Raw genomic sequence first — 96,357 nt, forward strand, 5'->3', positions numbered from 1 at the left:
TTAGGACTCTCCCACCCGAAATTTGTGAAATCGTTTAAAACTGTTGGAATCGCTTATTCAGTCATCATCAGTATTGGATTTGCTTTAATGCCGATTTATGTATTCTTCACTTACCGTTAAATTGAAAAGTCATGATTTTAAATTCAAAAATACCGGAAGGGCCCTTAGATAAAAAATGGGAAAATTATAAAAAAACTGCCAAGCTCGTTAATCCGGCCAATCGAAAAAAACTAGACGTAATCGTTGTTGGAACGGGATTAGCAGGAAGTTCTATTGCCGCATCTTTGGGCGAAATGGGTTATAATGTGAAATCCTTCTGTTTTCAGGACAGCCCCAGAAGAGCACATTCCGTAGCAGCTCAAGGCGGAGTAAATGCGGCCAAAAATTATAAAAATGATGGCGACAGTGTTTACCGAATGTTTGTAGATACGTTGAAAGGTGGAGATTTCAGAGCGCGTGAAGCCAATGTTTATCGAATGGCAGAATGTTCTTTGAACCTCATCGATCAAGCCGTTGCACAAGGTGTTCCTTTTGGCAGAGAATATGGAGGCTATCTCAATAACCGTTCTTTTGGCGGTGTTCAGGTGAGCCGTACTTTTTATGCGAGAGGACAAACCGGACAACAATTACTTCTGGGAGCTTATCAGGCTTTGATGCGACAGGTTGGAAAGAAAAGCGTTCAGTTATTTTCAAGACATGAAATGCTGGATCTGGTTGTCATAGAAGGAAAAGCAAGAGGAATTATCGTTAGAAATTTGGACACCGGAGAAATTGAAAGACATTCTGCTCACGCTGTTGTTTTAGCAACGGGAGGCTACGGAAAAATCTATTATTTATCGACTCTAGCAATGGGTTGCAATGGTTCGGCGATTTGGAGAGCACATAAAAAAGGAGCATTGATGGCTTCCCCAAGCTGGATTCAGGTGCACCCGACGTCACTTCCACAATCCGGAGATTATCAGTCAAAATTAACGTTGATGTCGGAATCTTTGAGAAATGACGGCAGAATTTGGGTTCCATTAAAAGAAAATGAGTCCAGAAAGCCTAATGATATCCCCGAAGATGAAAGAGATTATTATTTGGAAAGACGATATCCCGCTTTTGGAAATTTAGCTCCGAGAGACATTTCTTCAAGAGCTGCAAAAGAAAGAATAGATGCCGGTTTTGGAATTGGACCGTTGAAAAATGCAGTATATCTTGATTTTTCCAAAGCTATTCAAGAACAAGGAAAAGAAAAAATTCAGGAGAAATATGGAAATTTATTTGACATGTATCTTAAAATCACAGGATATGATGCGTATAAAGAGCCAATGATGATTTCCCCTTCTGCACACTTTTCGATGGGCGGACTTTGGGTAGATTATGAATTAATGACCACAATTCCCGGATTATTCGCTTTGGGAGAAGCTAATTTTGCCGATCACGGCGCCAATCGACTGGGAGCAAATTCTTTACTCCAAGCTTCTGTTGATGGATATTTTATTGCACCCTACACGATTGCCAATTATTTATCCCAAGAAATTCACACTGGAAAAATTTCGACAGAAAACCCTGAATTTGAAAAAGCAGAAAGTCACGTACAACAACAAATTGAAAGTTTTATCAGTATTAATGGAACAAAAACAGTTGATTATTTCCATAAAACCTTAGGGAAACTGCTGTATGATTATTGTGGTTTAGCCCGAAATGAAGAAGGTTTGAAGTACGCCATTAAAGAAATCAGGAAACTGAAACAGGAATTTTATAAAGACGTTAAAGTTTCAGGACAAGGCAATACCATGAATACCGAACTTGAAAAAGCTGGTAGAGTTGCCGATTATTTTGAAATCGGTGAGCTGATGTGTTATGATGCTTTAACCAGAAATGAATCTTGCGGAGCGCATTTCCGGGAAGAATTTCAAACTCCAGACGGAGAAGCACTAAGAAATGATACTGAATTTCAGTTCATTTCCGCATGGAACTGGACAGGTGAAAATAAAGAACCTGAACTTATCAAAGAGCCTTTGATTTTTGAAGAAATACAGCCAACTGTGAGAAGTTACAAATAAGAAACACAAAAATTATGGATTTACACCTTAAAATATGGAGACAGAAAGATCATCAAAGTGAAGGAAAACTGGTGAATTATGATTTGACCGCTTTAAATCCTCATATGTCTTTCCTTGAAATGCTGGATACCTTAAACGAAAAATTGATTGTTGAAGGAGATGAACCCATAGAATTTGACCACGATTGTCGTGAAGGAATTTGCGGGCAATGCGGAGTGATGATTAACGGATTGGCTCACGGACCTTTAGAACACACCACAACCTGTCAGCTTCATCTGCGTTCTTTCAAGGATGGAGAAACCATTGTCATTGAACCTTTCAGAGCGTTGGCTTTTCCTGTGAAAAAAGATTTAAAAGTTGACCGTTCTGCTTTTGACAGAATTATTTCTTCGGGTGGTTTTGTTTCTGTAAATACAGGGCAAGCTCCTGATGCGACAGCTATTGCCGTTACTCATCAAACTGCTGAAGAAGCTTTTGATTCAGCAGCGTGTATTGGTTGTGGAGCGTGTGTTGCAACCTGTAAAAACGGAAGTGCAGCTTTATTTACCTCAGCAAAAATTTCTCATATGGTTTTGCTTCCACAAGGAAAAGAAGAACGAAGCGAAAGGGTTCTCAATATGGTCAACCAAATGGATTCTGAACATTTTGGCCATTGCTCCAATACTGAAGCCTGTGAAGTTGAATGCCCACAAGAAATTTCTGTGTTGAATATCGCAAGAATGAATTATGAATATAGCAGATCTTTGTTTTTCAGGAAGAAATAATCTCAATAAAAAACCCTCTGTATTTCCAGAGGGTTCCATAAAAAACTGAATTGTAGAACAATAAGAATTATTTTCTTATCATGATTTTATATGATTTTTCAAACTTAGAGGCTTTTACACTTAAAATATAAATACCTTCTAATAAACTATAATTTTGATAGCTTATCGTTACTCTGTTTCCATGTCTAGAAACATTTTTGCTTAAATCTGCAACCATTCTTCCGCTGGAATTAAACAAGTAAGCACTTACATTTCCACCATCTGCATTTTCGAAGCTTAAGTTAATATCTCCTCTTGTTGGATTAGGATATACTTTAGAATCGTCATTTACAGAAGCGTTTGGATTTTTAGTCATTACTTCTCCATTTCCTGTAGAATCTTTTGCCAATGGTTTAACATTAGATGAACAAGGACAACCTAATAAACCTAAATTCACTGTTCCTCCATCGTAATTATTATTGATTGCATCTACAATTGCATTCATTTGATCTGCAGAATAGCTTGATGCAACTCCACCTAAAACATTATTAGCTTCTGCTAATACCTGATTAACAGTCCAGCCTGCAAATGTTCCGGAGACAACAATAAGGTCACCCAACCATGTTGCTGAAGAAGAGAATGATGGGTTCACCTGATCAAATCTAAGACTTAGAGTTAATGCCACAACTTGTCCTGCTAATACATTACTATAACTGCTTCCAGGATTTACCATGGTTCCGGCATTCAACGCTCTTGGAGTTGTTCCGCTTGGCAAGAAATCATCTACAGCTTTTGCAGTAGTCAATTTCAAGAATCTGCTTCCGGCGCCAATAGTTAAACCGGTAGGGAATGCTGAAGCAAAATTATTATCTCTGTATTTACCCCAATTGTTTCCTGCCGCTTTCGCACCCCATCCTCCTTGGGTAACAGTTGTAAAGCCGTTACAAGTAAGCATTTTTACTTCAAAATCCTTAGAAATAGTACATCCGTTGGAATCTGTTACTATTACTGAGAAATTACCGATCGGTAAGTTTACAGTTTGAGTAGTAGCTCCATTAGACCATAGATAAGAATAAGGTGGCATTCCTCCCGTTACATTGGCACTTACTGTTGCTGTTCCTCCTAGACAGATAACATCTCCTTTATTAATGGTTAAAGTTAAAGGACTAGGTGCAACAACAGTAATTGAAGCCTGAGCATTACAAGAGTTTTGATCCGTAACTTTCACTGAATAAGAACCTCCAGAAACCTGAATGCTTTGAGTGGTTGCTCCGTTGGACCATAAATAACTATAGCTTCCTGTACCTCCACTTGCATTAGCCGTTAAGGTAGACATTCCGCCATAACATATAATCGGAGTACTTCCAATATTGACAGCCAATTGTTCCGGTTCAGAAACGGTAATAGACGCTGGAGCACTACATGAGTTGGCATCGGTTACACTTACAGAATAGGAACCTGCTCCAACTTGTATGCTTTGAGTAGTGGCTCCGTTGGACCATAGATAAGTATAACTTCCGGTTCCTCCACTTGCATTAGCAGTTAATGTAGACATTCCGCCGTGACATAAAATCGGAGTATTACCAATATTGACAGCCAATTGTTCTGGTTCAGAAACGGTAATGGAAGCTGATGCATTACATGAGTTGGCATCGGTTACACTTACGGAATAGGAACCTGCTCCAGCCTGTATGCTTGGTGTAGTCGCTCCGTTTGACCATAAATAAGTATAACTTCCTGTTCCTCCACTTGCATTAGCGGTTAATGTAGACATTCCACCGTGACATAAAATCGGAGTATTACCAATATTAACAGCCAATTGTTCTGGTTCAGAAACGGTAATGGAAGCTGATGCATTACATGAGTTGGCATCGGTTACACTTACGGAATAGGAACCTGCTCCAGCCTGTATGCTTGCAGTAGTTTCACCATTAGACCATAAATAAGTATAACTTCCGGTTCCTCCACTTACATTTGCGGTTAAAGTAGACATTCCGCCATGACATGAAATCGAAGTATTACCAATATTAACAGCCAATTGTTCTGGTTCGGAAACGGTAACGGAAGCTGATGCACTACAAGAATTCGCATCGGTTACACTTACGGAATAAGAACCTGCTCCAACTTGTATGCTTGCAGTAGTTTCACCATTAGACCATAAATAAGTATAACTTCCGGTTCCTCCACTTACATTTGCGGTTAAAGTAGACATTCCGCCGTGGCATAAAATCGGAGTATTACCAATATTGACAGCCAATTGTTCTGGTTCGGTAAGGGTAGTTGATGCAGATTTTGAACATGAGTTCGCATCGGTTACGCTTACGGAATAAGAACCTGCTGCTGCTTGTATGCTTTGAGTAGTCTCTCCGTTTGACCATAAATAAGTATAACTTCCACTACCTCCGCTGGCATTAGCAGTTAAAGTAGCAACTCCACCATGACATAAAATACTGCCTGAATCTATGCTTAGAATAATTTCAGCCGGATCTGTCAGAGTAACACTGTTAGACTGAGCTGAAGTACAACCTTGCGTAGTATCCGTAATAATTACAGAATACATTCCTGGGCCTGCATTTTGAATTATATTGCCACCACCAGGGTTGTTGAATGGATTATTATCTTTCATCCATGCATAAGAATAATTTCCTGAACCTCCGTTTACTGTTGCAGTAAGTGTAGCAGTACCGCCATGACATAAAATAGGGCCACCTGATAATGTTACCGTTGGTGGTGATTTTATCGTACCGGTTACAGGAACTCTTTCACTTTCACATTGACCTCCACTTCTGACACAGGCCACATAATAAGTTACATTAGACGTAATATTCACAGTCAGAGAAGTTCCATTAGCTGAAACACCATCTGCTGTAGTTAACGGGTTGCCTCCAGAAGCAGCACTGTACCATCTTACTCCATTACCTGTTGTACAATTAGCCGATAAGGTTATAGCACCCGGTCCACATCTTTCTGCATTGGTTACTGTAGGTGGATCTGGCATAGAATTAAATTTTCCTCCTGCAAAATCCTGCAAAGCAGCCGTAACAGACGGTGAATTTCTAGTTTCCAATAAAAAACTAGAGAAACAAGGATCTAATCCGAACAGCGATAAATCTATAGAACCTTCAAAGAAGGAACCTGTTGCATATACATTAGGAGGGGGAACCCCTACTGACGGTACATTATTGCCTTGATATGTCCAGCTAGGATAAACAGGTGTTGGTTGATAGGTCTGATTCACAAATCCGTCAAAAGTAGTAGCTATCAGGTCCAACTGATTATCAGATCCTCCAGAACCAACCCAACGGTAAATACGAAGTTCCGAAACCCCACCTCCATTGGTAAAGTTTGATAAAACCAGTAAGTCGCCAATTTCATGAACTCCAACAAAATCGGGTTCAGTTCCTTTGGCTACCCCTCGTTTAAAAAACCAAAAACCAATCTGAGCACTTCCGTTGATGGCAGTTCTGTCCCCTGCAAAATAAATCTTATTTCCGATCATTACTGCAGCAGCATTCGAAATATCTCCTTTGTTATTGGTTTGTCCATTGCTCCATTTCCATGAAGAAATTAATCCTATATCCGATGATCCCTGTGTAAAAGAATCATCATTGGTATCGTTTGCATCTCGTACAAAAGCTTTAAGCGGCTGCGAGTTGAGTGCCGATGCCCAGTCATTTGTATTACCATCAACCGTTATTTGTGCATTCACGTTCGTACAGAACAATAAAGCAGCCAAAAAATTGATGATTAAAAAAGTATATTTTTGTAAATACATGATATTGATCTTAAATTAAAAATATAATCAATAGTAAGGCTGTGAGAAGCCTACAAAGTCAGCCATAAATCCATATACAGTCTGTTGGATTATAGTTGTATCTTACAAAATCTCGAGAAAAAGGCTGTTAAAAATGCCTGCTTAAATAGTAATTTTTCATTGTCTTAATCATTAAAAATTCACAACGAAATAAGGTATAGAAAAGTAAATTTTCTACAGTGGTTCAAATAATTCCATTCTCTTACCGAATCAACAAGCCGACAAGTCATGTCAATTGAATCATCAAATAAAAATTTGGGAAATTATAGTCGTATCTTACAAAAATCTAAGAAAGATATTATTCTAAGAAATAGTAGTTTAAGTATTGATTTTTCATTGGCCTTCGTGTTTAGTTTAGACAAATGTATAACAAAAAAACATACAGTTGTTAAAAAAATTATCTTTTTTCAATTATAAAATTAAAAAAATCAACATAAATACCACAAATAAAGGATTTATAAAAATTAAAAACAAAATAACTCCAATAAAAAAAATTAGAGTTATTATTATTTTTCATCAAAAAAACATCGAAAGAATAACAATTTAAACACGTAAAAAGCACAAATAACTCTAATTTTTACAACTAAAATTATTTGTGCTTTATCACTAAAAAATGATTATTTTTTATGATTTTGCAATAGAGAAAATTTTAAGCAAATAAGCTAAAATTACACTTCTTTATCAAAATACAGCATATAATACTTCCCTTTTTCGTCTTCGCCTGTTGCCAGTTTCTGACGGTCACCATGAATATAGATATGGAAGTTCTTATCCAATTTAATGATACTCTTGAAATGTCTTTGCGTTTTTTTCACTGCAGCTTCATTAATCGGAAACTCTTCTGCAATATTGATCTGCATATCCTGTTCATAATCGGTCTTAAAATTGTTAAAACTTTCGATTACATGTTCATCTCCTAAAACTTCATTCGCAAATTCATCCAATTTGAATTCTTCTTTTTCTTTAAAGAAATTGATCGATTTATTTAAAAAATCAGCCTGATCTGCTTTGGACACTTCAAATTCCTGAGGCAACTGCTTCGTGATATAGTCTTTATACACCATTAAAGCTTCCTGCGTGTGAAAATATTCATCATCACGCTGCTTTACTTTTAAAAAGTCTTCAAACCAATAGTACATATCCCCGTTTTTGTTGTTGTCAACAACAGAAAGTACATAACCGGTTTCTTTATCATTATTGTAGATTAAAGCTGCTTTGTCAATTTTAGACAAACCGATTCCCATATCTTTTTCAATTTCAAAGCTTTCATCCTGAGGAGAAATTTTTAAGAAAGATTCTCTTTTTTCCGTTTTAAAAATACCGATTTTATCAACTTTTTCACCATTTTCTCTTTCATTTTCAAAATAAACCACAAACAATTCTCCACCCTGAACTCTTGGATTTTCAGCAGCTTCAAAAAGGTGTTTTGCAATATTCTCAGATTCCCAAAGAAACTTTGCCTTGTCATCAAAAATTTCAGATACAGCACTGTAAATAGGGTTATTTACCAAATAAGAATCGCTATAAAAATGGAAAGTCTCTTCAGATTTGAACGAACCCAAAAAGTAATTTTCCAACAGCTCTGCCATTCCTTCTTCCAACTGCAATTCTTCCTGAGAAAGTATTAAAGATTCTGCGTTGATTTTATTTCCGACTCTGTGTACTATAATTTTTGAAAACATTTTTGATTTTTATGGATTGCAAAGATATTAATTATCTCATATACTCCACAGATTTTCATTCTGAGAAAGCCTTATCATTTTGATACTTGTTTTTACAATTTCATTATGGTATTTAAAAGTGATTTTCTGTCATTCACTTGATGAATTGGCAGAGTTTTTTAAGACACATTTACATCATTGTCACAATAATTTTCATTACATTTTTGATCCGTTTCATTACAGAAACAGTTCCAATAACAAACTCAAAATAGTATTAAAAATCAACATCTTACATAAAACAATCAAGAAATTCAAAAACCTGAAAAGCATTGATAAACAGAGATAGTAAAGTTATTTCCAGTTCATCATCTCCGATGATTATAAAAAATAGTTAATTGTTTATTTTACCAGCACCTTGGTATACTTTTCGCTGCCATATTGGTACTTGAAAAATAATAAATTATGGTGAACGTAAATATGCAAGCTATCAACCAGAAAACAGCTATGGAGTATTTAAAATTTTTCTACCCACCTTTACGAAACGAAATCACACAATTGTCTTTACAAGATAATTTTGCAGGCGTTATTCAAACAACTATTAATTACTTAAAAAGGCTTTTGCAGGAATCGAAGGTTAACATCATTGCCCATCACATAAAACTTATGGATATGATCTATAAAAACGGGGATTCGTATGTAAAAAGCATTATTGAAAATATCTTCGTACGTTCATTTGAGAGCTTTAAGAAACATGGAAAAATCCAACACTGGAAACTTTTGTATCAAAATATGCCCGTAAGTTTTCAGGTGATCTACAATGATCAGCGAAAACAGGATAAAATATTCTTTGGTAAATAAAAATAAAACTCCCCGATCAAAATGTTCGGGGAGTTTTTTTATTAATTCTTTTTCGTAAAAACCTTCTCTACAATTTGAAGTTCGTTTTTATTCATTTTTGAAGATTTCTCTAATTTTGCAGTAAAAGTAGCAACCTCTTCTGCTGTTGAAGGACATCCAAGATTCTCTCCTTTTTCATTAAAAGAATCGGTAAGAACTTCACCTTTCGGATTCAGGACCAACCAAAACGGAAGTCCTGCATTTTCTCCCTTATATTTTTTCATCAACTCTTCTCCACCTGGATTTTCAAGTGTTTTCTTCTCCTTCATTTCCTGAACATCAACATACGCTGTGACAAATTTCTTTTCAAAAATTGGCTTGGTTTCCGGAAGGTTCATATTTTTTTCCATCACATGACACCATTTGCACCATGAGGCATGAAAAACGAGAAGTACATTTTTATTTTTTGATTTTGCTTCAGTAAGTGCTTTGTTTAATACAACATCCGCTTTTTCCTGAGCGAAATTTAACTGAAATAGGAATAATCCCAGTATCATCAAGATTCTTGAAAATTTCATTTGATTTTGTTTTTTGGTTTTAAGTTGTACGAATGTAAGATTTTTTGTTTGTATTTAGAATAAAATTCTGCTTTTGATACTTATAAAAAATTAACAAAACTCAAAGGATGATAAAGTCTAAGTTTCCAATTATTAAACAAAAAAATCCCCTCGCTTACGCTCGGGGATTTTCTATTGAGTCAGTTTAAAACTGCTTAATTATTTCACTTCTTCGAAGTCTGCATCCTGAACATCTTCTGCTCCGTTTGCCTGACCTTGAGTTTGTTGAGCTCCTGCATCAGCACCTTGTCCTTGTGCATACATTTCTTCTGAAGCTGCCATCCAAGCTGCATCTAAAGCTTCAGTTTTAGCTTTTACATCATCAGCATTTTTAGCTTCGAAAGCTGCTTTCAATTCTGTGTGAGCAGTTTCGATTGCTGCTTTTTTGTCAGCAGAAAGTTTTTCACCGAATTCTTTCAATTGCTTTTCAGTCTGGAAGATCAATCCGTCAGCTTTGTTAAAAATTTCTACTTCTTCTTTTCTCTTGTTATCTGCTGCAGAGTTTTCCTGAGCTTCTTTTTTCATTCTTTCAATTTCTTCGTCAGAAAGACCAGAAGATGCCTGAATTTTGATAGACTGCTCTTTACCTGTACCTTTATCTTTAGCAGAAACACTTAGGATACCATTCGCATCAATATCGAAAGTAACTTCAATCTGAGGAACTCCTCTTTGTGCTGGTGGAATATCTGTTAAGTCAAATCTACCGATTTCTTTGTTATCGTTGAACATTGGTCTTTCACCCTGCCCCACTCTAATGCTTACAGCAGGCTGGTTGTCAGAAGCTGTAGAGAATACTTCAGATTTTTTAGTTGGGATCGTAGTGTTCGCTTCAATTAATCTAGTGAAAACAGAACCCATTGTTTCGATACCTAAAGAAAGTGGCGTAACATCTAATAAAAGAACATCTTTTACATCACCAGTCAATACCCCTCCTTGGATAGCTGCACCAATCGCTACAACCTCATCCGGGTTAACACCTTTTGAAGGTTTTTTACCGAAGAATTTTTCTACTTCTTCCTGAATGATCGGGATTCTTGTAGAACCACCTACCAAGATTACTTCGTCAATATCAGAAGTTGATAAACCTGCATCTTTCAATGCTTTTGCAACAGGCTCCATAGATCTTCTTACAAGATCTGCAGATAACTGCTCGAATTTAGCTTTAGTTAAAGTCTTCACTAAGTGCTTAGGACCTGTAGCTGTAGCTGTAATATATGGAAGGTTGATTTCTGTTTGAGGCGAAGAAGATAATTCAATTTTAGCCTTTTCAGCAGCTTCTTTTAATCTTTGTAACGCAATAGCATCAGATTTAAGTTCAACACCTTCTTCAGCTTTGAATTCATCTGCCATCCAGTTGATGATCACATCATCAAAGTCATCACCTCCTAAGTGAGTATCACCGTTTGTAGACAATACTTCGAATACACCGTCTCCTAAGTCTAGGATAGAGATATCGAAAGTACCACCACCAAGGTCATAAACAGCAATTTTCTGATCTTTGTGAGCCTTATCCAATCCGTAAGCTAATGCTGCAGCTGTAGGTTCGTTGATAATTCTTTCTACTTTAAGACCTGCAATTTCACCAGCTTCTTTAGTCGCTTGTCTTTGTGCATCGTTGAAATATGCAGGAACAGTGATTACCGCTCTTGTTACTTCCTGTCCAAGATAATCTTCAGCAGTTTTCTTCATTTTCTGAAGCGTCATTGCAGAAATTTCTTGTGGAGTATATTCTCTATCGTCGATTTTTACTTTTACAGTATCGTTTGGCCCAGAAACTACTTCATAAGGTACTCTTGAAATTTCTTTCGCATCTTCTTTGAAGTGAGTCCCGATAAATCTTTTAATTGAATATACCGTTTTCTTTGGGTTAGTTACCGCTTGTCTTTTTGCAGGATCTCCTACTTTTCTTTCTCCGTCTTCTGTAAATGCTACAATAGAAGGAGTTGTTCTTTTACCTTCAGCATTAGGAATAACAACAGGGTCTTTACCCTCCATTACAGCAACACAAGAGTTGGTTGTTCCTAAGTCAATTCCAATTATTTTACTCATAATATTTATATTTTTTCTAATTTTTAAAATTAATTTACACTCTCAATTTCTCAATATCTGTACCATTCGGAAGGATGTGACAAAATGACATAGTACAACATAAAGAGACCGGTTCATCATATAAAAACCACAGTATTCAAGACAATTTTGACATTCACCCCTGTAAAAATTAATCAAAGTTTAACCTATATCATGCCTATCATAATCTCCTGAATTATTATTTTTGATAAAATATAAACTAGAGAATGTCATTACACTTCAATCCAAGAGATATCACATGGCTTGCCTTCAATGAAAGGGTTTTACAGGAAGCGATGGACGAGAACGTACCTTTACATTTAAGAATCCGTTTTTTAGGAATTTTTTCCAATAATTTAGATGAGTTTTTCAGGGTACGTGTAGCAGGATTAAAACGTGCAATGGATTTTAAAGAGAAAGTAATTGCCGAGTCATTCTACCAACCTCCTTCAAAAATTCTTCAGAAAATCAATGACATTGTTATAAAGCATCAGCAGAATTTTGACAAAACCTGGAAAAAAATTCAGGTTGAAATGGCTGATCATAAAGTTTTTATTAAAACATCAAAAAACTTAACAGCAAAACAAAAAGAATTTGTCAGAAATTATTTTGACGAGGTTGTAGAAGCGAATGTGATTCCTATCCTTCTTCATGAGAACACACCGATGCCTTACATGAGAGACAAAAGTCTTTATCTGGGTGTTGCGATGAGAAAAAAAGACTGGCAATATTCCAGCAACTATGCTATCATCGAAATTCCTTCAAGATTCGTTGGACGATTTCTTTTGTTGCCTTCTGAAAATCCTGAAGAAAAAGATGTGATGTTGTTGGAAGACGTAATTACCTTCAATTTACCGCATATTTTCTCGTATTTCGGATATGATGAATTTGCAGCGAATGCCTTTAAAGTAACAAAAGATGCAGAACTTGATCTGGATAATGATATCAGAACCAATTTCGCGGAAAAAATCGAAAAAGGATTAAAGAACAGAAGAAAAGGAAAACCGACCCGTTTTGTTTTTGATAAAGATATGGATAAAGCGCTGCTGGAAATGCTGATCCGAAAATTAAACTTAACGAAGAAAGACAGTATCATTCCGGGAGGGAAAATTCATAATTTTAAACATTTCATGGATTTTCCGGACGTTTTTGAAAAATACGAAAGACCTGTTGAAAGAACTTCTTTCATGCATCCGGCTTTTGAACATGGTGAAAGAATAACGGATGTGATTTTGAAACACGATGTTCTACTTACCTTTCCTTACCATAAATATAATCCTGTAATCGATCTTCTACGTGAAGCGGCAATGGATCCGGATGTAAAATCCATTCAGATTACCGCTTACCGTTTGGCAAGCAGCTCAAAAATAATCAATGCGTTGATTAATGCTGCCAGAAATGGCAAAGAAGTAACGGTAATGCTTGAACTTCAGGCTAGATTTGATGAAGAATCCAACTTAGAATGGAAAGAAATGCTGGAACCTGAAGGAATAAACGTTTTAGTGGGAATTCCTGACAAAAAAGTTCACGCAAAATTGTGTGTCATTAAAAAGAGAGCTCATAATAAGACTATTCAATATGGATTTATAAGCACCGGTAATTTCAACGAAAAAACAGCCAGAATCTACGGAGATCATCTGATAATGACTTCAGATAGAGGAATAATGGCAGATATTAATAAAGTTTTTAACGTTCTGAAAAAACCTAAAGAGGATTATCTTACTGTATTAAAGACCTGTAAAAACCTTTTGGTTTGTCCGCAATTTATGCGTGAAAAAATCATTCACCATATTGATAAAGAGATAGAGGAAGCAAGAGCAGGAAGAAAAGCGGAGATGATTATCAAAGCCAATTCGGTAAGCGACCGCATCCTTATTACCAAGCTCTATGAAGCAGCAAAAGCCGGTGTAGTGGTAAAAATGATCGTAAGAGGAATTTACTGTGCTGTCAATCAAAAAGATTTTAAAGAAAAAATAAAAGCCATAAGCATTGTAGATGAATACCTGGAACATGCAAGAGTAATGTATTTCTACAATAAAGGAGCGGAAGATCTATATATTTCTTCTGCCGACTGGATGACCCGAAATCTTGATTACAGAATAGAAGCCGCCGCAAAAATCACTGATAAGAATTTAAAAACGGAATTAAAAGATATTCTGGATATTCAGCTTCATGATAATGTAAAGGCAAGAATACTGGATAAAAAACTGGGCAACGAATACATTAAAAATAATAAGGATGAATGCCGTTCTCAGGTAGAAACGTACAAATATTTGAAAGCAAAGACTGCAAAAAAATAATTGTCCACTAAAATCTTTGTTTTAAACGTAAGTAATAATATATTTTTGTAAATTCAATTCGTTAACTGAAATTTAATAAAATACGTACGAACACAATGATCATCGCAGCGATAGACATAGGAAGTAATGCAGCCAGACTTTTAATAAACGAAGTAAAAACTCAGCAGAAACAGCCTGAATTCATCAAGCTTAATCTTCTAAGAATCCCTTTGAGATTAGGAATGGATGTGTTCACTATGGGAAAAATCGGCGCTGAAAGAGAAAAAATGGTTCTCGATTCCATGAAAATCTTCAGCGATCTGATGAGAATTTATAACGTACAGCATTACAGAGCGTGTGCCACAAGTGCAATGCGTGATGCAGCCAACGGTCAGGACATTATTAAAGAAGTAAAAGAAGCTTCAGGTATTGATATTGAAATCATTTCTGGTGATGAAGAAGCGACTTTAATCTATGAAAACCATGTTGCAGAAGGGCTCGACAAAAATTTCGCCTATCTTTATGTAGATGTTGGCGGTGGTTCTACCGAGCTTACCTTCTATGAAAATGGTAAAATGGTTTATGAAAAATCATTTAATATCGGAACGATACGTCTCCTGAATGATCTGGTAGCCGAAGCCAACTGGAAGGAAATGAAAGAAGAAATAAAAGCCAATATTGTAAGTAAAAAACCTATTGTTGCTATTGGTTCCGGAGGAAATATCAATAAAGTTTTTTCTTTAAGCAAAACCAAAGACGGAAAACCGATGGCTGCTTCTTACTTGAAAAAAGTGTATAAAGAATTTGCCGGGCTTACCATAGATGAGAGAATGACTCAATACAATTTGAGACAGGACCGTGCAGATGTTTTGGTTCATGCCTTGAAAATTTACAACAACGTCATGTCATGGTCAGATATCAGCAGGATTTTTGTTCCTAAAATATCTGTTGCCGATGGATTGATTCATAATATCTACAGTCAGCTGCAGCATAAAAAATAATTTTTATACCATACAAATTATAAAGCCATTCATTTTTGACTGGCTTTTTTGTTTTGTGAATCGTTTAAAATTATAAAAAGATTTAAAGTAAACCCCAGTCAGGAAACGTCATTAAGAAAAACAACAGAAATGGACACACTCAAAATAATTCTAACAGGAGCAACAGGAATGGTAGGTGAAGGAGTTCTTATGGAATGTCTTGAAAACCCCAATATATCAGAGATATTAAGCGTAAGCAGAAAACCATCCGGAAAGAAACATGCAAAACTCAAAGAATACATTGTTTCAGACTTTTTAAAAATCGATATGAATGACGAAAATCTGAAAGGTTATGACGCCGTTTTTTTCTGTGCCGGAATCAGCAGCGTGGGAATGAGTGAAGAAGAATATATTAAAACAACTTATGATGTGACGTTGCATTTTGCAAAGGTCGTTTTAAATCAAAACCCGAACATGGTATTCAATTATGTTTCGGGAGCGCACACCGACAGTACGGAAAGCGGAAAAGTGATGTGGGCAAGAGTAAAAGGCAAAACCGAAAACGCATTAAAGAAGCTGGGATTAAAAGCCGCCTACAATTTACGCCCCGGATTTATGAAACCGGTTGAAGGTCAGGAAAATGTAAAATGGTTCTTTAAACCTTTTATTTGGCTGTTCCCTATTTTTTTACCGTCAAAATCATTAACTTTACACGAAGTGGGAAGAGCAATGATCAATGCCGTACAAAAAGGATACCCAACTTCAACATTAGAAATTAAAGACATTAAAAATCTCGCGGTATGAAAGATATGTTAAAAAGAATTTTTCTGGTTATTTTTGTATTACTCGTTCTGACAGCTATTTCAGGGTTTTTCTTCATGCAGAAACATCCTTTGGAAGGAAAGCAATCCACAACAAAAAATCTTACGCCTTCCGGACAGACTCTTAAGTAATACAACTGTTTATCAACAGACAGAACATATCATTTGACGGATATGTTTATTCTTTATGCAGCCTTATCGCATTACTTTTGCCTTCCCTTTACAGTTACCTATTTATTAAACATTTATTAAAATTACCTTAAAATGTTTGCAACGTAGAAACTTCATTTTTGCATAAACTTAATTTAAGTAAAAATGATTAATAACTACTTGTTAAAAGGAACTGTAATTGCCGCATTTTTTCTTCAAGGAAATCTTTTCGGACAGTCCTCTCTTATTCATTACTGGAATTTTAATAATAATGCTTCTGCCGCTTCAATCACTACCCCAACCTCAACTTTGGCAGGTGGTTCAATGGCTGCATTTATAGGCGGAACCACTGAAATCGATTTCGCAGGCGGAACAGGGCAAAATTTTAACGTCAGCAATTTAAATGCAAGAAACGGAGATGCTTCTGGAACGCATTTGAGATATAATATCCCGATTGGAGGTAATTTACAATTCAATTTACCTACTACCGGATACAATAATGTCATTGTAAAGTTCACAACGAGAAGATCAGGTTCAGGAGCAGGAACACAAACATGGACGTACTCAACAGACGGAACGACTTTCTTACCTTACCAAACGGTTTCTCCGCTAGATGCAGATCCTCAATTGATCACATTTGATTTTTCTGCCATTGCAGGGGTTGCCAATAACCCGAATTTTAAACTTAAGGTTGAATTTGCTGCAGGAGCAGGAGGAACGGTAGGAAATAACCGTTTTGATAATTTCACAGTAGATGCAACCGCAGTAAACGGAACTGACACCACTCCACCCACTGTAACTTACCTTCCCACAAACAACACAAATAATGCTTCCACAACTGTAAATCCTAGTATTTCTTTCAATGAAAATGTAAGGTTAACAGACAACTCAACGATCAACGATTCTAATGCACAAACTCTTGTAGATTTCCGCCTTGGAAATGCTTCAGGTACACAAGTTCCTTTCACAACAACTTTCAGCAACAACAAAATCACTGTCATCCCCACTTCAGGTTTAGTTCCCAACCAAACTTATTATTTGGCTTTAAAGCCGAATATGATGGAAGACATGAGTGACAATGCCGTAACAACATTAACTTCAACAGTCTTTACCACAGCAGGAACTGCAATTTCTCTGGATAAAAATTTTATTAAAGTCAATGAAAATGCCGGAAGTTTAGCATTTAAAATAAATGTTGCAAATCCGTCGAATTCATCAGTAAATCTTGTAGTAAAACCAGCGCCATTCAGTACTGCAGACAACAATGATTTTACTTTAGCCAATCAAACAATTACGCTTACTCCATCAATGACGAGTTACATCGTCAATATTCCGATCGTTGATGATACTTTACAAGAGCAACACGCTGAATATTTTGTGGTAAGTCTTGAAAATCCTGTTGGAGCAACAATTTCAGGTGATAACAATGCAACGATTTATATTGTTGATAATGATAAACCAGCTCCGGTTCCTTCCAACCAAATCTCATTAAACTATATCGGAAGTTTTGATCCTTCCGGAACGAATAACAGTTCTACGGAAATTGTAGTTCATGATCCTGCAACTCAGAAATTATTTACCATCAGTTCTATTACCGATGTTTTTGATATTATTAATTTCAGCAATCCAACTGCTCCGACTGTTGTAAACACTGTCAATATGGCACCGTACGGAGGAATCACAAGCATCGCAGTGAAAAACGGAATCGTTGCAGCTGCTTCTCCTAATACTAATCCTCAACTGAATGGCTCCGTCGTATTTTTTGATACCAACGGAACATTTTTAAAACAAGTTACAGTGGGTGCTTTACCAGATATGATCACTTTCTCTCCGGACGGAACAAAAGTAATCACCGCAAATGAAGGAGAACCTAACGATGCTTACACCGTAGATCCGGAAGGTTCTATAAGCATTATTGATATTTCAGGAGGAATCAGCAATCTTACCCAAACTAATGTCACAACCCTTAATTTCAATGCTTTTGATTCTCAGGTTGCAGCTTTAACAGCAACGGGTTTAAGAAAAGTAAGAACCAACAATACCCTTTCTCAGGATTTGGAGCCTGAATATGTAACGGTAAGCTCAGACAGCCAAAAAGCATGGATTACGCTTCAGGAAAATAATGCTATTGCAGAAATCAATTTAGCAACAAAAACAATTACAAATATTTGGGGATTAGGTAAAAAAGATATGAGCATTCCAGGAAATGGTTTTGATGCTTCAGACAACAATGGCGAGGTTCTCATTGCCAACTGGCCGGTAAAAGCCTATTATATGCCGGATGGAATTCAGAATTTCAAAGTTGGAAGTACTCATTATATTGTAACCGCAAACGAAGGAGATGAAAAAGATCTTACAGGATTCAGTGAGAGAACAACTGTCGGAGCCAATACCTACACCTTAGATTCTTCAATTTTCCCGCAATCTGCAATCTTAAAAGCATCTTATAACCTGGGAAGATTCAGAGTTTCTAGTGCAACCGGAAATACGGATGGTGACGCAGATTTTGAAGAAATGGCAGCGCTGGGAGCCCGTTCATTCTCTATTTTCAATGCAGATACCAAACAAATCGTTTACGATAGTGGTGACAGGTTTGAAAGATATCTTGCAGCCAATCACCCATTAATTTTCAATGCTGATAATGAAGCTAACGGAGCTAAAAACAGAAGCCGTGCAAAAGGTCCGGAACCGGAAGGTGTGGCTGTAGGAACGATTGCAGGACAAACGTATGCTTTCATCACGCTGGAAAGAACAGGTGGTGTAATGGTATACAATGTTACGGATCCCAACAATCCAACGTTTACAGATTACAAACATTCCCGTATGACATCGGCTTACGGTGGAGACAACGGTCCGGAAGGAATTATCTACATCGCTCCTGAAAACACAACAACAGGAAAAGGTTATGTGATCATTGCCAACGAAATCAGCGGTACATTATCGATGTATGAAATTTTATCGGCAACATTAGCAACAGGGGAAATAAAAGCTGAAAAAGCAACATTCAATGTGTTCCCAAATCCTGTAACAAAAGGAAATACATTATATTTCAACAGAGCTCAGAATTATGAATTGTACGATATGTCCGGGAAACTACTCGGAAAAGAAAAAAATGCTTTAACAATTGACACTTCAAAGCTTTCTACAGGAGTTTATTTAGTTAAAACTTCTGAAGGTTTTGTGAAAAGGGTGATTGTGAAGTAAATATAGTTTAGTTGATAAAAGCCTTGGGATTTTCTCAAGGCTTTTTTGTTTAAAAGAAATTTACTAGTTTTAAATTTTAACTTGAATTATGTTTGGATTCGCACTTGATACATTAGAAAAGCCTCAAATCATTGCCTTCATTGAAAATGTAAAAAATCTAGAAAATAACAAAACTAATATTGGTTACCGCGAATTACGATTAATAAATATTGAAAACCCATCTTTGCTAAAATCGGAGATAGAAAAATCGATAAAAACATATGATAATCAAGGTTTTATTTCTCTATTAAATTCAGACAATTCTCTTGTTTGTAGCACCTTTATAAGTAATATCAAAATTATTAAATCACAAAAAAATAACATGACTCTCAGTGGTTATGTTTGGCATCAACCAAAGGGGTATTACAAAGTCTGGAAAATGAAAATTGATGACCAAATCAATTCAAAAAATATATGGAGAAATTTAAAAAGAGATGAATTACAAGGTTGGCTGGTTTTCGCCTTAAACAATCTAAAAACAAGTTCCTCGAAAAAAAATATTCAGATCAATATCGATGGAAATGACTTCAATAATTTAAATGAATTTTTCTGTGTACTTGGTGAAGAAGTTAATGGAATTGCAGGGTATTTTGGAAGAAATATTTGTGCTTTATATGATTGTTTATGGGATAATTCTGGAGATCATTCAATCGAAAAATTAATATGGAAAAATCATGAAAAAAGCAAAAAGCTTTTCAAAACCAAGTTTAATCAAATTCTTGAAATATTTCAAGAATTTAACGTAACAATAATTTTAAAATAAAAAAGACAGACCCGAAAGTCTGTCTTAAAAAATATATTGTTGTATTTTTTACTCTACATTCACTACCTTTTCAATTTCAGGAGCATGTTGTTTGATGGTATTTTCAACGCCTAATTTCAATGTTGAAAAATTAAGAGAGCACCCTGAGCAGTTTCCTAAAAGTTTTACATATACTGTATTTTCCTTTACATCGATCAGCTCAATATCTCCTCCGTCTTTATTAAGAAACGGACGAATGCTTTCCAATGCTTCCATTACTTTGGTTACAGTCTCTTCGTGTGTTGTATTTATCTCCATTCTGGGTTTGGTTTTCTTTATTTTTTTGGTGAGCAACCCGCCATTGTCGTGATTTTCACTGCTTCAGTCGGAGGAAGGTTTTTATTTCTTTCCACAAGACTTTCTATCATTTTCTGCACAGTTCCAGTGTAGATATCAGAAATTTTAGAATTTTCCTGTAATGCCGCAGGTCTTCCTACATCTCCTGCTTCTCTTATACTCTGAATCAAAGGAATTTCTCCTAACACAGGAATTCCAAGATCATCAGCCAAAAATTGTGCGCCCTGGTTTCCAAAGATATAATATTTATTCTCAGGTAATTCTTCCGGAGTAAAATAAGCCATATTTTCAACCAATCCAAGCACCGGAATATTGATACTTTCCATCTGGAACATCGCAATTCCTTTTCTTACGTCTGCCAAAGCAACGTGTTGAGGCGTACTTACGATTACCGCTCCTGTTACCGGAACTTCCTGAATGATTGATAAATGAATATCTCCTGTTCCCGGAGGAAGATCGATCAATAAAAAGTCTAATTCTCCCCAAGCTGCATCTCTGATCATCTGGTTCAAAGCTTTTGAAGCCATTGGTCCTCTCCAAACTACCGCCTGGTTTGCTCCTGAAAAATATCCGATCGAAAGCATTTTTACACCGTAATTCTCAATCGGTTTCATCAAACTTTTACCATCAACTTCTACTGTAACCGGTTTTTCACCTTCCGTATCGAACATCGTAGGAACTGAAGGACCATAGATATCTGCATCTAACAAACCTACTTTAAAGCCCATTTTTGCCAACGTAACTGCGATATTGGCAGAAACCGTAGACTTTCCTACTCCACCTTTTCCGGATGCAATAGCAATGATATTTTTAATTCCTGGGATTTGTTTCCCTTTGATCTGGCTTTGCTGAATTTCACTTGGTTCTGGTGAAACTATTTTAAGTTTTAAATTAATCTCTTCTCCGAATTCACTGGCAAAAGCCTGCTTCATGGCAGCTTCCAGTTTCTTTTTTTCGTGCATTGCCGGCGAATGAGCAGTCATGTCAATATATACTTCCGTACCCATGATCTGTAAGTTATTCACCAGGTCGTCTACTTCTATCTCTTTAAGGAAATCTTGTACCTTTTCTTTAGTCAACATAAAAAAATAAATTGTCCACAAATTTACGGAAATTTTACCTATTTAGAATAAGTAAACTTACTGATAGATAAATTCTTTTGCGAAACAAAATTTTGTAGTACTTTAGGGCGATTTTTAATATTAAAATGTAATGAAAAAAATAGTATTCGTTCTTTTAGGATTAGTTGCGAATAATTTATCTGCACAAAATTATTCGCAATACGTAAATCCCTTTATAGGAACGGGCGGTCATGGACATACATTTCCCGGAGCGATAGTTCCTTTCGGAATGGTACAACTTTCTCCGGATACCCGAATTGACGGAAGCTGGGACGGATGCAGCGGTTATCATTATTCGGATTCTGTAATTTACGGATTTTCTCATACCCACTTGAATGGAACCGGAGTTTCTGATTACGGAGACATCATGCTAATGCCTACCATGGGAAAACCAAGTCTCATCAGTAAAGAATATTCGTCTAAATTTTCTCATAAAAACGAAAAAGCTACGGCAGGGTTTTACTCAGTAAAATTAGATAAAAACAATATTGATGTTCGTTTAACGACTACCAAAAGAGTGGGTTATCATGAATACACATTCAACAATGCCGGAAATGCGAATATTATTTTAGACTTAAACCACAGAGACAAACTTCTGGAAGGTGAGGTAAAAATTATCGACGACAAAACGATTGAGGTTTTCAGAAGAAGTGAAGCTTGGGCAACCAACCAGTATATTTATGCCAGAATTGAATTTTCAAAACCCATGAAAATCTCTAAAAAAGAGGCCAATGGAAAAAATGAAAATAATCTGTATTCAGGAACTGAACTTGCTTTGGCATTTTCCACTACAGTAAAAAAAGGAGAAAAGATTAGTGTAAAAGTTGCTCTTTCACCAACAGATTATGATGGGGCATCTAAAAATATGCTGGCAGAAGGAAAATCTGATGATTTTGCTGCCATTCAAAAGCAAGCTGTTGCAGATTGGGACAAAGAATTATCAAAAATTGAAGTAAAATCTGATGATAAAGACAAACTGACGGTTTTCTACACTGCTCTGTATCATGTTTCCACTCAGCCTAATATCAATATGGATGCAGATGGAAAATACAGAGGAAGAGACAATAAGTTCTATTATGCTAAAGATTTCGATTATTATACCGTTTTTTCTCTTTGGGATACCTTCAGAGGAGCACATCCTTTAATGACGCTAATCGACAGAAAGAGAACAGCAGATTTCGTTAATACTTTCATCAAACAATATGAACAAGGCGGAAAACTTCCGGTTTGGGAACTGGCTTCCAATGAAACCGAATGTATGATCGGTTATCATGCCGTTTCCGTGATTGCAGATGCCATGGCAAAAGGAATTAAAGGTTTTGATTATGAAAAAGCGTTCCAGGCTTCAAAAAATTCTGCGATGTTGGATATTTTTGGTTTAAATGCTTACAAAAATAATAACTATATCAGCATTGATGATGAACACGAAAGTGTTTCTAAAACAGTAGAATATGCTTATGATGACTGGTGTATTGCTCAAATGGCTAAAATTTTAGGCAAAAATGAAGATTATCAATATTTCATGAAGCGTTCTCAGAACTGGAAAAACTTATACAATCCAAAGAACGGATTTATGCAGCCTAGAAAAAACGGAAACTGGTATGAGCCTTTTGAAGCAAGAGAGGTGAATAACAATTATACCGAAGGGAACTCTTGGCATTACTCCTACTCTGTTCAACAGGATATTCCAGGATTGATTGCGGCTCATGGAGGAAAAGAAAAATTTGAACAATTTATTGATGCTATTTTTTCTGCTCCTGATAAAACAACAGGAAGAGAACAGGTTGATATCACTGGTTTGATCGGACAATACGCTCAGGGAAATGAACCGAGCCACCACATTGCTTATCTGTATAACTATGTAGGAAAACCTGAAAAAACAGATGCAAAAATCAAATATATCCTTGATAATTATTACAAAAACACTCCGGATGGTTTGATCGGAAATGAAGACTGTGGACAAATGAGTGCTTGGTATATTTTGAGTACAATGGGTATTTATTCTGTTACTCCTGGATTACCTGAATGGCAAACTACGAAGCCATATTTTGATGAGGTTAAACTTCATTTGGAAGACGGAACCACCAAAACAATCACAAAAAACACTTCGAAAGAAGAGCTGAAACGTTTAGGTTTTGAAAATGTAAAAACCATCAAAGATCCTTCTTATACGGAGCAAACCGCTTCTCCTGTCATTGCAGCAGACCGTCTTTTTGATTTTACTACCAAAGTTGAGATCACTCCGTTAAACGGAAAAGATAAAATCTACTATATGACGCTGGATGAAGATGATAAAAATGTAAGAAAAACGTTCAAAGCATACAAAGAGCCGTTTACGATCAGTAAAACCACTCAGGTTTCTGCTTATGCTGAAAGAAACGGTGAAAAGAGTTCAATCACAATTGCCCATTTCAACAAACGTCCGAATCACTGGGAAATTAACATCAATTCAAAAGTAAATCCTCAATATACTGCAGGTGGAAAATTTGCTTTAATTGACGGAATCAACGGTGATGTCAACTGGAGAAAAGGGGAATGGCAAGGTTATCAGGGGCAAACTGTAGAAGCCGTTATTGATTTCAGATCCCCTCAGCAAATCAAACATTTATCTTCTACTTATCTTCAGGACAGCAGAGCCTGGATCTTAGTTCCTAAAAAAGTAGAATATTATGCATCTATGGATGGTAAAACTTATATTTTGCTAAAAACTCTGGACAATACACTTGATCCTAAAGACGAAAAAATACAGATCAAAGATTTTGCAACAGAAGTTCTACCGACTGAAGCCCGTTATGTAAAAGTAAAAGCCTACCATTTCGGAAAACTTCCTGCGTGGCATCAGGGAGCAGGCGGAGATGCTTATATTTTTATTGATGAGATTTCTGTAAAATAATGAGTATTCAACAATAAACCAAAAGCGTTTCGAAAAATTTTCGAAACGCTTTTTTATTTGTACAAGCTTACTATTAAAAGAAAATTTAAGTTTACTGGATTCAAAAAAATAGAATTGCACTGGATTTATCTTCTAAAATCCGTAAATTTATCTACAAATACCTGATCCTTGTCGAAAAAATTTCATTTTCCTATTCTTTATCAGTTATTTTGTAAATTGATATTAAAGACGTTATGAAGAAGGAAAAAACAAAAGTTTCCAGTTTATCCAAGATTCTTAAAATTTCGGGAATAAGTATAGGCAGCATTGCTTTACTCCTCTATATTTCTCCTTATTTTTTTAAAGACACCATCAATAATGGTATCAAAGAGGTTTCCCAAAGCTATATAAAAACGAAAATAGATTTCCAGGATTTAGATATTTCTTTCTTCACCCATTTTCCTAATCTTACCGTTACCCTTACCAATTCTTCAGTAAAAGGGAAGAGTCCTTTTCAGACTGAAAACCTTATTGATGCGAAAAAAATTGGTTTAGGTGTAGATATTACCAGTCTTTTCGGAGAAAAAATCATTTTCAATACTCTTTATATTGAAGATGCGAATATCCGAATGAAAACTGACAGTTTAGGAAGAAATAATTTTGATATTCTCGTATCCGAAGAAGAAGCCAAAGAAAAAAACGATTCTAAATTGGCTTTAGCTCTGCAAAACTTCAGAATTTCTAATTCTAACTTCATTTATGATGATCAACTCAGTAAAACGTATGTAAAATTAGATCAATTAGAATACGACGGGTTGATTGATTTAACGAAAGATATTCTGAGTCTAAATGCAAAAACAGAAATTAAAAACAGTTTTTTCAAATTAGATAAAGATACCTGGATTAAGAATTTACCTTTACAAGGAAAAATCAATACAAAGATCAATATCGATCAGTTAGGTTTTTACTTTACAGATAATCCTTTGGTGTTGGGAGAATTTCCATTCAATCTTCAAGGGAGTCTGAAAATGCCAAATGAGCAGCAGGTTTATGATCTAAAAATCACTACTAAAAATGCTAATCTAAAAGCCATTCCTGCCATCATTCCGGAAGCCTACCAGGAATATGCAAAACAAGTTGAAATGAAAGGTAAAGCCGATCTTTTGTTCACCATGAAAGGTATTCTGAACACTTCTAAAAAACAAAGTCCGGATATTCGTATCGAAGCCAGCCTTAATAACGGGTTTTTCAATTATCAGAAATCTTCATCTCCTATTAATAACTTAAGCCTAACCTCTGTTATTGATCTTCCCGCTTTAGATCCTAACCGACTGAAAGTAAAAGTAAACGAGCTTGATTTCAGCCTTTTAAATGGTTATACAAGAACTAATTTCCTTTTTGAAAACGGTTCTACCATGTTTTCTGAAGGAACCATAGATTCAAACATCAATCTTGAGGCTTTAAAGAATGCAACAGGATACAAAAAAATCGATGCCAAAGGAAATCTTAAGCTCAACGGAAACTGGAAAGGCTCTATCTCTACCAATGCTAAAAATACGTTACAAAAAGTACCTTTATTTGATCTGAAAGCTGATCTGAAAAACGGATATTTCAAAATGAGAGAAATGCCAGCTGCTTTGGATCATATCAATCTGGATATGACGATCCGAAACACCAGTGGTAATTTTAAAAATACAGCGGTTTTAGTTCATAATATCGATGCTAAAGCATTAGACAATTACACCAAAGGAAAAATTGAGGTAAAAAATTTAGACAACTATCCTGTTGATGCCGATTTTACTGCCAAAATCCACCTTCAGGACATTTACAAAATCTATCCCGTAAAAGGCATTGAACTTCGTGGTGATCTTTTTATAAAATCCAAAGCGGTGGGAACGTATGAACCAAAGCGCAAGAGAGTTCCTGTAAGTAACAGTACTTTATCTCTGAAAAATGGTTTTATCAAATTCGCCGATTATCCTGAACTTCCTTTAGAAAACATTAACGTAGAAACTCATGTAAAAAGTGGAAGAGGTTCTTTTAATGATTTGGATATCAGCGTTCTTCCTATTTCGTTTACATTAGCCGGAAAACCTTTCACTGTAAAGGCTAATTTAAAAAACCTCAACAACCTGAATTACCGACTGCATTCCAAAGGGCAGCTTAATCTGGGTGACATCTACAAACTCTTCCCTATTGAAGGGCTAGACATTAATGGTGTTATTTCGACTGATGTCGGATTGAAAGGACAGAATGGTGCAGCTTTAGACAATATTCAGAACAGAGGTTTTGTGAAAATTGAAAATATCACGATTCATTCTAAATTTTTCCCAAGCAATTTTGTGGTAAAAGAAGGGTTGTTTAAACTCAATGGAAGCCAATTAACTTTTGAAGAGGTAAAAGCCCGCTACAAAAAGAATGTATTTGTTTTCAACGGAAATGTGTCCAATTACATTAATTACATTCTAAAAGACCAAAATTTGACCGGAAGTATCAATTTTACTTCAAAAAAAGTGAATATTGATGATTTTATGGCATACAACTCGGGAGAATCTTCTAATTCCACTTCTGCGGAAGAAGGTGTCATTTTACTTCCTAAAAACTTAAATGTCATCATAAATGGTAATGCTAATGAAATTATGTTTAAAGACATCAAACTTAATAATTTCAAAGGTAATTTAGCCTTAAAAGATGGCAATTTAGCGCTTAATGAAACCGAATTCGGAATGATCGGTTCCACATTCAACGCCAACGGAACATACGCTCCTGTGAATGCTAAAAAAGCCAAATTCGGCATCAATATGAAAGCTAAAAGCTTTGATATCCAAAGAGCATACAAAGAAATTACCTTATTCAGAGAAATGGTTTCCGCTGCAGAAAAAGCGCATGGAAAAGTTTCTTTAGACTATCATCTGGAAGGTGATTTAGGTGCTAATTTCTTTCCCAGATTGAAGACCATAAAAGGAGAAGGTGTTTTAACGTTGGAAGATATTCAGTTTCGTGGTTTTAAAGTGTTTAATTCCGTGGCTGAAAAGACTTCCACGGATGCACTTCACGATGCCAAAGTGAGTAAAGTTAATATCAAAACGAGTATTAAAGACAACGTGATCACCATAGAAAGAACGAAATTCAAAATTGCAGGTTTCCGACCAAGAATCGAAGGACAAGTAAGTCTTGACGGTTATATCAATGTCGGAATGCGTTTGGGGCTTCCTCCTTTCGGAATCATAGGTATTCCGATTAAAATTACAGGACCTTCAGAAACATTTAAGGTAGAAACCGGAAAATACCAGAAAGAAGACCTTAATGAAAAGGATGATGAGTACCAGGATTATCAAAAATCTTTAGAAGAAGAAGCTGCTAAAAAAGCCGAAGCCGAAAAAGCAAACTCCAACCCGAAATAATAAAATTACCCATCGTTTTGATGGGTATTTTTTATAGAAGTTTAGATTATTAATTGCACATTTCCTTTTCTGACCATTCCAGCTCTTTCGGCAGTTCTGCATCAGAAAATTCTATATGAATTACTCTTCTTTTTTTTCCATTTGTAGTTCGATTGGAACCGTGAAGCGTTAATGGTTTCATAATCATCACTCCGCCTTTGTTTACCTTACAAATATGTTCGGTTTCAATATTCCAATCTATGGTTTCCGGTCTATAGATTCCTTTGGCATGTGATGCAGGAATTACTTTTAATGCACCATTTTGTTCATCTGTATCGTCAAGATGAATTCTGATGGTATAAATATTTTCAAGGATATCTAATGGCGGCTGAACAGCAAACTGATTTTGTTTTGTGGTCCAAGGTCCAAAATTGGGCAATTCTATTTTTTTATCTACAGAAATAGTTAAATCCTGATGATAAGCAACATACCAATTCGATTTCTCCGGTTTATCAAAATAGATACTTTTTACCACAAAATATTGGTCTCCAAAAACCTCTTTGATGATTTTTTTAATATTGTCATTAAAAACCAAGTCCTTGACTTCAGGAATTTCTTTTAGAAACTGTCTGATTGCAAAAAGATCCTCAGATTTTCTGAACGTTTCTTTTGAGGTATCAATTATATTAATCACATCAGAAATACGTTCAATTTCTTCATCAGAAAAAATATTGCTGATAACGGAAAACCCATTATCAGCAATGTCTTGTTTATAGTGTTGTAAATTCAAAACCCGAAGTTTACAAAATTATTTATTAAATATCTCCACCATGATTTTCAAGCTGACCTTCCCATTTAGAAACGGCAGAAGTTGCCAACGCATTTCCTAAAACATTCGTCATACTTCTTCCCATATCGCAGAAATGGTCAATCGGTAGAATAAGGGCAATTCCTTCCGGTGGAATTCCAAACATAGAACAAGTCGCCACAATAATTACTAGAGACGCTCTCGGAACTCCCGCAATTCCTTTCGAAGTAAGCATTAATACCAAAAGCATCGTGATTTGCTGCCCTACTGTCATTTCAATACCGTAAATCTGAGCAATAAATATAGAAGCAAACGTCATGTACATCATACTTCCATCCAGATTGAAGGAATATCCTAAAGGTAAAATAAAAGATACGACTCTATTGTTACACCCGAATCTTTCCAATTCTTCTACCAGTTTCGGAAACACCGCTTCAGAACTTGTGGTAGAAAATGCAATTAGCAATGGTGATTTTATTCTTTTCAACAAATCGAAAAGACGATTTCCTAAGATTAAATAACCTACCAGCAATAAAACCAACCACAAAATACCCAACGCAAAGAAGAAATCTCTCAAATAAATCGCATATACTTTAAATATTTCAAAACCATTGGTTGCAACAACGGCCGCAATAGCTCCTAAAACACCAAGCGGTGCAAACCACATGATATATCCTACCATTTTAAGGATTCCATGAGCCACAATGTCAAATAATTTGATAACCGGTTGTGAATATTCTTCTCCTAAATTAGCCAAAGCAACCCCGAACATAATAGAAAATACTACAATCTGAAGGACTTCGTTTGTAGCAAAAGCTTCAAAAATACTTTTAGGAATGATATGCTTTACAAAATCTTCCAGAGAAAAGCCTTTGCTACTTTTCAGTAATTCTTCTGCAGAAGCAGCATCCTGTATTGGAAGTTTGGTAACATGCCCCGGTTCGAGCCAGTTCACCAAAATCAATCCGATGAAAAGAGAAACCAAAGACGCAGAAATAAACCATAGCATTGCTTTCGTTCCTACCCTTCCGATCATTTTTATATCGCTCATTTTCGCAATTCCTACTACAAGAGTGGTGAATACCAACGGCGCAATAATCATCTGAACTAATCTGATAAAAACAGTTCCTAGAAGTTTTATGTTTTTTGAAAACGGCTCTGCACTTTCTGGATATTTCAAATGAACGAAACCTCCAATTCCTACCCCTAAAATAAGAGCAATGATGATCGCAAAAAATAGTTTATTTTGTCCTTTCATATATATAATTCAAGTTGCACAAATATAATGTTTTTAAACTTTTACCTGCTACCTCTTATTTTCCTCTCTCTGCCATCATATTTATTCTAAAAATTCTCTGTTCTTGCTGATGAATATTTTAAAGAAATAAAAAATAATTAGCAAAATTTTAATCTTTTGGTATAAATTTTATTATTACATTTACGTATAACATTAAAACCTAAACAACAAAAAATAACTCTATTATGAAAAAAACAATCGCAATGGCTGCGTTAGCAATCGCAGTATCTTTCGGATCGATTTCATGTAAGAAAAAAATCTCTGATGCTGATCTTCAGACTCAGGCAACTACCATTGTTACTTCAAACCCGAATGCTTCCGTTGAGGTAAAAGACGGAGTCGCTCATTTAAGCGGAACTTTTGCCGATGAACAATCTAAAAATGCTATGATTGCTCAATTGAAAACGGTAAACGGGATCAAAGAGGTAATGGATATGACTAAAATTGAAGCTCCTGTTGTGGCACCCGTTGCAACTTCCTCTGCAGTAGATCCTGCTGTTCAGCAAAAAGTACAGGATGCTGTGAAAGATTTCCCTTCAGTAAAAGTAGAAGTTGTAAATGGAGAACTTACGCTTACAGGAAATGTATCTTCACTACAGGCTAGAAAAATCAAAGAATCTGTAGACGCTTTAAAAGTAGGAAAAGTAAACTTTAACTATACTGTAAAATAATTAATATGAGCACATTACAAGACAAATATTCAAGTGTAGTTTCTGCCGCTCAGTTTGCAGGAATTTCAAATCTTCAGGTTCAGGAACAAGACGGAATTTTATATGTTTCCGGAAGTGCTGTTAATACAGCTGCTAAAGATGCTGTTTGGAATGCTTTAGGAGCCATTGATTCTACGTATTCTGCATCAGATATCAACATCGATGTGCAAGTGAGCGGATTAGCTTCGGGCGCTTCATTAACAGTAGCTACGGAAGAATCTAATTTAAATATCAGACAGGAGCCTTCTACGGAAGCTGCAGTAGTAGGAAAAGCTGCAAAAGGAGCATCAGTAACATTAATCGAGCAGACTTCCGACGATTGGTGGAAAGTAAAAACTGCTGACGGACAGGAAGGTTATGCTTATTCAAGATATTTGAGAGCTTAACCGGCAAGATTTAGCATTATTTAAAATATAACATCCCTATTCAGGGGTGTTTTTTTATATTTTTTATAACCTTAAAGTATAAGCAATCACAATTCAAAACGGATTAAAGTCCGTTTTTTCTTTTTTAATCACACTCGCCGAATATATTTTTATGTTTAAATTAGCGTCAAATTTTATATAATGAAGGTTCATTTTTCAATTGTACTTATTCTTCTTTTCGTTTTCGGAAATTCGCAGGCACAACAGCCAGATACTTTTGTAAAAGATAATTTTACAAAAAAAGAATTCTACATTCCGATGCGTGATGGGACAAAACTTTTTACATCAGTTTATATTCCGAAAGATATTTCCAATAAAAACAAATATCCGTTTTTGATGCAGAGAACCTGCTACAGCATTGCTCCTTATGGCGAAAACGAATACAAAACGAAGCTTGGTCCGAACTCATATTTAATGAAAGACAAATATATTTTTGTGTTTCAGGATGTTCGCGGAAGATATATGAGTGAAGGAACGTTCACCAATATGACTCCACAAGTTGACCGCAAAACCAAGAAAGATGTTGACGAAAGTACAGATACTTATGACACCATCGATTGGTTAATTAAAAACATCAAAGATAACAACGGAAAAGTAGGTCAGTACGGAACTTCTTATCCGGGATTTTATACTGCTGTCGGAGTTCTGGCGCAACATCCTGCTTTGGTAGCTTCATCTCCGCAAGCTCCTATTTCAGATTTCTGGAATGACGATTTTCTTCACAACGGAAGATTTATGATGGGATATTTCAGAACATTCCCTGTTTTTGGAGTTCAGAAAACAAAGGCGGAAAATAAAGCTTGGTATACCGATTCCATGATCAAAGTGACTTCTGAAGATGGTTTGAAATTCTACAGAGACATGGGAACGTTGAAAGATGGTTATGAGAAATATTATAAGGATAACTTCTTCATGACGGAAATTATGAATCACACCAATTATGATGAATTCTGGCAGAAAAGAAGTCTATTGCCTTATCTTAAAAACGTAAATCATGCTGTAATGACTGTTGGTGGATGGTTTGATGCTGAAGATCTTTCAGGACCTTTGAATATTTATAAAACAATCGAAAAAACGAGTCCGAAAGCAAAAAATACAATTGTAATGGGACCTTTCTCACACGGAGGTTGGGGACGCGAAGAAGGAAAGCATTTCCATAATCAGGTGTATTTTGGAGACAGTATTGCAACATACTATCAGAAAAATATCGAAACCAAATTTTTCAATCATTATCTAAAAGGAAATACAAAACAGGATGCAGGATTGCCGGAAGCTTTGATGTATGACACAGGAGCGAAACAATGGAGAGAATTTGCAACTTACCCTCCGAAAGAAGGAAAAAAAGTGAATTTCTATCTATCCAACGGAACATTGAAAAACACTGCAGGACAAGGTTCTTCGGAATATTACAGTGACCCAAACAATCCGGTTCTAAGCTCTGACAACTTGAAAGATTTTAATGGATTTACTCCAAGAAATTATATGTCGGAAGACCAAAGATTTGCAGAAGGGAGACCCGATGTTTTGACGTTCACGACAGATGTTTTAACAGAAGACATGACTTTCGCAGGAGAAATTATGGCTAAATTAAATATCGCTTCTACTTCTACGGATGCAGATTTTGCTGTAAAATTAATTGATATTTACCCTGAAGACTTCAAACCAACAGAGAAAAAAGACGGTGTGATCTACGGAAATTACCATCAGATGGTAAGAAGTGAAATTATGCCGGCGAGATTCAGAAATTCAAGAGAAAAAGCAGAAGCTTTGGTTCCGAATCAGAAAACAGCAGTGAATTTCAGATTACAGGATGTTGTTCATACTTTTAAAAAGGGACATAAAATCCAGATACAAATTTCTTCAACATGGTTCCCGTTATTTGCGATCAATCCGCAGAAATTCTTAGATAATCCGAATTTTGCAACGAAGGAAGATTATACAAAAGCCTTTATCAAAGTTTTTGATGATAGTGCGATTGAAGTTGAGGTTTTAAAATAAATTAAAAAAGCTGTTCGGATTGAACAGCTTTTATTTTTTTGTTTTGTTTTTATTTTTTAAACGCAAAGATTTAAAATTTAACACCTGATTTTTTAAGTAGCAAAGAATTGCGATAAATCACTGATTAAGCATGAAATTAAAACGTTCGCTTCTTCAAATCAACTTTGTTGATTCTTTCTTTGCTCCTTAAAGTTCTTATAATGTTAATAAAAACTTTGCGTTAAAAATTACTCTTCAATTGTTCTAAAGGTCAAATTCACTCTCGGAGTTTTTACTTTAGTCGTCGGTGGAAGTCGATGCAGCCAATGATCCTGCGTTGTTCCTTTCATCACTAATAAACTTCCGTTTTCTAAAAAGATTTCCACTTTTTCTTTAGTCGTTTTATGCTTAAATAAAAACTTTCTTTCCGCTCCGAAAGTTAAAGATGCAATTGCACCATGCTTTTTCAGATCTTTTTCACCATCGCTATGATAAGCCATTCCTTCACTTCCGTCATGGTATAAGTTCAGAAGGCAAGAATTATAGGTTTCCCTGGTCACTTCTTCACACTTTTTCTTTAATTCTAATAACTCGGGAGTCCAGAATTTGGCATATTTTGTTCGTTTTGAATACGTATACTCAAACGGTTTTTCACCAAACCAAGCTACTTTTCTTTTGGTTAAAATTAGTTTTCCGAAAATCATCGCTTCATCATTTTCCCACGGAATCTGATTGAGCAAATAATCATAATAAAAATCCGACTTTTCTTTGGAAAAAACTTTTCCATAATAGTGAGCGGTTCCGTCGTTGGGAAGGAGATTTAAAGGATAGTCGGAAATATCTTCGAATAGGTTTAACATTGAAATTTGTAATTTATGGTGATTAAAATTAAACCATTAAGACGGATTAAGAAAATAAGAAAGATTAAGGATTGCTTTGATTAAGAGCTAAGTAACTAAACAATTAGAATGATTTATCTTAATTAAACTTCACTCCTTAATAAATCTTAATGGTTCAAGTAAAAGTTAAAATAAAATCTTAAGAATAAACGTGAGAACTTTCCCAACCCACAATCAACTGCTTTCTTTCACCTCCCCATCGATAACCTCCCATATTTCCGGAAGACTGAATGACACGATGACAAGGAATCAGAAAAGCAACAGGATTACTTCCAATGGCGGTTCCTACTGCTCTTGATGCATTTGGATTTCCTATTTTTTCAGCTAAATTTCCATACGTTGATAATTTTCCCATCGGAATAGTAAGAAGACTTTCCCATACTTTTAATTGAAAATCTGTTCCCTTTAAATGTAATTTTATAGTATTGAGCTTCGTCCAGTCTTTATGGAAAATGGACAATGCATTTTTCTGAAATTCGTCCAATTTTTCAAAAAAAGAAGCATTAGGAAATTTAACCTGTAAATCTCCCAATGCTTTATTTTTATCGTTTTCAAAAGCCATATAACAGACTCCTTTTTCTGTAGAAGCTGTAATTACATTTCCAAAAGGACTTTCGGAGAAACTGTAATTAATATGGAGGCTTTTTCCTCCGTTTCTATATTCTGCCGGAGACATTCCTTCAATCTTTACAAACAGATCATGCAATCTGCTCGTACTCGAAAACCCTGTCTCATAAGCCGTATCAAATAAACTTGCTTTTTCTTCCTTCAATAAATTTTTAGCATGTTCAAGACTGATGAACTGCAAAAATTTCTTCGGACTTGTTCCTGCCCAATCAGAAAACATTTTCTGAAAATGAGCCGGACTTAAGTGAATTTTCTCCGCCACTTCCTCCAAACTTGGCTGAAGCTTAAAATTGCTCTGGATATACTCTATCGCTTTGGCAATTCTTTCGTAATCTATCTGATTTTGTGTGGACATAACAATTATTTTACCTCACAAATTTCCTAAGAATTATTCGCAGAAAAAATCCGAATCTTGCGAAGTTTTAGTCTTGATTAATATGATAATACGCTAACATTTTGTAGTATAACTTCGCTGCTAAGAATGCGCTTGGCTTTGCATAAGCAGAATCCATTAATTCAACAATATCAAATGCTACAACATTACATTTTTCAAATACCTTTCTTAGTAATTCTAATGTTGGGTACCATTGTAAACCGCCTGGTTCAGGAGTTCCTGTTGACGGAGCAATTGAAGGGTCAAAAGCATCAAGGTCAATCGTGATATACACGTTTCCAGAAACTTTTTCCAATACATCATTTACCCAGTTTTCATTATTAGCAATTTCGTGAGCGAAAAATACTCTTCCTTCCGGTAAATATTCAGCCTCTTCGATATCCATAGAACGGATTCCCACTTGTACCAGATTGTGCTTCTGATTCGCTTCAAAAACTGCACAAGCGTGATTAGAAGTAGAACCATGGAATTCAGGACGTAAATCTGTATGAGCATCTAATTGAAGAACCGTTAAATTTTCAAATTTCTCACCTACCGCACGAATTGAACCGATAGAAACAGAATGTTCTCCACCGAAAAGGGTAAATAACTTCCCTTCATTGTTCAAAAGCTCTTTTGTTTTTTGGTATACCGCTTCAGTCATTGCTTCAGGGGAAGAATTTTCAGAAACTTCTCCAGCCAAATAAACTCCCTCTAAATAAGGTTCTGTCTGAGTTTCGATATCGTAAAGCTCCATATTTTCAGAAGCGTCTAGGAACAATTCAGGACCTTTATCAGCTCCTTTTCCCCACGTTGAAGTTCCGTCGTAAGGAACCGTTACCAACATTACTTTCGAGTTCTCTAATGATGCATTTTCTTCAGGAATTCCTGCGTATGTTTTCATGCTTTATTTAAAAATTAAATGATTTCGGCAAAGATACAAAGAAGTTGGGAAAAGTAAATGGAAGCCAGATGATGGAGGCTGGAAGTTTTACAAAAATGCAAAAATTTAATATCATAATTTAAACATCCATCACTCAGCTTCTAACTTCCGGTCTTTACCTTCCAGCCAAATTTCTTACCTTTGTAAAAAATTCAAATATGCCTTTAAAAGCTGTTCTTTTCGATATGGATGGAGTGATTGTAGATACAGAACCATTACACAGAAAAGCTTATTTTAAAACCTTTGACGAGTTGGAAATTGCCGTTTCTGAAGATTTATATACTTCTTTTACAGGTGCTTCTACAAAGAGGGTTTGTGAAACCTTAATTCATCAATTCGATTTAGATCATACTCATGAAACTATCGCCACTATCAAAAGAACTCATTTTAAAGATTATTTTTACAATGATGATGAATTTGATCTGATTCCGGGAGTAAGAGAGCTAATTCAACATTATCACGAAAACGGCATTACATTGATTTTGGCTTCTTCCGCAACCATGACGACCATCAATATGGTTTTTGAAAAATTCGGACTGGAAAAATATTTCAGCGGAAAGATAAGCGGTGCCGATTTAAAGGAATCAAAGCCTCATCCTGAAGTCTTTTTATTGGCTGCAGAAATGTCAGGAGAACCTGTTGAAAATTGTATGGTTATTGAAGATTCTACCAATGGAATTTTGGCAGCACACCGAGCGAAAATCTTCTGTGCTGCGTATAGAAGTCAGCATTCTAAAAATCAGGATTATACATTAGCAGATACAGTGATTTCAGATTATGAAGATCTTCAATTAGATAAGATTTCAAAATATTTTTAAATAGAAAAAGCTCTCAAAATCTGAGAGCTTTTATTTTTTATAAATTTTGGCTAAATTTCTATTGATAAAAATAGAGCCTGTTTGTATTGATGAGATTGCTTCGTCGCTTCGCTCCTCGCAATGACAAATGGTATTAATACCCTAAAAGTTTCAATACATCTTCCGGTTCTTGTTTCTCACGGAAAATTTCATATTGTAATTCTCCATTTTCATCTTTCTGAATCAAAACGTGTCTCGGCTGAGGCATTAAACAATGGTGAACTCCGCCATAACCTCCGATTGTTTCCTGATACGCTCCCGTATGGAAGAAACCGATATACAAAGGTTTTGTATCACTGAAAACCGGCAAATAAATAGCATTCGTATGTTGTTCAGAGTTATAGTAATCATCTGAATCGCAAGTCAATCCACCTAAGAAAACTCTTTCATAGGTATCTTCCCATCTGTTCAGCGGAAGCATGATAAAGTGTCTTGAAATGGCCCAAGTATCCGGAAGTGTAGTCATGAAAGAAGAATCAATCATATTCCACTTTTCTCTGTCGTTCTGACGTTTCTGAGAAATGATTTTATAAATATTGGCACCACTTTCTCCAACGGTAAAGCTTCCGAATTCAGTATAGATATTTGGTTCTTCAACCCCTTCTTCTTCACAGAATTTTTTGATTTGAGAAACAATTTCCTCCACCATATATTGGTAATCATAATCAAACTGTAATGAAGTTTTGATTGGAAAACCTCCACCGATATTCAATGAATTAACTTCAGGAGCAATTTTCTTCAAACGTGCATACACACGAAGACATTTATACAATTCATTCCAGTAATATGCTGTGTCTTTAATCCCGGTGTTAATGAAGAAGTGAAGCATTTTCAATCTTGCATTCGGGTGTTCAGCAATTTTTTGGCTGTAATAAGGAATAATATCTTTATATCCGATTCCTAATCTTGAGGTATAAAATTCAAATTTCGGTTCTTCCTCAGAAGCGATTCTGATTCCGATGTCGAACGTTGTATCGATACTTTCCGTCAATTTATCCAGTTCACGGTAATTATCCAGAATCGGAGTGATGTTTTCAAAACCACTGTTGATCATATCTGAAATTTTAGCCAGATAATCATCCGTTTTAAAACCATTACAGATTACTTCGATATCTTTCGTTACTTTCCCTTCTTTGTAAAGAGATTTTACGATATCCATATCGTATGCAGAAGAAGTTTCTATAGAAATATCATTTTTCAAAGCTTCTTCCAGTACAAATTTGAAATGACTTGATTTTGTACAGTAACAATATCTATAATTCTTCTTATATTCGGTTTTCTCAAAGGCTTCCCTAAACCAGCTCTTGGCCTTTTGGATATTTTGAGAAATTCTCGGCAGGTAGCTAATCTTTAGCGGAGTGCCAAATTTTTCAACAACATCCATCAACGGAATGTCGTGAAATAACAAATTGTTCTCAGAAACATTGAATTCCTCGGTAGGAAAATACAACGTCTGATCAATAAGTTCCGAGTATTTTATTTTCATTTCTAAACAAGTGAATTAAGAAATGCAAAATTGCTAAAAAAGTTTGATTTTTTAACGTTAAATTTATTATAATTTTTATAGGGTTTCGCGTTATAAACTCTACCCTCATTATCAATATGTAAACTTCTGAATATATTCTTGTCTTTTATTCTCTGAAATTCCTAAAACCTGTTGAATATAAGCATCCGTTGAACCGTATTTTGTATTGATTTCATTAAAAGCAGCATCCAGATAATCTTTTTCAACCCAACTTAATTTTTCCAAGACTTTGATATCCATTTTTGGATATAAAAAATGTAGATTATTCGCTAAGCCAAGTCGTTTCTGAACTAATTTATCTCTGTAATGATTCGATAAAAGATAATCGTTGTAAATAGTTTCTTTATCAAATTTTAAAATCGTCAGAATCAAAGCCGTAATAATTCCCGTTCTGTCTTTTCCCGCCGTACAATGGTACAAAACAGGATGATCTGAATCCAGAATTTCGGTAATGATCTTCTTTATTGTTTCAGGGTTTTCCGTGACATAATCCTTATAGAAATCAAGCATTCTTTTGTCAGCATCAGAACCATTTACTTTTCCTTTTAATACTAACTTTTTAGCCTGATCCAATTGATCTCCTTCATCTTCAAAAGCAGAATAATTTTTATATATAATTCCGTTTGGAAGATGATCAGGTTTTTGAGCAATTTCCTTTGAATTTCTAAGATCAATAATTTCTTTGATTCCTAAATTTTCCAGCTTATCAAAAGACTTTTTCTTCAATTGATGCAGATGTCCGCTTCTGTAAAGCTTTCCTTCTTTCAAAGTTCTTCCCTCTGCATTTTTAATATGGTCAACAACTCTGAAATTATGAACTTTTTTAATTGCAATATCTTTTTGTACAGTTTCTTTTCCATATTCGGGTACGGAAAACGTCTGTGTTTTGCACGATAAAACACAGACTGATACGATCAATACAAATGATATTTTAATGATTGATTTCAAAAGATCACAAATAATTTTTTCCGATAAAAATCAACAAATCTCCTTTTTCATATTCAATAGAAACTTCGTCTTCAACAGCGAAATTTCTAGTTCCTATTCTTGAAGTAATGCTTAAACTTCCGTTTGTAAGAGGCCAGTTCAATCCTTTTGTCGTAATGTTTTCAGCCGAAGGAAAAGGATACAGTGAAATCATTTTGTTTTTCACTTCTTTTACGCTAAAGCTTTTGGGTACAAAATAATATTCGGAAAACTCATCGTAAAATTTTATGTTTAATTGATCCTTAAATCCAAAAGCTACAGTAAGATTTCCTAAAAAATGATCCTGTTCTCCTCCACTTCCTCCTAAAACATCAACATTTTTAAATCCTTTTTCTAAAATAATTTCCAATGCTTTATGAAAATCGGTTTTGTCCTGATCCGGAGTATAAATGAATTTATCTTCATAAATATTTTCATCAGAACCCGAATGTGAATCAAAATCACCGGAAATAAAATCAAGCTTATCCAGTGGAAAATTCAGATTTTTCAGATAGTGAAAAGCACCGTCTGTACAAGCTATCAAACCATAAGCTTCAGGATTCGGGAAAGATTTCGGAGCATCTCCGTTGATGGAAAGTAATGCTTTATCTTTCATTCGGATTCCAATATTCTTCCGGTTCGTTGTTGATTTTTGAAATATATCTTGCCAATACAAAAAGATAATCTGAAAGTCTGTTCAGGTATTTAATCAGTTCAGGACGAACTTCCTCAGATTCATTTAAGAAAACCAAAGAACGTTCTGCTCTTCTGCAGATTGTGCGTGCAGCGTGTAAAAATGTTGCGGGTTTTCCGCCACCGGGAAGAATAAAATATTGAAGCGGTTCTAATTTTTCATCAAAAGCATCCATCCAGTTTTCCAGTTCTTCAATCTCCGTTTCAGAAATAATGATTGGTAAACGTGATTTTCCGTTTGCTAACATCAGTTTATCTACCGGTGTTGCTGCTTCAGAACCTACTGTAAATAAGTCGAACTGGATTTTTTTTAATTGTCTTAAAACTTCCTGATCCTCGATATGACTTTTCGCAATTCCGATGAATGAATTTAATTCGTCAATATTTCCGTAGCTGTCAACTCTTGCGCTTGCTTTTGAAACTCTTGTTCCGCCATATAACGCAGTCTGACCTTTATCTCCTGTTTTTGTGTAAATTTTCATAGGACTAAAATACTTTATTTTGTACAATGTGAAAAGTAAAATGCATAAAGTGTGATAAAACAAAAATGACCGGTTAAAACCGGCCACCTTCTCAAATTATTTATTTACCTCTACATATTGTAATACGGTCTGGTTCTTAGGATTGTAGATAATGGTACTACTATTCGGGAAACGTTTTAGTTTGTAATATTCAATACTTGTATCATTTTTAATATCATCCAAAAAACCGGAATCAATTGTATTTTCGGGAAGAAATTTTTCTACCAGACTGATTTTATCCAAGATCTTTTGTCCGTCAATTTTTCTGGCAGTTTTATCCGATTTATTTTCATCAGTTGTCGGCTGACTTTCTAAAAAAGGAATTAAAGTCGCTTTATCAGCTTTATACTTAAAAATAAAACCTTCTGAACCATTAGGAAATTTGAACTTCTTTCCTTTTTCCTCTGAAACCATTGCTTTATCTGAACCCGGAAAAACCTGATTGAATTGAACATCTTCGGAATTGGTAAGTGAATTTATTGATTCGTTGACCGTTTTCTTCACTGTTTCGTCAACTGCTTCCTGAGCTTTTTGTTGAACAGTTTCGGTAGTTTTCTGAACGGTCTGATCGATTTTTTCTTCAATTTTATTGCATGATACTAATAAAAATGCAGTGATAACCGGCAAAATAAGCTTCTTCATATTTTTAAATTTCGAGACAATTTACAATTTTATTCATTCATTGCCATAATGTAACGTAAAAGTGTACTTAGATATTTTACTAAAAAATAAAAATATTTTTCATCCTCAAAATCCTACTGACAAACTGTTGTCACAACCCTGATTTACCTTTGTATCAACAAAAACAAATAATATTAAAATTATGACAACTACAGCAACTATCACAAAACAATTTATGACAACTGAACAATTACTGGAACATTGGCAAGGACACAGAAACCTTACAAGAAGGGTAATCGAAGCTTTCCCTGAAAAGGAATTATTTGAGTTCTCTGTTGGAGGAATGAGACCGTTTGCAAAACTGGCAGTAGAGCTTATCAGTATTGGCGGACCAGCTTTGAAAGGAATTGTAGACAAAAATATGGAAGCCTACAACGAAGAAGGTTTTGCACCAAAAACAAAAGAAGATATTTTGAAAAAATGGGATGAGGAAACAGAAGTAATCAATCATTATTTTGCTCAGATTTCAGAAGAGCGTTTTCAGGAAACTTTCAATTTATTCGGACAATATGAATTCCCGGTGTATCAGAATATTTTATACTTTGTGGATAATGAAATCCATCACCGTGGACAAGGATATGTTTATTTAAGAGCTTTAGGAATTGAGCCGCCTTTTTTTTGGGAGAGATTTTAGGATCTTTAATGCCTTTATGGAGACTAAAATCTTTGATTAAACATAACTTGAAGAATCAATCATAATCAGTCAAAAGACAAATTGCAAATAGATTCAAACCTACATAATTTGAATTTTGTCTTTCATTTTACTTTTGATTTTTTATCCTTTTTTAACTCAATAAATCATTTCACATTTAATTAATTTTGCTGAAAAACCTCAACAGTTTCTGTTGAGGTTTTATTGATGCTTGTCGGAAATGTTGGTTAACAAGTCTCTTAATTTTTCTTTCAGACTTTCAGGCTCCAGAATCGTTGCATAGTCTGCAAACGTAATCAGCCAGCGAGGAAATCCATCCTTGATCCATTCAGTTTCAAATGTGAGCTCTACTCCGTTTTCTGTATCAACTTCTTCAACCAATCCATAATATTTTTTTGAATTGACGAGATGTCCCATTATTTTTTTCTCCACTAAAAGTCTTACAATGGTTTTATTCCCATTGCTGCTTTTTCGGTACTCATTGATTTGCCCATATTCTTGTAAAAACGGATTTTGCGTTTTGGAAATCTGTAGAATCCTATCGACACGAAATTGTCTGAAATCATTTCTCAAGGTACAAAAAGCCATGATGTACCAGTAATTGAATTCAAAGAAAACGCCGACTGCTTCGATCGTTCTTGTAGAAATTTTATCATCAACCGTTTTATATTCTATGATTAATTGACGTTTTTCAGCAATACTTTCTAAAATAGTGGGAATAACATCTTTTATGGTGTCTTCCGTTTTTGCATGATACTGAAAAATATCAATCTGCTTTTCGATATTTTGAATTAAATTTCGGTCAGAATATTTCAAAACCGAACGTACTTTTTCCATTGCTGTCTGATAATGGCTTCCTAAACTTTGATGGGAAAATTTCTGCATCAGTTTCTCAGCGGTAATGAAACTTAGCACTTCTTCTTTCGTAAACATTACAGGTGGAAGTTTGTAACCATCCATCAAAGAATAACCGCTTCCGGCTTCTCCAACAATCGGAATTCCTGCATTTTCCAATGTTTTAACATCCCGATAAATCGTACGAACACTTACATCAAATTTTTCGGCAAGATCTTGCGCCCTTACAATAGATTTTGATTGGAGTTGAGTGAGAATAGCAGTAACCCTGTCAAGTTTTTTTAGGTAATGGTCGTTCATTGACTGTTTAAATATTTAGCAAAAATAATGTCTAATTAATTATCTTTAAAAGTATTCACCAATTTATCCAGATTTAAACTTCTTGCGGAAGCATCAAAAATCTCACGATAGGTTCCGTTAATTTGCACCAGTTCGTCATGAGTTCCGCTTTCTACCACTCTCCCTTTTTTCATCACATAAATTTTATCCGAATCTAAAATCTGGGATAGGGAGTGAGAGATAATAATCACGGTTCTTCCCTCTTTTATGGCATCCAAAGAATTTTTGATCTGTTCCGTCGCAATGGCATCCAAACTTGCGGTAGGCTCATCCAAGAAAATAATCGGTGGATTTTTTAAAAATAATCTTGCAATGGCAATTCTCTGTTGCTGCCCTCCCGAAAGTTGAGTGGCATCATGATTATATTTTTCAGGTAAATCCAGAATTTGCTCGTGAAGGTAGGCTTTTTTGGCAGCTTCTTCAATTTCTTCAAACGTTGCATTCATGTTTCCATAGCGGATATTGTCTTCGATACTTCCCTGAAAAATATGATTTTTTTGAAGTACCAAACCCAAATCATTCCGAAGAAAGGTATTATCAAAATCATTCAAATTAACATGATCTAAAAGAATTTCGCCGGAATCCGGAAGATAAAATTTACATAAAAGATTGATAACCGTCGATTTTCCGGCGCCGCTCAACCCAACCAAAGCGGTTGTTTTTCCGTTTTCAATTTTCATGGAAACATCGTGTAAAGCCTGCGTTCCGTTGGGATACGTGAAATTGATGTTTTTTAATTCAAAAGTTCCTTTAATTTCTTTTTCTACAAAAGTTCCGTTCGCTTCTTTTTCATCATCAGCATTTAAAATATCAAAATATCCTTCTGCATAGATCATGGCATCATTCATATCATCATAAATTCTGTGAAGCTGACGAATCGGAGCAGAAACATTATTAAAAAGCATAATATGAAGCATAATAGCACCAATGGTCATTTGCTGATCCAATACGAGATAGACCGTGAGTAAGATAATTAAAACCACTCCGAACTGTTCGATGAAAGTTTTTAAACCATCATAAATAAAGTTCGTTTTCCGGGTGAACATCTGGCTTTCCATGAGTTGCATCTGCAAATCGTATTGTTTTTTCCCTTCGAATTTTTCACGGACAAAACTTTTAATCACCATAATGGAGTTAATTAAGTTTAATAATCCTGAAGTTTTCTGTTCGCGTTGGTTTCTCAACGTTCTTCTTACCCCACCCAATTTTTTCGCCTGAAGTGAACTGATATAAAAATAAATTGGGACAATAATGGTAGAAACAATTCCGACATACACATTTTGCAGATACATAATAATCAAGGCAATAATGGCATTGGAAAACAATGGCAACATATCGATGAAAAAGTTCTGAACCAATCTTGTCAGACTTTCAATTCCGCGGTCAATTCTTATCTGCAGCTTTCCCGATTCGTGGTTTTCATCATTAAAGTAAGCTACTCTGTAAGTTAGAATCTTATCAATGGCTGATTGTGCCAAAACAGAACTTACATTAATTCTGATTTTCTCACCATAAAATTTCTGTCCGAAATTGATAAAAATATTCAATAATTCTTTCCCCAATAAAATCACGGAAATCAATACCAAAACATGAATTCCTTCTGACATCGGATGCGGAAGATTTGTCAATTTTGTAACCTCATCCACGGTATATTTTAAAACCAATGGATTCACTTGTGCTGCAAGAGCTCCTAAAAAGGTAAGAAATAAAGTTCCATAAATCATCAGTCGATAAGGCTTGATAAATGGAATGAGCTGTTTATAAATTCCGAATAAAGTAACGGTTCTGTTGAAAGGTTTTGCCATAGGAATTATTTTAACTAAAAAACGTACCGTTTTACAGAGAAAAGGTACGTTTTATTCTATTTTTCAGCAAATATTTGCTTTATTTTATCCTTCGTAAAAATAAGTGGTCACATAATGCAGCTCCGGTTTCGAAGCTTCTTTTGATTCTGATTCTGCCTGTTCCAATGAGTAATGGGAATTGATTTCCTTTTTCTGAAACACATAAGAATTATTTGCATTTTTATCAACCACTTCACTGAAAATATGCTGAATTTCCGAATTTCCCAATGATGCAAAACTAATGTCTTCAAAACCGTGCATCAATCTCAGATCATCAAACTGAGAGAAATTATGATCTACAAAATTCTGGAACTGAGATTTTGAATCGAAGTTTCCTGCCCAAATGTTGTATGCATAAGTTTTGCTTTTCGGTTTGTCGAAAATACTTTGATACACAAAGTTTTCTCCCAAATACGCTTCTCTTACCTGCGGATCGTTTGCCAGTTCTTCAGGAAGACCTTCTTTCAGAATTCTTCCTTCAAACATAATGTAGGTTTTATTCGTAATTGCTAATGTCTGTTGTACATTGTGGTCGGTAATCAGAATTCCGATGTTTTTATCGGTAAGACTTCTTACAATTTTCTGAATATCTTCCACCGCAATCGGGTCTACTCCGGCAAAAGGTTCATCCAGAAGAATAAAACTCGGGTCGGTCGCAAGACATCTTGCAATTTCAGTTCTACGTCTTTCTCCTCCTGACAAAAGATCTCCTCTGTTTTTACGAACGTGCTGCAAAGAAAATTCCTCGATCAGCTCATCACATTTCATCTGTTGCTCACGCTTTGAAAGTTTCGTCAACTGCAGAACTCCCATAATATTATCTTCCACAGAAAGCTTTCTAAATACGGAAGCCTCCTGAGCTAGATAACCGATCCCTTTCTGGGCTCTGCGATACATCGCATCTGAGGTGATCTCCTGCTTATCCAGAAAAATTTTACCGGAAGTAGGTTTAACCAATCCTACAATCATATAAAACGATGTGGTTTTTCCTGCTCCGTTCGGACCAAGCAATCCAACAATTTCTCCCTGCTGAACCTGTACTGAAACACCTTTTACAACCTTTTTAGGACCGTATTCTTTGATTAAGTTTTCTCCTCGTAAAATCATAGCAGCAAAGATAAAGTTTTTTTGAATTCAATTTTTAGATTACGGCTTGCTGATAAAAGTTTTATGATATTTTAAAATTGAACCCGGCAATTTTATTTAATTTTAGGACACCAATTTACAATCATCATGAATATGGAAAATAATCAACAATTAACCGAGCTTTTAGCATTAGATCTTGGAATTAATATCGTCAACCGAAGGCCTTATGCAAAAGAGGTTTTCAAATGGCAGGATATGGATCTCCTTCCCCATTCTTCTACGGATACTTTACTCTGCGAAATTTTTGAATGGAATGGAAGAAACTGGCGAACTACCAGCAATAATCTTATCGGGTTCTTATTCTCAGATGCCAATCTAAATACTGTGAAGGAACAATTAATCAATGTTCCCAAACATCCTGCGTTGATTCCGGATTTTGAATTTACAAAGGACAGCATGATAGAATACGGACTTTCACTGCCTTCGTTATTCAATATCGGAGTAAACGGGAATATTAAAAGTGCCAAAGATTTTTCTGTACGCGTAAATGGTGTTACGAAATCCAGAATTACCAATATCGATTCTCCGGGAATAGAAATTCTAAGAAGTTATTCTGAATTTACTCAAAATAAGACCAAAACGTATCGGAAAAACATTAAATTTAATTATTTAAGCACTTCTTTGTTCTACGCGGAAAGTGTGGAAATTTATCTTGAAAAAGAATCCGGAGTGGATTTAGATGTCAGTTTTCAGACTCAGGATGTAGAAGTGAATGCTAAAATTAATACAGACACTAAAAAACATTTTGTCTTAAAATATTCAGGAAATCAGGCTCCTTTTGCTGCAAAATTTACGAAAGGAAAGGATTTTAACATTATGTAGTTTGTCTCATTAATGTTAAACTTATTGTAATCACAAATCCCAAAAATGTTAAACTTTTGGGATTTGTAATTTTTATTAAATTATTTATTTAAAATCATTGCAGCTTCTTTTGCAAAATAGGTAAAGATCATATCTGCTCCTGCTCTTTTAAAGCATGTTAAGCTTTCAATGATGGTTTTATCATTATCTAACCAGCCATTCTGAGCCGCAGCTTTTACCATTGCATATTCTCCGCTTACATTGTAAACCGCAATCGGAAGATCAATCGCTTCACGAACTTTAGAAACAATATCAAGATACGGAAGTCCCGGTTTAATCATGATGATATCCGCTCCTTCTTCTACATCTTTATACACTTCATTGAGTGCTTCACGAGAGTTATGAAAATCCATCTGATAGGTCTTCTTATCTTTTGGAATTTCCATAGTATCTTTTGGCGCACTGTCTAAAGCACTTCTGAAAGGGCCATAGAAAGAACTTGCATATTTTGCGGCATAACTTAAAATTCCTACGTCTGTAAATCCGTTTTCTTCCAACGCTTCACGAATCGTCAATACTCTTCCATCCATCATGTCACTTGGTGCCACAATGTCAGCTCCGGCTTCAGCATGAGACACAGACATTCTTGCCAATGCATCATTGGTGGCATCGTTCAAGATTTTTCCGTTTTCAATAATTCCGTCATGTCCGTAGATTGAATAAGGATCTAAAGCTACATCCGGCATAACAATCATTTCAGGAACCGCATTTTTGATCGCTCTGATCGTATTTTGCATCAATCCGTCTTTATTCCATGCTTCTTTACCGGTATTGTCTTTCAGATGATCTGACACTTTCATGTACAGATTGACCGATTTTACTCCTAAAGAAAATAATTCTTTACATTCTTTCACCGTAAGATCTATGCTCCTCCTGAAAATTCCCGGCATCGACGGGATAGGTTCCTGCTTGTTTTCGCCCTCCATTACGAAGATTGGCATTACAAAATCATCCGTTGTAAGAATACTTTCTCTTACTAAACTTCGGATAGATTCGTTTACTCTTAGCCTTCTGTTTCTTGAATGTATCATTTTTGGAATACTTTTTGAATAAGTTTATGCAAATTTAATACAAGTTCTATAAAAAAGTATTGCAAGTGATTATAGAATTAGTTATTTTTGTTATGATATATTCGAGAAATTATAATTGAATGAAAAAACTTTTACTTTTATTTATATTCCTAGGCGCATTTGTTGGATTTTCTAGCAATTTACAAGCTCAACAAAGAGAGCCTTCTTCCATCTCGCAAAAGTCTGATGATGGAATCATTGTAGCTTATCCCAATCCTGCGAAAGATTATTTGGTGGTAAAAGCGAAAGATGCATCTTTAAAAGTAAAGAATGTAACTTTCTATTCTATCCTAGGTACTCAAGTAGCCAGCTACACCGTGAATATGAACTCCGGAGAGATTAATATTGAAAAATTAAAACCCGGAAAATACCTGATTCGCTATATTTTAAGCGATAACACCCAAAAGGTAACGCAAATAGTAAAACAATAATAGTAAATCCTGATAATCATCAGGATTTTTTCTTTTCCATTAATTCTGTTTTAATAATTCCGTAACTTTCGGAACTTTATTATACTAATAGGTAAAAACAAATTAATGCTAAAAGCTGAACATATTAGAAAGACCTACAACGCCGGTAAAAAGGTGGCTTTGGATGACTTCAGCATCCATGTTCCGAAAGGAAGTATTTATGGTCTTTTAGGTCCGAACGGTGCCGGAAAAACTTCTTTCATCCGTATCATCAACCAAATTACTCAGGCAGATTCCGGAGAGATTCAAATTAACGGAGAAAAGCTGAATCCCTATCATATCAAAAACATCGGTTATATGCCTGAAGAAAGAGGCTTGTATAAAAATATGACTGTTGGCGATCAGCTCCTTTATTTTGGGGAATTGAAAGGAATGAGTAAAAATGACGCTCTGAATGAAGCCAAAAAATGGTTCGACAAACTTCACATCGACCAATGGTGGAAAAAAAAGCTGTCTGAACTTTCCAAAGGGATGGCTCAGAAAATCCAGTTTGTTGTGACTGTACTTCACAGACCTCACCTTTTGATTCTGGATGAGCCTTTTTCAGGTTTTGATCCTGTAAATGCCAATTTGATTAAAGATCAGATCATAGATCTTAAAAATAACGGAACCACTATTATTCTTTCTACCCACAGAATGGAAAGTGTAGAGGAAATGTGTGACTATGTTGCTTTGATTAATAATTCTCAAAAAATTATTGACGGAAGGGTTTTTGACGTCAGAGAAAAGTTTAAGAAAAATATTTTTGGAATTACTCTTTCTGAGGTTAATGATTCTCAATTGGAAAGTTTCAAAAACAAATATGAGATCTTTAATATTACGAATGAAAATCACCTCGTTTCTTTTGATCTGAAAAATGAAGCCGATCAAAACAATATTCTTTTGGATCTTGTAAACGTAGGAAAAGTAAGGTCTTTTGACGAAAGAATTCCTAGCATGAATGAAGTGTTTATCAATGCCGTAAGTAATCATTCTTAATTTTATGAATAATATTTTTTTAATTACTAAAAGAGAATTTCTTACGCAGGTTAAGAAAAAATCTTTCATTATACTGACTTTGCTTGCTCCTATCCTGTTAATCGCTTTTGGAGCGGTAATCGGACTGATGTTCAAAGCCAACGAATCCCACAATATCATTGAAGTTGTTGACAACAGCGGACTTTTTAAAAATGAATTGAAATCTACCGATAAGATAGAATACAAAATCATTCCGGCTGCTGAGGAACAGTCAAAAATAAGCACGCTGAAAGGCAATGAAACTTTAGATGGAATTCTTATTTTATCTCAGATACACGATGGAAATTATAATGAGTTTCAGAAAAATACAAGACTGATCGTGAATACAAAGATCGGTTTTGATACCAAGCAACGTATCATTTCTGACCTCAGCAATGTTATTAAAAAAGAGAAAATAAAACAATTGGGTATTGCCGAAACTCAGATTGATGATCTTGATAAAGGCTTCTCGCTTAAGACGATTAATGTTTCGGAAAATAATAAGGAAGATTCTGATCTTGCTCTTGGAGTGAAAAGTGTACTGAGTATGCTTCTTATGTATGTCACCTTCATGTTTATCATTATTTACGGAGTAAGAGTAATGCGAAGTGTTCTGGAGGAAAAAAACAACCGTGTTGTAGAAATCATTATTTCTTCGGTAAAGCCTTTTGAATTGATGATGGGAAAAATTCTGGGAGTAACTTTGGTCGCTTTAACGCAATTCATTGTTTGGATTACAATGTCTGTGGTTGGAGCTTTGGTTTTAAATACCGGATTTTCTACTATGCAAAAAAATATTCCGGGAGGTGAAGAAGCGATGATGAGTAAACTGGATGTAGCTCAAATCGCTACACAGGTATCACATAGTTTATTAGAGTTAAACTTCCCTTTAATCATTTTTGTATTTATTATCTTTTTCCTTTTAGGATATATCTTTTACAGCTCAATTTATGCAGCAATTGGTTCGGCTGTGGATAATGAAACCGAAACTCAGCAATTTACCTTATTTGCCGTATTACCGCTTATGTTGGGAATGTATGGAAGTTTTTCGTTCATCAATAATCCTGATGGACCGCTTGGCTTCTGGTTATCGATTATTCCGTTCACTTCTCCGGTTGCCATGATTGCCAGAATTCCTTATGGAGTTCCTGCATGGCAAATTGCTTTGTCTATTGCATTGCTTTTAGGAACCACTATTTTCATGATTTTCCTTGCCGGAAAAATTTACCGAGTAGGAATTCTGATGTATGGAAATAAAGCGACATTAAAAGAAATTTGGAAATGGATAAAAAGTTGATCCGTTGAATCAATAAAATATAAAACGTTTCGTGAAAATTCACGAAACGTTTTTTTTAATACTATGTTATCAGTTTTTATCTTTACATCATTCCTGTTGTGTTTTATTACATATTAACGGCAAGTATTAGCAATCCCTGTATTACAAGGATCATCCCTATTGGAATTCTGATTGCTGATTCCTACATTTTTTCTTTGAAGCTGATTCTGGAGATTAGTAGAAACTCCGTTAACCATATTGGAAAAACTCTGCTGACGAATTTCTTTGGAAGCCTGTCTGTCAGATTCTAATCTGTTTAATTCGGCATCCATCGCTTCTTTACTTTGGTTAGCCAGATCATTTGCCCAATCGGTGTATTTGGTAGTATAATCTGATCCGAGAGTTGCAAGACTCACAAGGCAATCTGTAAGTTTGGATTGAAGAAGGCTTTCTCCTCTATACATTTTAATTGTAAGAGATTTGCATTCATTCAATCTGTTTTCTCCTTCTTGAGCCATTATGAAGTTTAAGGTTAGAAAGAAAAAAGCAACTCCTATGATTTTAGAATACGTTTTCATGGTTTATTTTTTATACAATTCTAAAAGTTGGTTGGTAAAGCTTTGTAAACCTTCCTGTAGTTCTGCATTTTTTCGGGCTTTTCGCTCGTTCTCTTCTATTTCTCTTTGTTTTCTTTCTGCTTCCAGTTTTTGCTCGGCAAGTTTGTTGACATTTTGTTGTACATCGTAGCTTGTTTTACTTGCAGTATATTTGTTTTTGTCGTAATAATAAGCGTTGAACTTATAAAAATCTTCAGTTGAAGCTTCATTTTTTACAAATAATAATGAATGATCAAACTCCAAATTCTTCATTGCTTTTTCATCTTTAAAAGAGATATAAAATTTTGCTCCCCAATATTTATCAAAATTTTGCTTGTCATATACAATTGCTCTTACCACATTATCATTAGCATCACGTCCAAAAATATTTAATGTTCCCCCAGTTGATTTTTTATTCCAAAAATGGTCTTTTAAATATTGACTTCTTATGGTTTCGTCAGGAAAATTATTATAGATATCGTTTAGCAAATATGATGTGATAGCCTGTTGTTTCCAATGATTTTCGTCGTATTCTTTATTAGGAACCGGTAAAGCGTATATTTCTAAATACTCCTCCGTAGCTTTTATCATTGAATTCGAACCTTCATTATAAAAGTATCTGTTTTGTGTTAGTTCTTCTTTATATCTTTCCTTATACCCCAAATCCTGCAGCTTACTAAGCATTGTATGTAATGCTATTTTGCTGGGATTGTATACATAGGTTGTTTCTTTACGTAATTGTTCATCAACTGTTATCTTAAATCCGTTTTTGTAATAGGAGTCCTGAGTATAATCCATAAAACGACCTCCCTCAGAATAGACATCCTTTTTTTTAACACAAATCGGAGTACTGTTTAATATGGTAAGAACAGGAGCTATATCAAGACTTGGTTCATAGGTAGATTCCGGAACGAAAGCTTCTATGTAACTGGGCTCGACAATAACAAACCTCTCTTTATTTTTATAAATACTTTGAGATCCTTTTGTTTCTACAAGTTTCCAGGATTCCACTCCTATTTCTTTTTTTAATGCTTCTCCGTCTTCCGGATTCTCATAATTTATATAAATATCGTAAATGGTTTTATCTGGATTTGCACTTAAGAAAATTTGAATAGGGCTGTCTCCTTTGCTTATGGTAAAGTATTTATTATAGCTATATACTTCTTCCGTCTTTTGTTTATCTGCGGTGTATACATATTTTTTATCATCTTTCACTCCTGAAAAAGTATAGCCTTTGCTAGACATTTTTTCGTCGAGTTCCATCAAAGCGTTATCTATATTTTTACCCAAAAGGTTATATAGCAAAGATTTTTCCGCTGTTGCCTGAACTTCTTTTTTTATTGTTTTTGCTGCGGGTTTCACGGTTTTTTTCTGTGCAGAAATGCATCCGAAAACCAGCAAAAAAAGTATTAAAATCTTGGTTTTCATCATTAGTGTTTTTAATAATTAGTACTGATATCTTGCGATAAGTTGCTTTTGGTAAAGTCGGGTGTTTCTAGTGCATTCATCAATAATGCATCATAGAGCAATAAGAATGAAATTTTCATAGATAAAAGTTTTCTACAAAATTATTCTTATTACTTATTCAAAAAAATAGAGAGAACTAACTATTTTTGATCTAAACCCAGCCTTCTTTCAGGGTTTTACGAACTAATTCTAAAGGTGTTTTCACTTCTGCCTTTTCCATAATGTTTCTTCTGTGTGCATTGATGGTATAGCAGCTGATTAATAATTCGTCGGCAATTTGCTGGCTCGTTTTCCCTTCTACAATTCCTTTCAGGACTTCTCTTTCTCTTTTAGTAAACAAATCGAAAGATTTCGTGAAAATTTTATCCTGAATATTATAGTAAGAAGGTTCGCCATCAAGACCAATAAGAGAAAAACAAGGAAGTCCTTCCGGTTTTATATGAGTGATATCAGTATCCAGAGAAAGAGTACGGTAATAATTGTTTTCATCATAATCTACTTGTACCGCCTGATGAAGAATACGCATATAATTTCCATCTTTTTTCTTCAATCGCAAATCGTATTGTACTTTGTAAAACGGAACTTTATCATAAGGTAATGATTTGAAAAACTCCACTACTTTATATTCAAAGTTTAAGAAATAGGCCTTATCATCAGGATGCATAATGTTCATCATGAATTCCACAGAGAAATCCTGTGATTCATAGCCTAAAATAGCGTTAATATTTTCACTTACCATCTCCAACTCCGCGGTATACATACTGAACACATAATAATAACAGTCTCCGGCATGAAAAATATTCAGCAATCGTTTATATAAATCTATCTGGTTTTGCAGCTTATCAATATCCGGATTGGTCTCTTTTTTAGTGACGGTTTTCCAAAATTTTTTAGCCGTTATGAAAAAATGATCATTTGTTTTCATCGCTTAGATTGTATTTACCATTTGACCGATAGAAATAAATTAAATTCACGATTATCTAACTTATTTTAAACTATCTCTAAAATACGTAAATAAAATATAAGTTTTATAAAAAATTTTAGTCTTTTTATTGCTTTTGTGCATGAGTAAACCGGTTCCTGACCCTTCTTAGAAATGGTATTTAAAAATGTTCCTAAATGCAAAATCCCGGAAAACGATTCCGGGATTTCTATAGAGTTGGCAAAAAATTTTATTTAAAAATATAGCTTACACTTAAGCTAAGTACTTGTTCAGACTTGCTTTTAGCCGAATTCGAATCCAGTTTTGATTCATCTAAATCCGGATATGTATCAGATAATCCAAAATCATATTTAAAAGCTACCTCCAGTTGTCTTTTGTAGCTATATCCCATCCCGATTCCGATTCCGAAATTAAGAGAATTAGCCTTTCCTTGTGCATCTTCTTTATAGATCGCTCTGCTTTCATTTTTTACAGTTTGATCGATCAAGAAGTTAAATCTCGGACCAGCCATTCCAAAAAATTCAGATTCCGCTTCAGAAAAATATCCTTTAAAATATACAGGTACACTCAGATAATTATTTGCATATACTGCATCATATCCTGCAGTTCCTTTAGCATCTTTATCTTTTCCTGTTTCTCCGGCACCGTAATATAATACTTCCGGCTGAAGATAGAATTGATTTGCTTTTCCAATCGGAATAAGAGCCAAGAAACCTCCGTGAGCGGTAAATCTAGGCCCGGAAGGGTTATGCGCATTTTTTACACGGGAATAGTTAGGTCCCGCAGTAACTCCAAATCTTGTACTTCTAAAGTCTATTTGAGCAAACGACAAAGTAGAAAGAGCCAATGCTGAGGTTAATAAAAGTTTTTTCATGTTGTTTTGTTTATTTTTTGAATGTTTAAAGATAAGTATTTATTCTAATTTTTTTTTATTTCTCACAAAAAAAGCCTCGTAAAACGAGGCTTGTATTTATTTTTAAGAAAAATTATCCTAATACTTTTGCTACAGTAGCACCGATATCAGCAGGAGAATCTACCACGTTGATTCCGTTTTCTCTCATGATTTCCATTTTAGCCTGAGCTGTATCTTCTGCACCACCTACAATAGCACCTGCGTGCCCCATTGTTCTTCCTTTAGGAGCAGTTTGTCCAGCGATGAAACCTACAACTGGTTTTGTAGAACCACTAGCTTTGTACCATCTTGCAGCTTCAGCTTCCAATCCACCACCAATTTCACCGATCATTACAACCGCTTCAGTTTCAGGATCGTTGATGAATAACTCCAAAGCTTCTCTTGTAGTTGTTCCGATAATTGGGTCACCACCAATACCGATTGCAGTAGAGATACCGTAACCAGCTCTTACCACCTGATCAGCAGCTTCGTAAGTAAGAGTTCCTGATTTAGAAACGATACCTACTTTACCTTTTTTGAAAACAAAACCTGGCATAATACCAATTTTAGCTTCTTCAGAAGTGATGATTCCAGGACAGTTTGGCCCGATCAATCTGCAGTCTCTGTCAGCAATGTAAGATTTTACTTTTACCATATCTGCTACAGGAATACCTTCAGTAATACATACGATAACTTTGATACCTGCTTCAGCAGCTTCCATAATCGCATCTGCAGCAAATGCAGGTGGTACGAAAATGATACTTACATTAGCTCCAGCTTTTGCAACAGCATCAGCAACAGTATTGAATACAGGCTTTCCTAAATGCTCGCTACTTCCTTTTCCCGGAGTAACACCACCTACTACGTTTGTTCCGTATTCGATCATCTGGCTTGCGTGGAAAGTACCTTCGTTCCCTGTAAATCCTTGTACAATTACTTTAGAATCTTTGTTTACTAAAATTGACATTTTATTGTTGTTTTAATTTATTTTTATTTTTTATTAATGCTCACAAATTTACTTATTTTTCTTTGATTTCAGATAAAACTTTCGATTTGTTTATTTGAGATTTCTCAGTTTTACTTCTTTCTTCAGATAAGTTTTAAAATCTTCTGCGAACATCCCGATATAAGTTCCTTTTTCAAGGTCTCTGTTCACTCCCGTTTTTCCTAAAAGTACAGATCCTGCTTCGATTTTGTTTCCGGAGGCAATACCAACCTGTCCCCATAATGTTACTTCATCACCGATTACACAGCAACCGGCAATTCCTACTTGTGAAGCGATCAGACATTTTTTACCGATAATCGTATCATGACCAATCTGAATCTGATTGTCTAAGACAGAGCCTTCACCGATGATCGTAGAATCCGTCACTCCTCTGTCGATGGTACATCCGTTTCCGATTTCAACATTATTTTCGATAATGACATTTCCCACTGAGATTAAGCGATCAAAGTTTCCATTCAGTTTTCTGTAATAAAAAGCATCACCCCCTAAAACCGTATTCGACTGAATCACCACATTATCACCGATCACCGTTCTGTCACCAATAACAACATTCGGGAAAATAAGGGTATTCTTTCCGATCGTTACATTGTTTCCGATCACTGCAGAGTGGTGAATATGACTTCCTTCACCGATTTCAACATCGTGAAGTTCTTCTCTGAAATTATATATTCTCGTAAAATGAGTATTGATCTTATTAAAATCCCTGAACGGGTCATCAGAAACCAACAGTGCTTTTCCTTCCGGGCAGTCTACTTCCTTATCAATTAAAATAATGGTAGCTGCAGAATTTAAAGCTTTATCATAATATTTAGGATGGTTTACAAAAACTATTTCACCGGCTTTCACCATGTGAATCTCATTAGTTCCCAACACTTCAAAGTCTTCAGAACCGACAAATTTAGATCCGATAAGATCTGCAATAGTTTTTAATTTTTGTGGAGAATGAAATCTCATAACAATTGATTTTCTTATAAAACAAAATTCGGAATGCTGATGCAAACCGAATTTATGTAAATTTTATTTAAAATTATTCTTTCACTCTTTCTAAGTAAGAACCGTCTTCAGTGCTCACTTTGATTTTGTCTCCCGGTTCAATGAACAAAGGAACCATTACTCTTGCCCCGGTTTCAACGATAGCGTTTTTAAGAGCATTGGTAGCTGTGTTTCCTTTTACTCCAGGATCTGCTTCGATTACATCTAGGTAAACAGATTGAGGAAGTTCAGCAGAAAGTGGAGTTTCGTCAACTTCTTTCAAGATAATTGTCACTTCTTCACCTGCTTTCATCAAGTTTGAGTTTTCAATCATTTCTTTGTTTAGATATAATTGAGAGAAGTCATCATTGTTCATGAAATGGAATCCGTTCTCATCATCATAAAGATACTGGAATTTTCTTGTGATCACTTTTACTTCTTCAATCTTGTGACCCGCAGAGAAAGTGTTATCAATTACTTTTCCGTTGGTTACAGATTTTAATTTTGTTCTTACGAAAGCAGGTCCTTTTCCTGGTTTTACGTGAAGGAACTCGATTACTTTATAAATATCATTACTATACTCAATGCACAGACCTTTTCTGATATCGTTACTTGTTGCCATTAATTGTATTATCTTTTGTTTTTTATATTTTAATTGTCTTTCCCTGTTCCATATCCTTTTACGATACCTCTAGGTGAATTTTGGATGAACTGAAGAATTTCATCTCTTTCAGCAGTGGGAAGCATTTCTTTTTCAATATGAGTGATTGCCTGAGAAACATTCATTTTCATTTGGAAGATCGCTCTGTAAATTTTTTGGATTTCGAAGATTTTTTCATTAGTGAATCCTCTTCTTCTTAAACCTACTGAGTTAATCCCTGCATAAGACATAGGCTCTCTTGCTACTTTTACGTAAGGCGGAATATCTTTTCTTACCAAAGTACCCCCAGAAATCATCACATGTTTTCCAATTTTACCAAACTGGTGAACAGCAGATAAACCTCCCATCACCGTATAGTCACCAATTTCAACGTGACCTGCAATACCACAACCGTTTACAATGATAACGTGATCTCCGATAACACAGTCATGAGCAATGTGAGAAGTCGCCATAATAAGGCAGTTTTTCCCAATTTTAGTATGTCCGAGAGCTTTTGTACCTCTGTTTACTGTTACACACTCTCTGATTGTTGTATCGTCACCGATAATGACCTGAGTATCTTCTCCATCAAATTTTAAATCCTGAGGAATGGCAGAAATTACCGTCCCGGGAAAAATCCTACAATTTTTACCGATTCTTGCTCCGTCCATAATGGTAACATTAGGACCGATCCATGTTCCTTCTCCGATTTCCACATCCCCTGCAATAGTAGTAAAAGGTTCTACAATTACATTTTTGCTGATTTTTGCACGTTTATCTACGGCTGCTAATTGATGAATCATTTAATCAACTTTATTTTTTGCAACTTGGGCCATTAATTCTGCTTCTACAGCTACTGTATCTCCTACGTAACCGTATCCTTGCATATGAACAATTCCTCTTCTGATAGGCTCAATCAATTCAATTTTGAAAATAAGCGTATCTCCAGGAATTACTTTTCTCTTGAATTTTACTTTATCAATTTTAATAAAATACGTAGAGTAATTTTCAGGATCCGGAACACTTGCCAATACAAGAATTCCTCCTGTTTGTGCCAAAGCTTCTACCTGAAGAACTCCCGGCATTACAGGTTCTTTAGGGAAATGTCCAACGAAGAAAGGTTCGTTCATTGTAACATTTTTAAGCCCCACCACATGAGAATCTGAAAGCTCAAGAATTTTATCAATCAATAAGAATGGAGGTCTATGAGGCATCAACTTCATAATTCCGTTGATATCGAAAACCGGTTCTTTGGTTAAATCAAAATCAGGAACGTTTTTCTTTTTTTGCAATTTCCACTGACGGTTCAGTTTTTTTGCAAATTGAGTATTTACGAAATGTCCTGGTTTATTGGCAATTACTTTACCTTTTATTTTAACACCCGCCAAAGCCAAATCACCAATTACATCAAGTAATTTATGTCTTGCAGCTTCGTTTGGATAGTTCAGATTTAAGTTATCAAGAATTCCGTTGGGTCTGATAGACACATTGTCTTTCCCAAAAGCTTTCTTCAGTTTTTCTGTTGTATCAGGAGTAAGATCTTTATCTACATAAACAATCGCGTTAGAAATATCTCCACCTTTGATCAAACCGTGATCTAAAAGCATTTCTAGCTCATGTAAGAAACTGAACGTTCTTGCAGATGAGATTTCTTCTTTAAATTCTGAAATATTTTTAAGCGTAGCATTTTGAGTTCCTAAAACTTTAGTCCCAAAATCTACCATCGTTGTAATTTCGTAGGTATCTGAAGGAATGATTGTAATTTCAGAACCTGTAGCAGGATCGCTGTATGTAAGAACTTCTTTTACGACAAGATATTCTCTTGCTGCATTCTGATCTACCACACCCACGCTTTCGATAGCTTCCACAAAGAATTTTGAAGATCCATCCAAGATTGGTGGCTCAGAAGCATCCATCTCTAAAATAGCGTTATCTACATCGCAACCTACTAAAGCAGCTAAAAGGTGCTCACAAGTATTGATTTTTACCCCTAATTTTTCTAATGTTGTTCCTCTTTCCGTTGCTACTACATAGTTAACATCAGCTTCGACCTGAGGATGTCCCTCCAAATCTGTTCTTACAAATATAAAACCTGTGTTTTCTTTTGCAGGTTTGATGGTTAGTTTTACTTCTTTACCCGTGTGAAGTCCGATTCCGGAAAGTGTTACTTCTTCCTGAAGCGTTTTTTGCATATCACTCATTAGTATGATCTTTTGAGTTATTCTCAAGATTGTTTATTCTGTTGACAAGTTCAGGTAAATTCCTGAAATGTACATAACTTCTTAAATAGTCATTATAACTGATTGCCGGTGAACCGTACAATGTTTCTTTATCATTAACGCTAGAATTCACGCCACTCTGAGCCTGAATTTTCACCTGATTTCCTATTTTAATATGACCAACAACGCCCACCTGACCACCAATTTGGTTCCAGTCGCCAATGGTAGTAGATCCTGCAATTCCGGCTTGTGCTGCAATTACATTATTCTGACCGATTTTTACGTTGTGAGCAATTTGAATTAAGTTGTCGATTTTTGTTCCTTTTCCGATAATGGTAGAACCAATGGTAGCTCTGTCGATACTACAGTTTGAACCAATTTCTACATCATCTTCAATGATAACGTTTCCTAATTGAGGAATTTTTTTGAAGCCTTCCGGAGTGGGCTGAAAACCAAAACCATCTCCTCCGATTACCGTATTGGAATGAATGACACAATTATCACCAATACTACAATAATCATAAATTCTTGCTCCACTGTCAATTTTACAGTTTTTACCGATCTTTACTCCTTTTCCGATGTACACCTGCGGATAAATCTGAGATCCCTCTCCAATTTTTGCCTTTTCTGATACATAAGTAAAAGCACCAATGTACACTTTATCTCCGATTACTGCAGTGTCATGGATTGAAGAACCATCTTCAATACCCTCTTTTCTACCCTGCATTTCCTGATATAGATTCATTAAAATCTGAAATGAAAGGTATGCATCCTTAACTACAATAATGGTAGGATTATATATATCTTTTGATAAAAGTTTTTCCGAAACAATAATAACGGAGCAATTGGTACTATCCAGATAATGGGAAAATCGATCTTGTGCTATAAAAGAAAGATGCCCTGATTCCCCATTTTCAATTGGTGAAACCCCAGTAATAAGTGTACTCTCATCACCTATTATTTTTCCGTCAATAAAACTTGCAATTTGCGAAGCTGTAAATTCCATATTCTGCAAAGATAATAAATTCTGTAATTCGCAAACATTTTTTTAATTTTCGGATCGTGAATTTTAAGATACTTTAAGAAATTACGCGGGAGACATCTCTTGGGAACATCAGAATATAACGTGTTGTTTTATTTACGATTAATCCTGATAAAAGTTGATCTTCCGACTCTTCCAATCTTATTTTTTTTCCGTTTTTCTGTAATAAAAAAATCGGTTGTTTTTTACTGTTGTATGGTAAAAGCTTTCTTTTGATTTCATGCACCAATTCATTCCCATTATCGATTCCGAAAAATTCATTGGTCTTTTTTACTTTTTCCTCAATAAATCCGGCATCAAATGCATGGGAAGAAATAATCGTCTTGGGCAGGTTTCTCTGAATCACACATTTACACCAGTATGATAGAATAAAATCATCTGCTGACTGCCAGTTTTTCATGGCCTGAATAACGTCATTATCATCAAGCTGGGTAAATCTTTCAACATCTTCATCTGTGGCAGAATTTTTCCCTCTGTGTAAAAAATATTTCAGATTTTCAGTGGCAGGAAGATCAACACCCTGCGAAACAAGATATTTTGCTCTTTCTAAAATTTTAACCAAAAGAAACTCTGCTAATGCCGATGTTTTGTGATAGTACACCTGCCAATACATGAACATTCTTGCGGTCAGGAAATTTTCAATGGAATAAATTCCTTTGGCATCGATCACCAATTCTCCTTCTTCACAAACATTCATCATCGAAATAATTCGCTGTGTATTTATATTCCCCTCCGAAACTCCTGTGAAAAAACTATCTCTGTTTAAGTAATCTAACCGGTCAACATCCAATTGTGAAGAAATAAGCTGATTAAAGAATTTTCTATGGTATTTCCCCTGAAACATTTCAATGGCAACTGATAATTTACCTTCAAACTCCTCATTCAGTTTGTTCATCAAAAGCAACGAAAGATTTTCATGATGCCAATCATCCATCAACATACTTTCCAAGGCATGAGAAAACGGACCATGACCTATATCATGCATCAAAATCGCCAACATTGCCCCTTTTTCTTCATCCTCAGAAATCTTCACGCCTTTCTGCTTCAACGTTTCCAATGCCGTAAACATCAGATGCATGGCACCAATAGCATGATGAAATCTTGTATGGGTAGCGCCGGGGAAAATCAAATTTAATAATCCTGTCTGCCCTATTCTTCTCAGTCGCTGGAAGTATGGATGCTCAATAACATCAAATAATATTTCGTGTGGAATTTTGATAAAACCGTGAACAGGATCGTTGATAATTTTTAGCTTATTCTGCATGAGAAAATAGGTGTATACTGCAAAAATAAGTTTTTTAACCGTTCCTATATGAATTACATCCAATAAAATCTTACGCAAAACAGGTTAAAAATTTCCTTAGACCTAAAGTTTTCAGAATACTTTTTTAAGCTGTTTTTTATATCTATCTTTAAACTCTTATTCTCGTTATAAATAGAATGTATTTCCATTTAACGAAACTTTAACTATCAAAAGCCAATTTTTATCATTTATACAAGAAATTTGGTCGAAATTTTGATACTATAACCATGAAAAATAAATATTATGTCGGAAAAGATATTATGGATAGATGATGAAATAGATTTACTAAAACCTCATATCGTATTCTTAGAGAAAAAAGGGTATCAGGTAACCCCTGTTAATAATGTAAATGAAGCATTGGAATTAATGGATTCCGAAAAATTTGCGTTAACTCTTATCGATGAAAATATGCCCGGAATCTCCGGACTCGAAGCCATTCCTATGATTAAAGAAAAAGATAATTCTTTAAAAATTGTAATGGTTACCAAAAGTGAAGAAGAACATATTATGGAAGAAGCCATAGGTTCTCAGATCGCGGATTATATATTAAAGCCTGTAAATCCTAATCAGATCTTACTTTCACTTAAAAAGAATCTTCAGGAAGACAATCTTGTTGAACAGAAAACCATTTTACAATATCAGCAGGAGTTCAGAAATCTTTCTATGGAGCTTTCCTACCTGAGAACGTACCAGGATTGGGCAGAATATTATAAAAAAATCGTGAATTGGGAACTTAAATTTGATAAAGTTGCCGATAATGAATTTGCAGATCTTCTTCAGTCTCAAAAAGAGGAAGCGAACATTCAGTTTGCCAAATTTATAGAAAACAATTATGAAGATTGGTTACATGACTCGGAAAAACCAATGATGAGCCATACCTTATTTAAAGATAAAGTAAAACCTGAAGTTGAAAAAGAAAAAGTTCTTTTACTGATGGTGGATAATCTTAGATATGACCAGTGGAAAGTCATTGAACCATTATTTACGAAACATTACAATAAGGTTTCTGAGGATTATTATTACAGTATTCTTCCTACGGCAACTCAATATGCGAGAAACTCATTTTTTGCAGGTTTAATGCCTTCGGAAATAGAAAAACGTTTTCCTGAAAAATGGTTTAATGATAATGAGGAAGGAAACAAAAATGAATTTGAACGTGATTTTCTGGAAGATCAAATGAAAAGAATCGGGCTCGGTTCAAAATCAATGAAGTATTTAAAAGTTTTGAATGCTGATTTTGAAAGAAAAATCTATGATGATTTTAATCAGCACAAAAACAATGATCTGTTGGTTATTGTCTATAATTTTATCGATATTCTTTCTCATGCAAAAACCGACAATCATATTGTAGATCAACTTATCAGAGATGACAAAACCTTCCGTTCGCTTACTTTGAACTGGTTTGAAAATTCATCTTTGTTAAAAATAATAAAAGTGGCTGCCGAAAGCGGCTTCAAACTGGTGATCACTACAGATCACGGAACGGTATATGTAAAGAAACCAAGCCGCGTTGTAGGTGACAGAGAAACTTCTACAAATATCCGTTATAAAACAGGGAAAAGTTTAACTTATGACAATAGTGATGTTTGGGCAGTTTCAAACCCTGAAAAACTATTTTTACCAAAAGGTAACTTAAGCTCAAAATATATCTTTGCCAAAAACAATATTTTCCTGGCTTATCCTAAGAACTACAATCATTTTGTAAATTATTATAAAGAGACCTATCAACACGGAGGAATATCTTTGGAAGAATGTATTATTCCGATTAGTGTTTTAGAGCCTAAATAGTCTTTATATATTAAATGCACCTTTAAAATATAAGAAATGAAGAAATCAATTTTATTTTTGCCTGCATTAGCAGCTTTATCACTTGTTTCCTGTAAAAAAGAAAGCAATAATGATTCTAAAGTAACATCAGACTCTGCAACGGCGGTCATTCATTCTGATTCTACACAAACGAACACATCAGATATATCTCCTGCACCAGCGGATTCTACAGCTGTAAAAAATAATTCTATCGTAAAAGCAAAGTCAACCAATGCTGAAGGAAAATTCATTGACATGACTTTTGACAACAGTAAAAATACAGCTACGATTATTTATGAAGGCGAAACTATTGAATTGAAGGGTCAGCCAACCGGTTCAGGAATTCATTATAAGAATGATCATTGGGATCTGAGAGGCAAAGGATTGGAAAATCAGCTTTTGAAAGACGGAAAAGTCGTTTTCAAAGGAGTTAAATAAATTAAATGCCGGCTTTTTAGTCGGCATTTGTTTTTTATGCAGTCTTTTGATATATTTCAACAATGAAATTAATTACTTACAACGTAAACGGGATACGAGCAGCTTTTACCAAAGATTTTTTAGGCTGGCTGAAAACTGCTGATCCGGATATTATCTGTATTCAGGAGAGTAAAGCAGGTAACGACCAGATAGACATTGAAAGCCTTGAAAAACTGGGATATCATAGTTATTGGCATTCTGCAGTAAGAAAAGGCTACAGCGGAGTCGGAATTGCTTCTAAAATAAAGCCTAATCATGTAGAGTATGGTTGTGGAATTGAAAGCTATGACAACGAAGGAAGAATTATAAGAGCTGATTTTGATGGCTACTCTGCGATCTCAGTATATGTTCCTTCTGCATCCAATATTGAGAGACTGGATTTCAAAATGCAGTTTTGCCACGATTTTTTAAATTACATTAAAAATTTAAAAAAGACGATTCCTAATCTTATTATCTCCGGCGACTTTAATATTTGTCATGAAGCTATAGATATTCACGATCCTATCCGCTTAAAAAACGTTTCCGGCTTTCTTCCTATGGAAAGGGAATGGATGACCGATTTTATCAACGAATGCGAGCTTATAGACAGTTTCAGGTTTTTTAATCAGGATCCGGACAATTATACATGGTGGAGCTACAGACAAAATTCGAGAGCAAAGAACAAAGGATGGAGACTTGACTATAATTTTACAAGCTATGGTTTAAAGGATAAGCTTACAAGAGCGGTTATTTTGAAAGAAGCAGTACATTCCGACCACTGTCCGGCTTTAGTAGAGCTTGATATTTAATCTAATTGTAAGAAAGCTTAATAAAGGGAATCTTTTTATGTAAAAGACTTCTTTAGCCATATAAAAACAAAAAAAGCCAACTGTATCCAGTTGGCTTTAGCATTTAAAATCATAAATTAATCGACAATTTCATATTCAACCGGAATAGTACCATGATTGATATTTCCGATCTCATCGAACGCAGCTTTAGACATGTCTAAAGATCTTGATGAATGGTAAGGTCCTCTATCATTTACTCTTACAACTACTGACTTACCGTTGTCCAAATTGGTAACTTTAATATTTGTTCCAAATGGAAGCGTTCTGTTTGCCGCAGTGAACTTTGAATTATCAAATACTTCACCGCTTGCTGTTTTTCTACCATTAAATTTATCGTGGTAGTACGATGCATAACTTGTTCTTTTCGCATCTGTGGTATTACTCGTAAAAGAAGAAATACCAAAGGTTGAAATCATCATTATGATTACGAGAATGAATCTTTTCATCATTTTGAATATTTTTTGGGGTTTATGACGGAGCAAAAGTAACAGGATTATGTATAAAGACCTATTCAATATGTTAAAAACCGTTAACGAAAGATTAATAAAATGTTAATTAAACCCATAACTCCCTATTAACAGGCTCTTTACAGTATAGTGTTAAAAAATGTTAAAAAAAACACTAAAAAGTTAATTTAATTAACTAACTACAGCATAATTCATGGTTTTAAAATTTAAAAACATCCTAGTAATCAACATTTTAAAACATTTAAACACTTTCTTTATTTAATAAAAAAACCAATGAGATATTCATTGGTTTTATATTCTGATTATATATTCTATACGAGTTCTCCGTATAAATCAAACTCTTCGGCAGATGTAATTTTCACCTCGGCAAATTCTCCGATAGAGATATAAGTATCTTCAGCAGACACCAAAACCGTATTATCTACATCCGGAGAATCATATTCTGTTCTTCCGACAAAATAGTTTCCTTCTTTTCTATCAAAGACACATTTGAAAGTCTTTCCGATTTTCTCCTGGTTCTTTTCCCAAGAAATCTGCGATTGAAGCTCCATAATCTCTTCTACTCTCGCTTCTTTCACTTCCTGCGGAATATCGTCTTCTAAAACATAGGCGGTCGTATTTTCTTCATGAGAATAGGTAAAGCATCCTAATCTGTCAAACTTTTGCTCTCTTACCCAGTCTTTCAGCTCCTGGAATCTTTCTTCAGTTTCTCCAGGATACCCTACAATAAGAGTAGTTCTGATTGCCATATCCGGAACTTTCTCTCTGAATTTAGCCAATAAGGCATCTGTTTTTTCATGAGTCGTTCCTCTCTTCATCGATTTAAGAAGATCAGAATTGATATGCTGCAAAGGAATATCTATATAGTTACAAACTTTAGGTTCTTCTCTGATAATATCAAGCACATCTTCCGGGAAGCCGCTTGGAAATGCGTAATGCAATCTGATCCACTCTATCCCTTCTACTTTTACCAATTCTTTTAAAAGGTCTCCCAATGCTCTTCTTTTATAGATATCCAATCCATAATAGGTAAGATCCTGAGCAATAAGTATTAATTCTTTGGTTCCTTTTTTGGCAAGTTTAGCCGCTTCATTCACTAATTTTTCAATCGGAGTGGAAACATGCCCTCCTCTCATCAACGGAATTGCACAAAACGAACATGGTCTGTCACAACCTTCAGATATTTTAAGATAAGCATAGTGTTTTGGTGTAGTCGTTAATCTTTCTCCTACTAATTCATGTTTATAATCTGCTCCTAAATGTTTCAACAAAATCGGAAGATCTCTGGTTCCGAAATATTGATCCACATCCGGAATTTCTTTAATCAAATCCGGTTTATATCTTTCTGAAAGACATCCTGTAACAAAAACCTTCTCCACTTCACCTCTACTTTTAGCCTCTACATAGTCCAGAATGGTGTTAATAGATTCTTCTTTGGCATTATCGATAAATCCACAGGTATTAATTACCACAATATCTCCTTTGTCTTCATGCACCACTTCTTTACCATTGGCTTTCAGCTGGCTCATTAAAACTTCAGAATCGTACACATTCTTGGAACATCCCAATGTGACTACATTAATTTTCTTTTTACCTACAGATTTTGTTCGCATCTTTCTATTTTTCAGGGTGCAAAGATACAAAATATTAAAAAGGATGACTTAAAAAAATAAAACCACCTTAAAAAAGTGGTTTTCAGTATTGTTTTTTAAAAATTCTTCTCTTTAAAATAAGGAGCATTTTGATCTTTTTCAGAAAGTACTGCATCCTTTTCGTCTACTTGCCAATCGATATTTAATTCAGGGTCATTAAACTTTACAGCGCCTTCAGATTCTTTATTATAGAAATTATCACATTTATAAGAGAAAACTGCTGTTTCACTCAATACAGAGAATCCGTGTCCAAAACCTCTTGGTACGTATAATTGTAATTTATTTTCGGCTGTAAGCTCTATTCCAAACCATTTTCCAAAAGTAGGAGAATCTTCTCTCAAATCTACTGCAACATCCCAAACTTTTCCTTCCAAGCATGAAACCAGTTTAGCTTGTGCATGCTCCCCTTTTTGTAAATGTAAACCTCTTAAAACACCATAGGAAGATTTTGAGATATTGTCCTGAACAAAATGCCCGTTCATCCCTGTTATTTCTTCAAATTTTTTTTCATTATACTTTTCAAAGAAATATCCTCTGTCGTCTTCAAAAATGGTAGGTTCTATAATATAGCAATCTTTTAATGGGGTTTCTCTGATTTTCATTGTGTATGATAATTATGTAAAGTAGTTTCGATAGGATAGTTGTTAATACAAGTATTAAAATTGATATGGAACCTTTTATTTTTTAATTGCTATTAAAAGTAAATACCACTTTTATAGTTCTAAGTAAAATTTTAAAATCTAAATATGGAGTATAGCTTTTGATATAATACAAATCATATTCAAGTTTTTTTAGATTATCTTTTGGAGTCGCTTTTGGAAGATTTACCTGAGCCCAACCTGTTATACCTGGTTTTACAAGGTGTCTTAAATCAAAATAGGAATTTTCTGCAACCGATTCTTTAACATATTTTGGACGTTCCGGTCTTGGTCCTATTATACTCATATCTCCGTTTAGAACATTGAATAATTGTGGTAACTCATCTATTTTTGTTTTCCTCAAAAATTTCCCCACAGGAAAAAGTCTATCATCTTTATCTTTTGTATAGCCACCGTCATGTTTTTTAGTCATCGTTCTAAGCTTATATATTTTAAATCTCTTAGAGTTTTTTCCAACTCTTTCCTGACTAAAAAAAACATTCCCAGGTGAACTCATAAAAACAAATAAACATCCCAGTAAAATAATAAACATGGCAATTGGAAGCAAAAGTATTGAAACAATTACATCAACAGCTCTTTTGAAAATAAAATCAAAATAATCTAAGCCTATTGAAAAAACATCATCCACTAAATATTCATCTGAGTTAAGTTTTACTAATGGAATCCTACCATTTATTTTTTCATAAAATTCATGGATTTCATAAACCTTTACTCCGTTCAACTTTGCCTCAATAATTTCGTTAGTGAGCTTCTCAGGCAAATGATTCAAATCTGAAGTTTCGATAATTATAGTTTTTACATTTAATTTATTAATATACTCTGAAATATTTTTTTTATCAACTTTCGAATCAAAAAATACAGATTTATATGCATTTTTAAAGTCCGCTTCCTTAAAAATCTTTTCAGAGATACTACTTACATTTATAAAAAGGTATCTTTCATTGTTTGAAAGGCTAAAGTAATTTTTCATTTCTCATAATACCATAATTCTTCAATCCTCTGCAACATAAAGCTAATCTGCACAAATATATGAAATTACTCTAATTATGCACTTAAAAAATATGATCCGAAATTAACAATAAAAAATTGTTAATACGACTCTTTATGGTTAAATAGACCACCTATTTACCACCCTTTTTTTTTTTACACCTGAAATTCAATCAATTGTAATTGAGAAAAAAATTAACATTGTTATACTTTAAAGTAATTTCTCCCAAAAACATATACAAATTAATAAATATTTTTCTAAAAGAGATTACTGAATCTGGCATTCTTCGTATAAATTCATATACAATTCATACATGGTATTGATCGTAAATTTTTTATCATATATGAATCTAGCCTCTTCTTGATCAGATTTATATTAATATACATCAAAGATAAAAAGTCTATTTTTTATTGTAATGAGTTTTTTCTAAAATTTCATAAAATTTCAAACAATTATCTATCATTATATCAATACTAAAATTTTCTATATATCTTTTTCTTGCATTCATAGAAAACTTATTATAGTTTTCTGAATTTTGAAGTATTTTAACAATAGTTTTTCCAATACCTTCAGAGTTTCGGGGTTCAACATTAATTCCTGAATATCCATCTTCATTTACCCAAGGAACACCACTTCCATAAATTTTGGTCGCTATTACTGGTTTTCCAAATGCCATAGCTTCGATTTGTACAATAGCAAAAGCTTCTGTTTTTTCTATGGAACTGAGACAGAATAAATCGCAAGCATTATAATAAGAATACAAACTCGCATTATCTAAATAGCCTAATAATTCTACTTTGGAAGAATAGTTTTTCTGATTTATTAAATCCTGTAAATTACTTTTTAATGGCCCTTCTCCTCCTATTAATATTACATAATCATCGTTGAGATAATCTGCTGCGTTAATCAAATATTCAAAACCTTTGTAATGTACTAATCTTCCTAAGCTAAAAATAATTTTCTTATTCTTATATTTCTCTTTAATTCTCCTTACAGCTTCAGAATCAGAGCACAAAGAAATATCTTCAATCCCAATCGGCAAGATTTTACATTTTCTTTTATACTTTTTTAAATCTTCTGAATACTCCAAATAATTGGGACTTGTTGTAAGGATTAAATCAGCTCTTTTCAATAACCAATTCTGAAGTGGCTTATATAGCAGAAGGAGTTTTTTTTGGGCTATGATATCACTGTGCCAATGAAGAATAACTTTTCCTTTGTAACCACTCATAAATAAAGCAAGTGTACTCATAGGGTCTGGATGATGAATATGTATAATATCATACCTCCCTGCTATTTCTTTTAATTTTGAAACTAGTTTAAGAGAAATTTTGGTTTTTGCTAGCTCTATTATTGAAGGTTCTACAATAATTTTTGAAAATGCATTAAATTCAATTATTTCTTGCTTAGTCGCTTTCTTTTCTGATGCACATAGCATATCACAGTATATCATTCTCTTAGATAATCCTAAGATTAAATCATACATTACTTTTTCAACCCCTCCTTTTATAGGGTAGAATTTACCTAACTGCAAAATTCTCATCTTACCTGTTTTTAATACGTACAATCCTTATTAAAAACTCACCTAATATTATCAATCTATATTTCAACTTGAATAATAAACTATTTGAGCTATTCTCTCCAGAAGCCGACAAATTATTTCCATGTCTTCTATATCTCACTAATTTTTCTTTTAAAAACTGAACTTTGCCAAAATTCTCTGCAATTAATCCTAACCAAATATCATGAGGAACTTCTCTTTGTGGAAATGGCAATGCTAAGTCCAACATTGATCTTTTAAATGCCATACAACATCCAAGGTACGAATTCTTGACTATATTTTTTATTATGCCTTGCTTAGATTTATTCAGTTTGAAATATGAAGAAAAAAGTTCTTGATTCTCTTTATTCACGACTATACAGTCATGCAATACCAAATCATTATTTTCCAATGCTTTTTTACAAAGCTGAATTTTACCTTCTACCCAAATATCATCCTGATCTGCCAAAAAAATAAAATTTCCTTTAGCATTAACTATAGCATTTTCAAAGTTCTTTGAAACATAACCAAATGCATTTTTTTGTACTCTTTTATTATTTAAAAATATTTTTATACGATTGTCTTTATAGTTTTTCACAATGTTTAGAGTATCATCAGTTGAGCCATCATCAGATATAATGATTTCATCATCAATATTTAATTGACTCAAAATGGAATCTATTTGTGTCTTAATATATTTTTCTCCATTATAAGTCGCTATACAAACGGTAACAGATTCTCTTATCATATTTTTAAACGCTTATAATTGAACTTCAACTTTAAGCTATAGTAGGTAAGCAATTTTACGTCAGTATATTTGCTTACAAATTTAAAAGTTTTAATTTGCTCTTTTAAAATTTTGGGAAATAAAAATATTTTATTAGCTAAGCTCTTTACAGAAACTTTGTTTGCTCCAATTGTATTATTAGAATGTTGCCTATAAAGCATCAAAGATTCATTCACACAACTTACGATTCCTTTCTGGAGAGCTTTTATCATTATGTACCAATCATGCATCAAAATATCTTCATCATAATCCGTTAAATATTTTTTTAATTCATTATTAAATATCATTGTACATCCTGGGGTACAATTGAAGACATTAATAAATTTTGGATTTGATAAAAGAATTTTAGGATAGGTTTTATTATAATTCCAAAAAGAATTATCAACTAGATTTAATTTTTCATCCACAATTTTTGCATCCGAAAATACCAAAACTGCTCCTTCGCTTTTTTTTTCTATCTGATTTATCTTAGATATAGATTTTTCAATTTTATTTTGTAGCCAAACATCATCCTGATCACAAAACATATAATAATCAGAATCTACTTCTTTAACTAAATCCATAAAGCTCATTGCCGCCCCTAAATTAAGACCTTTAAAAAAATGAATATTTGAATATTGCTGAGTATATTCCTGAATAATAGAAATTGTACTGTCTGTAGATCCATCATCTCTAATGTAGATATCAAAATTAGAAAAACTTTGTTGCAAAATAGACTCAATTTGCTCTTCCAAATATTTCTCTCCATTATAAGTTGATAATAATATTGCAAGCCTTTTCATTTATTTTACCGATATTAATTTAATATAAAAAACATCTAGTAGTAAAAAACCTAGTGAAATTGCCCAAACTGTAAATTTTCCAGCCCATCGAAATCTGTCTGAAAATACATAAACAATAGTGGGTATCAAAATGATTTCTACAACACCCAACAACTCTTGTACTCTAAAAGAAAAAACAGGAATTCGGCTAAGAAATAAAAAACTAAATAGAGATAAACTATAAATTTTTAAGAAAATATATAAATGTGGAAAAAAATCAGAGATTTTCTTTGAGTAATAAAATATTACGTAGAAAACTACTATCCTTATTAAAAATAAAGCATTAAATGGATTAATCTCAGAATCTTTCAAAAATCCTGATTTTGTAGCCTCTTCGTACAAATCTATTTTATCCTGAAGCCCAGGAATAGGGATATTAATATGAAGGTAAGTATTAAAAAAATATAAAATATAACCAAAAGGAATTAATAAGGCAAATATCCTGATATTTTTTTGATCATTCTGTATCAAAGGAAAAAATAAAACCAAAATACAGGATTGATGAAAATATATAGCCAACAAGGAAAAAACGGCAAATAAAATATATTTCTTTTCACTTAAAAAATAGATTGAAAGCAAAACAAATCCTGTTGCAACACCAATTCTTATCTGTGTAAATTCGTGTAATATAAAGTAATGGGAAAAATAAATTAACACTGACCCCCAAATCACAGGCGATAATTTCCGAATAGCTACAAATTTAATTGTAACCCCCAAAAAAGCATAGATTATTAATAGTGCCTGAAAGCCTAATCCTAAATTATCTTTAACATAATTTCTAAGATAATAAAATGAATCTTCAACATTTCCTTTTAATTTATGTGTACGCCAAAAATCCTTATAAACATAATAATCCATTCCGTCATCTTTTCCTCTTAATCCTGCAACTAAAATTAAAATTATGCCAAACACGACCATTAGTATACTACTAATAGTTTTGTTCTTAATATTAATAAAATACAAAAAAGAAAAAAATACAAAAAGGATAAAAAAAGTACTTAGCATTGTAAAAAATAAAGCAGATTACTGTGCGTTATTAAAATATTCTATCATTTTTTTAGAAACTGTTTTCCAGTCAAACTGTTTTATATCTTTCAATGCGTTCTTGGCTTTCAATTCAGCTTCATTAGCATGATTTATTACTTTCTCAACTGTATTCACAATTGCGTCTTTGTCCTTAACTTTCACAAGATAAGAATTATTTTCATTTGCAGGATAGTATCCAGTCGTTATTAAAATTGTCTTACTACTCATACTTTCTATTACAGGATAATGAATTGCTTGCAACTGAAAAGTACTTGCACAAATATAAATGTCAAGACTTCTATAATAATCACCTAATTCTGTATCATTTTTCGGACGAAAAAGCTTAACACCATCAAAATTCATCCAATAATCATCTCCAAAAGCAATGTGCAATTCTATTTGTTGATTATATTTTTCTCTAAGTATTTTAAATGCCTCTAAAATATATTGTGTTCCTTTTATTTTTTCTACCCTGCCTATAGTCCCTATAATGTATTTTTCTTTTTTTATAAATTCTGTTTCTTTCGGATAGAAATCATTAAAATCCAATCCTGGATAAACAACCATATTTGCTTTTATCTCTTGGTAGTCGAAATACATTTCGGAATTTACTATTTTCTGTAGAGGATAATAATACGATTTCTTTGCTATATACTTATAAATTAAATATTTTAAACTTTTTTCATTATAAAACTCAGGTTCATAAGCTTGAATATAATAGAACTTTTTAGCATTGATTCTAGATTTCCAGACAGGGCTTGCCGTAAAACATTGTGTTGCTAAAACAATATCAGCTGACAGCTTATCTAAGGCTTTTTCCATAGCCCAAATGAGTTGCAACGTCCCTAAAAATTTAAAATCATTCTTATAATCAGTTTCAACTAAATTTCCCAAGCCATCATATCTTATCATTTTTGCTCGGGTAGGGAAATATGGCTTTGTAAAATCTTTATAAACTAAAAAATCTACTTCGTGCCCCATTTCTATCCAATTGTTAGCTAATTGTGAAAGAACACGATAACCTCCTTGAGCACTAAAATTCACAACAAATGGTATTATAATTTTCATGATATTATATCGTATAAAGTTTTTTCCTGAAAATTATAATCATATTTATAAAATATAAAACCGGTATTTTAGCCATTTTTCAATCGTTTAAAAATCTCTAAATGTAATCACTTTCAGTATATCTTTTATCTGATACTACTAATACTAATAAATTAGTAGAAAAATTTTCTATTCTTCTCTAAGACATTTTAGGAATCCAGAGTCCATGATAAGATCTATTTTAATAAATATTTTTTTCTTGCTCCTATCATTCAATCTAGATCGCAACTACCATAAAAAGCAATAATAAACTTCTGTTGTTCCCAAAAGGCATGAGTTCCTCCCTATTTCTCCATCATGAATATGATAAATCTAAAAGTTTTCGCAATCTCAAATGGCAATTGATTATAGTTTCGAAAAAGGATAAATTCACACGAGATCCACAATCTTTGGTAAATGGATAATTATTGGAGTTTTATACAATATTTATTTAAATTTTTGCCACCATTTTTTCTCTTCTGCATGGTACCCATATCCAAACTTATTACCGTATCCAAAATTAGATTCTTTAATACCATTTAAAATAATTCCTACATTTTTAAGCTTCTTGTCTTCAATAGAATGATTTAAAAACTCAATATAGTTCTTTTCACTAACTTCAGATCTGGTAACATAAACAATTGCATCACTCTTATCCGCAATAAGAAAAGAATCTGTTACCAATAAAAGAGGGGCAGTATCCAAAACAATATATTTGTATTTATTTTGTTCTTTAATAGCTGCTAAAAGCTCATCTAATTTCCCATTTTGCAATAAATCTGTAGGGTTTGGAGGGATAGAACCTGAATAAATAAAGTCGCAATTATCGTTATACCCGCTTGGGTGTATAATTTCATTAACATTCAATATATCTTGGCTCAAAAATTCCGTTAACCCTTTTGCCGATTTCATGGAGGGATTATAACGTTGTAGCTGAGGATTTCTTACATCTGCACCTATTACCAATACTTTATCACGTGAAGAAGCTAAGATAATCGATAAATTAGTGGATATAAATGTTTTTCCTTCTCCCTTTACTGACGAAGTCACCATAATAATATGTGAGGTTTCTTTTGTTGGTAATAAAAACTTTAAATTCGTTACGAATATTCTAAATGCTTCTGCCATAGGCGAAACATCATTAAAACTTACCAGTGCACTTTCTTTGCTCTTTAGTCTCGGAATTTCAGCAAGAACCGGAAGCTTTGTAAGTTTCGTAATATCTGATCTTCTAATAATAGTACTTTGTAGAAGCCCTTTTAAATAAATCCATATAAATGGGATGAGCCCTCCCAATAAAAGAAATATCCCCAAGGTTATCAACTTTCTAGGAGCAACCGGCTTTTTGAACACAAATGCTTTATCTATTACTCTTGCTTTTTCGGCAGTGATTTCCATACTAATGGCTGCTTCTTCTCTCTTTTGCAAAAGTAATAAGTAAAGATTTTCTTTTATTTGCTGTTGTCTTTCAATACTTCTGAATAGTTTTTCTTGAGTTGGTATTTTACTAATCATATTTTCAGACCCTCCTAACTGGCTTTCCACTTTTCTCCTTGCCAATTCTAAAGAAGTCACATTTTTCTGCAATGATTGAGATAAAGATGACTTCATTTCTTCAATCTGTGTACTAATTTCTTTTACCAATGGGTTATCCGGAGTTGCATTTTCCAAATACTTATTTCTCTGTAATACAAGTGTATTATATTCCTGAATTAATTTACCTGCTGCTTCACTTTCTAACCCGATATTAATTGGCAGAACATCTCCTTTGCCTTTTTTATTCAGAGTATTCTTCAGAATTTCATTTAATTCAAGTTGAGTTCCTATCTCCAATATCTGAGCCTTACTTTGTTCTTTTAATTGAAGGTTAATTCTAGCTTCCGAAGGGAGATCAACAATATTATTACTTGCTTTATATCCTTCTTTCTGGGTTTCAACATCCCCTAATTCATTTGAGATAAGAGCAATTCTTTTATCAATAAAATCTTTAGTTTTTTTAGATTCAATGTTTTTATCATTAACTGCATAGATATTATATTGCCTTACCAAACCATTAAGAAAATCTTTTGCTTTTTCTTTATTTTCAAAGTCTACGGAAAGACTTATAATAGTACCCTCTTTATCTAATAAATCAACTTTTAAAGCTTCTTGAAATCCATTTACAACTTCTTCAAAATCACTATAATTAAAAAAAACATCAGACAGATTTACTTTTTTAGGCGCTATAAATGTCGGGTTTTTGCCAATCATTATTGTTGCAAAAGGTAAACTTATTGTTTTATTAAAAGAAGTTTTAATCTCCTGCGTCCATTCATCGGAAGATAATATAAGTTCACTTCCTTTTGTTTTTATAAAAATAGGTTTCTTTGGTAATTCTACATTTTCTTTTTCTTGGATAATATGTATAGTATACGGACTTGTAACACCATAAAGCTCTAAATTATAAAAAGTCTGTTTAGCATACACTGGTGTTTGGAAATTGTGCTCTTTTAAGACATCCTCCACTATAGTTTTAGATTCAAAAACCCCCAATTCATTTTCAATACTATTAGTACCCATTCCACTAAAGCCTCCTAAACTTTGAAGAACCCCCATATCTCCGGACGCTGCAGACATTTTTTTTGCATCTTTAATGAGTACTGAAGTTTGAGCTTTATAGACTGGAGCTGTAGATTTTATATAAAGAACGGCCAGAATAAACATCAATATTCCTGACCCAACAAAATATTTCCAATTCTTTAAATATGGAGCTATAATTCCTTTTATATTAATTTCTTCTTTTAATTTATTATCCATTTTTTCGGATTATCACGTCAATTTTACATTTTTTCAGAATTTCATCTGAAATCCTGCAAATATATATTTTTTTTATAAAAAGCCTGTTCTATTCTGCCTTTAAATTGCTTTTTTAGTTATCATTCCCCAATTTAAGTTATCTATATAAAGATAAAATATATTTACTAACAACAAGCTATTCTGTTTACTCCAATTTATACGTCAACATCACTCCGGCTCTTGTAGGTAAAACTTCTCCGCTTTTGTTCCATTTTGTGGCTCCATCATACCTTTGATTATTATCTTCCATATAGCCTTTGTATAACGATTGGGTAAAGCCTGCTCCTGCAAAAACATCCAATCCCCATTTTTTATCCAAAACAAAATGATAACCTGCGCTTACTCCCCATATAAAAGCCAATCCTTTCTGATACCTTTCTGTAACGCGAACACTGCCATCAGGTAATCGTTCCGGATTCCCGTTTTCATCTTCCACTGTTGTTTTACTCCAGTAATTCCATTTTTGAAGGTTGAAAGCAGCCATAGAAAGATACGAGCCAACATACCATTTATTTCCCGTTTCTTTAAAATAATATCTTCCTTCTATCGTTCCCATATACATCTGAAGATTTTTCCCTAGAAACGACTTCCAAGGAGATACAAAAACTTCGGCTTGTAAAGAGATTTTAGAATTTACAGGTTTTTCAACAGCTATATTATAAATTCCCATAGGAACAAATACAGTATTGACTTTTAATTCGGTTTGTGCACTTAGTATCGTGGCAGAAAACAAACCTATCATTAACGAAAAATCTTTCAACATAAAACTCATACCCCTTATAACTTTTTTTCCTTTTAAATATTATCCTTTAAGAATTGAAAATGTCTTAAGCAAAATAAGAACATCCGTTTCAAACGAAAGCTGATGATAATATTCCAAATTCATTTTTACTTTATCCGGAAAAAGTACTTCATCATTAAATTTCAATGGTTCCGGCTCATTGTTCAGAAGTTCTTCTTCATTTCTATATTTAATACCTGCTTCAGAAGTAAGTCCTGGTTTTAATTCTAATACCAATCGGTTTTCACCTTCTAATACATCATAATACCCCTCAATATCAGGACGGGGACCAACAAAAGACATTTCCCCCTTAAGAATATTGAAAAGCTGTGGAAGCTCATCCAGTTTGGTTTTTCTCATCCATTCCCCAAAACTCGATTTTTGAGAGGTTTTTGGATGATAAGTTCGGAATTTGTAAATCACAAAAAGTTTTCCTCCCTGACCTACTCTTTTTTGTGTGAAAATCCCAGGGAATCCTGTATCAAATGATGTTAAAACAATCAATATGATAAACATAGGAATGAAAAGCACTATCATGAGCAATGCTAGACTATAATCGATTAACGCTTTCCACCAAGGATATTTTTTCACCATTTCCAATTCCTGACAAATATATAAAATATGACAGATATAGTTTTAAACCCTATATTAAATATCAAACCCATCTACAGGAGATGGGTTTTGCTTTATTAAGAATTTAATTTCCGAATTTTTTTACTCGAATTTTCTTTTCTTTCACTTTTATCACAAATGGATTAAGCACTGATATTTTACCCGCAATACTTTCGGCATTCATATACGTCTGTTCGCAATATGTATTTACAGGCAATGTGCTTTCATTCAAAGAGACTCTGTATTCTCCTGTTCCTAAAAATGCTAAAAACTCTCCGTTCTCATCTGTAGAAATACGTTGCAGCAGTTTTTCTCCCTGGAAAATATTAATAAGAATACCTCCTAATTTCGGATTAAACTCCTGTGCCGTTTTAGCATCAAAATTATATTCAATTTTTCCACGGATTGTTCCGTTCCTGTGAAGAGGAATTTCTAAAGAACGACGGTGAGCATTCATTTCTATATCCATTTCATCATAATACCACCCTTGCTGAATTACCTGTTTCATACGGTATTTACCATATGGAATCTGTTTATATTCTATGTTCCCTTCTTTATTACTCTTGAAAGAAATATTATTAATCATAATAACATATCCGTCAGCTGCTTCATCTCCTTCATCATATCTGTTATTATCATTATTGTCATAATATACGAAAGCTTTTATACTTCCTTTCTTACCCGGATCCAACGTATTGGTCGGAAGATTGAGAGTAACTCCCGCTTCAACGGTCAACATATTATTACGCAGGCTTCCTACAGTATACTTATACCAAGATGAATTCAAGTAAAGTCCGTATTGTTTTCCTAAATATTTCAGGTTGAAAAATGCAGAAGGTGCTTTACCATACAAAGCATCATCCGTATAGGATAATCCGGAAGTAAGATTCACTTTATCCTTGAAAAAAGCTTTATTATAAAAAGCGGATAAAGACAATTTTTTATAATCTTCCGTTTTATTCATCATTTTTGAAAAAGCATATTCCGAAAGGAAATAAGCTCCATACTGATAAATATAACTAAAATTAAATGCTCTATATCCATAATTCCCAGACAACTTCATCTGAAATCTTGGTTTTTCCATATCCGGATAAGCCACCAATCCTGCTTCTATTCCTAAAATTGAAGAGTGTTTTTTATTGGGGCTCGACCAGCTTGTATATTCCGTTAATCTATTTGCTTTTAAAGAAGTAAGTTCATTAGAGCTTAATGTATTCAAAAAAGAATTATAATTATTTGATGTTTCTTCCTGATACTGATAGCCTATTCCCCATCCGAAATCTCCTTTTCTGGCAAAATTAATTCCTGTATCTAAGCGCAGATTTTTAGATCTTGTATTGTAATCGTAAGAAAAATATTTAGGAGAAAAATCTGAAAAAAGTATATTGGCGTAGGCATGATGTTCTTTAAACACATTCTTCGAAAAGCTTTGTTGTATCTGCAACACCCCTCTTCTATTACCAGGATAATAATCCGTGCTGTAAAAATAGCTTCCGTTAAGATTCACTTTGCTGATGACTCCTGAATATTGAGATTCTACTCCTAGAGATGGTTTTGTAGAATGATCCTCTTCATAAAAACTCATTCCGGAATACAGTTTAGCATTCACCTTCCAGTCTTTACTGAAAAGATACTGAACATCTGTTCCCAAGAGATTATGATTCGCTTTTTCGTAAGGGTCATTCCTGAAAGAATATACTCCGGATATACTTCTGGAAGTATTCTGAGCTCCGAGCGTTCCTTTAACATACATCCCATATCCATTTTGCAAAAACGGGGTTTTCTCTATTAAGTTAAAACTCTGATCAATAAACCCGAGTTCTATTTTTTTATCTTTATCCGATGAAGTAAGACTATATTCCGCTCCTCTACCAAACAATGGCATCTCCAGCATTTTGCTCACATTCCCTAATGTGATTTCAGAATTTCCTCTATGATACGAAATATAAGTATTATTCACCACAGGATCACTCTGATTGCTCATCGTATAGATATTACCTCTGATGAAAACATACCCTGAAGGAAGATTAAATCCTCCGGCTCCCATCAGCTGATACATATCCGAATTATCTCCAACTTTTCTGTAGCTCGCAGTAATACTATTTTTTGCATAACTCGAAAATCCGGTCATAGGCTGCATATCGCGATACCGTTGTGTAGAAGAAATATTCTGTATGGAAACTGAAGTATTCCCGAAAATTTCTTTTTCAGGCTCTCTGAATCCGGCGATATTTACGGTCAACTGAGTTGATTTCAGAATATGCGCAGGAAGGAACCTGAAAGTAAATACGGTATCTTTTGAAACTTCAATTCTCCCTTTTTTTTCTACAAAAATGGTTCCTTGTGCCGTTTCGGGAATTTTAAAAACAACGGTAATATCCTGTCTTTTATTCCCCATGTTCGTCACCCTTGCTTTTACCTCTATTGAATCGTTGATATTATTCTCATTCATATAGATAAGAGGGTTTTCAGCATTTAATCTAAGTGAGTTATTCTCTTGTACCTTATAAATGATTTTCTTTTTTACAACCAGTTCATTCCCGGAACTCTTACAACTGAATACGATTTCTTCATCACCAAATCCCGCATCATTACTTACCAATATTTTTACCGGTAAAAATCTATTTTCTCCCACATTCAAATTTACCTTTATCTGATTCCCGGAAACACTTCTAAATCCTTTAGGAACATCAATATTAATAGTTCCTTCAAATTTTGAGGAAGTGTCATTTTTCACCAATACAACAAGATCTACAATATTTGGTTTATCTGCTGTAGATTCATTGCGAATTTCCATGTCTATTCCGGAATAGACCTGAGCCGATGTAAATACAAATGAAATTGACATCAAAAAAATAAAAAGTATTTTTCTGAACAAGTGATAAAGCATTTTGGGTTAGTTTTTATTGAGGCATTATCTCATACTGAATTGTAGTAACATAGTCTTCCATCTTTGCCTGTACAAAACGGTTATCGTTGGCCGATGTAGAATATTTGATATCGTAATACACATTAGCACTCTGAGTAGTTCCGCCTTTTGCCACCAACTGAGAAGACGTGCTTAGTGAAATAGGAAATACACTTCCCGTATTTCCGGAAGCAGGATTTAGTGCCATCTGTACCGCATCGAGAGGCAATGTACTTCCCGCAGCAGAAGTAAACTGACTCTGAATAGATTTTACTTTCACCTGATAATTAGTATTACTTTTCACAATAAGTGCACTAGGATAAGACACACTTACTCCGTTGGTATAATCCTGCATTGTTTTAAATTCCAATGTTCCGTTTACTGCATTTGATGCAAGCTTCAGAGACATTTCAGTGGATGTAGGAGGTGTTCCGGAAAGCTGCGCAATCTGAAGCTTAAAATAAATGACTGATTTTCCAATCAAGTTATTATATTGGTCATAAGCCGCCATTTCCACAGGGACTGTAAATTCTGTCCAAGCGGGATAATTTCCCAGATATGCTCCTCCCGCAACCGTCATACTGAATCCCATTTCCATGTAGAAAGGACCGTTCGAATTAGACGTATTATAAAGAGGTGCATTTGAGCTAGGTACCAAATATTTCTCCGTATTGGTCTGCAAAAAAACACTTGCAGGCATTCCTATCTGTTGAATAGTGGGAATTGGGCCTGGGTTTGCATTTCCTGTAGTGAAAACCGGCTGAAAAGAAACTTTATCTGCCGGAAACGTATAAGCTCCACTTGTAATGGAACCTTTTAATTGTGCCGTAAGTCTCCATTTCGGTTCATTAATATTTCCATTTCCATCAAATCTTACCGTAAATGCATTCTGGCTCATATTACCATTGTAAGAATTAATCTGTAGGAAACTGTTATTTTCCCACGGCTTAAAAGTTACACCACCCGCAAAACATTGAATTGAAATGAAAAAGAATATAATAAAGATTTTTTTACTCATAATTAAAGTTTAGTTCTCCAACTTCCAGATTATTAGCATCACCATAGTCAATCATTACAGAGGCTGTATATGTTCCTTTTTCCAATTTAGCTGGCAACACAATATCCATCTCTCTTTTGTTTCCGGGCATGGTATAAAAAACAATATTATCTAGCGTTATTTTCTTCCCGGTTTGTGTGTTTACCAAGTCGGTATACACTCTTCCATCTATCCATATATTTCCCTGATTTTCAAAAAACAGAGAAAGTTTATTTTTAGCTTTATCATATACCAAATTCTGAATTTCAATTTTCTTGATATTTGCAGAAGACAGTTTATGAAAAAGTTTAATTCCAGAACGGACGCTTACTTTTATATTAGCGCCTTTACTATCTACATCATCTACCGGATTCATTTGGCTTACATACAAAACTGCAGAATGCGCAGCCAGTTTATCTGATAATGTATTGGGAACCGTCATTGTAACGTCAATATCTTTTCTTTCTCCCGGAGCCAATGTAAAATATGAATCTTCTTTTTTTACAGAAATCCAGTTGGCACAAGAAACCGGTAATGTATTTGCCGGATACATCATGTTTTCCCCTTTCCCATCATATTCCCAGTCTCCTAAGCTTACTGCTAAGTCTAATGAATTTTTAACGCTTTCATTTGTAATCGTTACTTGTTGTGTACTACTACGCCCTAATTCTGATTCAAAATATATTCTGGGAGGGGAAACAGAAACTCCGGTTTGTGCATGCATTGTACACAAAAATGAATACGCTAGAAACAAGAAAGCAATAAACGATTTTTTCATTAAAATATTTTTTGTAATAATACAGAAAAAGTGCCACATTTTTTCTGCAACACTTTTCCTTTTATATCCTAATTATATATTTTATTTTGCAAAAATAGTATACGTAACTGTAGTTGTATATACAGTTTCTGCTCCTGAGTTTGTAGAGTCTGCAATATAGTTATCTACATAAGCATCTAAATTAGCACCGCTATAAGTTACTTTAATATTTTTATTTACTCCTCCAGAAGTAGCTGTTAAAAGCGATGTATCTGTAGCAGAAAGAGCAACTGCAGGTGCATAAGTAGCATTTCCTACTGGGTTCGTACTTGCAGCAGCTGCAACTACTTTAATTGAATTTGTATCGATTGTCTTTGTTGTACCGTTTACTGTAGTTGACATATTTGCAGCAGCAGCTTTTACTTTTACTTCAAAACCACCTGTACTGTATACTGTTAAGTGATTGTCTTGTTCTGAAGATACACCCGCTGCATATTTAGCTTTTGAATCATATACTAAGTCTACCGTTTTTTGAGTTGGGTTTACTACAAGAGTTTGAACCGGCTTTAATTTTACATTTAATGTAACGTTATCAGTAGATTGAGCGCTTACTGTTGCAAATCCTAAAAAAGCGAAAGATGCTAAGATAAATTTTTTCATTGTTGAATTATATTTTCTGTTTATTAATTATTGATTAAATTATCGGGTGCAAAAGTAGACGCAATAAATTAGAGTTATTTTGTAAAAAAAGACTTTAAACTTGTAATTTTAAACAAGTTTTGAAAATACATTCTTCAAATAAAATTTGATAATAAACAGAAGAAAAGAAAAAATTTAAGTGTAATTTATTAAGCATAAAATAAAATATATGCGAAATAATAATGTAAAATTCAAAAAACTTTAAGAATACAATAAATACAAAAAAGAAGAAAATAGTATTTAAGACATAATTATTTTCTGAAAAAATTGAAATTTTACTGTGAAATAATCGTATACACTAATGTGTGATATACATAATCTGAATTCAGATTAATATTTTCAACTGAATCTCCGGAAAGAAAATTATTGTCTATGGCAATTTTTTCCTCGATCCCGCCTTTGCGTTTATCAATAAGTGCATATTCCTTATTATTGTCACTTTCTTCAGCAAAAGCTTTTTTTTCAGCATTATATAATTGCCTCCGCATTTTTATCTGAAAACCGGAAAGACTGGATACTTTAATATATTTCGCTTCAGATACAACAGACGTTTTATTTTCTGCAACTGTAGTAGAATTAGTACTCGGAACTGAGATTGTTTGAATTGGATACAGTTTTATATTAAGCCTTACAGATTCCTGTGCAAAGCATTTCAGCGATACAAGCAAGAAAAATATTAATATAAGGTGTTTACAGTACATACCAGCAATTAGATTTTTCACCAATCAGATACTTAGTAAAAATAAGAAAAAAATATTTATTATATCATTTTAAGGGGATTTTTTCTTGTTTTTTTATTTATTCATCAATCTGCTTTCTTTATCCTTGAATTTCAGTCTTTAGCAGAATTCAAATAAAATGGGTCTGGATCTTTTTTCTTTTTTTCATTCATTCTATGATTAATTGTTTTAGTTTCTGTAAAAAAATTACATCTAATTATAACAAATCTCTCATCATTCGAAAAGATTAAAACTCTTCTTATTAATTTTGTAATTCAACCTCAATAATCTCCTTTAAATCTTTACAATAAATTCTGTAAAAAATATTAGCTTTACGATATTATTTATTTCTATGATGAAAACATTTTTTAGTTTTTTACTTCTCTTATTATTACCTTTCACTTTATACAGCCAAGAAAATCTGACCTCGGACGAGCTGTTTGTCAAAGCGAGAAAAGCAGCTTTCGACGAAAAAGATTATCCTGCTGCCATCAAGCTTGCGCAACAGGCATTGGAAAAATCACCGGATTATACGGATATATCTGTTTTTTTGGGAAGAGTATACACATGGAGTGACGACCTTACTTCAGCAAGGCAGGTCTTTGATAAGCTCGATCAAAGAAATGTACAGGATGAAGACTTTTTTATCGCCTATGCTTCTCTTGAATACTGGAACAATCAATATGAAAAAGCGATTACCATTCTTGACAAAGGGTTAAACTATCATCCTCAATCCCAGGAATTATGGCTTTTGAAAGCAAAAGTATACAACAGCAACAATCAATTTGTTGAGGCAGAAAAGGCAACCTCATCTGTATTAGAAATCAATCCTAAAAATACTGAAGCCAGAGTTCTTTCTATAAGAATTAAAGAATTAACTTCTAAGAATGCTTTAGGCATTACCTATAATTTTTCACATTTTGACAAACAATTTGATGATGACTGGCATATTGTGAGTGTGAGTTACAAAAGATCTACTTCTATTGGTTCTTTCATTATAAAAGGGAACTATGCTAATAAATTTGCCAAAAACGGAACTCAAGTTGAATTGGAAGCGTACCCGAGAATCTCAAAAACTTTTTATCTGTATGCTGGTGCAGGATATTCTAATGACGTAGGCATATTCCCAAAATACCGAACAGGAGTTTCACTTTTCGCCAATCTTCCTCATAGTTTTGAAGGGGAATTGGGATACCGACAGCTTTATTTCAGCAGTAATATCTGGATGTATACTGCATCCATAGGGAAATATTACAAAAACTTCTGGTTCAACCTTCGTACTTATATTTCTCCGGATCAAAAAAACATTTCTCACTCTTACACCGGAACGATGCGTTATTATACCAAAGGTGCATATGATTATTTTGGTTTCCAGATAGGAACAGGAATAAGCCCGGAAGAGAGCATTAATAACCTATTGGAAAACGAGACCTACAAATTAAAAACGTTTAAAGTAGGTGGAGAATATAATTTCTCCATTAATAAATCCAATCTGTTTTCTGTTTCGGCCACGTATTATAACCAGGAATATCGACCGAATGAAAAGGGAAACCAGTTTGATATCAATATAGGATATACCAAAACCTTTTAAGGTTTTGGTATTTTTTTATTCATAAAATTGGCTACCACAGAATCCGGCATCAGTTTTTTAGAAGAATAGAACTTATTGTTTTTCGTTTTAAATACATCAAAACGTTTGATCATATCAGCTTCAACAGCTTTATCATCAATTACATCTTCATCAAGATTAGGTTGCAATTCAAATAACTGGTTGTCTACAAGGTGATACTTTCGGTACACATAATCAATAAGCTGGTTTTTACTTTCCATTAAAGGAGTTCCTTCGTTTTCATTTTCATCATCATTGGTCAATCCTTTTCCTATCCAAGTTACCGAAGAAGGGGTGTACAATTTATAATTTGTTCTGTAATATGCCAGAATGGACGGAGCCAGATCAAAATGACTTACCTGCTTTTTAAAACGTTTTGCTTCTTTTAATAAAGGTGAATAAATAATCAAAGGAACATGATACCTGTCGATTTTAGTTTCAAAAGGAATTTCCGGCATACTATGATCTCCTGTAATGACAAAAATTGTATTGTTGAAATCTGAACGTTTTCTATAATTTTCAAAGAATTTCTGCAATGCATCATCGAGGTTAAGTACAGAAACGAGTTGCTTTCTATTTTCCAAAGCCCATTTTTTCTGAGGCACCGTAATTTGTCCCGACTGTAACCTTTTATCAAATAATGCTTCATAATATTTTGAATTATTAATCAAAAAAGGATTGTGAGTCGACAAGGTAAGTAACATATTAACATATGGCTGATTCTTAACTTTTTGTACTTCCAGCATTTTTCCAAAAACAGCCTGATCTTCATATCCCCAACTTTCGCCATTATTTTGAGGTAATTTACGATATGGAGCACTAAAAGACTGCTGATCTATAATATGATCTACTTTACTGTATTGCAAAAACTCGCTCATTCGGTCAAATGAAGCGTTACCACCATAATAAAAGCCTGTTTCAAATCCATTTTTTTTAAGAATATTGAATAGGTTGAAATGCTCAGGAGTTTTTTCAATTTCCAGAAAACCATTTTTCCCAAACGGTAAAGAACCCGTAAGAGTTGGAATTGCAGCAAATGTTCTTCCTGAAGAGCTTAGATTAAATTCCCAATACAAACTTATGTTGGCCAAAGAATCTATAAATGGTGTGAAATTTCCAATGTATCCGTTGGGTGAGCTATAAGCATGACCCAAGCCTTCTACGGTAACAAAAACTAAATTCGGAGGTGTATTGGCCTGGTTTAAATAGGCTCCTAAAAAATCTTTTGTTTTTTCTTTCCTCCAAAACGGAAAATCCTGATTCAGCATTTCCGGATCGGCTGCTAATGTTTCTGAACCATTCAACAGATCGGATATTTCAGGGTGATCGCTGACAAAATTATTAGCATTTGAATTAAAAAAATAAGCCCATTTGCTTACTCCTGCTTTTTGTTCAAATTCATTTTTACTGTTAGGTCCTAAGGAATATAAGGTATCTTTAGGGATAAACCATGCCAACAATCCTATTCCTAACAGTATTGTGCCTATATAGAATGATTTAAAGCTAAACTTCGCTGCAAACCAGAAAGGAGCAAAAGATCCTAGTATCAAAATACCCATTAATGCAATATTCTTGGTACTCAACATTCCGCTTGCCTGAAGGATCTGTTTCATTTCATCACGACTATAGTAAAGTACATCTGCTCCCAATGCATTATGTGATTCAGAAAAATATAAAAATAATATGTACTGAGTTACCACAATCAGCGTACATGCTATCATTGCCAATATTTTGGCCCATTTTTCTTTTATAAAATTAATGAGCAGATAGATAATTCCCATTCCGAAAATAAGCTGGAATGCAAATAATACATTTTCTGCAAAAAGGTTTTTCGCGAGTAATGAAGTATTAAATGCTGTAAAATTATAGCGATACCATCCCCATTCAGCGAGTACTCCCAATAAAAATAATACCAAGAAAGCTACCGCAAAAACACCCCATTGTCTGAGTCCAAGTTTCAGTATTGCTAGTACCCGTTTCGTCCAAGGTAAATTTTTATCTTCCTGACTGAAACCTTGTCTGGTCATTTCACCCCAAGCGTGCGATTTTTTAAAATAATCTACGAATCCTTTTACTCCTGCTTTCACGACTACCGGATGAAAGTAGAAAGGCTCAATCACTGCTGTCAAAATTAAGGTAAGGAAATCTTTTCTTTTAGTATACACCTGCCTGCTTATAAGATCTACCAGAATTGCATAGACAGAATAGAGAATTCCTGTAGAGATAACCAATGCAAAAAGTACAATAAAGAAAGGCCAGTTGACGATTCCTAAGAGTAAGAAAATAATGAAAATTATAATTCCTGAAAATTCTACCAAAGGGCCTAAAAACTCAAAAAAGAACCAATACGGAAGACTTACCATTCCTAATTTGCCATAGTTAGGATTAAACATCAGTTTTCTATGCTTCCAAAGGGTTTCCATGGTACCTCGCATCCATCGGTTCCGCTGTTTTCGTAATATATCTTTTGTTTCCGGTACTTCCGTCCAACATAACGGATCAGGGATATTCACTACTTCATAAGGTTCTTTCTTTTCTTCCATGTACCTTCTCATCCGCACCACCAACTCCATATCTTCTCCTACCGTATTTTTGTCATAACCACCACAAGCTAATACAATACTTCTGTCGAAAGCTCCAAACGCTCCGGATATCAAAATCAGTCCTGAAGCTCTTGACCATGCCATACGACCTAATACAAATGCTCTGATGTATTCCAATGCCTGACTTCTTCCCAACCATGTTTTAGGAATATTCACGTCTGTAACTTTACCGTTTTCTATTTTACAGTTGTTGGCCAAGCGGATTACTCCTCCACAGGCTATGACTCTTTTATCGGTTTGTTCCAGGAATGGTTTTGCCAGTCTGAGAACGGCATCCTGCTCAAGAATACAGTCTACATCTATACACACAATATATTCTCCGGAAGAAATATTCACTCCTACATTTAAGGCATCAGCTTTTCCTCCGTTTTCTTTATCTACAACGATCAGTTTTTTAAAAGCCTGGTTTTTGCTTTTATAAATTCCGCGTATTGGTTTTGTTTCAATATCTCCCTGTACAAAGAAAGACACAGATTCCAGCTCATAGGCTTTAATAAGCTTTTCCATGGAATCATCTTTACTGCCGTCATTCACAATAATGATTTCCAGATTATGATAATATAAAGACAGTAACGATCTTACATTATCGACAATAGTCATTCCTTCATTGTATGCAGGCGCAATAAGGCTGAAAACAGGCGCATTAGGATTAGCTGCTATAATACTGTAATCTGTAAACGTATTTTCATTTTTATATCGGATAACCGCTCCCAAAGCATAAATTCCTATCCAGGCATAGATGAGAAAAACAGCAGCCGAGTACAGCAAAAACAGCCAAATAACAATTTCATAAATAATATGGGCGAATTCTAGCATATTTTTTCCTGTAATGCGTGTTTAATAATCTGAACCAATTGGGGACATGAGGAATCATTTGTGATGATCTCGAGCAAATAATCATGATACCCTAAAGCAAGAAGGGCTTCCGCTGCAGCAATTTTTACTCCCGGAAGATTGGTTCCGTTCAGCTTTTCTTTATAAAAATCTGCACAACGGGGGTCATGAGACAATTTCATAGCCTTCAGTATTTCTATTTGTACTTCCAAAGGCTGTTCTTCATAGATTTCTTTGAATTCTGTAATGGTAGAAGGGTTTTCCAATGCCTGCAACGCTTTTACCGCTTCGATACGGACATCGATAGACGGATGAACCAATAGCGCTTTCGCTTTATCATAAAAGAGCAACATTTGAAATTTTCTCAGCAGTCGCAATGCAAAAATGATCACCGACGTATTTTGACTATCCAGCCAGACATTTACCACCTGCTGACATTGATGGGGATCAAGATTGATAGACCGAAGCAAACGAAGCTGCTGCCAATCTGAAATGACATAGGCAAAATCGTTAAGAAAATGAAGCCCCTGAAATCCTTGAAATACCACCATTGCATACTGTGCTTCCTGATACACCTGAGGAGAAGGATGTGTAAGAAAAGGTATAATTTTCGGAACTGCCATTTCAACTTTCATAGCTGTAAGCTCTTGGATTCCCTCTGCAATAAGGTGTGGTTTCTTCTGCTCTAATTTATTTAGCGCTTCTTTTTGAAGATTATAGTCTGTAAAAATTTTTTTGATTTCATCTTGTGCTCCTCCCGAAAATTTTTTCTCAGAAGCTACCAATCTTTCTAAAAAGAGATTTCTAAATGAGGATTCCTGAGAATAGGTATTAAAAATTTCATCGTCCTTTTTATCTTCTGAACCATACACTATCGCATCCGAAACTTTCTCATCAATCATAGCAGACCATTTATGAGTATGATTCAAGGTTTTATACTGATAAAAGCTATACAGAAGCACAACTATAATCAATAGCAAAACCAATAGCAATATTCCTAAAAATGTAAGGAACAGATCGTGTACCGAAACATATAAAAACATTGAGGTCATTTTTTCCTATTTAGCAGTAAGTCTTTTTATACGTAATGTCAATTCATTAGGACTGAAAGGTTTTACCATAAAATCTGAAGCTCCCAAATCGAAGGCTTCCAATACCACTTCTTCCTGTCCCAAACTGGAAAGCATAATCACCGGTATTTTTTTACCAAATGATCTGATCGCTGAAAGTATTTCTGTACCTGAAGCAAAAGGCATCATAATATCCGTAATAATAAGGTCTATTTCTGTTTCTCTAATGGTATCAATGGCCTCTTTACCATTACGGGTAACAATTACCTCATATCCTTCTTTCAACAACTTGTGTTCTACTGTTTTCAATATCAACTCATCGTCTTCGGCAATCAAGATTAACATACTTATTCTTTTTAATTTTTATTGATTTATTAGTTTATTGATTAAATATTCTCCTATTGTAATTTCTTTTTTGATGGCATTTTCCATCGCCTCATAATCAGAATTCTGATCTACATTTTTTTCCCAATCGGATGCAAGATGTGCCAGTTTAAATAATCCGGCAGTACCAGAAGTTCCTTTCAGTTTATGTAAAAATGCCTTTGCCGCTTCCAAATCCCTCTCCTCGGCAATCTGTTTCAGCTTTTCTGAAGATTGAGTAAGCTCCTGAATGACCAAATTTAAGAAGAAAGTCTTAAATGCTTCATCGTCTCCAATCTGCTCTTTCAGCATATCCATATTCAGATATTCCTCAACAGGCAGATCATCTTTTGTTTTCTCTCCTTCACCATCTTCATGTGCTAAATATTTTTTTAACATATTTAAAAGATCATTCTGTCTGAGAGGTTTAGGCAGGAAATCTGACATTCCGGATTCTATACATTTTTCTTTTTCACCTGTAACGTTTCCTGCTGTTACCCCAATAATAGGAACTTTTTTATAATCCGGCAACAATCGGATGTGTTTTGTAGCTTCAATTCCATCCATTACCGGCATCTGCACATCCATCAAGATAACATCAAAGACCTGCTGTTTGCAGTGATCCAAAGCTTCCTGTCCGTTTACTGCCTCTATCAGCTTTGCATTAGGAGTAAGCGAATTCATCATTCTTTGATTCAATGCCATATTTACCGGATTATCATCTGCTAATAATACTTTCAGAGGCTGCATAAAGACGGAAAGCTCATCATTTGCCTTAACAACAGGAACTTCAATCTCTTTTTTCGAGTACTGAATTGCCCTGCTTAAGGTTATATACAGCTCATCAGATTTGATCGGTTTTAGCAAACAGTATGATTTTTCATCCTGACGGAAAGAGGAAATCACCTCATGTTCTTCCGAAGAGGTATGAAGGACAATAAGAGGGGTCATCTCGCCCTGTTTTTCAAACAATTCCTTTATTTTATCTATGGTTTCTAATCCTGATAATATCGGCATATGATAATCCATCAGGATTACATCAAAACGTTCTCCCTGCATCAATAACTGAATGGCTTCCAATCCGTTCGCTGCTAGCTCAGACTTAATATTTTTATAGTCCAGCATATGCTTCAGGATCATCCTGTTATTTTCATTATCATCTACAATAAGCACACGTTCTATTTCCAGATCTGTGATATCACTTGCATCTTCTAATTCATAAGGGACTTCGAGATCAAAGAAAAATACAGATCCTTCTCCGATCTCACTGGTTAACGACAGATTACTTCCCATATACTTCAGAATATTGTTGGAAATGGTCAATCCTAGCCCAGTTCCGCCATATTTTTTGCTTACCGAACTGTCTTCCTGGGTAAATGCGTCAAAAATACGTTGCTGTTTTTCCAAAGGAATTCCTATTCCTGTATCTCTAACAGAAAAACGAAGGGTAACGGTTTTATCATCCTTTCTCAGTTTTTCTATTTTGAGCTCAATTTCACCCTGCCCTGTAAATTTCACAGCATTTCCCAGCAGATTAATCAATACCTGCTTGATTCGGGACTCGTCCATCCATAATGTTCTGGGTAAACCTTGCTCAATATTCAGGAGCAATTCCAGATCTTTTCTTTGTGCCTGATACAAAACAACATTTACTACCTGATTGGCCAAGTCGTAGATGTTATATTTATCTATAAATAGTTCCAATTTTCCTGATTCTATTTTGGAGAAATCAAGAATATCGTTGATGATATTTAGTAAGCTGTTCCCGGATTCATTAATGTAGTTCAGATACTGAATCTGCAAGTCATTTAACGGCGTTTTCAGCAAAAGATCGGAAAATCCAATTACACCGTTCAAAGGGGTACGGATTTCATGGCTCATGTTGGCCAAAAACTCAGATTTTGCTTTACTTGCTAAGTCGGCCAATTCCTTAGCTTTTTTCAACTCTTCATTGGTTTTTACCGAATTGGTAATATTTTGGGTGAAAATAATCACTCCCCCTGTTTCCCCATCATTCATATTCCAGGGAATGACCTCCCAATTGAAATGCTGAGGTTCATCAAAACCTACTATTTCAAATACCTGATTTTCATTTTTATATGAAATACCTTTCAGGGCATCTTTATAAATCTTTCTTCTTTCTTCTGATACATCAGGATAAATACTAAACAAATTTTTTCCAATAATATCCTGATTGTCCTGATGAAACTCTTTTTTCCATCTTTTACTTACTGAAACGTGATTCAAGTCTTTATCAAACATGGCCACTGCTGCCGGCACATTATTAACAAAAGACTGAAGCATAGCTTCTTTCCGTTCCAGTTCCAGATATGTTTTTTTAGCCTCATCTATATCCTGAATGATTCCGAAAATCCTCACACAATTGTCTCCTTCAAACTCCGGAATTCCTTTTACCCTTACCCAAATCAATGTCCCATCTTGTCTCTTAAGCTGCAATTCTTCATCATAGGAAATCCCTTTTTCTATTGCTCTTGTCAGTAAAAATCGTAGTCTTTCTTCACTTTCTTTTTCGTAAAATCCAACCGAAGTCTCAAAATCAGGAATAAAATTCTTATCAACTTTATGAATATTTCGTGTAGATTCTGACCAAAATATCGTGCGAGATTTAAGATTCATTTCCCATCCTCCTACCTGAGCAACCGTGCTGGTTTGTTCCAATATTTTTTTGGTATTGATGAGATCTCTTTCCAACTGTATACGTTCGGTCATATTGAGTGCTGTACTTACTACATACGGAGAACCAGTTTCGTCAGTTTCTACCATATTATGATACATCCAATAGATCTGTTTTCCATCTTTTGCCTGGAGAATCATCATTCCTGAATCTTCTTTGTTAGAAGTAACACGCTGTAAATATTGATTCAATAAATCCAAATGATCTGCAGGAACCAAATCTTTTAAATTTAAAGAGGTTACTTCTTCTTTTGCATATTTTAAAACCTCTCTTCCTTTTTCATTTACCGCCAGAATATTTCCTTCCATGTCATGCATACTCATCAACCCAATTGCATTCTCGAAAAAGTTTCTAAATCTACGTTCTGAACTTTCCAGCTTGTGACGCTCCTGCCTTTCTTGGGTGACATTTCTTCCAAAACAGAAAATCTCCGTTTTGCTAATATTCTGTTTCAGCTGCCATTCTATGATTATATCTTCAGTATCAGCAATTTTTGTATAGGTAGTATAATCTATCCCATTTTCTTTGACAGGCAATTCTCTGCACAGTTCTCTCAGCTTTTCATTGTTTTCTCCTAAAAGTTTTATAAAATCTTTTTCAAGTGCTTCATTTTTCTTTACAAGGAAAGCATTTTCAAACGCAGGATTCACATTCTTCAATTTAAATCCGTTATCCAAAACACAAATAATATTGTTGGTAATCGTAAAAGTTTCGGAAAAATACTCTGCCTGAATATTTTTCCTCTTGCTTATCAATATTTTAGTAATTGCTTCTCCTAATTTCTTCAAAGAATGTATCTGCTTCGCAGAAAGCGTTTTGGGTTTGTAGTCTATCACACAGACTGTACCCAATATAAACCCCATGTCATCAATCAGAGGAACTCCGGCATAAAAGCGAATTCCCCCCTCTCTAATAAGGGCATTCGAAGAGGAACGATCATCTAAAAAAGTGTCATTAATCACCAACACTTCTTTATCCATAATCGTATATTGACAAACTGTATCTCTACGGGCTACAAAATCCAAAGAAATTCCCACACAGCTCTGAATCGTCTGTGTTTCCAGTTCCATCATAGCAATCAATGAAGCCGGGCAATCGGCAATAAGACAGGCTGCTTCTGCAAATACATCCAGGTCAGGATCTTTTCCAAGATTTAAAAGATCATATATCTTAAGTCTTTCCAGTCTTTCCGCTTCATTTTCAGGAACAGGGTATTTCTTCATACAGTATCAATTTGTATTTATTAAATCTGAGATAGGCTAACATTAACCATTAATATTCTATAAAAATAAGGAATTAGAGAATATCTTCAGAGGTAAAAATATCATTACCTCCAATTTGTTCCCATAATTCTTTCTCAAAAAAAAATCTGCAGTCTCCTGCAGATTTCTTATTATTTAATTTAAAAATTCTTTAGTTAAAGAAATTCTTGATCACTTTAGTAATTCTTTCACGGTCATTATCTGACAGATTAGAACCAGAAGGCAGACATAATCCGTTGTCAAATAGTTCTTCCGCTACTTTCCCACCATAATAAGGCGCATCCGCAAACACAGGCTGTAAATGCATTGGCTTCCATAGCGGACGGGATTCTATATTATCTTCTAAAAATGCCATACGAAGTCCTTCTCGGTTCTTCCCTGTTACCTCCGGATCAATGGTAATAGCAGACAGCCAATGGTTGGAATAGTAATCTGATGTAAGTTCTGAAAATACTTCAACCCCTTTAATTTCACTAAAAAGTTCTACATAAAATTCATGCATTTTTCTACGAGCATCCACTCTATCGGATAACACTTCCATTTGTCCGCGACCAATTCCTGCGACAATATTGCTCATACGATAATTATATCCAATATGAGAATGCTGATAGTGAGGCGCATTATCTCTTGCCTGAGTAGAAAGAAATACCGCTTTATCCTTGTCTTCTTTTGTATGACACACCAAAGCTCCACCTCCAGAAGTCGTAATGATTTTATTTCCGTTAAAAGACAAAATCCCAAAACGTCCGAAAGTTCCGCAAGCCTGATTTTTATAGGTTGAACCTAAAGCTTCCGCGGCATCTTCAATTACAGGAATTTCATATTTCTTAGCAATTGCAGTAATTTCATCCATTTTTGCAGGCATTCCGTACAAATGCACTACAATGATTGCTTTTGGCTTTTTACCTTTTGAAATTCTATCTTGGATAGCTGCTTCTAAAGCATTCGGACACATGTTCCAGGTATCTTTTTCAGAGTCTACAAATATGGGAGTGGCTCCGCAATATGCGATAGGATTTGCTGATGCAGAAAACGTCATTGACTGGCAAATTACTTCATCACCATGTTTTACATCAGATTCAATAAGCGCTAAATGCAATGCTGCTGTACCTGCTGACAATGCCGCTACTTTAACATCCTTATTTAAAAAGTTTTCTAAATCATTTTCAAAACCATCTACATTGGGACCCAAAGGTGCTACCCAATTGGCATCAAAAGCTTCATGTATATATTTTTGTTCGTTACCTCCCATGTGAGGTGAGGAAAGCCAGATTTTATCTTGCATAATTTGCGATTTTTTTAAGAAGCAAATTTAGTAATCTTCATTGAAATCAAATGCTTTTGATGCATTTATTATATCCATTTTTTTGTCTTTAAGTTTATTACCTCTAACCAATCTAGATGTTTCAATATACTTTTTTGGAAAAATAAGTTTATTTTTATATAACTACCTATTGGTTAAATAAAAATGAGGCCTATTTAAATATGCCTCATTTTTAATTCTTTTATTTCTTTATTAAATTTTTCAGATACTCCCCATATCCGCTTTTGCCATATTTGGCAGCCGTTTCAAGAAGCTTTTCTTCATTGATGAATTTATTTCTCCATGCAATTTCTTCGATACATCCGATCTTAAAGCCTTGTCTTTTCTCAATCACGCTTACAAATTCTGAGGCATCATGCAAAGAGTCGAAAGTTCCGGTATCCAGCCAGGCTGTTCCCCGGTCTAAAACACCCACTTCAAGTTTCCCCTTTTTAAGGTAAACATTATTGATATCCGTAATTTCTAATTCTCCTCTCGGCGAAGGCTGA

78 protein-coding genes and 1 pseudogene (1 of these 79 cut by a window edge) are annotated in these 96,357 nt (G+C 34.4%); 25 read left to right on the forward strand and 54 right to left on the reverse strand.

Annotated elements, in window-relative coordinates:
• The 3 genes in view from LV842_RS11940 to LV842_RS11950 are tightly spaced (at most 14 nt apart) and all read left to right on the forward strand, a layout consistent with a single transcriptional unit that may run on beyond the window.
• On the forward strand, positions 1-120 hold the 3' portion of the coding sequence (locus tag LV842_RS11940; RefSeq protein ID WP_233111686.1) for a succinate dehydrogenase cytochrome b subunit. Its footprint begins 537 nt before the window's first position; only the last 120 of its 657 coding nucleotides appear in the window; the start codon falls outside the window, past its left edge; its stop codon occupies positions 118-120.
• An 11-nt stretch (positions 121-131) separates the two neighbouring features.
• Positions 132-2,048: a fumarate reductase/succinate dehydrogenase flavoprotein subunit gene (locus LV842_RS11945; protein WP_233111687.1), complete on the forward strand. Its 1,917-nt coding sequence runs from the start codon at positions 132-134 to the stop codon at positions 2,046-2,048.
• 14 nt (positions 2,049-2,062) lie between these two features.
• Positions 2,063-2,812 carry a succinate dehydrogenase/fumarate reductase iron-sulfur subunit gene (locus LV842_RS11950; RefSeq protein ID WP_233111688.1) on the forward strand — a complete coding sequence of 250 codons (750 nt, stop codon included), beginning with the start codon at positions 2,063-2,065 and terminating at the stop codon, positions 2,810-2,812.
• 67 nt (positions 2,813-2,879) lie between these two features.
• On the opposite strand, the gene LV842_RS11955 is transcribed toward LV842_RS11950, so the two are convergent.
• Complete coding sequence (locus tag LV842_RS11955; RefSeq protein ID WP_233111689.1) at positions 2,880-6,566, reverse strand: Ig-like domain-containing protein; 3,687 nt, start codon at positions 6,564-6,566, stop codon at positions 2,880-2,882.
• 707 nt (positions 6,567-7,273) lie between these two features.
• Positions 7,274-8,287: a nucleoid-associated protein gene (locus tag LV842_RS11960; RefSeq protein ID WP_233111690.1), complete on the reverse strand. Its 1,014-nt coding sequence runs from the start codon at positions 8,285-8,287 to the stop codon at positions 7,274-7,276.
• Positions 8,288-8,728: 441 nt separating this feature from the next.
• Between LV842_RS11960 and LV842_RS11965 the strand changes: the two genes are divergently transcribed.
• Complete coding sequence (locus tag LV842_RS11965; protein ID WP_233111691.1) at positions 8,729-9,124, forward strand: DUF7674 family protein; 396 nt, start codon at positions 8,729-8,731, stop codon at positions 9,122-9,124.
• Positions 9,125-9,165: 41 nt separating this feature from the next.
• Here LV842_RS11965 and LV842_RS11970 read toward each other — a convergent pair whose 3' ends face one another.
• Together LV842_RS11970 and dnaK are read right to left on the reverse strand one after the other, a co-directional pair.
• Positions 9,166-9,681, reverse strand: a complete 516-nt coding sequence (locus tag LV842_RS11970; RefSeq protein WP_233111692.1) for a thioredoxin family protein — start codon at positions 9,679-9,681, stop codon at positions 9,166-9,168.
• 198 nt (positions 9,682-9,879) lie between these two features.
• Positions 9,880-11,769, reverse strand: coding sequence for a molecular chaperone DnaK (dnaK, locus tag LV842_RS11975; RefSeq protein WP_233111693.1), 1,890 nt, complete (start codon positions 11,767-11,769; stop codon positions 9,880-9,882).
• Positions 11,770-12,014: 245 nt separating this feature from the next.
• Between dnaK and ppk1 the strand changes: the two genes are divergently transcribed.
• The 6 genes from ppk1 to LV842_RS12005 all read left to right on the forward strand — a co-directional run bounded on the left by ppk1 (position 12,015) and on the right by LV842_RS12005 (position 20,023).
• Positions 12,015-14,087: a polyphosphate kinase 1 gene (gene ppk1 / locus LV842_RS11980; protein WP_233111694.1), complete on the forward strand. Its 2,073-nt coding sequence runs from the start codon at positions 12,015-12,017 to the stop codon at positions 14,085-14,087.
• A gap of 95 nt (positions 14,088-14,182) precedes the next feature.
• A complete protein-coding gene (locus LV842_RS11985) occupies positions 14,183-15,067 on the forward strand; it encodes a Ppx/GppA phosphatase family protein (protein ID WP_233111695.1) in 885 nt (294 codons plus the stop codon).
• Between the two features lie 129 nt (positions 15,068-15,196).
• Positions 15,197-15,850, forward strand: coding sequence for an NAD-dependent epimerase/dehydratase family protein (locus LV842_RS11990; RefSeq protein WP_233111696.1), 654 nt, complete (start codon positions 15,197-15,199; stop codon positions 15,848-15,850).
• A complete protein-coding gene (locus LV842_RS11995; RefSeq protein WP_233111697.1) occupies positions 15,847-15,999 on the forward strand; it encodes a hypothetical protein in 153 nt (50 codons plus the stop codon). Before LV842_RS11990 ends, LV842_RS11995 begins: the two co-directional genes overlap by 4 nt.
• A 183-nt stretch (positions 16,000-16,182) precedes the next feature.
• A complete protein-coding gene (locus LV842_RS12000) occupies positions 16,183-19,221 on the forward strand; it encodes a choice-of-anchor I family protein (protein ID WP_233111698.1) in 3,039 nt (1,012 codons plus the stop codon).
• A gap of 88 nt (positions 19,222-19,309) precedes the next feature.
• A complete protein-coding gene (locus LV842_RS12005) occupies positions 19,310-20,023 on the forward strand; it encodes a barstar family protein (protein ID WP_233111699.1) in 714 nt (237 codons plus the stop codon).
• A 48-nt stretch (positions 20,024-20,071) separates the two neighbouring features.
• On the opposite strand, the gene LV842_RS12010 is transcribed toward LV842_RS12005, so the two are convergent.
• Together LV842_RS12010 and LV842_RS12015 are read right to left on the reverse strand one after the other, a co-directional pair.
• A complete protein-coding gene (locus LV842_RS12010) occupies positions 20,072-20,320 on the reverse strand; it encodes a NifU family protein (RefSeq protein ID WP_233111700.1) in 249 nt (82 codons plus the stop codon).
• A 17-nt stretch (positions 20,321-20,337) separates the two neighbouring features.
• Positions 20,338-21,441, reverse strand: coding sequence for an Mrp/NBP35 family ATP-binding protein (locus LV842_RS12015; RefSeq protein WP_233111701.1), 1,104 nt, complete (start codon positions 21,439-21,441; stop codon positions 20,338-20,340).
• A 130-nt stretch (positions 21,442-21,571) separates the two neighbouring features.
• Between LV842_RS12015 and LV842_RS12020 the strand changes: the two genes are divergently transcribed.
• On the forward strand, positions 21,572-24,373 hold the full coding sequence (locus LV842_RS12020) for a GH92 family glycosyl hydrolase (protein WP_233111702.1): 2,802 nt from the start codon (positions 21,572-21,574) through the stop codon (positions 24,371-24,373).
• A gap of 233 nt (positions 24,374-24,606) precedes the next feature.
• The gene (locus tag LV842_RS12025; RefSeq protein WP_233111703.1) at positions 24,607-27,756 is read left to right on the forward strand and encodes an AsmA family protein; all 3,150 of its coding nucleotides are present in this window, start codon (positions 24,607-24,609) and stop codon (positions 27,754-27,756) included.
• Between the two features lie 49 nt (positions 27,757-27,805).
• Here the strand turns inward: LV842_RS12025 and LV842_RS12030 are convergent, their stop codons facing one another.
• A complete protein-coding gene (locus LV842_RS12030) occupies positions 27,806-28,525 on the reverse strand; it encodes a phytanoyl-CoA dioxygenase family protein (protein ID WP_233111704.1) in 720 nt (239 codons plus the stop codon).
• Positions 28,526-28,550: 25 nt separating this feature from the next.
• On the reverse strand, positions 28,551-29,801 hold the full coding sequence (locus tag LV842_RS12035) for a dicarboxylate/amino acid:cation symporter (protein ID WP_233111705.1): 1,251 nt from the start codon (positions 29,799-29,801) through the stop codon (positions 28,551-28,553).
• Positions 29,802-30,025: 224 nt separating this feature from the next.
• On the opposite strand from LV842_RS12035, the gene LV842_RS12040 reads away from it, so the two are divergent.
• From LV842_RS12040 to LV842_RS12050, 3 genes are all read left to right on the forward strand, one after another.
• Entirely contained in the window at positions 30,026-30,511 is a 486-nt protein-coding gene (locus LV842_RS12040; RefSeq protein ID WP_233111706.1) for a BON domain-containing protein, read from the forward strand.
• A 5-nt stretch (positions 30,512-30,516) separates the two neighbouring features.
• Entirely contained in the window at positions 30,517-30,936 is a 420-nt protein-coding gene (locus LV842_RS12045) for an SH3 domain-containing protein (protein WP_233111707.1), read from the forward strand.
• 180 nt (positions 30,937-31,116) lie between these two features.
• Positions 31,117-32,973: a CocE/NonD family hydrolase gene (locus LV842_RS12050; RefSeq protein WP_233111708.1), complete on the forward strand. Its 1,857-nt coding sequence runs from the start codon at positions 31,117-31,119 to the stop codon at positions 32,971-32,973.
• 227 nt (positions 32,974-33,200) lie between these two features.
• Here the strand turns inward: LV842_RS12050 and LV842_RS12055 are convergent, their stop codons facing one another.
• From LV842_RS12055 to speB, 3 genes are all read right to left on the reverse strand, one after another.
• Positions 33,201-33,812 (reverse strand): alpha-ketoglutarate-dependent dioxygenase AlkB family protein, encoded by a 612-nt coding sequence (locus LV842_RS12055; RefSeq protein WP_233111709.1) that lies wholly within the window; start codon positions 33,810-33,812, stop codon positions 33,201-33,203.
• Between the two features lie 178 nt (positions 33,813-33,990).
• Positions 33,991-34,833: a bifunctional helix-turn-helix domain-containing protein/methylated-DNA--[protein]-cysteine S-methyltransferase gene (locus LV842_RS12060; protein WP_233111710.1), complete on the reverse strand. Its 843-nt coding sequence runs from the start codon at positions 34,831-34,833 to the stop codon at positions 33,991-33,993.
• A gap of 67 nt (positions 34,834-34,900) precedes the next feature.
• Positions 34,901-35,755: an agmatinase gene (gene speB, locus LV842_RS12065; RefSeq protein WP_233111711.1), complete on the reverse strand. Its 855-nt coding sequence runs from the start codon at positions 35,753-35,755 to the stop codon at positions 34,901-34,903.
• 197 nt (positions 35,756-35,952) lie between these two features.
• Here speB and LV842_RS12070 point away from each other — a divergent pair, with 197 nt between their 5' ends.
• A complete protein-coding gene (locus LV842_RS12070) occupies positions 35,953-36,612 on the forward strand; it encodes an HAD family hydrolase (protein WP_233111712.1) in 660 nt (219 codons plus the stop codon).
• Between the two features lie 133 nt (positions 36,613-36,745).
• On the opposite strand, the gene LV842_RS12075 is transcribed toward LV842_RS12070, so the two are convergent.
• From LV842_RS12075 to LV842_RS12095, 5 genes are all read right to left on the reverse strand, one after another.
• On the reverse strand, positions 36,746-38,137 hold the full coding sequence (locus tag LV842_RS12075) for a type III PLP-dependent enzyme domain-containing protein (protein WP_233111713.1): 1,392 nt from the start codon (positions 38,135-38,137) through the stop codon (positions 36,746-36,748).
• A 111-nt stretch (positions 38,138-38,248) separates the two neighbouring features.
• On the reverse strand, positions 38,249-39,124 hold the full coding sequence (locus LV842_RS12080; protein ID WP_233111714.1) for a tyrosine-protein phosphatase: 876 nt from the start codon (positions 39,122-39,124) through the stop codon (positions 38,249-38,251).
• Between the two features lie 4 nt (positions 39,125-39,128).
• The gene (locus LV842_RS12085; RefSeq protein WP_233111715.1) at positions 39,129-39,758 is read right to left on the reverse strand and encodes a thiamine diphosphokinase; all 630 of its coding nucleotides are present in this window, start codon (positions 39,756-39,758) and stop codon (positions 39,129-39,131) included.
• Positions 39,748-40,317, reverse strand: coding sequence for a cob(I)yrinic acid a,c-diamide adenosyltransferase (locus tag LV842_RS12090; protein ID WP_233111716.1), 570 nt, complete (start codon positions 40,315-40,317; stop codon positions 39,748-39,750). Before LV842_RS12090 ends, LV842_RS12085 begins: the two co-directional genes overlap by 11 nt.
• Before the next feature lie 96 nt (positions 40,318-40,413).
• The gene (locus LV842_RS12095) at positions 40,414-40,998 is read right to left on the reverse strand and encodes a hypothetical protein (RefSeq protein ID WP_233111717.1); all 585 of its coding nucleotides are present in this window, start codon (positions 40,996-40,998) and stop codon (positions 40,414-40,416) included.
• 181 nt (positions 40,999-41,179) lie between these two features.
• On the opposite strand from LV842_RS12095, the gene LV842_RS12100 reads away from it, so the two are divergent.
• Positions 41,180-41,671: a DinB family protein gene (locus tag LV842_RS12100; RefSeq protein ID WP_233111718.1), complete on the forward strand. Its 492-nt coding sequence runs from the start codon at positions 41,180-41,182 to the stop codon at positions 41,669-41,671.
• Between the two features lie 219 nt (positions 41,672-41,890).
• Here the strand turns inward: LV842_RS12100 and LV842_RS12105 are convergent, their stop codons facing one another.
• The 3 genes and pseudogenes from LV842_RS12105 to lptB form a co-directional block, all read right to left on the reverse strand.
• Entirely contained in the window at positions 41,891-42,844 is a 954-nt protein-coding gene (locus LV842_RS12105) for a helix-turn-helix transcriptional regulator (protein WP_233111719.1), read from the reverse strand.
• A gap of 35 nt (positions 42,845-42,879) precedes the next feature.
• On the reverse strand, positions 42,880-44,607 hold the full coding sequence (locus LV842_RS12110; protein ID WP_233111767.1) for an ABC transporter ATP-binding protein: 1,728 nt from the start codon (positions 44,605-44,607) through the stop codon (positions 42,880-42,882).
• A 501-nt stretch (positions 44,608-45,108) separates the two neighbouring features.
• Positions 45,109-45,834: pseudogene (gene lptB / locus LV842_RS12115) on the reverse strand (LPS export ABC transporter ATP-binding protein); the annotation flags it as partial.
• 132 nt (positions 45,835-45,966) lie between these two features.
• Between lptB and LV842_RS12120 the strand changes: the two are divergent.
• Entirely contained in the window at positions 45,967-46,695 is a 729-nt protein-coding gene (locus tag LV842_RS12120; protein WP_233111721.1) for a hypothetical protein, read from the forward strand.
• Positions 46,696-46,775: 80 nt separating this feature from the next.
• On the opposite strand, the gene hemB is transcribed toward LV842_RS12120, so the two are convergent.
• A complete protein-coding gene (gene hemB / locus LV842_RS12125) occupies positions 46,776-47,765 on the reverse strand; it encodes a porphobilinogen synthase (RefSeq protein WP_233111722.1) in 990 nt (329 codons plus the stop codon).
• 119 nt (positions 47,766-47,884) lie between these two features.
• Here hemB and LV842_RS12130 point away from each other — a divergent pair, with 119 nt between their 5' ends.
• The 3 genes from LV842_RS12130 to LV842_RS12140 all read left to right on the forward strand — a co-directional run bounded on the left by LV842_RS12130 (position 47,885) and on the right by LV842_RS12140 (position 50,567).
• Positions 47,885-48,235 carry a T9SS type A sorting domain-containing protein gene (locus LV842_RS12130; protein WP_233111723.1) on the forward strand — a complete coding sequence of 117 codons (351 nt, stop codon included), beginning with the start codon at positions 47,885-47,887 and terminating at the stop codon, positions 48,233-48,235.
• Between the two features lie 105 nt (positions 48,236-48,340).
• A complete protein-coding gene (locus LV842_RS12135) occupies positions 48,341-49,252 on the forward strand; it encodes an ABC transporter ATP-binding protein (protein ID WP_233111724.1) in 912 nt (303 codons plus the stop codon).
• Positions 49,253-49,256: 4 nt separating this feature from the next.
• Positions 49,257-50,567, forward strand: a complete 1,311-nt coding sequence (locus LV842_RS12140) for an ABC transporter permease (protein WP_233111725.1) — start codon at positions 49,257-49,259, stop codon at positions 50,565-50,567.
• Between the two features lie 113 nt (positions 50,568-50,680).
• Here LV842_RS12140 and LV842_RS12145 read toward each other — a convergent pair whose 3' ends face one another.
• The 11 genes from LV842_RS12145 to LV842_RS12195 all read right to left on the reverse strand — a co-directional run bounded on the left by LV842_RS12145 (position 50,681) and on the right by LV842_RS12195 (position 61,587).
• Entirely contained in the window at positions 50,681-51,124 is a 444-nt protein-coding gene (locus tag LV842_RS12145; RefSeq protein WP_233111726.1) for a hypothetical protein, read from the reverse strand.
• A gap of 3 nt (positions 51,125-51,127) precedes the next feature.
• On the reverse strand, positions 51,128-52,570 hold the full coding sequence (locus tag LV842_RS12150; RefSeq protein ID WP_233111727.1) for a hypothetical protein: 1,443 nt from the start codon (positions 52,568-52,570) through the stop codon (positions 51,128-51,130).
• A 190-nt stretch (positions 52,571-52,760) separates the two neighbouring features.
• The gene (locus LV842_RS12155) at positions 52,761-53,534 is read right to left on the reverse strand and encodes a LuxR C-terminal-related transcriptional regulator (protein WP_233111728.1); all 774 of its coding nucleotides are present in this window, start codon (positions 53,532-53,534) and stop codon (positions 52,761-52,763) included.
• A gap of 247 nt (positions 53,535-53,781) precedes the next feature.
• Positions 53,782-54,426: a porin family protein gene (locus LV842_RS12160; protein WP_233111729.1), complete on the reverse strand. Its 645-nt coding sequence runs from the start codon at positions 54,424-54,426 to the stop codon at positions 53,782-53,784.
• 112 nt (positions 54,427-54,538) lie between these two features.
• Positions 54,539-55,411, reverse strand: coding sequence for a succinate--CoA ligase subunit alpha (gene sucD, locus LV842_RS12165; protein ID WP_233111730.1), 873 nt, complete (start codon positions 55,409-55,411; stop codon positions 54,539-54,541).
• Between the two features lie 90 nt (positions 55,412-55,501).
• Positions 55,502-56,404 (reverse strand): UDP-3-O-(3-hydroxymyristoyl)glucosamine N-acyltransferase, encoded by a 903-nt coding sequence (locus tag LV842_RS12170; RefSeq protein ID WP_233111731.1) that lies wholly within the window; start codon positions 56,402-56,404, stop codon positions 55,502-55,504.
• A 73-nt stretch (positions 56,405-56,477) separates the two neighbouring features.
• Entirely contained in the window at positions 56,478-57,044 is a 567-nt protein-coding gene (efp, locus tag LV842_RS12175) for an elongation factor P (protein ID WP_087709289.1), read from the reverse strand.
• A gap of 29 nt (positions 57,045-57,073) precedes the next feature.
• Positions 57,074-57,865 carry an acyl-ACP--UDP-N-acetylglucosamine O-acyltransferase gene (lpxA, locus tag LV842_RS12180; protein WP_233111732.1) on the reverse strand — a complete coding sequence of 264 codons (792 nt, stop codon included), beginning with the start codon at positions 57,863-57,865 and terminating at the stop codon, positions 57,074-57,076.
• On the reverse strand, positions 57,866-59,263 hold the full coding sequence (locus LV842_RS12185; protein ID WP_233111733.1) for a bifunctional UDP-3-O-[3-hydroxymyristoyl] N-acetylglucosamine deacetylase/3-hydroxyacyl-ACP dehydratase: 1,398 nt from the start codon (positions 59,261-59,263) through the stop codon (positions 57,866-57,868).
• Positions 59,256-60,287, reverse strand: a complete 1,032-nt coding sequence (lpxD, locus tag LV842_RS12190; RefSeq protein WP_233111734.1) for a UDP-3-O-(3-hydroxymyristoyl)glucosamine N-acyltransferase — start codon at positions 60,285-60,287, stop codon at positions 59,256-59,258. The genes LV842_RS12185 and lpxD overlap by 8 nt, the downstream gene beginning before the upstream one ends.
• 73 nt (positions 60,288-60,360) lie before the next feature.
• Positions 60,361-61,587 (reverse strand): HD domain-containing protein, encoded by a 1,227-nt coding sequence (locus tag LV842_RS12195; RefSeq protein WP_233111768.1) that lies wholly within the window; start codon positions 61,585-61,587, stop codon positions 60,361-60,363.
• Between the two features lie 282 nt (positions 61,588-61,869).
• Between LV842_RS12195 and porX the strand changes: the two genes are divergently transcribed.
• The 3 genes from porX (at position 61,870) to LV842_RS12210 (ending at position 64,697) form a co-directional block, all read left to right on the forward strand.
• Entirely contained in the window at positions 61,870-63,414 is a 1,545-nt protein-coding gene (porX, locus tag LV842_RS12200) for a T9SS response regulator signal transducer PorX (protein WP_233111735.1), read from the forward strand.
• A 36-nt stretch (positions 63,415-63,450) separates the two neighbouring features.
• Positions 63,451-63,870 (forward strand): MliC family protein, encoded by a 420-nt coding sequence (locus LV842_RS12205; RefSeq protein ID WP_233111736.1) that lies wholly within the window; start codon positions 63,451-63,453, stop codon positions 63,868-63,870.
• A 62-nt stretch (positions 63,871-63,932) separates the two neighbouring features.
• The gene (locus LV842_RS12210) at positions 63,933-64,697 is read left to right on the forward strand and encodes an exodeoxyribonuclease III (protein WP_233111737.1); all 765 of its coding nucleotides are present in this window, start codon (positions 63,933-63,935) and stop codon (positions 64,695-64,697) included.
• 116 nt (positions 64,698-64,813) lie between these two features.
• On the opposite strand, the gene LV842_RS12215 is transcribed toward LV842_RS12210, so the two are convergent.
• The 17 genes from LV842_RS12215 to LV842_RS12295 form a co-directional block, all read right to left on the reverse strand.
• Positions 64,814-65,185 (reverse strand): septal ring lytic transglycosylase RlpA family protein, encoded by a 372-nt coding sequence (locus tag LV842_RS12215; protein WP_233111738.1) that lies wholly within the window; start codon positions 65,183-65,185, stop codon positions 64,814-64,816.
• A gap of 329 nt (positions 65,186-65,514) precedes the next feature.
• Positions 65,515-66,816, reverse strand: a complete 1,302-nt coding sequence (gene rimO, locus LV842_RS12220; protein ID WP_233111739.1) for a 30S ribosomal protein S12 methylthiotransferase RimO — start codon at positions 66,814-66,816, stop codon at positions 65,515-65,517.
• 95 nt (positions 66,817-66,911) lie between these two features.
• Complete coding sequence (rfbC, locus tag LV842_RS12225) at positions 66,912-67,457, reverse strand: dTDP-4-dehydrorhamnose 3,5-epimerase (protein ID WP_233111740.1); 546 nt, start codon at positions 67,455-67,457, stop codon at positions 66,912-66,914.
• An 82-nt stretch (positions 67,458-67,539) separates the two neighbouring features.
• Positions 67,540-68,484, reverse strand: coding sequence for a sugar transferase (locus LV842_RS12230; RefSeq protein ID WP_233111741.1), 945 nt, complete (start codon positions 68,482-68,484; stop codon positions 67,540-67,542).
• A 418-nt stretch (positions 68,485-68,902) separates the two neighbouring features.
• Positions 68,903-70,045 (reverse strand): glycosyltransferase, encoded by a 1,143-nt coding sequence (locus LV842_RS12235; protein ID WP_233111742.1) that lies wholly within the window; start codon positions 70,043-70,045, stop codon positions 68,903-68,905.
• A 1-nt stretch (position 70,046) separates the two neighbouring features.
• Positions 70,047-70,790 (reverse strand): glycosyltransferase, encoded by a 744-nt coding sequence (locus tag LV842_RS12240; protein ID WP_233111743.1) that lies wholly within the window; start codon positions 70,788-70,790, stop codon positions 70,047-70,049.
• The gene (locus LV842_RS12245) at positions 70,787-71,611 is read right to left on the reverse strand and encodes a glycosyltransferase family 2 protein (RefSeq protein WP_233111744.1); all 825 of its coding nucleotides are present in this window, start codon (positions 71,609-71,611) and stop codon (positions 70,787-70,789) included. The genes LV842_RS12240 and LV842_RS12245 overlap by 4 nt, the downstream gene beginning before the upstream one ends.
• Complete coding sequence (locus LV842_RS12250; RefSeq protein WP_233111745.1) at positions 71,612-72,655, reverse strand: EpsG family protein; 1,044 nt, start codon at positions 72,653-72,655, stop codon at positions 71,612-71,614.
• 18 nt (positions 72,656-72,673) lie between these two features.
• Entirely contained in the window at positions 72,674-73,744 is a 1,071-nt protein-coding gene (locus tag LV842_RS12255; RefSeq protein WP_233111746.1) for a glycosyltransferase family 4 protein, read from the reverse strand.
• Positions 73,745-74,209: 465 nt separating this feature from the next.
• The gene (locus tag LV842_RS12260; protein WP_233111747.1) at positions 74,210-76,558 is read right to left on the reverse strand and encodes a GumC family protein; all 2,349 of its coding nucleotides are present in this window, start codon (positions 76,556-76,558) and stop codon (positions 74,210-74,212) included.
• Positions 76,559-76,742: 184 nt separating this feature from the next.
• Positions 76,743-77,369: a DUF3575 domain-containing protein gene (locus LV842_RS12265; RefSeq protein ID WP_233111748.1), complete on the reverse strand. Its 627-nt coding sequence runs from the start codon at positions 77,367-77,369 to the stop codon at positions 76,743-76,745.
• 30 nt (positions 77,370-77,399) lie between these two features.
• On the reverse strand, positions 77,400-77,972 hold the full coding sequence (locus LV842_RS12270; protein ID WP_233111749.1) for a sugar transferase: 573 nt from the start codon (positions 77,970-77,972) through the stop codon (positions 77,400-77,402).
• A gap of 103 nt (positions 77,973-78,075) precedes the next feature.
• On the reverse strand, positions 78,076-80,838 hold the full coding sequence (locus tag LV842_RS12275; protein ID WP_233111750.1) for a COG1470 family protein: 2,763 nt from the start codon (positions 80,836-80,838) through the stop codon (positions 78,076-78,078).
• 55 nt (positions 80,839-80,893) lie between these two features.
• Positions 80,894-81,916 carry a hypothetical protein gene (locus LV842_RS12280; RefSeq protein WP_233111751.1) on the reverse strand — a complete coding sequence of 341 codons (1,023 nt, stop codon included), beginning with the start codon at positions 81,914-81,916 and terminating at the stop codon, positions 80,894-80,896.
• Positions 81,909-82,712, reverse strand: a complete 804-nt coding sequence (locus LV842_RS12285) for a fimbrial biogenesis chaperone (protein WP_233111752.1) — start codon at positions 82,710-82,712, stop codon at positions 81,909-81,911. The genes LV842_RS12280 and LV842_RS12285 overlap by 8 nt, the downstream gene beginning before the upstream one ends.
• Before the next feature lie 81 nt (positions 82,713-82,793).
• On the reverse strand, positions 82,794-83,351 hold the full coding sequence (locus tag LV842_RS12290) for a hypothetical protein (protein ID WP_233111753.1): 558 nt from the start codon (positions 83,349-83,351) through the stop codon (positions 82,794-82,796).
• Between the two features lie 314 nt (positions 83,352-83,665).
• Positions 83,666-84,058: a hypothetical protein gene (locus LV842_RS12295; RefSeq protein WP_233111754.1), complete on the reverse strand. Its 393-nt coding sequence runs from the start codon at positions 84,056-84,058 to the stop codon at positions 83,666-83,668.
• A gap of 403 nt (positions 84,059-84,461) precedes the next feature.
• On the opposite strand from LV842_RS12295, the gene LV842_RS12300 reads away from it, so the two are divergent.
• The gene (locus LV842_RS12300) at positions 84,462-85,700 is read left to right on the forward strand and encodes a YaiO family outer membrane beta-barrel protein (protein ID WP_233111755.1); all 1,239 of its coding nucleotides are present in this window, start codon (positions 84,462-84,464) and stop codon (positions 85,698-85,700) included.
• Here LV842_RS12300 and LV842_RS12305 read toward each other — a convergent pair.
• From LV842_RS12305 to LV842_RS12330, 6 genes are all read right to left on the reverse strand, one after another.
• Positions 85,697-89,137: a sulfatase-like hydrolase/transferase gene (locus tag LV842_RS12305; RefSeq protein WP_233111756.1), complete on the reverse strand. Its 3,441-nt coding sequence runs from the start codon at positions 89,135-89,137 to the stop codon at positions 85,697-85,699. The two genes, LV842_RS12300 and LV842_RS12305, sit on opposite strands and share 4 nt — an antisense overlap.
• On the reverse strand, positions 89,131-90,198 hold the full coding sequence (locus tag LV842_RS12310; protein WP_233111757.1) for a HEAT repeat domain-containing protein: 1,068 nt from the start codon (positions 90,196-90,198) through the stop codon (positions 89,131-89,133). Before LV842_RS12310 ends, LV842_RS12305 begins: the two co-directional genes overlap by 7 nt.
• A gap of 15 nt (positions 90,199-90,213) precedes the next feature.
• Positions 90,214-90,570 carry a response regulator transcription factor gene (locus LV842_RS12315; protein WP_233111758.1) on the reverse strand — a complete coding sequence of 119 codons (357 nt, stop codon included), beginning with the start codon at positions 90,568-90,570 and terminating at the stop codon, positions 90,214-90,216.
• Between the two features lie 18 nt (positions 90,571-90,588).
• Entirely contained in the window at positions 90,589-94,506 is a 3,918-nt protein-coding gene (locus tag LV842_RS12320) for a response regulator (RefSeq protein ID WP_233111759.1), read from the reverse strand.
• A gap of 190 nt (positions 94,507-94,696) precedes the next feature.
• Positions 94,697-95,830, reverse strand: a complete 1,134-nt coding sequence (locus tag LV842_RS12325) for a DegT/DnrJ/EryC1/StrS family aminotransferase (protein WP_233111760.1) — start codon at positions 95,828-95,830, stop codon at positions 94,697-94,699.
• 220 nt (positions 95,831-96,050) lie between these two features.
• Positions 96,051-96,357 (reverse strand): sugar phosphate nucleotidyltransferase (locus LV842_RS12330; protein ID WP_262909419.1); only part of this gene is annotated, 307 nt, incomplete at its 5' end.

The organism is Chryseobacterium gwangjuense, from assembly GCF_021311115.1.
Lineage (GTDB): Bacteria > Bacteroidota > Bacteroidia > Flavobacteriales > Weeksellaceae > Chryseobacterium > Chryseobacterium gwangjuense.

Excerpts from the sequence above, each read along its gene's own strand:
- hemB (WP_233111722.1), bottom strand. The coding sequence starts at position 47,765 with ATGATACATTCAAGAAACAGAAGGCTAAGAGTAAACGAATCTATCCGA.
- LV842_RS12270 (WP_233111749.1), bottom strand. The coding sequence starts at position 77,972 with ATGGTGAAAAAATATCCTTGGTGGAAAGCGTTAATCGATTATAGTCTA.
- LV842_RS12035 (WP_233111705.1), bottom strand. The coding sequence starts at position 29,801 with ATGAAAGGACAAAATAAACTATTTTTTGCGATCATCATTGCTCTTATT.
- LV842_RS11970 (WP_233111692.1), bottom strand. The coding sequence starts at position 9,681 with ATGAAATTTTCAAGAATCTTGATGATACTGGGATTATTCCTATTTCAG.
- LV842_RS12130 (WP_233111723.1), top strand. The coding sequence starts at position 47,885 with ATGAAAAAACTTTTACTTTTATTTATATTCCTAGGCGCATTTGTTGGA.
- LV842_RS12140 (WP_233111725.1), top strand. The coding sequence starts at position 49,257 with ATGAATAATATTTTTTTAATTACTAAAAGAGAATTTCTTACGCAGGTT.
- LV842_RS11990 (WP_233111696.1), top strand. The coding sequence starts at position 15,197 with ATGGACACACTCAAAATAATTCTAACAGGAGCAACAGGAATGGTAGGT.
- LV842_RS11995 (WP_233111697.1), top strand. The coding sequence starts at position 15,847 with ATGAAAGATATGTTAAAAAGAATTTTTCTGGTTATTTTTGTATTACTC.
- LV842_RS12145 (WP_233111726.1), bottom strand. The coding sequence starts at position 51,124 with ATGAAAACGTATTCTAAAATCATAGGAGTTGCTTTTTTCTTTCTAACC.
- LV842_RS12110 (WP_233111767.1), bottom strand. The coding sequence starts at position 44,607 with ATGATTTATGGAACTTTATTTCTTACCTTTTTAGGAGCTCTTGCAGCA.
- LV842_RS12070 (WP_233111712.1), top strand. The coding sequence starts at position 35,953 with ATGCCTTTAAAAGCTGTTCTTTTCGATATGGATGGAGTGATTGTAGAT.
- efp (WP_087709289.1), bottom strand. The coding sequence starts at position 57,044 with ATGGCAACAAGTAACGATATCAGAAAAGGTCTGTGCATTGAGTATAGT.
- LV842_RS12245 (WP_233111744.1), bottom strand. The coding sequence starts at position 71,611 with ATGAAAAGGCTTGCAATATTATTATCAACTTATAATGGAGAGAAATAT.
- lpxA (WP_233111732.1), bottom strand. The coding sequence starts at position 57,865 with ATGATTCATCAATTAGCAGCCGTAGATAAACGTGCAAAAATCAGCAAA.
- LV842_RS12320 (WP_233111759.1), bottom strand. The coding sequence starts at position 94,506 with ATGAAGAAATACCCTGTTCCTGAAAATGAAGCGGAAAGACTGGAAAGA.
- rfbC (WP_233111740.1), bottom strand. The coding sequence starts at position 67,457 with ATGAAAATCAGAGAAACCCCATTAAAAGATTGCTATATTATAGAACCT.
- LV842_RS12310 (WP_233111757.1), bottom strand. The coding sequence starts at position 90,198 with ATGTTTTTATATGTTTCGGTACACGATCTGTTCCTTACATTTTTAGGA.
- LV842_RS12040 (WP_233111706.1), top strand. The coding sequence starts at position 30,026 with ATGAAAAAAACAATCGCAATGGCTGCGTTAGCAATCGCAGTATCTTTC.
- LV842_RS12205 (WP_233111736.1), top strand. The coding sequence starts at position 63,451 with ATGAAGAAATCAATTTTATTTTTGCCTGCATTAGCAGCTTTATCACTT.
- ppk1 (WP_233111694.1), top strand. The coding sequence starts at position 12,015 with ATGTCATTACACTTCAATCCAAGAGATATCACATGGCTTGCCTTCAAT.
- LV842_RS12025 (WP_233111703.1), top strand. The coding sequence starts at position 24,607 with ATGAAGAAGGAAAAAACAAAAGTTTCCAGTTTATCCAAGATTCTTAAA.
- LV842_RS12280 (WP_233111751.1), bottom strand. The coding sequence starts at position 81,916 with ATGAGTAAAAAAATCTTTATTATATTCTTTTTCATTTCAATTCAATGT.
- LV842_RS12325 (WP_233111760.1), bottom strand. The coding sequence starts at position 95,830 with ATGCAAGATAAAATCTGGCTTTCCTCACCTCACATGGGAGGTAACGAA.
- LV842_RS12195 (WP_233111768.1), bottom strand. The coding sequence starts at position 61,587 with ATGCAGAATAAGCTAAAAATTATCAACGATCCTGTTCACGGTTTTATC.
- LV842_RS12015 (WP_233111701.1), bottom strand. The coding sequence starts at position 21,441 with ATGTTGACTAAAGAAAAGGTACAAGATTTCCTTAAAGAGATAGAAGTA.
- LV842_RS12265 (WP_233111748.1), bottom strand. The coding sequence starts at position 77,369 with ATGAGTTTTATGTTGAAAGATTTTTCGTTAATGATAGGTTTGTTTTCT.
- LV842_RS12255 (WP_233111746.1), bottom strand. The coding sequence starts at position 73,744 with ATGAAAATTATAATACCATTTGTTGTGAATTTTAGTGCTCAAGGAGGT.
- LV842_RS12155 (WP_233111728.1), bottom strand. The coding sequence starts at position 53,534 with ATGAAAACAAATGATCATTTTTTCATAACGGCTAAAAAATTTTGGAAA.
- LV842_RS12000 (WP_233111698.1), top strand. The coding sequence starts at position 16,183 with ATGATTAATAACTACTTGTTAAAAGGAACTGTAATTGCCGCATTTTTT.
- LV842_RS11950 (WP_233111688.1), top strand. The coding sequence starts at position 2,063 with ATGGATTTACACCTTAAAATATGGAGACAGAAAGATCATCAAAGTGAA.
- LV842_RS12090 (WP_233111716.1), bottom strand. The coding sequence starts at position 40,317 with ATGAAAATTTACACAAAAACAGGAGATAAAGGTCAGACTGCGTTATAT.
- LV842_RS12050 (WP_233111708.1), top strand. The coding sequence starts at position 31,117 with ATGAAGGTTCATTTTTCAATTGTACTTATTCTTCTTTTCGTTTTCGGA.
- LV842_RS11945 (WP_233111687.1), top strand. The coding sequence starts at position 132 with ATGATTTTAAATTCAAAAATACCGGAAGGGCCCTTAGATAAAAAATGG.
- LV842_RS12170 (WP_233111731.1), bottom strand. The coding sequence starts at position 56,404 with ATGAGATTTCATTCTCCACAAAAATTAAAAACTATTGCAGATCTTATC.
- LV842_RS12045 (WP_233111707.1), top strand. The coding sequence starts at position 30,517 with ATGAGCACATTACAAGACAAATATTCAAGTGTAGTTTCTGCCGCTCAG.
- LV842_RS11960 (WP_233111690.1), bottom strand. The coding sequence starts at position 8,287 with ATGTTTTCAAAAATTATAGTACACAGAGTCGGAAATAAAATCAACGCA.
- dnaK (WP_233111693.1), bottom strand. The coding sequence starts at position 11,769 with ATGAGTAAAATAATTGGAATTGACTTAGGAACAACCAACTCTTGTGTT.
- LV842_RS12135 (WP_233111724.1), top strand. The coding sequence starts at position 48,341 with ATGCTAAAAGCTGAACATATTAGAAAGACCTACAACGCCGGTAAAAAG.
- LV842_RS12290 (WP_233111753.1), bottom strand. The coding sequence starts at position 83,351 with ATGAAAAAATTTATCTTAGCATCTTTCGCTTTTTTAGGATTTGCAACA.
- LV842_RS12010 (WP_233111700.1), bottom strand. The coding sequence starts at position 20,320 with ATGGAGATAAATACAACACACGAAGAGACTGTAACCAAAGTAATGGAA.
- LV842_RS12235 (WP_233111742.1), bottom strand. The coding sequence starts at position 70,045 with ATGAGAATTTTGCAGTTAGGTAAATTCTACCCTATAAAAGGAGGGGTT.
- lpxD (WP_233111734.1), bottom strand. The coding sequence starts at position 60,287 with ATGGAATTTACAGCTTCGCAAATTGCAAGTTTTATTGACGGAAAAATA.
- LV842_RS12260 (WP_233111747.1), bottom strand. The coding sequence starts at position 76,558 with ATGGATAATAAATTAAAAGAAGAAATTAATATAAAAGGAATTATAGCT.
- rimO (WP_233111739.1), bottom strand. The coding sequence starts at position 66,816 with ATGCGAACAAAATCTGTAGGTAAAAAGAAAATTAATGTAGTCACATTG.
- LV842_RS12020 (WP_233111702.1), top strand. The coding sequence starts at position 21,572 with ATGAAAAAAATAGTATTCGTTCTTTTAGGATTAGTTGCGAATAATTTA.
- sucD (WP_233111730.1), bottom strand. The coding sequence starts at position 55,411 with ATGTCAATTTTAGTAAACAAAGATTCTAAAGTAATTGTACAAGGATTT.
- LV842_RS12215 (WP_233111738.1), bottom strand. The coding sequence starts at position 65,185 with ATGATGAAAAGATTCATTCTCGTAATCATAATGATGATTTCAACCTTT.
- LV842_RS12085 (WP_233111715.1), bottom strand. The coding sequence starts at position 39,758 with ATGAAAGATAAAGCATTACTTTCCATCAACGGAGATGCTCCGAAATCT.
- LV842_RS12185 (WP_233111733.1), bottom strand. The coding sequence starts at position 59,263 with ATGAGTGATATGCAAAAAACGCTTCAGGAAGAAGTAACACTTTCCGGA.
- LV842_RS11955 (WP_233111689.1), bottom strand. The coding sequence starts at position 6,566 with ATGTATTTACAAAAATATACTTTTTTAATCATCAATTTTTTGGCTGCT.
- LV842_RS12060 (WP_233111710.1), bottom strand. The coding sequence starts at position 34,833 with ATGTCCACACAAAATCAGATAGATTACGAAAGAATTGCCAAAGCGATA.
- LV842_RS12285 (WP_233111752.1), bottom strand. The coding sequence starts at position 82,712 with ATGAAAAAATCGTTTATTGCTTTCTTGTTTCTAGCGTATTCATTTTTG.
- LV842_RS12275 (WP_233111750.1), bottom strand. The coding sequence starts at position 80,838 with ATGTCAATTTCATTTGTATTTACATCGGCTCAGGTCTATTCCGGAATA.
- LV842_RS12075 (WP_233111713.1), bottom strand. The coding sequence starts at position 38,137 with ATGAAAATAAAATACTCGGAACTTATTGATCAGACGTTGTATTTTCCT.
- LV842_RS11965 (WP_233111691.1), top strand. The coding sequence starts at position 8,729 with ATGGTGAACGTAAATATGCAAGCTATCAACCAGAAAACAGCTATGGAG.
- LV842_RS12315 (WP_233111758.1), bottom strand. The coding sequence starts at position 90,570 with ATGTTAATCTTGATTGCCGAAGACGATGAGTTGATATTGAAAACAGTA.
- LV842_RS11985 (WP_233111695.1), top strand. The coding sequence starts at position 14,183 with ATGATCATCGCAGCGATAGACATAGGAAGTAATGCAGCCAGACTTTTA.
- speB (WP_233111711.1), bottom strand. The coding sequence starts at position 35,755 with ATGAAAACATACGCAGGAATTCCTGAAGAAAATGCATCATTAGAGAAC.
- LV842_RS12300 (WP_233111755.1), top strand. The coding sequence starts at position 84,462 with ATGATGAAAACATTTTTTAGTTTTTTACTTCTCTTATTATTACCTTTC.
- LV842_RS12250 (WP_233111745.1), bottom strand. The coding sequence starts at position 72,655 with ATGCTAAGTACTTTTTTTATCCTTTTTGTATTTTTTTCTTTTTTGTAT.
- LV842_RS12150 (WP_233111727.1), bottom strand. The coding sequence starts at position 52,570 with ATGAAAACCAAGATTTTAATACTTTTTTTGCTGGTTTTCGGATGCATT.
- LV842_RS12210 (WP_233111737.1), top strand. The coding sequence starts at position 63,933 with ATGAAATTAATTACTTACAACGTAAACGGGATACGAGCAGCTTTTACC.
- LV842_RS12305 (WP_233111756.1), bottom strand. The coding sequence starts at position 89,137 with ATGCTAGAATTCGCCCATATTATTTATGAAATTGTTATTTGGCTGTTT.
- porX (WP_233111735.1), top strand. The coding sequence starts at position 61,870 with ATGTCGGAAAAGATATTATGGATAGATGATGAAATAGATTTACTAAAA.
- LV842_RS12160 (WP_233111729.1), bottom strand. The coding sequence starts at position 54,426 with ATGAAAAAACTTTTATTAACCTCAGCATTGGCTCTTTCTACTTTGTCG.
- LV842_RS12240 (WP_233111743.1), bottom strand. The coding sequence starts at position 70,790 with ATGATAAGAGAATCTGTTACCGTTTGTATAGCGACTTATAATGGAGAA.
- LV842_RS12230 (WP_233111741.1), bottom strand. The coding sequence starts at position 68,484 with ATGAAAAATTACTTTAGCCTTTCAAACAATGAAAGATACCTTTTTATA.
- LV842_RS12100 (WP_233111718.1), top strand. The coding sequence starts at position 41,180 with ATGACAACTACAGCAACTATCACAAAACAATTTATGACAACTGAACAA.
- LV842_RS12105 (WP_233111719.1), bottom strand. The coding sequence starts at position 42,844 with ATGAACGACCATTACCTAAAAAAACTTGACAGGGTTACTGCTATTCTC.
- LV842_RS12120 (WP_233111721.1), top strand. The coding sequence starts at position 45,967 with ATGGAAAATAATCAACAATTAACCGAGCTTTTAGCATTAGATCTTGGA.
- LV842_RS12055 (WP_233111709.1), bottom strand. The coding sequence starts at position 33,812 with ATGTTAAACCTATTCGAAGATATTTCCGACTATCCTTTAAATCTCCTT.
- LV842_RS12005 (WP_233111699.1), top strand. The coding sequence starts at position 19,310 with ATGTTTGGATTCGCACTTGATACATTAGAAAAGCCTCAAATCATTGCC.
- LV842_RS12095 (WP_233111717.1), bottom strand. The coding sequence starts at position 40,998 with ATGAAGAAGCTTATTTTGCCGGTTATCACTGCATTTTTATTAGTATCA.